Annotated in this window: 131 protein-coding genes; 35 read left to right on the top strand and 96 right to left on the bottom strand. The window is 33.0% G+C overall.

The annotated features are described in order from the left end of the window. Positions 1-109: 109 nt before the first annotated feature. The 6 genes from LQ688_RS06845 to LQ688_RS06820 are packed head-to-tail and all read right to left on the bottom strand — an operon-like array spanning position 110 to position 7313. Positions 110-1762, bottom strand: coding sequence for a glycoside hydrolase family 13 protein (locus LQ688_RS06845; protein ID WP_239724178.1), 1653 nt, complete (start codon positions 1760-1762; stop codon positions 110-112). Between the two features lie 2 nt (positions 1763-1764). Further along, positions 1765-2781 carry a LacI family DNA-binding transcriptional regulator gene (locus tag LQ688_RS06840; RefSeq protein WP_016998843.1) on the bottom strand — a complete coding sequence of 339 codons (1017 nt, stop codon included), beginning with the start codon at positions 2779-2781 and terminating at the stop codon, positions 1765-1767. Between the two features lie 14 nt (positions 2782-2795). Further along, complete coding sequence (locus tag LQ688_RS06835) at positions 2796-3638, bottom strand: sugar ABC transporter permease (protein ID WP_064204182.1); 843 nt, start codon at positions 3636-3638, stop codon at positions 2796-2798. Further along, on the bottom strand, positions 3638-4906 hold the full coding sequence (locus tag LQ688_RS06830) for a sugar ABC transporter permease (protein WP_016998841.1): 1269 nt from the start codon (positions 4904-4906) through the stop codon (positions 3638-3640). The genes LQ688_RS06835 and LQ688_RS06830 overlap by 1 nt, the downstream gene beginning before the upstream one ends. 15 nt (positions 4907-4921) lie before the next feature. Next, complete coding sequence (locus LQ688_RS06825; RefSeq protein WP_016998840.1) at positions 4922-6175, bottom strand: extracellular solute-binding protein; 1254 nt, start codon at positions 6173-6175, stop codon at positions 4922-4924. A 37-nt stretch (positions 6176-6212) separates the two neighbouring features. Then, complete coding sequence (locus LQ688_RS06820) at positions 6213-7313, bottom strand: ABC transporter ATP-binding protein (protein WP_016998839.1); 1101 nt, start codon at positions 7311-7313, stop codon at positions 6213-6215. A 245-nt stretch (positions 7314-7558) separates the two neighbouring features. On the opposite strand from LQ688_RS06820, the gene LQ688_RS06815 reads away from it, so the two are divergent. Then, positions 7559-8020 (top strand): MarR family winged helix-turn-helix transcriptional regulator, encoded by a 462-nt coding sequence (locus LQ688_RS06815; protein ID WP_016998838.1) that lies wholly within the window; start codon positions 7559-7561, stop codon positions 8018-8020. After that, positions 8013-9449, top strand: a complete 1437-nt coding sequence (locus LQ688_RS06810) for a YhgE/Pip domain-containing protein (protein ID WP_016998837.1) — start codon at positions 8013-8015, stop codon at positions 9447-9449. Before LQ688_RS06815 ends, LQ688_RS06810 begins: the two co-directional genes overlap by 8 nt. 271 nt (positions 9450-9720) lie before the next feature. On the opposite strand, the gene LQ688_RS06805 is transcribed toward LQ688_RS06810, so the two are convergent. From LQ688_RS06805 to rpsJ, 40 genes are all read right to left on the bottom strand, one after another. Then, complete coding sequence (locus LQ688_RS06805) at positions 9721-10734, bottom strand: zinc-binding alcohol dehydrogenase family protein (RefSeq protein WP_239724180.1); 1014 nt, start codon at positions 10732-10734, stop codon at positions 9721-9723. Between the two features lie 24 nt (positions 10735-10758). Beyond that, positions 10759-11199, bottom strand: a complete 441-nt coding sequence (locus LQ688_RS06800; RefSeq protein ID WP_016998835.1) for a GNAT family N-acetyltransferase — start codon at positions 11197-11199, stop codon at positions 10759-10761. A 30-nt stretch (positions 11200-11229) separates the two neighbouring features. Beyond that, positions 11230-11433 carry a DUF1272 domain-containing protein gene (locus LQ688_RS06795; RefSeq protein ID WP_016998834.1) on the bottom strand — a complete coding sequence of 68 codons (204 nt, stop codon included), beginning with the start codon at positions 11431-11433 and terminating at the stop codon, positions 11230-11232. Between the two features lie 247 nt (positions 11434-11680). Next, positions 11681-12142, bottom strand: a complete 462-nt coding sequence (locus LQ688_RS06790) for a DinB family protein (protein WP_016998832.1) — start codon at positions 12140-12142, stop codon at positions 11681-11683. Positions 12143-12367: 225 nt separating this feature from the next. Next, entirely contained in the window at positions 12368-12928 is a 561-nt protein-coding gene (locus LQ688_RS06785; RefSeq protein WP_182094062.1) for a class I SAM-dependent methyltransferase, read from the bottom strand. A 296-nt stretch (positions 12929-13224) separates the two neighbouring features. Then, positions 13225-13617 (bottom strand): 30S ribosomal protein S9, encoded by a 393-nt coding sequence (rpsI, locus tag LQ688_RS06780; protein ID WP_016998830.1) that lies wholly within the window; start codon positions 13615-13617, stop codon positions 13225-13227. Between the two features lie 19 nt (positions 13618-13636). Next, positions 13637-14074, bottom strand: a complete 438-nt coding sequence (gene rplM, locus LQ688_RS06775; RefSeq protein WP_016998829.1) for a 50S ribosomal protein L13 — start codon at positions 14072-14074, stop codon at positions 13637-13639. Between the two features lie 217 nt (positions 14075-14291). Further along, a complete protein-coding gene (truA, locus tag LQ688_RS06770) occupies positions 14292-15086 on the bottom strand; it encodes a tRNA pseudouridine(38-40) synthase TruA (protein WP_239724183.1) in 795 nt (264 codons plus the stop codon). A 10-nt stretch (positions 15087-15096) separates the two neighbouring features. Continuing rightward, the gene (locus LQ688_RS06765; protein WP_064204190.1) at positions 15097-15894 is read right to left on the bottom strand and encodes an energy-coupling factor transporter transmembrane component T family protein; all 798 of its coding nucleotides are present in this window, start codon (positions 15892-15894) and stop codon (positions 15097-15099) included. Beyond that, positions 15884-16750 carry an energy-coupling factor transporter ATPase gene (locus tag LQ688_RS06760; RefSeq protein WP_016998826.1) on the bottom strand — a complete coding sequence of 289 codons (867 nt, stop codon included), beginning with the start codon at positions 16748-16750 and terminating at the stop codon, positions 15884-15886. The genes LQ688_RS06765 and LQ688_RS06760 overlap by 11 nt, the downstream gene beginning before the upstream one ends. Continuing rightward, complete coding sequence (locus LQ688_RS06755) at positions 16747-17553, bottom strand: energy-coupling factor transporter ATPase (RefSeq protein WP_239724185.1); 807 nt, start codon at positions 17551-17553, stop codon at positions 16747-16749. Before LQ688_RS06755 ends, LQ688_RS06760 begins: the two co-directional genes overlap by 4 nt. A gap of 366 nt (positions 17554-17919) precedes the next feature. Further along, positions 17920-18285 carry a 50S ribosomal protein L17 gene (rplQ, locus tag LQ688_RS06750; protein ID WP_016998824.1) on the bottom strand — a complete coding sequence of 122 codons (366 nt, stop codon included), beginning with the start codon at positions 18283-18285 and terminating at the stop codon, positions 17920-17922. Positions 18286-18301: 16 nt separating this feature from the next. Continuing rightward, complete coding sequence (locus LQ688_RS06745; protein WP_064204192.1) at positions 18302-19246, bottom strand: DNA-directed RNA polymerase subunit alpha; 945 nt, start codon at positions 19244-19246, stop codon at positions 18302-18304. An 83-nt stretch (positions 19247-19329) separates the two neighbouring features. After that, positions 19330-19719, bottom strand: a complete 390-nt coding sequence (rpsK, locus tag LQ688_RS06740; RefSeq protein WP_016998822.1) for a 30S ribosomal protein S11 — start codon at positions 19717-19719, stop codon at positions 19330-19332. Between the two features lie 22 nt (positions 19720-19741). Then, positions 19742-20107: a 30S ribosomal protein S13 gene (rpsM, locus tag LQ688_RS06735; protein ID WP_016998821.1), complete on the bottom strand. Its 366-nt coding sequence runs from the start codon at positions 20105-20107 to the stop codon at positions 19742-19744. Positions 20108-20127: 20 nt separating this feature from the next. Then, on the bottom strand, positions 20128-20241 hold the full coding sequence (rpmJ, locus tag LQ688_RS06730) for a 50S ribosomal protein L36 (RefSeq protein WP_003156543.1): 114 nt from the start codon (positions 20239-20241) through the stop codon (positions 20128-20130). A 32-nt stretch (positions 20242-20273) separates the two neighbouring features. After that, entirely contained in the window at positions 20274-20492 is a 219-nt protein-coding gene (gene infA / locus LQ688_RS06725; RefSeq protein ID WP_001118443.1) for a translation initiation factor IF-1, read from the bottom strand. Between the two features lie 306 nt (positions 20493-20798). After that, entirely contained in the window at positions 20799-21449 is a 651-nt protein-coding gene (locus LQ688_RS06720) for an adenylate kinase (RefSeq protein WP_016998820.1), read from the bottom strand. An 18-nt stretch (positions 21450-21467) separates the two neighbouring features. Next, positions 21468-22769 (bottom strand): preprotein translocase subunit SecY, encoded by a 1302-nt coding sequence (secY, locus tag LQ688_RS06715; RefSeq protein ID WP_239752695.1) that lies wholly within the window; start codon positions 22767-22769, stop codon positions 21468-21470. Next, positions 22769-23209: a 50S ribosomal protein L15 gene (gene rplO / locus LQ688_RS06710; RefSeq protein WP_016998818.1), complete on the bottom strand. Its 441-nt coding sequence runs from the start codon at positions 23207-23209 to the stop codon at positions 22769-22771. Before rplO ends, secY begins: the two co-directional genes overlap by 1 nt. A gap of 30 nt (positions 23210-23239) precedes the next feature. Beyond that, complete coding sequence (rpmD, locus tag LQ688_RS06705; RefSeq protein WP_016998817.1) at positions 23240-23419, bottom strand: 50S ribosomal protein L30; 180 nt, start codon at positions 23417-23419, stop codon at positions 23240-23242. Positions 23420-23435: 16 nt separating this feature from the next. Beyond that, positions 23436-23936, bottom strand: coding sequence for a 30S ribosomal protein S5 (rpsE, locus tag LQ688_RS06700; protein WP_239752694.1), 501 nt, complete (start codon positions 23934-23936; stop codon positions 23436-23438). 18 nt (positions 23937-23954) lie between these two features. Continuing rightward, positions 23955-24317, bottom strand: coding sequence for a 50S ribosomal protein L18 (gene rplR, locus LQ688_RS06695; RefSeq protein WP_016998815.1), 363 nt, complete (start codon positions 24315-24317; stop codon positions 23955-23957). A gap of 27 nt (positions 24318-24344) precedes the next feature. Beyond that, positions 24345-24881, bottom strand: coding sequence for a 50S ribosomal protein L6 (gene rplF, locus LQ688_RS06690; protein WP_016998814.1), 537 nt, complete (start codon positions 24879-24881; stop codon positions 24345-24347). A gap of 29 nt (positions 24882-24910) precedes the next feature. Further along, on the bottom strand, positions 24911-25309 hold the full coding sequence (rpsH, locus tag LQ688_RS06685; protein WP_016998813.1) for a 30S ribosomal protein S8: 399 nt from the start codon (positions 25307-25309) through the stop codon (positions 24911-24913). Between the two features lie 30 nt (positions 25310-25339). Then, entirely contained in the window at positions 25340-25525 is a 186-nt protein-coding gene (locus LQ688_RS06680; RefSeq protein ID WP_016998812.1) for a type Z 30S ribosomal protein S14, read from the bottom strand. A 27-nt stretch (positions 25526-25552) separates the two neighbouring features. Continuing rightward, positions 25553-26092 (bottom strand): 50S ribosomal protein L5, encoded by a 540-nt coding sequence (rplE, locus tag LQ688_RS06675; RefSeq protein ID WP_016998811.1) that lies wholly within the window; start codon positions 26090-26092, stop codon positions 25553-25555. Between the two features lie 25 nt (positions 26093-26117). Next, on the bottom strand, positions 26118-26438 hold the full coding sequence (gene rplX / locus LQ688_RS06670; protein WP_064204193.1) for a 50S ribosomal protein L24: 321 nt from the start codon (positions 26436-26438) through the stop codon (positions 26118-26120). Positions 26439-26481: 43 nt separating this feature from the next. Next, positions 26482-26850 carry a 50S ribosomal protein L14 gene (gene rplN, locus LQ688_RS06665; RefSeq protein WP_016998810.1) on the bottom strand — a complete coding sequence of 123 codons (369 nt, stop codon included), beginning with the start codon at positions 26848-26850 and terminating at the stop codon, positions 26482-26484. A 33-nt stretch (positions 26851-26883) separates the two neighbouring features. Next, positions 26884-27147 (bottom strand): 30S ribosomal protein S17, encoded by a 264-nt coding sequence (gene rpsQ, locus LQ688_RS06660; protein ID WP_103268771.1) that lies wholly within the window; start codon positions 27145-27147, stop codon positions 26884-26886. A gap of 23 nt (positions 27148-27170) precedes the next feature. Next, positions 27171-27386 (bottom strand): 50S ribosomal protein L29, encoded by a 216-nt coding sequence (rpmC, locus tag LQ688_RS06655; protein WP_016998808.1) that lies wholly within the window; start codon positions 27384-27386, stop codon positions 27171-27173. Continuing rightward, on the bottom strand, positions 27376-27810 hold the full coding sequence (rplP, locus tag LQ688_RS06650; RefSeq protein ID WP_070044890.1) for a 50S ribosomal protein L16: 435 nt from the start codon (positions 27808-27810) through the stop codon (positions 27376-27378). The genes rpmC and rplP overlap by 11 nt, the downstream gene beginning before the upstream one ends. Positions 27811-27812: 2 nt before the next feature. Continuing rightward, positions 27813-28466, bottom strand: a complete 654-nt coding sequence (rpsC, locus tag LQ688_RS06645) for a 30S ribosomal protein S3 (RefSeq protein WP_016998806.1) — start codon at positions 28464-28466, stop codon at positions 27813-27815. A gap of 28 nt (positions 28467-28494) precedes the next feature. Further along, positions 28495-28860 carry a 50S ribosomal protein L22 gene (rplV, locus tag LQ688_RS06640; protein WP_016998805.1) on the bottom strand — a complete coding sequence of 122 codons (366 nt, stop codon included), beginning with the start codon at positions 28858-28860 and terminating at the stop codon, positions 28495-28497. A 25-nt stretch (positions 28861-28885) separates the two neighbouring features. Continuing rightward, complete coding sequence (rpsS, locus tag LQ688_RS06635) at positions 28886-29164, bottom strand: 30S ribosomal protein S19 (protein WP_016998804.1); 279 nt, start codon at positions 29162-29164, stop codon at positions 28886-28888. 63 nt (positions 29165-29227) lie between these two features. Next, positions 29228-30061 carry a 50S ribosomal protein L2 gene (gene rplB, locus LQ688_RS06630; RefSeq protein ID WP_016998803.1) on the bottom strand — a complete coding sequence of 278 codons (834 nt, stop codon included), beginning with the start codon at positions 30059-30061 and terminating at the stop codon, positions 29228-29230. Positions 30062-30093: 32 nt separating this feature from the next. After that, entirely contained in the window at positions 30094-30372 is a 279-nt protein-coding gene (gene rplW / locus LQ688_RS06625) for a 50S ribosomal protein L23 (protein ID WP_103268767.1), read from the bottom strand. Continuing rightward, the gene (gene rplD / locus LQ688_RS06620) at positions 30372-30995 is read right to left on the bottom strand and encodes a 50S ribosomal protein L4 (RefSeq protein ID WP_064204194.1); all 624 of its coding nucleotides are present in this window, start codon (positions 30993-30995) and stop codon (positions 30372-30374) included. The genes rplW and rplD overlap by 1 nt, the downstream gene beginning before the upstream one ends. Before the next feature lie 29 nt (positions 30996-31024). Beyond that, complete coding sequence (gene rplC, locus LQ688_RS06615) at positions 31025-31687, bottom strand: 50S ribosomal protein L3 (protein WP_016998800.1); 663 nt, start codon at positions 31685-31687, stop codon at positions 31025-31027. A 32-nt stretch (positions 31688-31719) separates the two neighbouring features. Then, a complete protein-coding gene (gene rpsJ, locus LQ688_RS06610) occupies positions 31720-32028 on the bottom strand; it encodes a 30S ribosomal protein S10 (RefSeq protein ID WP_016998799.1) in 309 nt (102 codons plus the stop codon). A 313-nt stretch (positions 32029-32341) separates the two neighbouring features. Between rpsJ and LQ688_RS06605 the strand changes: the two genes are divergently transcribed. Further along, positions 32342-32710 carry a hypothetical protein gene (locus tag LQ688_RS06605; RefSeq protein ID WP_016998798.1) on the top strand — a complete coding sequence of 123 codons (369 nt, stop codon included), beginning with the start codon at positions 32342-32344 and terminating at the stop codon, positions 32708-32710. Positions 32711-32742: 32 nt separating this feature from the next. Here LQ688_RS06605 and LQ688_RS06600 read toward each other — a convergent pair whose 3' ends face one another. Further along, positions 32743-34077, bottom strand: coding sequence for an NCS2 family permease (locus LQ688_RS06600; RefSeq protein ID WP_016998797.1), 1335 nt, complete (start codon positions 34075-34077; stop codon positions 32743-32745). 206 nt (positions 34078-34283) lie between these two features. Then, positions 34284-36419, bottom strand: a complete 2136-nt coding sequence (locus tag LQ688_RS06595) for a DNA topoisomerase III (protein WP_239724187.1) — start codon at positions 36417-36419, stop codon at positions 34284-34286. Between the two features lie 143 nt (positions 36420-36562). Here LQ688_RS06595 and LQ688_RS06590 point away from each other — a divergent pair, with 143 nt between their 5' ends. The 3 genes from LQ688_RS06590 to LQ688_RS06580 all read left to right on the top strand — a co-directional run bounded on the left by LQ688_RS06590 (position 36563) and on the right by LQ688_RS06580 (position 39320). After that, positions 36563-37429, top strand: a complete 867-nt coding sequence (locus tag LQ688_RS06590) for a GNAT family N-acetyltransferase (RefSeq protein ID WP_214269973.1) — start codon at positions 36563-36565, stop codon at positions 37427-37429. A 220-nt stretch (positions 37430-37649) separates the two neighbouring features. Then, on the top strand, positions 37650-38507 hold the full coding sequence (locus tag LQ688_RS06585) for a GRP family sugar transporter (RefSeq protein WP_016998794.1): 858 nt from the start codon (positions 37650-37652) through the stop codon (positions 38505-38507). 27 nt (positions 38508-38534) lie between these two features. After that, entirely contained in the window at positions 38535-39320 is a 786-nt protein-coding gene (locus LQ688_RS06580; RefSeq protein WP_239724189.1) for a glucose 1-dehydrogenase, read from the top strand. A gap of 87 nt (positions 39321-39407) precedes the next feature. Here the strand turns inward: LQ688_RS06580 and LQ688_RS06575 are convergent, their stop codons facing one another. Then, positions 39408-40319, bottom strand: coding sequence for an AEC family transporter (locus LQ688_RS06575; protein ID WP_016998792.1), 912 nt, complete (start codon positions 40317-40319; stop codon positions 39408-39410). A 103-nt stretch (positions 40320-40422) separates the two neighbouring features. Then, positions 40423-40905, bottom strand: coding sequence for a Cys-tRNA(Pro) deacylase (gene ybaK, locus LQ688_RS06570; protein ID WP_016998791.1), 483 nt, complete (start codon positions 40903-40905; stop codon positions 40423-40425). Between the two features lie 50 nt (positions 40906-40955). On the opposite strand from ybaK, the gene LQ688_RS06565 reads away from it, so the two are divergent. Next, on the top strand, positions 40956-41123 hold the full coding sequence (locus LQ688_RS06565) for an SE1832 family protein (protein ID WP_016998790.1): 168 nt from the start codon (positions 40956-40958) through the stop codon (positions 41121-41123). A gap of 15 nt (positions 41124-41138) precedes the next feature. Beyond that, positions 41139-41459: a membrane stabilizing protein MspA gene (gene mspA / locus LQ688_RS06560; RefSeq protein WP_016998789.1), complete on the top strand. Its 321-nt coding sequence runs from the start codon at positions 41139-41141 to the stop codon at positions 41457-41459. A gap of 51 nt (positions 41460-41510) precedes the next feature. On the opposite strand, the gene LQ688_RS06555 is transcribed toward mspA, so the two are convergent. The 3 genes from LQ688_RS06555 to LQ688_RS06545 all read right to left on the bottom strand — a co-directional run bounded on the left by LQ688_RS06555 (position 41511) and on the right by LQ688_RS06545 (position 47404). After that, the gene (locus LQ688_RS06555; RefSeq protein WP_135031140.1) at positions 41511-42668 is read right to left on the bottom strand and encodes an aminotransferase class I/II-fold pyridoxal phosphate-dependent enzyme; all 1158 of its coding nucleotides are present in this window, start codon (positions 42666-42668) and stop codon (positions 41511-41513) included. Between the two features lie 195 nt (positions 42669-42863). Further along, positions 42864-46037: an efflux RND transporter permease subunit gene (locus LQ688_RS06550; protein ID WP_239752693.1), complete on the bottom strand. Its 3174-nt coding sequence runs from the start codon at positions 46035-46037 to the stop codon at positions 42864-42866. A gap of 116 nt (positions 46038-46153) precedes the next feature. Continuing rightward, complete coding sequence (locus LQ688_RS06545; RefSeq protein WP_026023597.1) at positions 46154-47404, bottom strand: lipid II:glycine glycyltransferase FemX; 1251 nt, start codon at positions 47402-47404, stop codon at positions 46154-46156. Between the two features lie 129 nt (positions 47405-47533). On the opposite strand from LQ688_RS06545, the gene LQ688_RS06540 reads away from it, so the two are divergent. Further along, complete coding sequence (locus LQ688_RS06540; RefSeq protein WP_016998785.1) at positions 47534-47791, top strand: hypothetical protein; 258 nt, start codon at positions 47534-47536, stop codon at positions 47789-47791. 91 nt (positions 47792-47882) lie between these two features. On the opposite strand, the gene LQ688_RS06535 is transcribed toward LQ688_RS06540, so the two are convergent. After that, a complete protein-coding gene (locus LQ688_RS06535) occupies positions 47883-49082 on the bottom strand; it encodes a putative multidrug effflux MFS transporter TcaB (protein ID WP_016998784.1) in 1200 nt (399 codons plus the stop codon). Between the two features lie 150 nt (positions 49083-49232). Here LQ688_RS06535 and LQ688_RS06530 point away from each other — a divergent pair, with 150 nt between their 5' ends. Then, entirely contained in the window at positions 49233-50273 is a 1041-nt protein-coding gene (locus tag LQ688_RS06530) for an SDR family oxidoreductase (RefSeq protein ID WP_135031143.1), read from the top strand. A gap of 68 nt (positions 50274-50341) precedes the next feature. Here LQ688_RS06530 and moaA read toward each other — a convergent pair whose 3' ends face one another. The 6 genes from moaA to LQ688_RS06500 are packed head-to-tail and all read right to left on the bottom strand — an operon-like array spanning position 50342 to position 54400. Then, positions 50342-51364 carry a GTP 3',8-cyclase MoaA gene (gene moaA, locus LQ688_RS06525; RefSeq protein WP_103268757.1) on the bottom strand — a complete coding sequence of 341 codons (1023 nt, stop codon included), beginning with the start codon at positions 51362-51364 and terminating at the stop codon, positions 50342-50344. A 26-nt stretch (positions 51365-51390) separates the two neighbouring features. Then, positions 51391-51981, bottom strand: a complete 591-nt coding sequence (gene mobA, locus LQ688_RS06520) for a molybdenum cofactor guanylyltransferase MobA (protein ID WP_103268756.1) — start codon at positions 51979-51981, stop codon at positions 51391-51393. Positions 51982-51988: 7 nt separating this feature from the next. Continuing rightward, positions 51989-52222 (bottom strand): molybdopterin converting factor subunit 1, encoded by a 234-nt coding sequence (gene moaD / locus LQ688_RS06515; protein ID WP_016998780.1) that lies wholly within the window; start codon positions 52220-52222, stop codon positions 51989-51991. A gap of 2 nt (positions 52223-52224) precedes the next feature. Further along, complete coding sequence (locus LQ688_RS06510; protein WP_103268784.1) at positions 52225-52671, bottom strand: molybdenum cofactor biosynthesis protein MoaE; 447 nt, start codon at positions 52669-52671, stop codon at positions 52225-52227. A gap of 8 nt (positions 52672-52679) precedes the next feature. Further along, a complete protein-coding gene (gene mobB, locus LQ688_RS06505; RefSeq protein ID WP_064204588.1) occupies positions 52680-53144 on the bottom strand; it encodes a molybdopterin-guanine dinucleotide biosynthesis protein B in 465 nt (154 codons plus the stop codon). Beyond that, entirely contained in the window at positions 53141-54400 is a 1260-nt protein-coding gene (locus LQ688_RS06500; RefSeq protein ID WP_239724194.1) for a molybdopterin molybdotransferase MoeA, read from the bottom strand. The genes mobB and LQ688_RS06500 overlap by 4 nt, the downstream gene beginning before the upstream one ends. Positions 54401-54469: 69 nt before the next feature. On the opposite strand from LQ688_RS06500, the gene moaC reads away from it, so the two are divergent. Then, on the top strand, positions 54470-54949 hold the full coding sequence (gene moaC, locus LQ688_RS06495) for a cyclic pyranopterin monophosphate synthase MoaC (protein ID WP_239724195.1): 480 nt from the start codon (positions 54470-54472) through the stop codon (positions 54947-54949). 1 nt (position 54950) lies between these two features. Here the strand turns inward: moaC and LQ688_RS06490 are convergent, their stop codons facing one another. From LQ688_RS06490 to modA, 13 genes are all read right to left on the bottom strand, one after another. Then, a complete protein-coding gene (locus tag LQ688_RS06490) occupies positions 54951-55451 on the bottom strand; it encodes a MogA/MoaB family molybdenum cofactor biosynthesis protein (protein WP_016998775.1) in 501 nt (166 codons plus the stop codon). An 11-nt stretch (positions 55452-55462) separates the two neighbouring features. Continuing rightward, positions 55463-56464, bottom strand: coding sequence for a ThiF family adenylyltransferase (locus tag LQ688_RS06485; RefSeq protein WP_103268752.1), 1002 nt, complete (start codon positions 56462-56464; stop codon positions 55463-55465). 192 nt (positions 56465-56656) lie between these two features. Continuing rightward, the gene (locus LQ688_RS06480; RefSeq protein ID WP_016998773.1) at positions 56657-57817 is read right to left on the bottom strand and encodes a nitrate/nitrite transporter; all 1161 of its coding nucleotides are present in this window, start codon (positions 57815-57817) and stop codon (positions 56657-56659) included. 586 nt (positions 57818-58403) lie between these two features. Next, positions 58404-59057, bottom strand: a complete 654-nt coding sequence (nreC, locus tag LQ688_RS06475; protein ID WP_017000335.1) for a nitrate respiration regulation response regulator NreC — start codon at positions 59055-59057, stop codon at positions 58404-58406. A 16-nt stretch (positions 59058-59073) separates the two neighbouring features. Further along, positions 59074-60108 carry a sensor histidine kinase gene (locus tag LQ688_RS06470; protein WP_218688321.1) on the bottom strand — a complete coding sequence of 345 codons (1035 nt, stop codon included), beginning with the start codon at positions 60106-60108 and terminating at the stop codon, positions 59074-59076. Further along, positions 60105-60548 (bottom strand): nitrate respiration regulation accessory nitrate sensor NreA, encoded by a 444-nt coding sequence (gene nreA, locus LQ688_RS06465; protein ID WP_135031148.1) that lies wholly within the window; start codon positions 60546-60548, stop codon positions 60105-60107. Before nreA ends, LQ688_RS06470 begins: the two co-directional genes overlap by 4 nt. Before the next feature lie 34 nt (positions 60549-60582). Further along, a complete protein-coding gene (gene narI / locus LQ688_RS06460) occupies positions 60583-61263 on the bottom strand; it encodes a respiratory nitrate reductase subunit gamma (RefSeq protein WP_017000338.1) in 681 nt (226 codons plus the stop codon). Next, complete coding sequence (gene narJ / locus LQ688_RS06455; protein ID WP_239724198.1) at positions 61256-61831, bottom strand: nitrate reductase molybdenum cofactor assembly chaperone; 576 nt, start codon at positions 61829-61831, stop codon at positions 61256-61258. Before narJ ends, narI begins: the two co-directional genes overlap by 8 nt. Beyond that, positions 61824-63380 carry a nitrate reductase subunit beta gene (narH, locus tag LQ688_RS06450; RefSeq protein WP_017000340.1) on the bottom strand — a complete coding sequence of 519 codons (1557 nt, stop codon included), beginning with the start codon at positions 63378-63380 and terminating at the stop codon, positions 61824-61826. Before narH ends, narJ begins: the two co-directional genes overlap by 8 nt. After that, complete coding sequence (locus LQ688_RS06445) at positions 63370-67041, bottom strand: nitrate reductase subunit alpha (protein WP_239724199.1); 3672 nt, start codon at positions 67039-67041, stop codon at positions 63370-63372. Before LQ688_RS06445 ends, narH begins: the two co-directional genes overlap by 11 nt. A gap of 168 nt (positions 67042-67209) precedes the next feature. Beyond that, entirely contained in the window at positions 67210-67809 is a 600-nt protein-coding gene (locus tag LQ688_RS06440; RefSeq protein ID WP_481817066.1) for an ATP-binding cassette domain-containing protein, read from the bottom strand. Between the two features lie 6 nt (positions 67810-67815). After that, positions 67816-68484, bottom strand: a complete 669-nt coding sequence (modB, locus tag LQ688_RS06435; protein ID WP_017000343.1) for a molybdate ABC transporter permease subunit — start codon at positions 68482-68484, stop codon at positions 67816-67818. 10 nt (positions 68485-68494) lie between these two features. Then, positions 68495-69262 carry a molybdate ABC transporter substrate-binding protein gene (modA, locus tag LQ688_RS06430; RefSeq protein ID WP_026023691.1) on the bottom strand — a complete coding sequence of 256 codons (768 nt, stop codon included), beginning with the start codon at positions 69260-69262 and terminating at the stop codon, positions 68495-68497. A 284-nt stretch (positions 69263-69546) separates the two neighbouring features. Here modA and fdhD point away from each other — a divergent pair, with 284 nt between their 5' ends. After that, positions 69547-70338, top strand: a complete 792-nt coding sequence (gene fdhD, locus LQ688_RS06425; protein ID WP_218707121.1) for a formate dehydrogenase accessory sulfurtransferase FdhD — start codon at positions 69547-69549, stop codon at positions 70336-70338. A gap of 73 nt (positions 70339-70411) precedes the next feature. On the opposite strand, the gene LQ688_RS14080 is transcribed toward fdhD, so the two are convergent. The 5 genes from LQ688_RS14080 to LQ688_RS06400 form a co-directional block, all read right to left on the bottom strand. Next, entirely contained in the window at positions 70412-71164 is a 753-nt protein-coding gene (locus LQ688_RS14080) for a GNAT family N-acetyltransferase (RefSeq protein WP_135031154.1), read from the bottom strand. A 13-nt stretch (positions 71165-71177) separates the two neighbouring features. Then, positions 71178-71729, bottom strand: a complete 552-nt coding sequence (locus tag LQ688_RS06415) for a biotin transporter BioY (RefSeq protein WP_064204596.1) — start codon at positions 71727-71729, stop codon at positions 71178-71180. 73 nt (positions 71730-71802) lie between these two features. Next, a complete protein-coding gene (locus LQ688_RS06410) occupies positions 71803-72660 on the bottom strand; it encodes an ROK family protein (RefSeq protein WP_239724201.1) in 858 nt (285 codons plus the stop codon). A gap of 1 nt (position 72661) precedes the next feature. Beyond that, positions 72662-73309, bottom strand: a complete 648-nt coding sequence (locus LQ688_RS06405; RefSeq protein ID WP_017000349.1) for a FadR/GntR family transcriptional regulator — start codon at positions 73307-73309, stop codon at positions 72662-72664. Beyond that, a complete protein-coding gene (locus LQ688_RS06400; RefSeq protein ID WP_239724204.1) occupies positions 73306-73989 on the bottom strand; it encodes a FadR/GntR family transcriptional regulator in 684 nt (227 codons plus the stop codon). Before LQ688_RS06400 ends, LQ688_RS06405 begins: the two co-directional genes overlap by 4 nt. A 155-nt stretch (positions 73990-74144) precedes the next feature. Here LQ688_RS06400 and LQ688_RS06395 point away from each other — a divergent pair, with 155 nt between their 5' ends. Next, positions 74145-75014: an N-acetylneuraminate lyase gene (locus LQ688_RS06395; protein WP_103268743.1), complete on the top strand. Its 870-nt coding sequence runs from the start codon at positions 74145-74147 to the stop codon at positions 75012-75014. A 29-nt stretch (positions 75015-75043) separates the two neighbouring features. Then, positions 75044-76552 carry a sodium:solute symporter family protein gene (locus LQ688_RS06390; protein WP_103268742.1) on the top strand — a complete coding sequence of 503 codons (1509 nt, stop codon included), beginning with the start codon at positions 75044-75046 and terminating at the stop codon, positions 76550-76552. Between the two features lie 126 nt (positions 76553-76678). Here LQ688_RS06390 and LQ688_RS06385 read toward each other — a convergent pair whose 3' ends face one another. Beyond that, entirely contained in the window at positions 76679-77617 is a 939-nt protein-coding gene (locus LQ688_RS06385; RefSeq protein ID WP_064204600.1) for an ABC transporter substrate-binding protein, read from the bottom strand. Positions 77618-77743: 126 nt separating this feature from the next. Continuing rightward, positions 77744-78115, bottom strand: a complete 372-nt coding sequence (locus LQ688_RS06380; RefSeq protein WP_017000934.1) for a YbaN family protein — start codon at positions 78113-78115, stop codon at positions 77744-77746. Between the two features lie 145 nt (positions 78116-78260). On the opposite strand from LQ688_RS06380, the gene LQ688_RS06375 reads away from it, so the two are divergent. Further along, positions 78261-79199 (top strand): EamA family transporter, encoded by a 939-nt coding sequence (locus LQ688_RS06375; RefSeq protein ID WP_082892494.1) that lies wholly within the window; start codon positions 78261-78263, stop codon positions 79197-79199. 69 nt (positions 79200-79268) lie between these two features. Here LQ688_RS06375 and LQ688_RS06370 read toward each other — a convergent pair whose 3' ends face one another. From LQ688_RS06370 to LQ688_RS06305, 14 genes are all read right to left on the bottom strand, one after another. Then, positions 79269-80432, bottom strand: coding sequence for an acyl-CoA dehydrogenase family protein (locus LQ688_RS06370; RefSeq protein WP_239724205.1), 1164 nt, complete (start codon positions 80430-80432; stop codon positions 79269-79271). 259 nt (positions 80433-80691) lie between these two features. Further along, a complete protein-coding gene (locus LQ688_RS06365; RefSeq protein WP_064204602.1) occupies positions 80692-82083 on the bottom strand; it encodes an L-cystine transporter in 1392 nt (463 codons plus the stop codon). Positions 82084-82253: 170 nt separating this feature from the next. Then, entirely contained in the window at positions 82254-82934 is a 681-nt protein-coding gene (locus LQ688_RS06360; RefSeq protein WP_017000931.1) for an ABC transporter ATP-binding protein, read from the bottom strand. An 11-nt stretch (positions 82935-82945) separates the two neighbouring features. Further along, positions 82946-83866 (bottom strand): ABC transporter permease, encoded by a 921-nt coding sequence (locus LQ688_RS06355; protein WP_147641181.1) that lies wholly within the window; start codon positions 83864-83866, stop codon positions 82946-82948. Further along, a complete protein-coding gene (locus LQ688_RS06350) occupies positions 83863-85029 on the bottom strand; it encodes an ABC transporter permease (RefSeq protein WP_103268988.1) in 1167 nt (388 codons plus the stop codon). The genes LQ688_RS06355 and LQ688_RS06350 overlap by 4 nt, the downstream gene beginning before the upstream one ends. Positions 85030-85047: 18 nt before the next feature. Further along, the gene (locus LQ688_RS06345) at positions 85048-86547 is read right to left on the bottom strand and encodes a DUF6583 family protein (protein WP_239724207.1); all 1500 of its coding nucleotides are present in this window, start codon (positions 86545-86547) and stop codon (positions 85048-85050) included. Between the two features lie 76 nt (positions 86548-86623). After that, on the bottom strand, positions 86624-87229 hold the full coding sequence (locus LQ688_RS06340; protein WP_239724209.1) for a C39 family peptidase: 606 nt from the start codon (positions 87227-87229) through the stop codon (positions 86624-86626). Positions 87230-87299: 70 nt separating this feature from the next. Next, complete coding sequence (locus LQ688_RS06335) at positions 87300-87650, bottom strand: transcriptional regulator, SarA/Rot family (RefSeq protein ID WP_017000925.1); 351 nt, start codon at positions 87648-87650, stop codon at positions 87300-87302. Positions 87651-88103: 453 nt separating this feature from the next. Further along, positions 88104-88457: a hypothetical protein gene (locus LQ688_RS06330; protein WP_017000924.1), complete on the bottom strand. Its 354-nt coding sequence runs from the start codon at positions 88455-88457 to the stop codon at positions 88104-88106. A 2-nt stretch (positions 88458-88459) separates the two neighbouring features. Beyond that, positions 88460-89509, bottom strand: coding sequence for an LLM class flavin-dependent oxidoreductase (locus tag LQ688_RS06325; protein ID WP_218707167.1), 1050 nt, complete (start codon positions 89507-89509; stop codon positions 88460-88462). A 161-nt stretch (positions 89510-89670) separates the two neighbouring features. After that, positions 89671-90036, bottom strand: a complete 366-nt coding sequence (locus LQ688_RS06320) for a hypothetical protein (RefSeq protein ID WP_239752692.1) — start codon at positions 90034-90036, stop codon at positions 89671-89673. A gap of 27 nt (positions 90037-90063) precedes the next feature. Further along, on the bottom strand, positions 90064-90612 hold the full coding sequence (locus LQ688_RS06315) for a tubby C-terminal domain-like protein (RefSeq protein ID WP_103268992.1): 549 nt from the start codon (positions 90610-90612) through the stop codon (positions 90064-90066). A 32-nt stretch (positions 90613-90644) separates the two neighbouring features. After that, entirely contained in the window at positions 90645-91391 is a 747-nt protein-coding gene (locus LQ688_RS06310; protein ID WP_239724974.1) for a transcriptional regulator, SarA/Rot family, read from the bottom strand. Positions 91392-91419: 28 nt separating this feature from the next. After that, positions 91420-93450 carry a helix-turn-helix transcriptional regulator gene (locus LQ688_RS06305; RefSeq protein ID WP_103268994.1) on the bottom strand — a complete coding sequence of 677 codons (2031 nt, stop codon included), beginning with the start codon at positions 93448-93450 and terminating at the stop codon, positions 91420-91422. 477 nt (positions 93451-93927) lie between these two features. Between LQ688_RS06305 and LQ688_RS06300 the strand changes: the two genes are divergently transcribed. Next, positions 93928-94710 (top strand): CHAP domain-containing protein, encoded by a 783-nt coding sequence (locus tag LQ688_RS06300; protein ID WP_017000912.1) that lies wholly within the window; start codon positions 93928-93930, stop codon positions 94708-94710. A 40-nt stretch (positions 94711-94750) separates the two neighbouring features. On the opposite strand, the gene nhaC is transcribed toward LQ688_RS06300, so the two are convergent. Beyond that, the gene (nhaC, locus tag LQ688_RS06295; protein WP_135021054.1) at positions 94751-96151 is read right to left on the bottom strand and encodes a Na+/H+ antiporter NhaC; all 1401 of its coding nucleotides are present in this window, start codon (positions 96149-96151) and stop codon (positions 94751-94753) included. A gap of 386 nt (positions 96152-96537) precedes the next feature. On the opposite strand from nhaC, the gene LQ688_RS06290 reads away from it, so the two are divergent. From LQ688_RS06290 to LQ688_RS06220, 14 genes are all read left to right on the top strand, one after another. Continuing rightward, the gene (locus LQ688_RS06290; protein WP_000420682.1) at positions 96538-96852 is read left to right on the top strand and encodes a YdcP family protein; all 315 of its coding nucleotides are present in this window, start codon (positions 96538-96540) and stop codon (positions 96850-96852) included. A gap of 18 nt (positions 96853-96870) precedes the next feature. Continuing rightward, the gene (locus LQ688_RS06285; protein WP_001234286.1) at positions 96871-97254 is read left to right on the top strand and encodes a YdcP family protein; all 384 of its coding nucleotides are present in this window, start codon (positions 96871-96873) and stop codon (positions 97252-97254) included. A gap of 28 nt (positions 97255-97282) precedes the next feature. Then, the gene (locus LQ688_RS06280; protein ID WP_000813488.1) at positions 97283-98668 is read left to right on the top strand and encodes an FtsK/SpoIIIE domain-containing protein; all 1386 of its coding nucleotides are present in this window, start codon (positions 97283-97285) and stop codon (positions 98666-98668) included. A gap of 177 nt (positions 98669-98845) precedes the next feature. Next, positions 98846-100051, top strand: a complete 1206-nt coding sequence (mobT, locus tag LQ688_RS06270; protein WP_000398284.1) for a MobT family relaxase — start codon at positions 98846-98848, stop codon at positions 100049-100051. 42 nt (positions 100052-100093) lie between these two features. Then, positions 100094-100315 carry a hypothetical protein gene (locus LQ688_RS06265; RefSeq protein WP_001009056.1) on the top strand — a complete coding sequence of 74 codons (222 nt, stop codon included), beginning with the start codon at positions 100094-100096 and terminating at the stop codon, positions 100313-100315. Positions 100316-100431: 116 nt separating this feature from the next. Further along, entirely contained in the window at positions 100432-100929 is a 498-nt protein-coding gene (locus LQ688_RS06260; protein WP_000342539.1) for an antirestriction protein ArdA, read from the top strand. Positions 100930-101017: 88 nt separating this feature from the next. Further along, positions 101018-101410: a conjugal transfer protein gene (locus LQ688_RS06255; RefSeq protein WP_000723888.1), complete on the top strand. Its 393-nt coding sequence runs from the start codon at positions 101018-101020 to the stop codon at positions 101408-101410. Continuing rightward, on the top strand, positions 101394-103841 hold the full coding sequence (gene tcpF, locus LQ688_RS06250) for a conjugal transfer ATPase TcpF (protein ID WP_000331160.1): 2448 nt from the start codon (positions 101394-101396) through the stop codon (positions 103839-103841). Before LQ688_RS06255 ends, tcpF begins: the two co-directional genes overlap by 17 nt. 2 nt (positions 103842-103843) lie before the next feature. Continuing rightward, entirely contained in the window at positions 103844-106021 is a 2178-nt protein-coding gene (locus LQ688_RS06245) for a CD3337/EF1877 family mobilome membrane protein (protein ID WP_000804748.1), read from the top strand. Then, complete coding sequence (locus LQ688_RS06240; protein WP_000769868.1) at positions 106018-107019, top strand: bifunctional lytic transglycosylase/C40 family peptidase; 1002 nt, start codon at positions 106018-106020, stop codon at positions 107017-107019. Before LQ688_RS06245 ends, LQ688_RS06240 begins: the two co-directional genes overlap by 4 nt. After that, a complete protein-coding gene (locus LQ688_RS06235; protein WP_001224318.1) occupies positions 107016-107948 on the top strand; it encodes a conjugal transfer protein in 933 nt (310 codons plus the stop codon). Before LQ688_RS06240 ends, LQ688_RS06235 begins: the two co-directional genes overlap by 4 nt. 274 nt (positions 107949-108222) lie before the next feature. Continuing rightward, on the top strand, positions 108223-108309 hold the full coding sequence (locus LQ688_RS06230) for a tetracycline resistance determinant leader peptide (protein ID WP_012386611.1): 87 nt from the start codon (positions 108223-108225) through the stop codon (positions 108307-108309). Between the two features lie 15 nt (positions 108310-108324). Further along, the gene (tet(M), locus tag LQ688_RS06225) at positions 108325-110244 is read left to right on the top strand and encodes a tetracycline resistance ribosomal protection protein Tet(M) (protein ID WP_010729924.1); all 1920 of its coding nucleotides are present in this window, start codon (positions 108325-108327) and stop codon (positions 110242-110244) included. 118 nt (positions 110245-110362) lie between these two features. Then, on the top strand, positions 110363-110530 hold the full coding sequence (locus LQ688_RS06220; protein ID WP_000336323.1) for a cysteine-rich KTR domain-containing protein: 168 nt from the start codon (positions 110363-110365) through the stop codon (positions 110528-110530). Positions 110531-110589: 59 nt separating this feature from the next. Here LQ688_RS06220 and LQ688_RS06215 read toward each other — a convergent pair whose 3' ends face one another. Next, positions 110590-110943: a helix-turn-helix transcriptional regulator gene (locus LQ688_RS06215; protein WP_001227347.1), complete on the bottom strand. Its 354-nt coding sequence runs from the start codon at positions 110941-110943 to the stop codon at positions 110590-110592. 504 nt (positions 110944-111447) lie between these two features. On the opposite strand from LQ688_RS06215, the gene LQ688_RS06210 reads away from it, so the two are divergent. From LQ688_RS06210 to LQ688_RS06185, 5 genes are all read left to right on the top strand, one after another. Continuing rightward, entirely contained in the window at positions 111448-111870 is a 423-nt protein-coding gene (locus tag LQ688_RS06210) for a sigma-70 family RNA polymerase sigma factor (protein ID WP_000804885.1), read from the top strand. Then, positions 111867-112097: a helix-turn-helix domain-containing protein gene (locus tag LQ688_RS06205; protein WP_000857133.1), complete on the top strand. Its 231-nt coding sequence runs from the start codon at positions 111867-111869 to the stop codon at positions 112095-112097. The genes LQ688_RS06210 and LQ688_RS06205 overlap by 4 nt, the downstream gene beginning before the upstream one ends. A gap of 460 nt (positions 112098-112557) precedes the next feature. Continuing rightward, on the top strand, positions 112558-112761 hold the full coding sequence (locus tag LQ688_RS06195; RefSeq protein ID WP_000814511.1) for an excisionase: 204 nt from the start codon (positions 112558-112560) through the stop codon (positions 112759-112761). A gap of 81 nt (positions 112762-112842) precedes the next feature. Beyond that, positions 112843-114060 (top strand): tyrosine-type recombinase/integrase, encoded by a 1218-nt coding sequence (locus LQ688_RS06190; protein ID WP_001291561.1) that lies wholly within the window; start codon positions 112843-112845, stop codon positions 114058-114060. A 507-nt stretch (positions 114061-114567) separates the two neighbouring features. After that, a complete protein-coding gene (locus LQ688_RS06185; protein WP_017000909.1) occupies positions 114568-115128 on the top strand; it encodes a CHAP domain-containing protein in 561 nt (186 codons plus the stop codon). The last annotated feature ends 215 nt before the right edge of the window (positions 115129-115343 follow it).

Genomic DNA, 115343 nt, shown 5'->3' with positions numbered 1-115343 from the left:
TATATAAAATCCATACACAAGAGACATTATCAAGAATTCGTATTAGCTGCATTGAATAATACGTTAATCTATAAAAGTCATGTTATGCATGGATTTTATACTAAGTTATTTATTTTATTTGATACACTCTTGTTTCAAAAGGTTTTAACTTTTGTGTTTTTTCAACATCTCTATAATTATTCAGTAATAAATCATAATATTCAATTTTAAAAGCTTTAGATATATCTGCTTCTTCACTAGTTAAATTACACATTATAATAACTTGATTGTTATCAAGCTTTCTCTTATAAGTATAAATTTGTGGATGATATTCATCTACTAATTCATAAACACCATAATTAAATACATTATTAGATTTTTTAAGTTTAATTAGCTTTTTATAGTAACTTAAAATTGAATCTTCATCTTCTAATTGTTGTTCAACATTTATACTTTTATAATTAGGATTTACATGGAACCAAGGTCTTTCTTTTGAAAATCCTGCATAATCAGTTTGATTCCATTGCATCATTGTTCTCGAATTATCTCGATTTACTCTACTGAAATCATGTAATAATTGCTCTACGTTTTCTCCATTTTCTTTTTTTAATCTAACTTCATTTTTGACTGATACATCATTAAATTCTTCTAATGATTGGAATGGATAGTTAGTCATACCTATTTCTTGTCCTTGATATATAAATGGCGTCCCTTTTTGTAAGAAATAATTCGTCGCATGACTTGTCGCACTTTCATACCAATAATGTTGATCGTCTCCCCACGTTGAAACAAGTCTTGGTTGATCGTGGTTTTCAATAAATAAAGCATTCCAACCCTTACCTTCTAATTGGTTTTGCCATTTGGTCATAACTTCTTTATATCTTTGAATGTCGAACCCTGCATCTTCAGTATTCCATAATCCTAAGTGCTCAAATTGAAATATCATATTAAATATTCCATTTTCAAACCCGACCCAATTTTCAGCATCATATGGAGAAACACCGTTCGCTTCACCGACTGTCATGATATCATACTTATTAAAAGTTTCGTCTCTCAGCTCTCTTAAATGTTCTAAAATACCTGGCCTATTTGTATATCGCTCGAACGCAGGTTTAAAATTCGTTTCATTTTCAGCATATTCAATATCACCATCTTCAAATGATTTTTGAATATGTGTAATGGCATCTACTCTAAATCCATCAATTCCTTTATCAAACCACCAATTAATCATCTTATATAATTCTTTTCTAACATCTGCATTTTCCCAGTTAAGGTCTGGCTGTTTTTTACTAAATATATGCAAATAATATTCATCAGTTTCATTTGTTTTTGCCCATGCAGAACCATTAAAAATACTTCCCCAGTTATTGGGCTCTTTATTATTATTTCCTTCTTTCCAAATATACCAATCTCTCTTAGAATTTTTTTTACTGGATTTTGATTCTATAAACCATGGATGTTCATCTGAAGTATGATTTATAACTAAATCTAAAATTAATTTCATACCGAGATCATGCGTTTCTTCTAGTAATAAATCAAAGTCCTCCATCGTACCGAATTCTTCCATTATATCTTGATAGTCACTTATATCGTAGCCATTATCATCATTAGGTGACGTAAAAATTGGAGAAACCCAAATTACATCAATTCCTAAATCTTTTAAATAACTTAATTTCTCTCTTATGCCGTTAATATCACCTATCCCATCGTCATTAGAATCTTTAAAACTTCTTGGATAAATTTGATAACATACAGCTTCTTTCCACCAAATACGCTCTTCCATATTTAAACATTCTCCTGTCTTTTTGTAGATGCTCTTTCTATAATCTCAGTCGGTATAATAGTGTTTTTCTTAATTATATGTGGATCTTCTATTAATTTAATCATGGCTATACCTGCTTCTTCCCCTAAATATTCAGGATGAATATTTACAACTGTTTGGGGTGGCGAAGCAGATTCATTAATGAAAGAATCATTAAATGTTGCAGTCATTACATCATCAGGAATTCTTATGTTGTAGTGATACAAAACACTTAATAAATTTATATTTAACATGCTATCTGATGTAATAATTGCGCTTGGAAATACTTCTTGTTCCTTCATTTTCTTAACGACTTCCATAATTTCATTTCTTTCAGGTCGTGCATTAAAAATATGAAATTCATTAACATTATTTTTTAAGCAAACCCTTTTAAACCCTTCAATTCGATCTATTGCCACTGCATACGAATCTGGTTCAGCAATAAAAGCTAAATGGTTATGTCCCTTATCTATCATAAACTGCGTCATTAATTCGCTCGCTTCAATATTATCGTTATCAATATGAATAATATCTCGTTCTTGTAGTTGCTTGCCTATAACAACAAACGGGAATTTATTTTTTTTAAGTAATTTTATAATTGGATCATTTTCTTTTGAATACAGCATGATAAATCCATCAATAGATTTAGATTTCATTAAACTTTCTACTTCTGCGATTAATTCTTCTGACTCAATCGCAGTGGTCATAATCGTAGAATACGCTCTTTTTTTACATGCGATAGATATGCCCATCAATACATCGGTAAAGAACGGATTTTGAGTCATTTCTTTAGATGCTGTCTTTAAAATTAATCCTATTGTTTTTGTTTTTTGAGTTACAAGTGTTCTTGCAGCTACATTAGGTTCATAACCTAATTTTCGCATAACAGCTTTTACTTTTTTCGATGTATTTTCACTGATGCTTTTATGACCGCTTATTACTCTTGAAACTGTTGAAGGGGCTACATTAGCCTCTTTTGCGACATCTTTAATTGTAACCACAAAACCACTCCTTATTATCCTTTAGTTGCACCTGCAGTTAATCCAGTGACTAAATATCTTTGTAAAAGTAAAAATACGATTGAAATTGGGATTGCTATCATCATAGCACCTGCAGCAAAAACTGTGAAATTATTACCGAACTGGTCATTTATAAAATTAAATAATCCAACTGCCAATGTATATTTTTCAGGACTTCTTAATAAGATTCTAGGTAATATAAAGTCCATGAATGGTCCCATAAAATTAAACAGTGCTACTACTGCTAATATCGGTTTAGCTAAAGGTAACATAATTGTGAAGAATATTCTCATATGCCCAGCACCATCCATTTTGGCTGACTCATCTAATTCTTTTGGTATTGTATCAAAATACCCTTTCACTAAAAACGCATTCATCGGTATTGATCCACCGATATAGATCAAAGTTAGCCCAAATAATGAATCTAAAAGACCGATAGTATTTAACAAGATATAAATAGCTACCATCGCCATTAAAACAGGAAACATTTGAAGTATTAAAAATGCTATTAACCCATATTTTCTACCTACAAATCTATATCTTGAAAAAGCATAAGACGTTAAACCTACAAATATAACTGAAAATAATGCATTTGCAGTCGCAACGATTAATGTGTTTTTATACCAAGTTAAATAATCACTAGAAGGATCTGTTAATAAAAATATATAGTTTTTTAGCGAAGCATCTTTAGGTATCATACTTGATCCATATAAATTTGAACCCGAGTTTAAAGATAATCCTAATGTCCATAATAACGGATAAATAATGATAATAAACATAACAGCCAAAATACTATACATCAAAATAGCTCTTAATATATTTTTGTTTTTCTTATTCATTAAATATCCCCCTCATCTTTAAACGTACTTGTTTTTCTAAATTGTATAAATGCAATTATTGCGATAAATATCCCAATAATTAATGAAATAGTAGCTGCCATATTATAGTTTTGCATATCGAATGTTAAGCGATAAACCCATGATATTAATATATCTGTACTTCCTGCGTTTTGGCCTGATACTGGCGGTCCACCTTTATTAAATAAATATATAAGGTTAAAGTTATTAAAATTACCTGCATATTGCATAATCAATAACGGAGCAGTTGCAAACAAAATATGAGGAAATGTTATGTTTCTAAATTTCTGCCAACTTGAAGCGCCATCCATATCAGCTGCTTCATACCAATCTGATGAAATACTTTGTAATACACCAGTAAATAAAGCAAATACAAAAGGAAAACCTAACCATACTTGAATGAATATCAAAGCTATTTTCGCCCAAAATGGATCGTTTAACCACGCTGGTGCTATACCTAATAAGGGTTGCAATATATCATTATTTATTGAACCAAAATCATCGTTAAATATTGCTGCAAATATTAAAATAGTAACAAATGATGGTACTGCCCATGGAAGAATCAATACTGTTCTAATTAATTTTTTAAACTTTACCAACGGGTGATTTACAATTATAGCCAACAATAATGCCAACACAATTTGTAAAGTTGTAGCTACTAGTGTCCATACAATTGTCCAAGTTAATACATTAAAAAAAGTTGTCTTCCAAATAGGAACAGTTAATAACGATTTAAAATTATCAAAGCCAACCCATTCTAATAAATTTCTAGGAGGTGCATTATATAAATTATAATTCGTAAAAGCTAAAAAACACATAAATAGTAATGGAAATACTACAACAAAAATTAATAAAAAAATACCTGGTGAAATCAATAAATAAGGGAATGTTTTATCCCATGTTGCAACCATACGTCCTTTACTATCTTTAATTTCGTGACCTCGGTTATATTGTTCGGCGTTTCTATATGCATCGATTATATTTACAACGTAAAGTGTGATAGCAAATGCTATAAGTATGAGGGATATAATCCCTTGCGCTAACAATACTCTTGAATCATCTAGTTTTGGCACTGTACCAAGCGTAAATAACCCCCAAAATCCAATGTTCATAAACTGATAAAAAACACTTATAAAACTAATAAAAAATATAATAAAAATACTGCCTTTTATGTATCTTTTATTATAAAATTGTCCAACACCTGGAATAACGGACAATATCCCAGCTAATTTAGGATTTCTATTCTTCATATTTGACACCTTCTTTTATTTTTTAGATGCATTCATAATTTTCACCTGTTCGTCTATATTACTTTTTGCTTCATCTAATGCTTCTTTTGAATCTTTCCCATTTGACATAAATATCGCTGCATTTCCCATAGGATCCCAGACCTGACTCATTTCTGGAATATTAGGCATTGGAACAGCATTTTGTGCTTGTTGCTCATATGGTCTTAGAAGTTCATTTTTAGATGAAACATCTGTACGTCCTGTAATTTCTTGCATATCATCAGTATATTTCTGCATGTTCTTTTGATTTGTTAGAAATAATAATAAATCTTTAGCCCAATATTTCTCCTTACTGTACTCTGATATAAACCAACCACGAACACCTAAAAATGGTTTCATTTGTTTGCCATTATCTTTAGGTAAAATCGCTGTACCAAAATCGTCACCTAATTCTTCTTTAAACTCTGAAGTTTGCCATGGACCAGTCACAAACATGCCAACTTTTCCTTCTTTAAATAAACCAACAATGACATCTTGATCTGCTGACTTTGTGATATAACCTTTTTCATACCATGATTGCAGTCTTTTGCCACTTTCTACTACAGCTTTATCATTTACTGCTACATCTGTAGTATCAAACCCGTTATCTTTTTCTTTAAAAATGTATCCGCCTTGTGAAAATAAAAATGGGTAATTAAAGTAAAAGTTTTTAGCATCAAACATGAAACCATATTGTTTTTTATCTTTATCAGTTATGTTTTCAGCAATTTTTTCTACATCTTCCATAGTCTTTGGTGGTGTTTTTACAAGCTTTTTATTATAAACGACAGCCGTTGATTCAACTATTACTGGTAATGCTAATTGTTTACCTTCGTAGTTTAATGCATCTAATGCATCTTTTGAATATCCTTCAAGTTCTTCTTCTGTAAAATCAATTTCTGCTGCCAATCCTTGTAAGTATGCATCTCCTGCTCTATCCTGAGGTTGAAAGAATAAATCAGGTCCTTTTCCAGAGGGGCCATCTAAAGATAAATTGTCAACTTGGTCATCCTGTGCAGTGTTTTTTAGAATAATTTCTATTCCTGTTTTTTTAGTGTATTCTTTCGTTACTTCTTTATAGAAAGACATTTGCCTATCTCCATCAACCCACATTGTTAACGATTCAGGTTTTGAAGTCTTTTCATCATCATTTAAAGCTTTATCAATATCTTCTTGTGTACGTTTTGGACCACAACTTACTAATAACGTAACAACTAGTATCACTGAGCAAAATTTTATTATTCGCTTCATATGCTCTCCTTCTTTCAAGTGTTAATTTGACATTGATTTAATTTTTTATTTTTTCTCCGGTTTCTTTATCAAAGAAATGACATTTATTTAAATCGATGGCTAATTCAATTTCTTCATTAGGATTTACTACTGTTCTTGCATCTAATTTCGCTGAAAATTCAATGTCACTAAACAAACCATGTATCATTATTTCTGAACCTAATAATTCACTTACTAATACTTTTGTTTTGAATGTTGTATCCCGATGTGCTGATATAAATATTGGTTCATCGTGAATATCTTCTGGTCTTATACCAAATCTTATGTCTTTCCCATCATAACCAGCATTTGTTAATAATCTTGTCTGTCTCTCATTCAACTTAATCACTTGATCGCCTATTTCTAAGTTATCTTGATTTATTTTTGCATCGAAAATGTTCATTGCAGGTGAGCCAATAAATTGAGCAACAAACTCATTTTCTGGCGAATCATACACTTCTCTTGGTGTACCTATTTGCATGATATCTCCATCTTTCAATACAACGATGCGACTTGCCATTGTTAATGCTTCAGTTTGGTCATGTGTTACGTAAATTGTTGTCGTTTGTAGACGTTCATGTAATTTCAAAATTTCAGTCCTCATTTGAACACGTAATTTTGCATCTAAATTAGATAAAGGTTCATCCATTAAAAATACTTTAGCATCTCTAACAATCGCTCTACCCAAAGCTACTCTTTGTCTTTGTCCACCAGATAAAGCTTTAGGCTTTCTCGGTAAAAATTCTTTTAAACCTAAAATTTCTGCAGCATATTGTACCCTTTTGTCTATTTCTTTTTTATTCATTTTTCTAAGTTTTAAGCCAAAAGCCATATTATCGTATACTGTCATATGTGGATATAAAGCATAATTTTGAAATACCATCGCTATATCTCTATCTTTAGGTGCTACATCGTTCATTCTTGAACCATCAATAGAAAATTCACCATCCGTTATATCTTCTAGCCCTGCTATCATCCTTAATGTTGTTGATTTGCCACACCCTGACGGACCGACAAACACTATAAATTCTTTGTCTTTAATATGTAAATTAAAATCATTAACCACCGTATTTCCTTTATCATAGGTTTTCTTAATATTTTCTAATTTTAAATCGGTCATATGATTCCCTCCGTTAATTGAAATCGCTTTCATTTTTAAATATAAACTTATCATATGTGTAATTTAACAATTTGTCAATGAATTTTACGCAAACGTTTGCATTTATATTTATATACATATATTAGCTTTATAAATACATATCTATAATCTAGCGCAAACGTTTGTTTTAATAATGTATTTTATTGTTGCAATTTTAGTTCACAGGGTGTACTATATGAAAAGTAATAAGTACAGGAGGTGTACTAATGGAAAATAATGAATTAAAAAAAGCATTTAACCTATTTCAAGAATCTATTGTTAACATTCATAGCGAAGTAGCAAAAATTTTAAATAAGTCTGGGTTAGATGAAGTAATCTCTAAAGAACAATTTCAAACTCTAAAAATTATTAAAGAATCTCCTAAATGTACATTTAGCTTTATAGCTCAAAGACAAGGTGTTTTTAAAACAGCAATATCGAACAGAATTAATAAACTAAAGCATTTAGATCTTATTTCAATCCAACAAGGTGAAGATAAAAGAGAAAAATCTGTATTGCTAACTGAAAAAGGATTATCTCTTGTTAGTCGTACTGAAGATATAATCTATGAAACTTTTAGTCGTAAATTATCTTCTCATTTCTCTGATCAAGAAATCATCACATTCGTTAAACAGCTCCAAAAAGCAAACAATCTTATAACTGGAAAGGATAATGCTAAACATGTTTGATGATATAAAAAACTTATGGACACATAAATTTATGCTCATTTCTTTAATAGCAATCATGCTTTTACCGCTTATTTATAGTTCTGTATTCGTGGGGTCTTTGTGGGATCCTTATGGTAAAACTGACGAATTAAAAATATCAATAGTCAATTATGATAAAGGCGGCGAAATTAATGGTGAGAAGACGAATATAGGTAATGACGTCGTTGATAAATTAAAGGATAATGATAAATTCAAATGGGAGTTTGTAGAACAATCTACTGCAGATAAACATTTAGAACGCGGTGAATCTTATGCAGTTATAACAATACCTGAAAATACAACTAAAAACGCTGGGTCCATGTTAGATAAATCTCCAGAAAAAATTGATTTAAATATTAAAACAAACCCTGGATATAGTTATACTGGTTCTCAAATTGCAACTAAAGCAGTAACAGCAGTTGAAGATAACCTAAGTAGTTCTATTCGAGACAAATACATTACAGAAGTATTTAATGGCATGAATAAACTTACAGATGGTTATAAAGATACCTCTAAAGCTTTAGGACAAATGTCTGATGCAGAATCCCAACTTATAGATGGTAATCAACAAGTTGAATCTGGGTTAGAACAAATGGCACCTATGGCCGGAGCTCAAGGAGAGCAACTTCTACAAGGTAGTAAGCAAGTATCACAAGGTCTAAACGAACTACAAGCTAATAATAATAAATTGAAAGATAATATTGATAAAGCTATTAAACAGTCTGAAGGTCAATATTTTAATAAGAAAAATACAGATTCCATCAATAAACCAGTTAAATCAAGTGAAAACGACTTAACTGAAGTAGATAATTATGGTCAAAGTTTCGCACCATATATTCTTGCATTAAGCTTATATGTCGGAGCAGTAGCCTTTGCTGCAGTTTATCCAATAGATAAACGTATGGGAGATTCAACAGGAATCAAATGGTGGTTAAGTAAATTTGTTATTTATTTCTTACAATCTGTAGGTTCAGCACTCGCACTAGCAGTACTATGTCTATATATATTTGATATGGATATCGCCAACCATGGATATTTCACACTGACACTTCTATTATGGAGTTTAGCAGCTTATATGATTGTTACTTTCTTAACTGTAGTATTAGGTAATATCGGTAAATTCTTAGCAATCATATTATTAATTTTACAGTTAGGTTCTAGTGAAGGTACTTTCCCTATTCAATTATCAGGCAAGTTCTTCCAAGATCTACACCCATTTTCTCCAATGAGCTATGTTATTAAAGCATTAAGAGAAAATATATTTAACTTTACAAGCGACGTAACGTACTTACAATCTATGTTGATTATTGGAAGTATCGCAATTGTTTTTGCATTACTATCAATGCTTGTTTATACAATACGTTCTAAATATCCAAACTTTAGACGTAAAGCAAACGAAAACGATTATTAATATAGCTACGTATCCCTATTTAAAAAGAAGCTGGAACATTATAAATGTTCCAGCTTTTTTGATTTTAGGTTAGAAAAAGTAAATTCGTGAGTCTATTTAATCGTAAATCCAACAAGAGAGGATCTATTTGGATTTTCGACTTTATTAATCCAACAACATACCCTCTATTTGGATTTTCGGCTTAATTAATCCAATAACAATATATTCTATCCAAAAAAGAGCCAGAGATTTATATCTCAAGCTCTTTTTTTAATATATTTCTTAACTATATTTATTTTTCTTCATAGTCTATTACAATTTTACCTATACTATTTCCTTTTTCTATCATTTCATGAGCTTTTGTAATTGTTTCTACAGTTAAGCCTTTTAATGTTTGATAATGTGTTGTTTTAATAGAGCCTCTATCTATTAATTTCATCAATTCACTTAAATATTTATGATGTTGTTTCATATCTTCAGTTTCATATTTAGGTCTTGTAAACATAAATTCAAATGAAAATGAAACACTCTTATCTTTTAATAAATTTAAATCTACTTTATCCATAAAATTAACTAACGCTACAATTTTACCTCTAGGTTTTATCATTTCTGCCATTACTGCAAAGTATTCATCACTATTATGCGTATCAAAAATATAATCTACTTCATTGATACGGTGAGCTTTTAATTCATCTGGTAAATGGTGTTTATGATTTAATACAATATCAGCGCCCATTTTTTCAGACCATCTTCTTGTTTCTTTTCTAGAAGCTGTAGTGATTACAGTTAAACCTAGATGTTTTCCAATTTGAGTTGCTATTGAACCAACACCACCAGCTCCATTGATAATCAGTAATTTCTTCCCTTCATTATCTTCAGGGTTTGTTGATATATTTAACCCTTCGCAGAGCGCTTCAAACGCTGTAAGTGAAGTTAAAGGTAATGCAGCAGCTTCTACATTGGATAAATGTTCTGGTTTAATACTTACTAGCCTTTCATCAACGAGTTGATATTCTGCATTAGAACCTTGTCTTATGTTAGATCCTGAGTAGTATACTTCATCTCCAACATGGAATAATTCAACGTCATTTCCAACCGCTTCTACAACACCTACTGCATCATAGCCTAATACTTTGTAATCATCGTAGTTTGCCGTTCGTAACTTTGTATCTACTGGGTTAATACTTGCTGCTTTTACATTTACAAGTATATCTTTACCTTCAGCTTTAGGCGTAGGTAATTCTAATTCTTCAAAACCGTTTTCTTCATTTAAATCAAAGCCATTTTTAAATCCAATTGCTTTCATTTAATCCCCACCTCTTGTTTTATTTTATAAAGGCTTACTATAATAGTTATGATCTTCATCTAAAACCATACCTAATTTTTGATATAGTTTGTTTCCAGCTACATTTGTTTTCTCTGTTTCCAAATACATTATCTCATACCCATTTTCTTTACCATATTGAAATGCTTGGTTCATGAGTTTCTCACCAACGTGTTTACCACGTGCTTGCTCAGTAACAAACAAATCATTAATAATAAGTAGTTGTGACATTTTCATCGAAGAAAGCATCGTATATAATTGTATAAATCCAATAACATCATTTTCTTCTTCAGCTATAAATATAGTAGCATTTTTATTTTTTAAATTATTATACAGAAATGTATTAGCCTGTTCTTTATTAGATTTTTTCCCCGCATGAACACGATATGCATTAAAAATTGGTACAATTCGTGAAATGTCATCTTCGTTAATTTTTACGATATTCAATTGTATATCCCCCTGTTTATCTATAAAAATTTATCTATCACTCATAATTGTGTTTTCATCAGCTTTAAGTTTCGGTCTTACTACAAGTTCGCCACTACATTCTGGGCAAACATAATATAGATTTTCTGCACAATCACGGCAAAAAGTATGTTCTTTAACACAAATAAAAGCATTACTTTTTTCATGGAAAACATAATCGCAATTGTCGCATTTTGTTTTCATTTCCAATACCATCTCTATCACTCCATTATTGTATGTTAATATTGATTATAATTATCATATCATTTTTTAGTATTTAATATTAATATGAAGGTGATTATATTGGAAAAAGAACTTGTCGGTAAATGTAAGATTTGTCAAAAGAATATTTATTGTAACAGTGGTTTTATAGAAGGTATTGTTTTAGAAGATAAGACATTAATTTGTTTTAAATGTACAAAAAAACAGGCTGAGACATAATTAAATGTCTCAGCCTAATTAATTATACACCTTGATCGAGTTTATCCATCATAGTTTTCATCAATTTTATTTGTCCAGTATGGTAATTAGTATGCGTAACACCAAAAGGTATTGTTTCAGCAAAAGTTGTCATATTAGCTAATGGCTCATTTCGTTTACGATCTAATTGGTCATCTACAATATTTAATATTCTGTCTAATTGTGTATTTAAAATACCTTTTAGTTCTTTAAATGTTGGTTCAGCGCCAGTAAAGCTTTGAGGTGAAGTACCAGGTGCAAATGACTTTCCTAATTCAGCCCCTAAAGTATTCTCTTCCTCAGTCGTACCAAATACAAACGTTTCATTCGCAACTATGATATGACCTAGCTGCCACTTAATATTATTATTAGCCAACTCTAACTGAAAGTCTGCCTCTTTCTCATCAATATCTTTTATAATATTTGATAACATATTATAAGAAATTTCAAACTGTTCTTTTAGCATATAAATCTTCCCCCTATTATTATTTCATTAATATGAAATATCTCCTCATGATTTGGAAGTTAATCAAGTGACTTTCTACTTTATCTTAATATCCTATATACAACATAACTTGTTATAGCATATGTATCAAGAAACAGGCTTTATTCCATGGACTGTATAGTGAGTATAATTTTATCGTATATTATTTACCAATAGCCAATCTAATATATCTAGAAAACTTTTAGCTTATATATTCTTTTCTGCTACAACTATATAAACAGGCTGATTAGCAATTTTACCTTCTGGATAAAATACATCTACTTTATCAAATCCTGCATCTCGAACTTGTTCTACCATATCTTCTGACGAGACTCTTGGAGCTTTTGTTAAATCTAGCTTTTCTAATTCAATACATAGAAATACGCCTTTATTTTTTAAGACTCTATATATTTCATTTAAAGCCTGCGAAAGTGGACTTACTTCATGCAGTGATATTGATGCAATTGCTCTATCGAATGTTTCGCTACTTAATTGAATATCTTTAAAATCTGATACCAGTGTTTCAATATTCGTAATTTCTTTTTCCTTAGATTTTTTATCTAAATAATTTAAAATGTCTTCATCAAAATCAATTGCAGTTACTTCATCTACGTACTTAGATATTGGAAGACTTATATACCCTACTCCAGCTCCAAGATCTAATACTTTATCCACTTTATTTAGAGAAATAAATGATAGTATATCTTCTACTGGAATTCTTTGTATCGTCTCTAAGTTATTGATTTTCTTTGTTAATTTTTGATTCATTAAAATACCTCCTCAAATAGATAAAACAGAATTTATATATAAATTTAATTATGCTTCTTTGCTTATATCGTGCTTTAATAAAATTTAATTTTAATGCAGTAATTCACTTTTCAAAGATATTAAAGACTTTTTATATCTTTGATTGAATCATAGTAACACCAGATATAATACAAGTCAACTTGGAGGTTTAGAGATTTTAATATATTTTATATAATGATAAAAATATTTATTAGTTAAGTATAAAAAATCCCATAAGCATTTGCTTATGGGAATTAAAATAATATTGGTAAACAATATTAACGTTTTGAGAATTGTGGTGAACGACGAGCGCCTTTAAGACCAGGTTTCATACGTTCTTTCATACGTGGATCACGAGTAAGTAATCCTGCGCGTTTTAATGAAGCACGGTATTCTGGGTCAGCTTCTAACAATGCACGTGCAATTCCGTGACGGATAGCTTGTGCTTGTCCTGTTAAACCGCCACCTTGAACGTTTACTAAAACATCATAGTTTCCTTTAGTTTCAGTTACTTCAAATGGTTGGTTTAAATCTAAAATTAATGATTCAAATGGTAAGTAGTCACGTACGTCACGTTTGTTAATTGTTATGTTACCTTCACCAGGTACTAAACGTACACGTGCTACTGAATGTTTACGACGGCCTGTGCCTTGATATTCAACTTGTGCCAATGTAGTATCCTCCTCTTAATTAACCACGTAACTCGTAGTTTTCAGGTTGTTGTGCAGCATGTGGATGCTCTGCACCAGCATATACGAATAATTTTTTACCTTGTTTTTCACCAAGTTTATTATTTGGTAACATACCTTTGATAGATGTTTCTAATAAACGAACTGGGTTTTTCTCTTTTAATTCACCAGCTGAAATTGATTTGATTCCGCCTGGGTGATTTGAGTGACGGTAGTAAATTTTATCTTGTTCTTTGTTACCTGATAAGTAGATTTTGTCAGCATTGATAATTATAACATTATCTCCTGTATCAACGTGTGGTGTATAAGTTGCTTTATGTTTACCGCGTAAGATTGATGCGATTTCTGATGATAAACGACCTAACGTTTCTCCTTCAGCATCAACAACAAACCATTTGCGATCGATGTTTGCTTCATTAGCCATAAATGTTTGACGCATTATAGTGTCCTCCTAAATTTTAAAAAAGTTCTGGTCAAGATGTATGAATTCGCCTGTACCAAAGAAAAAACATACATCTTATATTCCGTTATCTGATTCCTGCTTCTATATCTTAAAACACAATAAGATTCCGGGGCTTATCGTGGTGGTGATATAAAACAATACCGTTAACTATAATATAATTTATTTCGCTTTTTGTCAATTGATTTCAAACAATTTATATAGAGTTTTTCTTATGAATGTGAATGTGTTCTCCAAACTCTTCTTTGAGTTCTTCTTCGCTAAGATAAATTCTTTCTAAGTATAATCCATGTGCAGGTGCTGTATGTGGCACTTTATTACGATCTCTTTCTTCAAGTAATTTATGAATTTCCTGACCGCTTCTTTTCCCTTCACCTACAAGAATTAAATAAGCTACCATAACGCGTACCATATTATATAGGAAACCAGAACCTGTCACGATAAATTCAAAGCCTTCTTCCGTTTCTACAACTTCACTTTGATAAATTGTTCTTTCTTTGTTTTTTACTTCTGTCTTTTGTGAACAAAAACTTGTAAAATCATGTGTTCCTAAAAATGATTTTGCTGCTTCGTTCATTGCGTTTATATCGACCGGTTTCTTTTGTTGTACTTTTGTATCGTGTTCAAATACTTTTCTAGCTTCGTCTATATAAACTTTGTAACGATATTTTTTACCTACACAATGATATCGACAATGAAATGTATCACTGATTTGTTCTACGCTTTGAACATATATATCTTTTGGTAAAGCAGAATTAAATGCATACTGCCATTTATGTGGAGCGATATTCAAATCTGTATCAAAATGAAAATATTGTTCTATAGCGTGAACGCCTTTATCCGTTCTACTAGAAGGATGAATTCTAACAAATGTACGGTGCATTCTTTTTAGAATTCTTTCAAATTCATATTGGACTGTTCTTTCATGGTGTTGTATTTGAAACCCCATGAATTGTCCTCCATGATATGAAATTTTCACTAACATCCTCAAAATAGGCACCTCAATTTCTTAATAAATATATAACAATTGCTATGATAATAATTGTTGATAATGCTAACGTATCTCTCATACGCCAATTTAACTTACGATATGTTGTTCTAACATTTGATGCATTATATCCTCTTGCTTCCATTGCTACTGCTAAGTCGTCTGCTCTCTTAAAAGCCGAAATGAACATAGGAATTAACAAAGGTATAATAGCTTTAAATCTATTCATAATACTTCCAGACGTAACATCTGAACCTCTTGATGTTTGAGCCTTTATTATTCTTTCCAATTCATCCATTAAAGTTGGGATAAACCTTAAAGATATAGACATCATCATAGCCATTTCGTGAACTGGAAACTTTATTTTTTTTAAGGGTCTTAGCATTGATTCTATTGCATCTGTTAAACTAATTGGGCTTGTAGTAAGGGTCATAATAGTTGAAATCATAACAAGTAACACAAGTCTTAATACAATAAATGTTCCTTGTACTACACCATTTTGTTCAACTGTAAATATTTTAAAATCAATGAGCACAGGACCGCCTTTTGTTACGATTAAGTGCATGACGAATGTAAAGATAAATAGAATCATCACTGGAGTAAGACCTTTAATTAAAAACCAAAGTTTTATTTTTGATAAATACATAATGAATAAAACGGATAAAATCATGAAACAATAACTCAACCACGAATTACAAAAGAATATTAACACCATAAAAAGTAGTACAAAAATCATTTTCATTCGAGAATCAAGTTGGTGAATAATTGTATTACCAGGAATATAACGACCAATTATCAGTTTATCTGTCATGTTTCATCACCCACTTATCATACATATCTTTAAACATTTCTTCAGAAGTTGCAAGTTGATCAAATTGCATATTGTATTTGCGCTCAACTGCTTGTTGTAATTGGATGATTTTTGGAATATCTAAATGTGCTTGTCTCACTAATTCTTCATTAGTAAAAATATTAATAGGTTTATCTTCAGCTATTAATTCTCCTGCTTTAATCACTTTCACTTCATCTGCGTATTTCAAAACGATGTCCATTTGATGAGAAATAAGTATTACTGTAATACCTAAGTCCATTTGTATTTTTCTGAACAAATCCATCATGTCTTGTTGTCCTTTAGGGTCTAAGCCCACTGTAGGCTCATCAAGGACTAATATTTCAGGTTCCATAGCTAATACACCCGCGATAGCTATACGTCGTTTTTGGCCACCTGAGAGCTCGAATGGCGACTTCTTTAATAAAGCATGTTCCATACCTAATAAATCCATTAATTCTTCTGCTCTTTTAACTGCTTTATCTTTATCCATACCATAATTAAGTGGACCGAATATAATATCTTTTTCGACTGTATCTTCGAATAATTGATGTTCTGCAAATTGAAAAACGATGCCAACCTTTTTACGAACAGGGGATAATTTCTTAGATTTTGTCTTTCTATTGATTTCTATTTCATCAATAGTTAACTGCCCTTCAGTTGGCTTTAATATTGCGTTTAAATGTTGGATTAGCGTAGATTTCCCCGACCCAGTTTGTCCTACAACTGCATAAAATTTCGATTCGTTAAAAGTGGTTGAAATATGATTTAACGCTCTATATTGAAATGGCGTTTTTAAACCATAGTCATAACTTACATTATTAAATATAATTTTCATAAGCGATTCACCAACTGTTCAAAAGATGAAAATGCGTAATTATTTAATAACAGGCTATTCATTCTCATTGCGAAAGGTAAATCTAATCCTATTTCAGTTAAATATGCCCCTTCTTTAAATATTTCTTCTGGGACATCTTGTTTATAAACTTTACCTTTATTCATAACGATAATTTCATCAGCTTCTACTGCTTCTTCTAAATCGTGTGTAATTGAAATGACTGTTAAGTGACGTTCATCTTGTATAGTTTTAATTAAATTCATGATGCTTTCTTTTCCTTCAGGGTCTAACATTGCTGTTGCTTCATCTAAAATAATGACATCTGGCGACATAGCTAAAATACCTGCAATTGCAACGCGCTGTTTTTGACCGCCTGACAAATGAGATGGCTCGAATGTCTTCATTTCTAACATACCTACTTCAGTTAATACTTGATCTACAATTGTATGCATAAGACTATATTCTATGCCTTGGTTCTCCATTCCAAACGCAACATCATACTCTACAGTAGAGCCTATAAACTGATTATCAGGATTTTGAAAAACGATACCGATATGTTTTCTAACTTCGTCGATATTTTTTTCAGATACTTTAATATCTTTTACAATAATATCTCCTTCATAATTATTGTTGATACCCATGAGCAATTTAGCAATTGTAGACTTACCTGAACCATTATGGCCAACGATTGATGTCCATTTACCGCGTTTTATATTAAATGTAACATTTTCCAATGCAGTAGGTTCATCTTCATCGTATTTAAATGTAACATTCGAGAACCTAATAATTTCGTTCTGCACCATCTATATTCATCCTTCGAAAATTAATTGTCTCTCTATTTTACAGCATCACGAAAGAAAAGTAATCATATATTGCTTTAAAATACTTTTAATTACTTAAGTTCAAATATAAAAATTAATGTTTGATTATCTTTTAATTTTTTCCATAAAAAAAATCCGTATAAACGGATTTAAAATAAAAAAGCGCGCACTCCACCATAGACGAGTTCACGCGATAAGTCATTCAAATGTGATGGAGTACTCTGAGCTAGACAATATCTATGTGTGGTAAACATTATCATTGCACTCATTTGCTTTGTGTGTGTGTGAAATAAACTGTATTTATAAAGAATGATTGAAGTGACTTGCGTCACTCCAATAAAGAATAAATTATACTAATTCAATAATTACTGACTCTGCTCCGTCACCGCGACGTGGTCCCACTTTCATAATACGAGTGTATCCACCTTGACGCTCTTCGTAACGAGGCGCAACATCATTGAATAATTTTTGTAAAACAGTAATTGTTTTGTCATCTTCTAGGATTTTAACATCACGTAATGTTTGAGCAGCTCTACGACGTGAAGCTAGATCACCTTTTTTACCTAAAGTAATTAAGTTATCGACAACTTTACGTAGTTCTTTAGCACGAGCTTCTGTAGTCTCGATGCGCTCAGAAACGATAAGTTGAGTAGCTAAGTCACGTAACATTGCTTTACGTTGATCCGAAGTACGACCTAATTTTCTGTAACCCATGAATTAACCTCCTTTATTAGTCTTCTTTTCTTAAACCAAGACCAAGATCTTCTAATTTATATTTAACTTCTTCTAGAGACTTACGACCTAAGTTTCTCACTTTCATCATATCTGCCTCAGATTTATCTGCTAATTCTTGTACAGAGTTAATTCCTGCACGTTTTAAACAGTTGTATGAACGCACTGATAGGTCTAATTCTTCTATAGACATTTCTAGTACTTTCTCTTTTTGATCTTCTTCTTTTTCAATCATAATTTCAGCATTTTGTGCTTCATCTGTTAAATTAACAAAAATGTTTAAGTGTTCAGTCATGATTTTAGCGCCTAAAGAAACTGCTTCTTGAGGAGATAAAGAACCATCTGTCCAAACATCTAAAGTTAATTTATCATAATCACTACTTTGCCCTACACGTGTATTTTCAACAGTGTAATTAACACGATTTACTGGAGAATAAAGTGAGTCGATTGGAATGACACCAATTGGCAAATCACTTGTGTTATTTTTTTCCGCTAAAGCGTATCCGCGACCAGTATTAGCAATTAGACGTATTTTAAGGTGACCACCTTTAGATACAGTTGCAATCTTTAACTCTGGGTTTAAGATTTCAACATCACTATCATGCATAATATCTTTCGCAGTAACTTCACCTTCATCTTTAATATCGATTTCAAGTGTTTTATCTTCTTCAGAATAAATTTTAAGTGCTAATTTCTTGATGTTCATAATGATAGTCGTAACGTCTTCAACTACATTTTCGACTGCTGAGAATTCGTGAAGAACACCTTCAATTTCGATATTTTTAACTGCCGCACCTGGTAATGAAGATAATAGGATACGACGTAAGGAGTTGCCTAGTGTTGTACCATAACCACGTTCTAGCGGTTCAACAACGAACTTACCGAATGTAGAATCATCACTAACTTCTATTGTTTCAATTCTAGGTTTTTCGATTTCAATCATTATAAATATATCCTCCTTATAAACGTCGATTAAATTTTATTAATTTCTATCCAGTGACTTTTGAACTTATGAACTAACAAAAATTATACACGACGACGTTTTGGTGGACGACATCCGTTATGAGGTACTGGTGTAACGTCTCTAATAGCTGTAATTTCTAATCCAGCTGATTGTAACGCACGGATCGCTGATTCACGACCTGGGCCAGGACCTTTAACTGTAACTTCTACAGTTTTTAAACCATGTTCCATAGCAGTTTTTGAAGCTGTTTCTGAAGCCATTTGTGCTGCGAATGGAGTTGATTTTTTTGAACCTTTGAATCCTAACGCACCAGCTGAAGACCATGATAATGCATTACCGAAATCATCAGTGATCGTTACGATTGTATTGTTGAATGTTGAGCGAATGTGAGCAACACCACTTTCGATATTCTTTTTCACTCTACGTTTACGAGATACTTGTTTACGTGCCATTTATATGTGCCTCCTTTACTTATTATTTTTTCTTGTTCGCTACTGTTTTAACTGGTCCTTTACGCGTACGCGCATTGTTCTTAGTTTTTTGACCACGAACTGGTAAACCACGACGATGGCGGATACCACGATATGAAGCTATTTCCATTAAACGTTTAATGTTTAAGTTTGTTTCACGACGAAGGTCACCTTCAACTTTGTAGTTATCTACAACTTCACGGATACGACCTAATTCGTCATCTGTTAAATCACGAACACGTGTGTCTTCAGATACGTTTGCTTCTTTAAGAATTTGTTGTGCTGTTGTTTTTCCGATACCATATACGTAAGTTAACGAAATTACTATGCGTTTCTCACGTGGTACGTCAATACCTGCAATACGAGCCATTTATTTACACCTCTCTTTTATTAGCCTTGTTTTTGTTTGTGTTTTGGATTTTCACAAATCACCATTACTTTACCTTTACGACGAATAACTTTACATTTTTCGCAAATTGGTTTTACTGATGGTCTTACTTTCATCTTTGTATACCTCCTTGTATTTGGAGTGACGATTATTTATAACGATAAGTGATTCTTCCGCGTGTTAGGTCATACGGAGACATTTCAACTGTTACTTTGTCGCCAGGTAGAATTCTAATATAATTCATTCGAATTTTACCACTCACGTGTGCCAAAATTTCATGTCCATTTTCTAATTCTACTTTAAACATAGCGTTTGGTAAAGTATCTAATACAGTACCTTCTAATTCGATTACATCTTGTTTAGCCATGATCATTTCCCCCTTTTTCTATTCATTATCGTGAAATACTAATTGTATTTCATGTTTTAAAACCTGGTCCAAAATACGAGACATACTTTAGGTGATTAAATCACATAGAATAAGCACAGGTTTATAAAATTGGGATGATTTTAATACTTAAGATTTGCATTCGACAACACTTCAAATACTTATCGCTTTTAGTAATCACTCCGATTGTATTTCAAAAACCTAAATACTGTCTTGATCCTTAAAATTGAACGCTAACACGCGTTCAAGAACCACCTAAAGCTAGGCGAATTCGGGGTGAAAGCGTCATTACTTTAATGTTTCAAGAATTTGAATAACATCTTCAGTAACATTTTCAATTTCACGAGAACCATCGATGTTTTTCAAAACACCTTGATTTTCATAGAAATCTAAAAGTGGTTTTGTTTGTTTAACATTAACACTTAAACGATTTGCTACTGTCTCAGGATTATCATCTTCACGTTGGTATAGTTTACCGCCATCAAGATCACAGATGCCTTCAACTTTTGGTGGATTAAATACTAAATGATAAGTTGTTCCACATACTTCACAAATACGTCTGCCAGTTAAACGATTCATAAGTTCTTCTTCAGGCACTTGGATGTTAATTACTGCATCAACTTCACGACCTAAGCTACTTAATATATCATTTAATGCATCAGCTTGTTCTACTGTACGAGGAAAACCATCTAGTAAGAATCCTTTTTTCGCATCTTCTTCAGCAAGTCTTTCTCTAACGATACCTATAGTCACTTCATCTGGAACAAGTTCCCCACGATCCATATAAGATTTCGCTTGTTTACCAAGGTCAGTCTCTTCTTTAATCGCTTTACGGAACATATCACCAGTTGAGATATGGGGAATAGGGTATTTCTTAACAATTTCACTCGCTTGAGTTCCTTTACCTGCACCAGGTAAACCCATTAAAATGATGTTCATAAATGCCCTCCTACTTGTTTATCGTCTTCTAAAGCCTCTATACTCTCGTTGATTAAGTTGAGCTTCTAAAGTTTTCATTGTTTCAATAGCAACACCGATAACGATTAGTAAGCTTGTACCACCAACTTGTATAGCTTGTGGTAAGTTCATTAACTTAATAGCTAAAATTGGAATTATAGAAATTACAGCTAAGAAAATTGAACCAACAAATGTTAAACGATAGAGCACTCTAGTGATATATTTTTTAGTTTGTTCACCAGGTCTAATACCCGGTACATAACTACCTTGTTTTTGTAAGTTTTCTGCCATTTTTTCAGGATTAACTTGAACAAATGCATAAAAGTAGGCGAAAGCTATAATTAAAATAACATAGACTATCATTCCAATATTATGAGATGGATCTGCATATCTAGTAACTGTTTGCGCCCAATCTTGTTCTGGGAAGAACAATGTTAAGGTTTTTGGCAACATGAAAAATGCCATTGCAAAAATTACAGGTATAACACCAGCTGCATTAACTTTTAAAGGTAAATATGTTGCTTTTGCAGATAATCCTGCACCTGAACCTTGTTGTTGACGTTTAGCATATTGAATTGGAATTTTACGAATAGCTTGTAGTACATATACTGCACCAACTGTAAGTAAAACCATACCAACAAATAAACCAATCGCTTTTAACCAAGCCATTGTAGTATCATCTGCACCAACAAAGCTTTGTTGGTAAAATTGTATTAATGAGTTTGGTAATGAAGATAATATACCGGCAAAGATAATAATTGAAATACCATTACCTACACCGAATTGTGTTATCTGCTCACCTAACCACATTAAGAAAGCTGTTCCAGCTGTTAATACGAGTGCAATTAAAACATAATTTAAAACTGAAGTATTTTGAATTAAATTACCGCCAAGCATATTATTAAATGAATATGACATACCTAAACCTTGTACGAAAGCTAAAACAATCGTGAAATAACGCGTAAATTGATTAATCTTTTTACGTCCTACCTCACCTTGTTTAACCCACTCAGTGAATTTAGGCACAACATCCATTTGTAATAACTGCATTACAATTGAAGCAGTAATATAAGGCATAATACCCATAGCTAAAATTGAGAAGTTCTGCAAGGCACCTCCACCGAATGTATTAAACAAATCGGTAATACCTTGCGAACCTTTATTTTGATTAAAAGCATCTGGATTAACGCCAGGAGCTGGAATATAAGTCCCAACTTTGAATATAACGAGCATTGCTAGTGTGAATAATATCTTGTTACGAATGTCTTTAGTCTTCAAAAAACTAACGATCGTTTCAAACATTAGATCACCTCATGCGTTCCGCCCTTACCTTCGATTGCTTCAATTGCTGAAGCTGAGAATTTATGAGCTTGTATTGTTAATTTCTTTTCTAATGAACCGTTTCCTAATACTTTGATACCTGATTTCTCAGATTTCACTACACCTGATTCAACTAATAATGCAGGTGTGATTTCAGTTCCATCTTCGAAACGATTTAATTGGTCTAAATTAACAATTGCATAATCTTTACGGTTGATGTTAGAGAATCCACGTTTTGGTAAACGACGGAATAATGGTAATTGACCACCCTCGAAACCTAAACGAGTACCGCCACCTGAACGTGCTTTTTGACCTTTATGTCCACGTCCACTTGTTTTACCGTTACCTGTTGCCATACCACGACCAACACGGTTACGCTCTTTACGAGCACCTTCAACTGGTTTCAATTCATGTAATTTCATTTTGGCACCTCCTTAATACTTTGATTATTATTATTGTTCAGTAACTTTGATTAAGTGATTAATTTTCTCGATTTGCCCACGAATCGCAGGATTGTCTTCAACTATAACAGTTGAGTTTGTCTTTTTTAGTCCTAACGCTTGAACTGTCTTACGTTGAGTTTCAGGGCGACCTATAATGCTACGAGTGAGGGTAATTTCTAATTTAGCCATAGTGTTTTTTCCCTCCTTAATTTAATAATTCTTCTACTGATTTACCGCGTAGACTAGCTACTTGTTCGGCATTTTTAAGTTCTTTAAGTCCTTCAATTGTAGCACGAACCATATTGATTGGTGTGTTTGAACCTAATGATTTACTTAAGATATCAGTGATACCAGCAAGTTCTAATACCGCACGAACTGGTCCACCTGCAATAACACCTGTACCAGGTGCTGCTGGTTTAATTAAAACATTACCTGCACCAAAACGTCCAATAACTTGGTGAGGAGTCGTTCCTTCAACACGTGGAACTGTTACTAAATCTTTTTTAGCAGCTTCTACTGCTTTTTTAATAGCTTCAGGTACTTCTTGTGCTTTACCTGTACCGAAACCTACGCGACCATTTTTGTCTCCAACAACTACTAAAGCTGTGAAACGGAAACGACGACCACCTTTAACTACTTTAGCTACACGGTTAATCGTAACTACGCGCTCTTCAAATTCTTTAACTTCTTCTTCTTTACGACGCATGAGTGTCCCTCCTTTAAATTAAAATTGAAGTCCGTTTTCGCGAGCTGCATCAGCTAATGCTTGAATACGTCCGTGATATAAATATCCTCCACGGTCAAATACTACAGCTTCAACGCCTTTTTCTGACGCACGTTTTGCAACGCTTTCGCCAACTTTAGCTGCAGCTTCTACATTACCTGATTGCTCTATATTTAAGTCTTTATCTAAACTTGATGATTGAGCGATTGTAACACCGTTTACGTCATCAATAACTTGAGCATAAATATGTTTGTTTGAACGATAAACATTTAAACGTGGTTTTTCGCTTGTTCCAGCTAATTTAGAACGCACGCGAGCATGTCTTTTCAAACGAACTTTATTTTTGTCGATTTTAGCGATCATGTTAGTGCTCCTTTCTTATCTTAGTGATTACTTACCAGTTTTACCTTCTTTTTGACGAACATATTCGCCTTCGTAACGAATACCTTTACCTTTATAAGGTTCTGGTGGACGGATTGAACGGATGTAAGATGCAACAGCACCAACACGTTCCTTAGAAATACCTTCTACTTTAATTTTAGTGTTTTTATCTACTGATAATGTGATACCATCTTCAGCAGTAATTTCAACTGGGTGAGAATATCCTACGTTAAGGATGATGTTATTACCTTGCATTTGAGCACGGTAACCTACACCGATAAGTTCTAAGTTTTTCTCAAAACCTTTAGATACACCTTCGATCATGTTAGCGATCAATGCACGAGTTGTGCCATGTACTGTTTTGTGTTCTATAGAGTCAGATGGACGAACAACTTCTAAAGTGTTCTCCTCTTGTTTATATGTCATTTCTTCATTAAAAGTACTAGTTAATTCACCTTTAGATCCTTTTACTGTAATCGTGTTACCTTCGATAGCAACAGTTACGTCTGAAGGAATCTCAATAATTTTCTTTCCAACACGGCTCATTATGTGGGCACCTCCTTATAATTTTATAATTACCAGATATAAGCTAATACTTCTCCACCGATTCCACGTTGTCTAGCAACTTTATCAGTTACAACACCTTCAGATGTAGAGACAAGTGCAATACCTAAACCATTAAGAACTCTTGGAATCTCGTCAGCTTTAGCATAAACACGTAAACCTGGTTTAGAAATACGTTTTAAACCTGTGATAACACGCTCGTTGTTTTGACCATATTTTAGGAACATACGGATAACACCTTGCTTATCATCTTCGATATATTCTACGCTTTTTACGAATCCTTCGTTTTTAAGGATTTCAGCGATTTCTTTTTTAATGTTTGATGCAGGTAACTCTAATTTTTCGTGACGTACCATGTTTGCGTTACGTACGCGAGTTAACATATCTGCAATTGGATCTGACATTGTCATTTGTGTATCCTCCTTTCATTCTTTTGAGTTTTACCAACTAGCTTTACGTACGCCAGGGATTTGGCCTTTGTACGCTAGTTCACGGAAACAAATACGACAAAGTTTGAATTTACGGTATACTGAATGTGGACGTCCACAACGTTCACAACGCGTATATTCACGAACTCCGAATTTTTGTTTACGTTGTTGTTTAGCGATCATTGATTTTTTAGCCACTTAATTAGCCTCCTTTATAATTAGAGATTACTTTTGAAATGGCATACCGAATTGTGTTAACAATTCACGAGCTTCCTCGTCAGTGTTAGCAGTTGTTACGATAACGATATCCATTCCGCGTACTTTACTTACTTTATCATAGTCGATTTCAGGGAAAATTAATTGTTCTTTAACACCTAATGTGTAGTTACCGCGACCGTCAAATGCTTTTTTAGAGATACCGCGGAAGTCACGTACACGTGGTAATGAAACTGAGATTAATTTATCAAAGAATTCATACATTCTTTCTCCACGTAATGTTACTTTTGCACCGATTGGCATACCTTCACGAAGACGGAAAGTCGCAATTGATTTTTTTGCTTTAGTTACTACTGGTTTTTGACCAGTGATTGATTGCAATTCTTCAACAGCTGAATCTAAAACTTTAGAGTTTTGAACCGCATCACCGATACCCATATTTACTACGATTTTTTCGATTTTTGGTACTTCCATTACTGAGCTGTAGTTAAATTTCTTAACTAATTCAGATGAAATTTCATTATTAAACTTTTCTTTTAAACGTGTCAAAGTGGATCCTCCTTTCACTTAATAATTATTCTTTTGATGATTTAATTTCTTCGCCTGATTTTTTAGCGATACGAACTTTTTTACCATCTACTACTTTGAATCCAACACGAGTTGGTTCGTTTGTCTTAGGATCTAGTAATTGAACGTTTGATACATGGATAGTACCTTCTGTTTCTAAGATACCACCTTCTGGATTGAACTGAGTTGGTTTCTGGTGTTTTTTAATAACGTTCACACCTTCTACAACTACGCGTTCTTTCTTAGGTAATGCTTCTAAAACTTTACCAGTTTTACCTTTATCTTTACCTGAGATAACGATTACGTTGTCACCTTTACGTACGTGCATGTGTAGGCACCTCCTTAGGAATTTTGTTTTTTATCATTATAGATTAAAGTACCTCTGGCGCTAGAGAAACTATCTTCATGAAGTTACCTTCACGTAATTCACGCGCTACAGGACCGAATATACGTGTACCACGTGGACCTTTGTCATCACGAATGATTACACATGCATTTTCGTCAAATTTGATGTATGAACCATCTTCACGGCGTACACCTGTTTTAGTACGAACAACAACAGCTTTAACGACTTCACCTTTTTTAACAACGCCGCCTGGTGTAGCATTTTTAACAGTAACAACGATAACGTCACCAATGTTTGCTGTTTTACGACCAGTTCCGCCTAAAACTTTGATTGTTAATACTTCACGAGCACCAGAGTTGTCTGCCACTTTTAAACGTGTTTCTTGTTGGATCATCTTTGTTTGACCTCCCTTATCTTTATACTTCTATTAAATAATTACTGATTCTTCAACGATTTCAACTAGACGGAAATGCTTAGTTGATGATAAAGGACGTGTTTCTGCAATCTTAACGATATCGCCCATTTTTGCTGAATTATTTTCATCATGAGTTTTATATTTTTTTGAATATTTGATTCGTTTACCATATAATTTATGAGTTTTGTAAGTTTCTACAACTACTGTAATAGTTTTATCCATTTTATCTGAAACTACTTTACCAACGTAAACTTTGCGGTCATTTCTTTCGCTCACAGTAATGAACCTCCTTTACTTGATTATTTATTATCTGCTGCTTTCTCTTCTTCGATTTCTCTTTCACGAACGATTGTTTTCAAACGTGCAATCGTTTTTTTAACTTTTCGAATGTTAGCAGTCTCTTCAAGTTGACCAGTTGCTAACTGAAAGCGTAAGTTGAATAATTGTTCTTTAGCTTCTTTAATTTCTTTTTCAATTTCAGTAGTGGTTAAATTTCTGATATCCTTAGCTTTCATTTGTGTCACCACCCAATTCTTCACGTTTTACAAACTTAGATTTAACTGGAAGTTTGTGTGCAGCAAGACGTAATGCTTCACGTGCTACTTCTTCTTGAACACCTGCAACTTCGAACAAGATACGTCCTGGTTTAACTACTGCTACCCAACCTTCAACTGCACCTTTACCAGAACCCATACGTACTTCTAAAGGTTTTTTAGTGTAAGGTGTATGTGGGAATATTTTGATCCATACTTTTCCGCCACGTTTCATATAACGTGTCATTGCGATACGAGCTGATTCAATTTGACGAGATGTAATCCAAGCTGCTGATTGAGCTTGTAAGCCATACTCACCAAATGTTACTTCATTTCCGCCTTTTGAACGACCAGTTGTTTTAGGACGATGTTGACGACGGAATTTAACACGTTTTGGTAATAACATTATTATTTTCCTCCTTCACTAGACTTCTTTGTAGGAAGAACTTCTCCACGGTAGATCCATACTTTAACACCTAGTTTACCGTACGTAGTGTCGGCTTCTTCATGTGCGAAATCAATGTCTGCACGTAGTGTATGAAGTGGAACAGTTCCTTCTGAATATTGTTCTACACGAGCGATATCCGCGCCACCTAGACGACCAGATACTTGTGTTTTGATACCTTTAGCACCCAATTTCATTGCACGTTGGATTGCTTGTTTTTGAGCACGACGGAAAGATACACGATTTTCTAATTGACGAGCAATGTTACCCGCAACTAATGTAGCATCTAAATCAACTTTTTTGATTTCGATAACGTTGATGTGTACTTTTTTGTTAGTCAATGCGTTTAATTTATTACGTAATTTTTCTATTTCTGAACCGCCTTTACCAATAACCATTCCTGGCTTACCAGTGTGGATTGCAATATTGATGCGGTTTGCTGCACGTTCAATTTCAACACTTGAAACTGAAGCTTCTTTTAATGCTTCTGCGATATATTTACGAACTTTTAAGTCTTCATGTAAAAGTGTTGCGAAGTCTTTATCTGCATACCACTTTGCTTCCCAGTCACGAATTACACCGACACGAAGTCCGATTGGATTAATTTTTTGACCCACTATATTCCCTCCTTAATGATTTGGTTAATTATGCTTCTTTAACTTCTTTAGCTTCTTTAACTTCTTTTTCGCCAACTACGATTGTAATGTGGCTAGTACGTTTGTTAATCGCACTTGCACGACCTTGTGCACGTGGACGGAAACGTTTTAATGTAGGTCCTTCATTAGCGTAAGCTTCTCTTACTACTAAAGTATCAGGATTTAAATCATAGTTATGTTCTGCATTTGCTAATGCTGACATTAATAATTTTTCAACAACAGGTGATGTTGCTTTATTCGTTAATTTTAAGATGGCAATTGCTTCTGCCACTTCTTTACCTCTAATAAGATCTAAAACTAATCTCACTTTACGAGGTGCGATTCTTATTGTTCTAGCAACCGCTTTTGCTTCCATTGTGACTTCCTCCTCTTTTTAGAAATTAGCGTTTAGTCTTTCTGTCGTCTGCAGCGTGCCCTTTATAAGTACGTGTAGGAGCAAACTCTCCTAATTTATGACCAACCATGTCTTCAGTAATGAAAACTGGTACGTGTTTACGACCATCATATACTGCAATTGTATGTCCTATAAAATTAGGGAATACTGTTGAACGACGAGACCATGTTTTAATAACTGATTTTTTTTCACCTTCGTTTTGAGCTTCAACTTTTTTCATTAAATGATCATCAACGAAAGGTCCTTTTTTAAGACTACGAGCCATTATGGCGCCTCCCTTCTTATTATTGCGCGCGGCATTTAAGCCGCACACGTAAATAAGGTATTATTATTTTTTCTTACGACCACGAACGATAAATTTAGATGAACGTTGGCTTTTCTTACGAGTTTTCTTACCAAGTGTTGGTTTGCCCCATGGAGACATTGGTGAATCAAGACCGATTGGTGTACGACCTTCACCACCACCGTGTGGGTGATCGTTAGGGTTCATTACAGAACCACGAACTGTAGGACGTTTACCCATCCATCTAGTACGGCCGGCTTTACCAACTGTGATTAATTCGTGAGCAATGTTACCAACTTGTCCGATTGTAGCACGGCAAGTAGATAAAATCATACGAACCTCACCTGATTTAAGACGAACTAGTACGTATTTACCTTCTTTACCAAGTACTTGAGCACTTGTACCAGCAGAACGAACTAATTGTCCACCTTTACCTGGTTTTAATTCGATATTGTGAATTGTAGTACCAACTGGGATATCTTGTAATGCTAATGCGTTACCTAATTTGATATCTGCTTCTGGACCATTGAAAATTTCTTGTCCTACTTTTAAACCTTTAGGAGCAAGGATATATCTTTTCTCACCATCTGCGTATACTACTAATGCAATATTAGCAGAACGGTTTGGATCATATTCAACTGTTGTTACTTTAGCTGGAATTCCATCTTTGTTACGTTTGAAATCAATTACACGGTATTGACGTTTATGACCGCCACCTCTGTGACGAACTGTCAATTTACCTTGGTTGTTACGTCCCGCTTTTCTCGGAAGCGGTTGTAATAATGATTTTTCAGGAGTCGTTGATGTGATTTCAGCGAAATCTGAAGAAGTCATATTACGACGACCATTTGTAATTGGCTTATACTTTTTAAGAGCCATTGTCGTTTTACCTCCTTAATGGTAATTGTTTATTAGTTGAAAAAGTCGATTGATGAACCGTCTTTTAGAGTTACGATTGCTTTACGACGTTTGTTAGTGAAACCATTGTAACGACCAACACGTTTAGCTTTCGCTTTAATGTTCATGATGTTAACTGAGTCTACTTTAACGTCGAAAATTTCTTCGATTGCGATTTTAACTTGTGTCTTATTTGCACGAGTATCTACATCAAATGTGTATTTGTCTAATCCCATATCTGATGAAGATTTCTCTGTGATTACGGGGCGCTTAATAACATCTCTTGCTTCCATTATCCGAGCACCTCCTCTACTTTATCCACAGCTGCTTTTGTTATTACGACTTTGTTAGCGTCTAAAATATCTAAGACGTTTAAACTTTGAGCGTCAATAACTTTTACACTTGGAATGTTACGAGCTGATAATTCAACATTGTTATCTAAAGCATCAACGATGAATAATACTTTTTTAGAAAGTTCTAAATTGCTCATTACATTTTTTAATTCTTTAGTTTTAGGAGCATCAAAATTGAATGCTTCTAATACTGCTAATTCGTTATCATTTGCTTTTGCAGATAATGCAGAACGTAATGCTAAACGACGCATTTTCTTAGGCATTTTGTAAGAATAGCTTCTTGGTGTTGGTCCGAATACGATACCACCACCACGCCATTGTGGCGCACGAATTGTACCTTGACGAGCACGTCCTGTACCTTTTTGTTTCCAAGGTTTACGTCCACCACCACGAACTGCTGAACGATTTTTAACTGCATGAGTACCTTGGCGTAATGAAGCGCGTTGTAAGTTAACTGCTTCAAATAATACGTGTTGGTTTGGTTCGATACCAAATACACTATCATTTAATTCGATAGATCCTGATTTAGAACCATCTACTTTTAATACATCAAAATTAGCCATAATGTTGTTTCCTCCTTTCACCTAAATAATTATTTATTACCTTTTTTGATTGAAGTTGTAAGTTTTACTAAGCCTTTTTTAGGACCTGGAACATTTCCTTTTACAAGAACTACATTGTTCTCTGCATCTACTTTAACGATTTCTAAGTTTTGCATAGTTACTGTGTTTGCTCCCATACGGCCAGGTAATCCTTTACCTTTGAATACTTTAGAAGCATCTGAAGCCATACCCATTGAACCAGGGCTTCTGTGGAAATGAGAACCGTGACTCATTGGTCCACGTGCGAAGTTATGGCGTTTAATTGAGCCTTGGAAACCTTTACCTTTAGAAACGCCTGTTGCATCAATAATGTCTCCTGCTTGGAATGTATCTACAGTGACTTCTTGACCTACCTCGTATGCTGAAACATCTATGTTTCTGAATTCACGAGTGAAGCGCTTAGGTGCTGAACCAGCTTTTTTAGCATGTCCTTCAGCAGCTTTAGTAGCATATTTATTAGATTTACGATCTTTTTTATATGCTTGTTTGTCTTCAAAACCGATTTGTAGAGCGTTATAGCCATCTACTTCTTCAGTTTTCTTTTGTAATACAACGTTTTGACTAGCTTCTACTACAGTTACTGGTATTAATTCACCATTTTCTGCGAATACTTGAGTCATTCCAATTTTTCTTCCTAAGATTCCTTTGGTCATCGAAAGTCGCACCTCCTGTTATTTTGAATGAATTATAATTTGATTTCGATGTCTACACCAGATGGTAAGTTTAAGCCCATAAGAGCATCAACTGTTTTAGGTGTAGGGTTAAGAATGTCGATTAAACGTTTATGCGTACGTTGTTCGAATTGCTCACGTGAATCTTTGTATTTGTGAACGGCACGGATTACTGTATAAACTGATTTTTCAGTTGGTAACGGAATCGGACCAGACACTTGAGCTCCTGAACGTTTAGCAGTTTCAACAATTTTCTCTGCTGATTGATCGATCATGCGGTGATCATACGCTTTTAAACGGATACGAATTTTTTGTTTTGCCATAATTTTCCCTCCTTGTTCGTCTACTTTATAGTGATAGACTTCTCCACGAAAACTCTCTTACACACCGCCATGGCAAAGCGGCCGGGTGTGTCAGTAACCTCTCGCTTCATCGCTTCTTAAAGTCCAACATTAGATATGATACATGATTTGCATCCATTAATCAATAGATAATCATATATTTCTCTAAGTTTTATCTAGCACATACCCATGTATTATAACGGAATTCTTTTACCTTTTCAATAGATAATTTAAAATAGATAATTTGTAATCTAAATGTTATAATGTAAAAAGTATTTTAACAGGTGGTGAAAACATGAAAAGAGGAATCAAGTCAGTATTACTTGTTCTTTCTATTATATTAGTAATTTCTGAACTTTTATTAGCTATTCCTTTTATAGGTGGGAGCATTGTTCTTTCAACTGGTTATAATGCCCTTGTATTTAATGGTTCTTTATATTTCATATCTACATTGATATTGTTAATAGATAATCAAAATTCTGTCAAAGCTATTTTTGTCATACCTTTAATAGGATTAATTGCGAGTTTTATTTCTATCATTCCCGTTGTTGGATGGTTATTACACATATTAATGGTCGTATTAATGGTTATTTTCTTATTTACAATTATAATAGCCCCTGTGTACATTCCATCTAAATCGTTCAAAACTACTTATAAAGATTAAAAAAGTCACGCGCTTATGCACGTGACTTTTTTTTATGAATGAACAAACATGAAATATGCTACGAATACAAAGAATAAACCATACATTATAGGATGTATTTCTTTGTGTCTCTTTGCAACGATCATAGTAATAGGATAGAAAATAAATCCGCATGCTATACCTGTCGCAATTGAATAAGTTAATGGCATCATAATCATAGTTAAAAATGCCGGTACTGCTATTTCGAATTTCTGCCAATCAATTTTACCTAGGTTGCTTACCATTAACACACCAACAATAACTAATGCCGGTGCTGTTACAGCACTTGTAACAACTGACATTAATGGAGAGAATAATAACGCGGCTAAGAAACAAAGACCGGTTACTACGCTTGCAAAACCTGTTCTTGCACCTACAGCAACACCTGCGCTTGATTCGATATAGCTTGTAGTTGTAGATGTACCGAAAATAGCCCCTACTATAGTAGCTAATGAATCTGAGAATAGTGCTTTTCCAGCTCTAGGTAACTTATTATCTTTCATTAAACCTGCTTGGTTTGCTACTGCAACTAATGTACCTGCTGTATCAAAGAAATCAATAAATAAGAAAGTTAATACAACGATTAAGAATTGCACATTAAATATAGTGGATAAATCTCCAAAAGCTTCAAATGCTGCACCGAATGTTGGTGCAACACTTGGTACTTTACCTACCACGCTACTTGGCATGTCGATTAAGCCTGTTACTAATCCACCAACTGCCGTTAATACCATACCAATAAAAATAGATCCTGGAATTTTTTTCGCCATCAATATAATAGTGATGATAATCCCGAATACTGCTAATAATACTTCTGGATTGTGCATTGTACCTAAAGTTACTAAAGTAGAATCTTCTTTTTGAACAATACCTGCTCCTTGTAAACCTACAAATGTTATAAATAAACCTATACCTGCTGAAACTGCCATCTTAAGTTCAAACGGTATAGCATTAATGATAACTTCCCTTAACCCACTCATTGTTAGAAAAGCAAATATCACACCTGAAAATAGTACGCCCGTTAATCCTGTTTGCCATGGAATACCCATAGTTAATACTACTGTAAACGCAAAAAATGCATTTAATCCCATACCTGGTGCTAAACCAATTGGGTATTTAGCTATAATTCCCATGAATAAACAACCAACTAACGCTGCTAATGCTGTCGCTACGAATACTGCACCTTGATCCATTCTCATAGAATCAGGTATATTTTCAACACTAGCTAAACTTAACATTGAAGGGTTAACTGCTAATATGTATGCCATTGATAGAAATGTTGTTAGCCCACCTAGTATTTCTCGCTTATAACTTGTGCCTAGCTCATCAAATTTAAAGTATCGTTTCATTTCAAGACTCCTTTATTAATTTCAACACTGTACATTGTATTACTGTAATGTTTAAAAATCAATACTTTTACGAACATTGATTAAAAACATTCACATTATGTTCGTATTTGTAACTACAAAGCAATTTGAATCGTAATTCCTTCATTATATATAAATAAAAAACATCAACAATGACATTTCGTACGTAACATTGTTGATGTTTAATTTTATAATTTTAAATCTTTTAAGGCATCTTTAAATGGATTATTTTCAACTTCTTCATTTTTCATATATTTGTTCATTTCTTTTTTACTGATTTTACCTGTCTTTTTATTTTTAAGTCTTTTATCCATGTGTTCTTGCGATTCAGTATGTCCACATACACAACGATACACTGCCGTTTTCCCTGTACCATATAACGTAAGTTTCTTCTTACAGTTTGGACATCTAGCATTTGTAACTCTTTGTTGATTTTTCTTCGTTTTACAAGTAGGGTCCTGGCAAATTAACATTTGGCCATTTTTCGTTTTAACTTTTAACATGAATTTCCCGCACGTAGGACATTCTGTAGCCGTTAAATTATCATGCTTAAATTTGTCATCGCTATTTTTTATATCAGAAATAATCTCTTTCGTAAAACTTCTCATCTCTTTCATAAAAGCTTCTTTCTGATACTGACCTTTTTCAATTTGTGTAAGTTTCATTTCCCATTCAGCAGTTAATGCCGGAGATGTTAGTTGCTCAGGTGCTAAGTTTAATAATTGTTTGCCTTTAGGTGTTATTTTAATTTTACCTTGCACAGCTTCTATAACATTAGAACTATATAACTTTTCGATAATATCTGCTCGTGTAGCTACAGTACCTATTCCACCAGTTTCATTTAATGTTTTAGACATTTTCTTATCATTCAAGTTAAAGAATAATTGTGGTGATTCCATAGCTTTTAATAATGTTCCTTCATTAAAGTAAGCCGGTGGCTCTGTGTCTTTTCCAATGACATTTACTTTTTGGATGACCACTTGTTCGTGTTCCTTAAATGGTAATGCTTTAACAACCGCTTCTTCTTGATGAATTGCTTTAAAACCTAAATCAATTGCTACTTCTTGAACCAATTTAAAAGTCTCACCTTCTACAGTTAAATCAACAGTTGTTTCTTCATATTGATATGGCGGAAGTAATACTTCTAAAAATCGCTCAGCTACTAGCATATATATTTTTTGTTCTCTCGGTGATAATTGATCCATATTTGCTCTAACTTCTGTTGGAACAATTGCGTGATGATCCGATACTTTTGTATTATCAACAAAATGTTTCCCTGCGCGTATTTCTTTTTTAATTAACGGTACAGCATATGATTTTAATGGTGTAGCAGTTAAAGTAGACACCCTATCTTTTAATGATGAAACCATATCACTTGTTAAATAGTTTGAGTCTGTTCTTGGATAAGTTAAAACTTTATGCTGTTCGTATAAAGTTTGCATAGTATTTAACGTTTCCTTAGCGCTCATCTTATAGCGTTGGTAAGCTGTTTGTTGAAGGCTAGTTAAATCGTATAATTTTTGAGGGTATTTAGTTTTCTTCTTTTTATTAACTTTTTTAATTTCGCCTTTTTTATTTTGTAATTTATTTTTCAAGCTTTCGATTTTTTCTTTATCAAAAATTCGGTCACTATTTTGTGTAAACCATTTGAATTTATAACCGTCCACTTCAACGTTCATCTGATAATATCTTTCAGGTTTAAATGACTGTATTTCGTCTTGTCTCATCTTAACAAGATTCAATGTTGGTGTTTGCACTCTACCACAAGATAATTGTGCATCGTATTTAGTAGTTAGTGCTCGTGTTGCGTTTATTCCAACAATCCAGTCCGCTTCACTTCTACATAATGCTGCTTTATATAAATTGTCATATGCTTTACCAGGTTTTAAATTCTTGAATCCTTCTCTAATTGCCTTTTCAGTAACTGAGCTAATCCATAATCTTTTTATTGGTTTCTTTATTTTAGCTTTTTCGATAATCAATCTTGCTACTAACTCACCTTCTCGCCCCGCGTCAGTTGCAATGATTATTGATTGAACGTCATCACGTTTCATTAAATGTTGTACAGTATTAAACTGACTGCGCGTCTTTTTAATAACAACATGTTTCATATAATCAGGGATAATAGGAAGTTCACTTAATTTCCATTCTTTAAATTTCTTATCATATTCCTCTGGTGTTGCATTCGTAACTAAATGACCTAACGCCCATGTCACAATATATTGTTTGTTCTCGAAATAACCTTTCTTTTGATCATTCACGCCCATTGCTTTAGCAATGTCACGACCAACAGATGGTTTTTCAGCAAGAATTAATGCTTTCATAATTATTTCACCCATTCTTTTTTCATTCTTATTAGTATAACACGGATGATTATCCATCTAAAGTTATCAAAAACTTTTATAACAAGACAATTAATCGTATAATAGATTATAAATAATCGATGTCCATTAAAGGAGTGACTTTCATGCAAATACTTCCACTTAAGCAAATCGATCCTGTCGCCCAGTATATACAAGAGAAAAACATTCAAGATGAAAATCATGTACAATATATTCCAGAATGTATTGATAGTATTAAGTCATCTTTAAATAACAAATTTGATGAACAATCTTTTTTCTATCTTTACAATAATGAAGAAATAACCGGGATTCTAGGTTTCGAAAAAGTAGATAAAGAAACTGTAAATGTATGGGGCCCTATTGTAAATGACACTTCTGAAAAAACTTTACAATCATTAAAAGAAGCTTGGGATATGCTTTTAAATAATCATCCAGAAGTTAAATATTGTCACATATCTTTACATAAAAACCACATACTCAACAATAGTAAGTTGAAAGCATTGCGAGCAGGCTATGTTGAAACACAATATACACTTGAAATACACCAGCCCCCTCACGAAATAGAGGAACAACATCAAATGATTCATTACAGTAAACCATATTTTTATTCGTTCGATAAACTTCATTCTAAAAGTTTCATAGATAGTGAAGTTACTTCTGAAGATATAATAGATTCTTTAGATGATGACCACGCTTTGTATTTATTTATGGCGGAAGGTCTCGTAAAAGGATACATTTATCTTTCAATAGATATACCAAAACACTTGGCAACTATTCCTTATCTTGCTTCACATAGAGATTACAGAAAACAAGGCATCGCTTTTCAAATGATTCATTATGCTACAACTCAAGCTTTCAATCATAATGAAGTTGAAACAGTACGCATTCATGTTGACAGTAAAAACCACGAACAAATACAGCTTCTATATGAGAAAGTTGGATTTAAAATTACAAACGAAGTGCATCATTTCAAGTACGTTCGCCTCTCTTAGGAAGCGGGATGACTAGGATTGAAAAAAGCTTGATATAAGCGTATTTTCAATCCTAGTCAGGTACTGCCAATATAAAAAAAGTCTGGAACATAATCTATGTTCCAGACTTTTTATTGTAATTTAACATTGTAAGCGATTTATTAAGTTTATTAATTGTTTTGCATATTTAATAATGGGTAAAATGGAAGATGAATTCAATTATAGAAAGCGAGTTGTCCATATGGATTATCTTATAGCTCTGTTACCAGCATTGTTCTGGGGGAGCGTTGTATTAATTAATGTGAAAGTCGGTGGTGGACCTTATAATCAAATTTTAGGTACGACTATCGGTGCATTTATTATAGGTATATTACTCTTCATTTTTGGAGATGTAGAATTTACATTCCGTACTATTATTATAGGGATGATTTCCGGTGCCTTCTGGGCTTTAGGACAAGGATTCCAATTACGGAGTGTTGATTTAATTGGTGTTTCTTTAACAATGCCAATATCTACAGGTTTACAACTATTGGGTACAACATTATTTAGTGCCGCATTCTTAGGTGAATGGGATACTGGCACACAAGTTGCACTCGGATTAACAGGATTAGTTCTTTTAATCATCGGTGTTATTTTTACTTCTGTGCAGAAGAAAGGTTCAACTAGCAGTGGTAATTCTAAAAAATTCGGCCAAGCAATACCGATTTTACTTATTTCAACTGTTGGTTATGTAGTTTACGTTGTAATCGGCCAAGTATTTGGCGTAGAAGGATGGGACGCTTTATTCCCTCAATCTATAGGTATGGTTATCGGTGGTGTGATTTTATCATTTAAACATAAGCCATCCGTTAAATATACAACTTTTAATTTATTACCAGGTATAGTATGGGCATTAGGTAACATGTTCCTATTTATCTCTCAACCAAAAGTTGGGGTTGGAACAAGTTTCTCATTCTCACAAATGTTAGTTATCGTCTCCACTTTAGGGGGTATATTCTTATTAGGCGAACAAAAAACAAAACGCCAAATGACTTTCATTTGGATTGGTATAGTTCTCATAATTATCGCAGCATTTATTATAGGTTTTGCTAAAGGATAATTAAATTAAAGAGAAGGAGTGTTTAATATGTATAATGATTTAAAAGATAAAGTCGTTATCATTACAGGAGGTAATAGCGGTATAGGTAAAGCAACTTCAGAACGTTTTGGAAAAGAAGGCGCTAATGTCATTATTAACTATCTTAACAGTTCAGAAGAAGCGGAAGAAGTTGTAAAAACTATTCAAGATTCAGGCAGCAAAGCAATTGCTGTTCAAGGTGATGTATCTAAAGAAGAAGATATTAAAAACTTAATACAAAAAGCTCACGAAGAATTTGGCCGAATAGATGTTATGATTAATAATGCTGGTTTTGAAAAGCCTATACCAACACACGAAATGAGTACAGAAGAATGGTCTAAAGTAATAGATATCAACTTAACTGGTGCTTTCTTAGGTAGTAGAGAAGCGGTCAAATATTATTTAGAACATGATATTAAAGGACAAATTATTAACACAGCAAGTGTTCATGATAAAATTCCATGGCCAAACTACGTTAACTACGCTGCAAGTAAAGGCGGTTTAAAATTAATGATGGAAACAATGTCAATGGAATACGGTAAATACGGTATTAGAATTAATAACGTTTCACCAGGTGCTATTGTTACAGAACATACACGTGAAAAATTCTCGGATCCTACTACAAGAGATGAAACATTAGAAATGATACCATTAAATGAAATTGGTGAAGCATATCAAGTAGCCAACATTAATGCATTCTTAGCATCTGAACAAGCAAGCTATGTACACGGTACAACTATTTATGTAGATGGCGGAATGACTAACTACCCAGCATTTATGGGTGGTAAAGGTTAATATATAAATGCTCCTAACTCGTTAGATTTTTAATTAACGAATTAGGAGCATTTTTTCCTTGAATTATTTATGTCTCATACGGTTTTTCTATACAAATAATAACTGATACATATATAAAATCACAATTGAAATAATAATACTTAGATTAGTGGCCATACCGACAATAGGCAACGTTTTATATTTGAAAGTAATAGCGTATGAAAGCACTGATACACCTATCGGCAACAACCAGCCAATTAATAATGTTGTTTTAATCATTGGATCAGAAACTGGTAAGAAGAAATGGACAAGTAGTCCCATTAATAGACCGAATCCATAATGGAATAATAAATATTTAACAACGATTGGTAAATATGCCTTTTCAATTTTGAAGTTAAGGAATAAGCCTAATAATATCATAGACAATGGCATATTAGCGTTGGATATAATTTCAAAGAAGTTTATCGCTTTTCCTGGTATTTGTATGTTTAATATGTTTAAAATGAACATAATAATATAAGTCATTAGAGGCACAGTTTTTAATAATTTTACGCCCATTTGTTTGAAATCAAATTGGTCTCCACCATCATTAAAGTAACTGCCTACAAAATAAGTTACTCCAAACATAATAATCGCCGTACCGATATCTAGCATACCAAAATATAATAACCCTGTTTTAGGCCATATTTGTGCCACCAACGGATAAGCAAATAAGCCGATATTTACAGAAGCGGCCATCATCCCTACTGTACCTCTTATTTGATTATTATATTTTTTCTTGAATAACCATATAATAAGTAATTTAGCTAAAACACCGTATAAAATCATTAATATAGGTAGCCAACCTAAAGATAAGTCCAAGTCTGAACCGTTCAAATTGACGATAACTAATGATGGTAAAGTTACGTTTAGTACTAGTGTAGCTAATACATTACCATCTGAAGCTTTAAAGAATTTCAACTTTTTAAGTATGTACCCTAATGTAATCAATAAGATTATCATTATGAAATTTTCAGTCATTTTATCACTTCTCTCGTAAAACTCACATTTTTATATGTTAACATTGTTTAATTTTTATGCACACTTTTTGTTTGAAATTCTTTTTAATTATACTAAAATTAATTTAGTTATGTTTTAATATATCATGAAACTCAATATCAATTATACTTGCTAAGTCATTTGGGTCTATTTCAACTTGATACCCTCTCTTACCAGCACTTATAATAAAACTTGATAAAGACTGAGCACTGTCATCAATAATTGTTTTGAAAGATTTTTTCATACCAATTGGAGAACAACCACCTCTTACATACCCTGTTACTTTTGTAAGTTGATCAAGTGGTAGTAATTCAAGCTTTTTCTGTCCAACAGACTTACTTGCTTTCTTAATATCTAAATGTTCAACTACTGGTATTACAAAAATATAATGCTCATTTTTATCATTCATTAGAACTAATGTTTTATACACTTGCTCTACTGGTTTTTGTATAAGTTTTGCAACTTGATCCCCTTCAATATGTTCTTTCCCTATTTTAAATTCGTGGATATGATAAAATATATTGTGTTGATCAAGTATACGCATAGCATTCGTTTTTAATTTTTTCATCTTTGTCACCAACTTTAATTCATTCAATAATATAAAGGAGTGTTTCAATTATGGATTTAAACCAACAATTGTCTGAACTTAAATATGATTATATTCGTATTCAAAATGATTTAGAAAAGCGAGAATCTACAGGTCAAGCAACTCAAATGTTAGAAAAGCAACTCGAACAAATTGAGGATGAAATTAGTAAAGTACGTGCTCAATTAAATCAAGATTAACGAAAGGAAGCAACCATGTTAATTTTAATTCTTTTATTATTCACACTTATTTATCTTATCATAAGCTATTTAAGTATTTATCAACTTCATACGATGTTAACTCAAGCTTTACGTTTTATCATGGGACTTATGTTATTAGTCTTTTTAGGAAGTATGATATTTACTTTTCCACTTCAATACTGGTGGTTACTAGCTGTATTGCTATGCTTAGTTTTAAATATAGAAATTACAGCATTTAAATATCGTGTGAAAGATAAAAAAGGTATTCAATTACTTAATTTAATGACAATTTTCATTCTCATTATTTATGTTATTTTAATATTTATTATTTTTTAATTAATGTCGAAAGAGTCCGGGCCATAAATAATTGTTCTGGACTCTTTTTTATTAATATAAATCCGCTAAGCTTTGTAATCTTTTCGCACCTTCATATAATTGTTCATCATCCAAGGCTAATGATATTCTTACATGATATTTACCATTTTCTCCAAATGGAATGCCAGGTGCTACTAAAATCGATTGTTCTTTAAGTAAATATTCTACAAAAGATTCACCATCAAACTTCGGTGGAACTTTTAACCATAAAAATATACCACCTTTCATCGGCTCAAATGGTATATTCACTTCATTTAAAGCAGCTTCAAACTTTGTTCTTCTTTCTTTAAATATTTCGTTTTGTTCATTTAAAAAGTCATCACATTCATTTAATGCCAATGTGCTTACATCTTGTAATGCACCAAACATACCAGCATGTGTGTGAGTTTGATATTTTTTTAGCGCTGCTATCATCTCTTTATTACCCACTGCAAAACCTACTCTATAACCAGACATATTATAACCTTTAGATAGTGAATATATTTCAATTGCAGTTTCTTTAGCATCTTTAGATTGCAAAATGCTCGGATTCTTTTCATCAAATCCAAAAGCACTGTAAGCAAAATCATGCACAATTTGAGTGGACGTATCTTTAAATCTTTGAATTGTTTCATCAAAGAATGAAGTCGTTGCTACTGAACCAGTGGGATTGTTTGGATAAGTTAAATAAATTAATGTTGTATTTTTTAAAATGTCTTGATTTACTTCATCCCATTTAGGTAAGTAATGATGTTCAGGCTTTAACTCAAGCGGATAAGGATTGGCTCTCGCTAATAAAACACCAGCTAAATAGTCTGTATATCCTGGATCGGGTAATAGGACATTTTCATCAGGTTCTACTACGCAAGTTGGTAATGAGACTAAACCATTTTTAGTACCGTATAATATACACACTTCATCTTCTGGATCTAATTCAACATCGTAATGCCTCTTATAAAAATCTACTATTGCTTGTTTAAATGTCGATTTCCCGTGAAAAGCTCCATATTTTTGATTTTCCGGTTTTTGAATCGCATTAATAAATTCGTCAACGATCACTTTAGGCGTTTCCCCATCTGGAATACCTACTGCCATGTTAACAAGTGGTAACGGTCCGTGTTCAACTTTGCGCCCCATCGTCTTACCAAAATAACTATCAGGTATTTGAGACAATAATCGAGATGTTCCCATTATAACGACTCCTTATCAAATAAATTCGAATAAATACTATATGAATATATTCTATCAGAGTATATATATCACACAAGCTTTAGCTGATTAATTTACTAAGAATTATATCATTTTATTTAAAAATTAAAAAATCAGAGGAAAACTCTTAATAATAAGAATTACCTCTGATTAATTTCTAATGACTATATAAAATATTTATTCTACCCTTTCACTTGGGTTTTTAAATATTTTCTTTTTAAATTTCATAATGATTTCATATGAAATTGGTACAACTAATAATGTTAATATCGTAGATGAAACAAGTCCACCTATAACAGTTATAGCTAATGCTTTAGATATCAGTACTGAACTTCCACCACCGAATAACAACGGTACTAAAGCACCAATTGTAGCAATGGCTGTCATTAATATCGGACGTAAACGTGTTCCTGCTGCTTCAATTAAAGCTTCTCGTGTTGACATACCGCTTTGTTCCATATTAATAACTCTATCTATTAATACAATCGCATTGGTTACAACGATACCAATAAGCATTAACATACCAATCATACTTGGAACTGAAATTGTTTCTTGCGTAATTAACAATCCAGCTACTACACCAATAATAGATACTGGTAATGAGAATAGTATCGCAAATGGTGCTAATCCACCTTTAAATGTTAAGACAATAACTAAGTAAACGATTAATATCGCAGCTGCCATTGCCAACACTAATTGTTCTATTGCTTCATTAATATCATCATTGGTACCACCTACGTTTACATCTACATCATTAGGTTTATCCAATTTAGATACTTTTTGATTAACATCAGATGTTACTTTGGCAACATCGTCTGCAGTAATTTTTGCATCTACTGAAACGGATATTTTATCATTTTCTCTCGTAATTGTATCAGGTGAAGTTGTTTTCTTAAGTGATGCTATCTCACTCAATTTAACGTCTTTACCTAATGGTGTCGTTAATTTTGTATTTTTTAATTTGTCTTCTGACCAGTCTGTTTTTTCATCCTTAGTCAATTTCACATCTATAGATTTACCATCGTCATTTAATTTTGTAACGACTTTATCTTGTGTTGTTTGATTAAGTGTCATTGCAATTTGACCAGCTGATAAGCCGAGTTTCGTTGCTTTATTTTGGTCTACTTCAATATCATACTGTTCATATGATTCAGAAAGGTTTGAACTTACGTTTTCAACTCCACTTACTTTGGCAATTTCTTTTTCTACACTTTTAACTGTATCTTCTATTGCTTCAGTTGATGGTCCAGAAACTTTAACAGATACTTCGTTTGCTGTACCGCCTGTAGAAAAGTCTTGTTGTTTCCATTCTCCTTTATGATCAAATGTTCCAATGTGATCCATTACTTTTTTACCAACATTGTCCCAATTTGGAGTATCTTTATCATATTTCACCATTAAAGCCATATCATTTTGAGCTGACGGATTGAATGGATTTTCTCCACCGACGCTATATTGAACAAAGTCTACATTTTTATCTTTTGATAAATACTTTTCTGCCTGCTCACCATTTTTAACAACTTGTTCTTCTTTTTCACCAGGTGAAGGTTTATAAGTTAGTGCTAACATCTTGTCTTCACCAGTATCTATAAATGATTTCCCAATATACGGAGTAAATACTAAAACGATACTCGCTACGACAAATATAAGACTTAGTAATATAACAAGCCACTTATGATTTAAGTTCCATTTTAATACATTTTTATATTTACCAGCTAACCAATTGCCTTTTTCTTTTTTGCGTTTTTTAATACCATTTTTAAAGAATATGTGTGATAACACTGGTACTATCGTTAACGCGATTAGTAATGAAGCAAGTAAACTAAATGCTACTGCTAAAGCAAATGGTCTAAACATCTCACCGATTTGACCAGTTACAAATGCTAATGGTAAGAATACGACAATTGTAACGATAGTAGATGACATAATCGGAATAAACATTTCTTTAGTTGCACTCGTGATTAATTTTCCACCAGTTAACTTTTCAGCGCTATCCGTCATCCGTCGATAAATATTCTCTATAACGACAATCGAATCGTCAATTACACGACCTATCGCTACTGTTAAGGCACCTAATGTTAAAATATTAAGTGAAACATCTAACGCCTTTAACCCTATTAAAGCCATTAGTAATGACATTGGTATTGATACCATTGCTATAATTGTTGATTTCAAATCTCTTAAGAAGAAGAGTATGATGATTACGGCTACAATTGAACCTATCAACGCTTTTTCAACCATTGTAGATACAGAGTCTTTAATAGTTGAAGCTGTTTCCATTAATTGTACTGATTCAATATTTTTATGATCTTTCTTATAATCTTCAACTTCTTTATCTACATTATCTACTACATCCACTAAATTGGCATCCGTAGCTTTTGTAACTTGTAACGCAAGGGCATTTTTGCCGTTAGTTTTTGAAATTGAATCTCGTTTCTTTTCTTTTTTAACATCAGCAATGTCTGACAGTTTTACTGTTGGAATACTTTGCGATGCTTCAGAACTTTCTTCATCGCCTTGCCCTGCTTGCTGTGCTTGACTTGCCTGTTCTGCTTGACTAGCGCCTCCTTGACTAGCTTGCTGGTCTCCACCACTCGAAGCGCCACCAGTCATTGGAATTTCTAAATCTTTTAATGCTTTAATTGATGTGAAACGACCATCGACTACTATAGATTTCAAGTCATCTCCGAAAGTATATAACCCTAATGGCGATTCTTTTGTAGCACCATCGATATATTGAAGAACTTCATCTTCTGACAAACCTCGTTTAGTAAGTTCATTTTGATTAAATTCTAAGTTAACTTCTTCCAATGTTTGTCCTGATAAAGACACACTTTCAACTCCATCAACTTTTTCAAGCTTAGGAATTAAATCTGATTCCATTTGTTTTGTAACTTTTTCTAAATTATCATTTTTATCAGAAATTGAATAACTGACTACAGGGAATGAGTACATAGACATTCTACTCATGTCTGGGTCTTGAACGCCTTCAGGTAAATCAAGTTCCTCTAATTTCTTTCTTAATTCTGTTTCTGCTTCATCCATGTCTGTTTGGTATGTATATTCTAATGTGATGGCAGATGCATTTTCTAACGATTGACTCGTTACATTTTCTACACCTTCTAAGTTTTGTACTTGTTTTTCTACAGGTTCTGTTACATTATCAAGTACACTTTCGGGTGTAGCACCAGGATATGGCGTTGTGACTGTAATAACGGGTGTTGTTACATCCGGTAATAACTCAAGTTTCATTTTAAAAGCTGAATATATGCCACCCAATAATATAATAATTGTCATTAACAAAATGGCAAATTTATTATTGAGTGAGAACTTTATCATTTTTTGAACCACTCGTTTTCCCCCTATTTATCTTTTCTTAACTCATTCTATAATATAACGGTCACTATTCATACAACTAACAGAGAATAAAGCACTAAAAATTTTTAATTTTTAGTGCTTTATTAATCTTAATTTCTCTTTATTTTTTTCTCTATTTTTCTCTTATAAGTTGTAACAGCCGGTTTAACCTTTTCTATTGCTGTATAAATTGGTTTATTTAATACATAATCAAATTCACCAATTTTTTCGCTTAAGTATGTTCCCCAAACACGTTTAAATGCCCATAAACCATAATGTTCATGATCTTGGTCTGGGTTATTGTCAGTGCCACCAAAGTCAAACTTAGTTGCACCTTTTTCTTTAGCAAAACGCATCATTTCGATAATCATACGATGGTTCGGTAAAAATTCACGATACTCGTTTGAAGAAGCACCATATAAATAATATGATTTTTTACCACTAAATATAAGAATACCACCTGATAAATAAACGCCATCTGGTTTTTTCTCTTTAAGTTCTTCCATTTCTTGAATGCGTTTTTCATAATTTCCTAGCTTTTCTTCTGCATCTTTTAGTTGGTTTACAACTTTCTTATTTTGACGTTTATTTTCTAGTTTTTCTTTTTCTTCTAATAAAGCGTCACGTTCTTTAAATAAATCTTTAAGAACTTTATCTGGAACAACTTTGACTAAGAATAACTCACAATCTCCATCTGGATGTAAATGGTCATAGATGTTTTCAAAGTATGACAAATCTCTAGTTAAGAAATTATCACGTTCGCCAGTTTCTTCCATGATTTGCGCAAAGATTTTTAAATCGTCTCTATTTCCTATAATTAAATCAGTTCCTCGTTTTAACGAGTTTCTCACACGTGAACGATTACGCTTATCAAAGCTTTGCATTAAATCTTCTTCAGATTGATCTACTTTAGTAATCATCGTCATTCGTGGTTGAATATATGATTTACTTAAACCATCTTCAAAACCTTTATGTTTGAATCCTAAAGAAGTTAAAAATTCTAATACACCTTCTGACTCTTCTACTTCAATATCAGGGTCAATTTTAATCGCATAACTTTTTTCATTTCTAGCTAATTCTTTCGAGAGTTCCAAAAGCATTTTTACAGATTTTTCATCTTTGTAATCTACTACAAAACCTCTTGATATGTAACACAATGTGTAAGGTAATTTTGGTACTTTTTTAAATAACATTTGCGCTACACCAGTAAGTGTTTCACCGTCACCTACAGCAATACGACGAGAATACCAACCTGTAAGCTTTTTGGATTCTGCCCACTTTGTAAGTTGCAACATATCACCATTTGGATGTTGCTTTACAAATTCATCATGTTGCTCATGAGTGATATTCATTTTTTTAATCGCCATTTATAAATCTCCTTTTTATCAATTCGTTTCTTAATTATACAATGAAACGTTCATTAATTTCACGTATTAGCCTAACATTTGTTATACTTAATAAACAAAACCATAAAGTTAGGATTGAAATAAATGAGACAATTATTACTTGTGTTGTTCATTATACTCAATACTATCATGATTGTTACAAGTTTAAACGTTGATATTGAAATCAATTTTTTAAGTTACCGTGTTATACTTGTTGCATTCAGCTTTTTATTGAGCATAGTATTCATCCTTGAAAATGCTAATAAATCCACACTAACTTTAGCAATTTTAAGTGCACTTGTTGCTTTAGGTCATTTATCAATAATTATTCAGAATGTATACCTTAATGTATATTCTAATTAAATTCAAACATCTTGAGCTTTGGTGCTAACCTCTGCTCAGCATAATTCTCCCAATCCACTGGACTGGGAGAATTTAATTATATCTATTAAGTTTAATTAACTTTAAACACTTTTCTATTAATCATGAATAAAATGATTAAAATGAGTGAAACTATGACAATTGTTAATACATATGGTATAACATCGTGTTCTCCTTTTATCCCGACAAGTGGTGTTACAAGTCCTCCAAATGCAAATTGTGATAATCCTAATAAACTAGAAGCACTTCCAGCACCACGTTTATTGTTTGCCATAGCTATTGAAAATCCTGTAGTACCAATTGCAGAAACAGGACTTACTAAAATAAAGAAACCAATCATAAGTATCCAAATTGACCAACTATTTAACAACGTTAGAGATACTATAATAACGCCTATAATTTGTACAAAAGCGAATACTTTCATCAATGTATGTTCATCAAAACGATCAACCAATTTATTAACCAACTGTCCTGAAAATATTAAACCAAGTCCATTAAAAGCAAACATCCAACTAAAAGCAAAAGAGGAAACGCCATATACTGATTGTACGATAAATGGTGATGCTGAAATATAACTAAACAGTAATGCAAAAGTACTACCTTGTATAAATAATGGTAATAAGAATTTTGGATTTTTTAATAATTCTTTAAAGTCTCCTAAAATTTCGCTTATTCTACCCGAAGAACGATTATTTTCAGGTAATGATTCTGTTAATTTATAAAATGATAAGCAGAACATTATCGCTCCAAAAGCTGTCAGTACTAAAAAGACAGTTTTCCAAGTAGAGAATTCAAGTATTATCCCCCCTAGCACAGGTGCTAATATAGGCGCGACACCGTTAACGAGCATTAATACAGCTAAAAATTTAGTTAAAGCCTTTCCGGAATATAAATCACTCGACATTGCCCGGGAAATAACTGCACCTGCTCCGCCGGTAAAACCTTGAACAAATCTTAAAGCCATCACGACATATATATTTGGAGCAAACACACATAATATCGAAGCGATAGTGTAGACAACCAACGCAACCATTAAAGGTTTCTTACGACCAATAAAATCTGACAGTGGTCCTACAAATACTTGTCCTATTGCTAAACCTATCATAAATAATGTTAAAGTAAGCTGTGTATTCGATGTGCTTGTATTAAAATCATTACTTATCTCAGGTAATGCAGGTAAATACATATCAATAGAGAATGGACCAAAAGCAGTTAATAAGCCTAATATAATAATTAAAAATAACGAAGGTTTAGCCTTCTTTTGTTCGATCATAAGACATGCTCCTTTATGTATAATACTTTCTATTATATGCTTTTTAAATTTCAAATATCAATATTATATTTTATTACGATATATAAACGCTTTACTTTCACGAAACCATCATTCAAAATATAGTCAGAAACAAAGTAACGGAGTGAAATAATGAATATATTTTTAACCGGTGCAACAGGCTTTGTAGGTGCTGAATTAATAAAATCACTTGCTAAAGATGCGCACAAGAATTTTTACATTTTATACAGATCTGAACAAAAGAAATTAATGCTATTAAATAAAGTGGAAGAATCATATCATGAAAGAATGCATTTTATTTATGGTGATATTACGAATGAAAATTGTAACGTTAGTGAAAATCAAATTAAAGATATACCACAAATAGATAAATTTTATCATTTAGCTGCTTTAGTGAAGTTTAATTTTGAATTAGCTGATGAATTGTTCCAAATTAATTATACGGGTACTCAGCATGCAATAGAATTAGCGAAAAAGCTGAATAGTAAACATTTCCTTTACGTATCCACTGCTTACACAATAGGTGAAAAAGAATTAGCCTATGAAGAACTTCACCCGATAGATGCGCCAACAAACAACCCATATGAAGCTTCTAAAGTACAAGCTGAACATTTAGTCGCTCAGGAAAAAGATATGGCAACATCTATCATAAGACCAGCTATCATTATAGGAGATTCAGTAACTGGAGAAGCAGATTCTAAATTTACATTATATGGATTTATGAAAGCTTTAAAAGTTTTTAAACGAAGAATCACTAATAAAAACATTGAAACTGTATACAGATTATTTGGAGATAGCACACATACTTCTAATTTTGTACCCGTTGATTATGTTGTAGATGTTTTGACGGTGGCTTGTGATTATGCAGAAAATCAAAAAATTTATCATGCAACAAATAATTATCCGCCTTCAAATGATTTTATTTTTGAAACAATAAAAAAACATTTAGATTTTCATCAATTAGAAGTCGCACCTATATCTGAAATTAATACCATTACAGATGAAGAAAGAGTGCTTAATAGTTTTATAGATGTATTTGCACCTTATTTTTCAAAATCCATTAACTTTAACGATGAAAATACAGCATATATGATGAATCAAGCAGGTAAAGACACTTTACAATTGAGTCATGATGCACTAGATATGATTATTCGTGTATATTTTGAAAAATAAAGGTTTCTTTATACAAATGAAACAGCAACCCGTTATTTTAAAATTAACAGGTTGCTGTTTTTTTACGTTTAACCACCAATATAATTCATGTTGATTTTGTTTTTCTTACGTCTCGCCACTGTTGCTTCCGTTCTTTCATCTGAATATTTATCATCTCGAATATTCCATAAATATTTGAGTGTTGATAATATTTCATTATCTGTCTTTCCATCTCGCAATTCAGTTTTTATATCATAACCATTTTTCTCAGCAAAAAGACAACCATAAAATTTTCCATCTGAGGAGATTCTTGCTCTTGTACATGAAGAACAAAATGATGCAGATACACTTGTAATTAATCCAAATTGAGCACCATTATCTTTATGTCGGTAATAAGTCGCGACCTCGCCAAAATAACTTGATTCTACTGGTTCGATTTCAAAATGTTGACCGATTTGTTCTAGCATTTCTTTTTTCGTGACTACTTTATCAAAATTCCAACCATTATCATTTCCTACATCCATAAATTCTATAAATCTTACGACAATATTGTTATTTTTAAAGTATTCTACTAAAGGTATAATTTCTTGATCGTTAATACCTTTTTGTATAACTACGTTTACTTTTACTTTAAAACCTATTTTCTTAGCGTAATCAATTTGTTCAAGTATTTGTGAAGCAGAGATATTACGGTTGTTAATCGATTTAAATAGTTCATTATCTAATGCATCTATGCTGACATTAATCCTTCTTAATCCTGCATCGTATAGATTTTGGCCGTGTTTTTTTAGCAACAAACCATTCGTTGTTAAACCAATATCATTAATACCTTCAATTTCATTAATACCTTGGATTAATTTATACAAATCACGTCTTAAAAGAGGTTCTCCTCCCGTAATTCTTACTTTTTCAACACCAAGGCTACTGTATAATCGAGCTAAACGGATGATTTCGTCAAAACTGAGCAGTTCTTGTTTAGGTAAAAATACAAAGTCATCGCCAAATATTTCTTTTGGCATACAATAATCACATCGAAAATTACAACGATCCGTAACAGATATTCTTAAATCTCTAATTGGTCGTCCTAATTTATCCTTGATTGCTTGATTCATCGTAACGCCCCCTCTACCTACAACAGTTAATGCTCTATTTCTTTCAAATCCTCTTGATAGTTAATATTTTTATACCAATTATGTTGATTATTTATTTCATCCACATCTAACCATTGTGCAGGTCTATTTTCATATATTTCTTTCATTCTATATTGACCTTGATCTAAAGATTGTTTAATTTCACTTTTAACACGATGACTATAAAATGCTAATGTTGGCATTTTAAAACCATTCGCTTCATATCCAGCAATATCTAGCTGTTCCTCCATTACTCGAGATATAAAAAATTGATATAAATAACTGATAGATTTTTCAGTTACCATCGGTGTATCACATGCAATCACAAAATAACATTCGGTATCGTATGATTCCATTACACTGTATATACCGCTTAATGGACCGTTATTTGCATATACTGGTTCATCTACTACAACATCACTATAATCAAATGAATCTTTTAAAGTTTCATTTGTACTTATTACAATTCTCTCGAATAAGTTGGTTTGATTCAAAGTTTTAATAATTTTTTTATAGAATATTTCTCCTTCAATTGTTGCAAAAGCTTTTGGTGAACCAAAACGACTGGATTGTCCTCCAGCTAGAATTATTGCTATCATTTTTCTTTTACCCTCCACTAACTGGTGGAATAAGTGCAACTGTAGCATCACTAGTTATTGTGTCATCATCTTGCACAAACTCCTCATTAACAGCTATTTGAAAAATTTCTCCTTTTAATTCCGGATAATTTTCAAATAAATATTGCTTAAATTCTAACACAGAGTATGTTTTATTGAGCGTAATTTGCTCTTCTTTTTTGTTTAATAATTCTTTTAAATGAGCAAAATACAATACTTTCATAATCAGTCCTCCATTTTAATTGAAGAATGGTATTGTTTTTGGGAACCTTGCCATTCTTCACCATCTTCCCATATCTCTTTTTTCCATATTGGTACAATTTCTTTTATACGCTCTATAGCATATTCATTTGCCGCATATGCATCGTGCCTATGAGGTGAAGAAACACTAATAACAACTGCAATATCAGAAATTTGTAACTCACCAATTCTATGGGCAATTGCAATAATTGTACCTGGCCACTTTTCTTCAATTTCTTCGCCTATTTGAGCCATTTTTTTCTCAGCCATAGGCTTATAAGCTTCATATGCTAAATATTCTGTCTTGATGCCTTTTGTCCATTCTCTCACATGTCCTGTAAATACTACAATAGCTCCTTGTCGTGAGTTTAATGTCCATTCTCTATATTTTTCTGGATTTATTGGTTCAGAGACAATTTCAAATTGTTTCATAATTGCACCTACTCTTTTTGGAATAACCATTTTTTAAACCAATCAAGAAATAGTTTTCTTTCATCTTGATTGTATGCATTAAAGTTATAGACTACATTGCTTAATTTATCGTTTAGATTATCTGTATTTTCACCCAATACTACTTTAGGGTAATCTTCAGATTTGAATCCTTCAATCAATAAAATATCTGGTTGTATGGATAAATCTTTGTTAATAATTTCTGTTAATGAACGATGAACTTTTGTGACACGTTCAATTAATTCATGTCCCAAAACGATACTTTCTTCTGCACCATTATTAATAAATGAAAGACTATCTACTTCTTTATGATTTAAAGATATATCTTGTGTTCCATGCCCATGGTGTTTAATCGTCGAAACAGATAACTGGTATTCTTGGCATATTTTAATTAATTCATTAATCAAAGTTGTTTTACCACTATTTTTATAACCTACAATTTGCATGATTTTCATATATTTAAATTACTTTCGTATGATTGATGATCAGTAAGTAATACTTTTACTTCATCACCTTTACTGTAACCTCTAGTACCACTCGGCAATATGATCATTCCGTTGCTTTTTGCTATTGCAACCACAGCGTTTGATTTATTAAAACCTGATGGAACAGCAATTATCCCGTCGTTTGTAAATGAGAGTTTACCTCGAATGAATCTAGTAAAAGGATTTGGTTTTTTAAAGTCTTCACCTAATTTAGCATTTATAATAACTGGATATATATCTTTGCTTGCCATCATTCTTAGAATAGTTGGCTTTGTGAATAAATGAAAACCCGAATAACATGCAGAAGGGTTACCTGATAACCCAAATAATAGTTTGTCATTTTTATAAGCTACTGTTGTAACACTACCAGGTCTCATTTGTACTTTATTGAATAATACTTCTGCACCAATTTCTTTATATACTTGTGGTAAATAATCAAAGTCCCCTACTGATACGCCACCTGTTGTAATGACAATATCATTTTCTGCCAGTGCTTTATTTACACTTTCAGTACATCCTTGTAAGTTATCCTCTTGTATTTTATAAGTTTTGGATTGAATATTCATTTGGTCACATAACGCTTTAATCATTGGGCCATTTGAATTTCTGATTTTACCTGGTTCTAATGGTTCATTAGGTCCTACTAACTCACTACCTGTTGCAATAATAGCTACTGTCGGTCTTTTAAATACTTTTACTTTTTCATAACCAAAAGTAGCTAACACAGCTATAACACCACTGTTAACCAATTGACCTTTTTCTAATACAACATCATCTTCCGTACATTCTTCACCTTTAAATGCAATATTTTCTCCAGTTTTAAAAGGTTTTCTAATTGTAAATCCATTTTCATTTTCTGTCGTTTGTTCCAACATAACGACTGCATCTGCACCTTCAGGTATAGGAGCTCCAGTCATAATACGAACCGCTTCGTAACCTTTAATACGCACTTTAGATGGTGTTCCTGCTCCTATGTGATCAACTACGTCGAATTGTATTCGGTTATTACCTTCTGCCCCTTCTGAATCTTTACTATTGATAGCAAAGCCATCGAATGGTGATTTATTAAAACTAGGAATATCATATGTAGCGATAACATCTTCCGCCAATATATAATCCAGAGCATCATCAATATGTACTGTTATAGGATCTTTATTCTCAACAACTTCAATAACACGTTTTATCGCATCATCAACTGGTATTGGTTTTCTAATTTCAACTGTCATAATATGCACTCCATTCATAATTTAACTATGTTCACATGTTATAATAAACTTAAGAAAGGATGATTATACATGTCAGATTTCACACATTTTAATGAACAAGGTCGAGCGAAAATGGTAAACGTTTCAAATAAAGAAACAAGTACAAGAATTGCTGTCGCTCATTCAAGTATTCAAGTTAATGAAAAAATTTATAACCAAATTCAAAATGGTAAAAACAAAAAAGGTGACGTACTAGGAACTGCTCAAATTGCAGGTATTATGGCTGCGAAAAACACGAGTCAGCTTATTCCTATGTGTCATCCTTTACAACTTACAGGTATTGATATCGAATTTAACTGGGATGTTGAAGATTTGAATAACTTAAATATAACTGCAACAGTTAAGACTAAAGGCCAAACTGGCGTTGAAATGGAAGCATTAACGGCTGCCAGTGTATCAGCTTTAACAATTTATGATATGTGTAAAGCTGTAGACAAAGGCATGATTATTGGTGAGACTTATTTATCTCATAAATCCGGAGGCGTTAATGGAGACTTCAATCGTCAATAATTTACTTATTAAGCTCATACACTAAATGATTTAATTCTTTAGTTATGAGCTTTTCCATTGCCAATTTCACAGCGCCAGTTGACCCTGGTATAGACATTATAATTTGCTTACCTACTGTTCCAGCGACTGCTCTAGATAAAATTGCACGAGAACCTACATCTTCTGTATAGCTCAAATATCTAAATATTTCTCCAAAGCCCTCTATTTCTTTGTCAAATAACGGTGTAATTGCTTCGATTGTAACATCTCGTGGACTTATACCTGTCCCACCTGTTGTTATAATGGCGTCAATATCTTGGGATAACCATGTTTGAATAGCTTCTCGTATAAAAGATGCATCATCTCTAACTATTTTATAATGCTCTTCTTTTACCGACACATTCATACCATTTAAATAAGATAGAACAAGTTGCCCACCTTTATCAGTTTCTTTATTTCTAGTATCACTAACTGTTAAAACTGCAATGTTTATATTTCTATCAATTTTATCAATCACACTCATTATTTAACCTCCTAGCCAAACATATTTTCTACAAATTGTTTACCCTCTTCTACAGATCCGATATCGTGAATTAATAATCTTCCGTTATTAAAAGCAACAACTCGGTGATCATCATATAAATATTGAATCATATAAGCATTTGATTTATGCAACAAACCATTTTGAGCTATAAACTTTTCAATAGCTGGGCGATTTAACTTTTCATTAATATATTGAATTGTATCGCGACCACACAGCTCAGTAATCATTTGACTTGATGATGATAAATGAGGATAAGTTGGATTTTCTCCGCATGTTTCACATTCATCTCGTTTCATTTGTGTAAAACCAAATGATTGATGGTCACCTTCCCATACATCACCGAATGTTAACTTCGGCGTAAACTCTTCTCCAGATAAAATTTTAAGCGCATCTGTTACTTGTAAGCTTGTCGCCATAGTAACTGCTGGATTAATGACACCAACAGTATCACAAGTGCGATTTATAGCCGGGATTTCTGGTAATAAACAATTAAAGCACGGTGTTTTTTCTGGGATAAATGTAGCTTGAACATATGTAGATTCTAAGCAAGCACCATAAATCCATGGAATATTCATTTTATATGCAAAATCATTTATTAATAATCTCGTATTAAAATTATCTGTAGCATCAATGATGACATCAGAATATCTTGCAACTTCTTGTAATAATTTAGCGTCACATTGTGCGATATAAGTTTTTATTGTTATATCTTCTCTAATTTTTCTTAAATGTTTTTCTGCAGCGACTACTTTTGGAAGCATTTCTTTTATATCACTTTCAGTAAATAACGTTTGTCTTTGCAAGTTTGATACTTCTACATAATCACGATCTATAATATTTAATCGCGCTATCCCTGAGCGTGTTAACTGTTCCGCAACATGCGTTCCAAGTGCACCCATCCCTACTATTGTCACATTACTTTTTGCTATATTTTCTTGTCCTTTTTCACCAATTTTATCAAATAAAATTTGACGAGAATATCGTTCGTTCATTTATACCAACCTTTCACGACTCTTTATCTCTATTATAGATTGAAATTGCAATATCCTCAATCAATAGAGGGAATTGAACAGAAATATAATAATTTAGGGAGCGGTACAGAAATCCTAATTTTAAAAAGATTTTATATTGCCACTATAACAAACGAGTTTGAGACATTGATTATGTTCCACTCCCTAAGAACATTAAATTGTTTTCTTTTCTACTTTTGTCATATGCATCATCGAGATTAAAGCTACTAAACCAAATATCGCTAACAAGAAAAATGCTAAATGGTTTGAACCTGTTAAGGCTGTGACCATAGTAATAATAAGTGGTGGGAAAAATCCTCCTAAACCGCCCATCATTGATACGATTCCGTTTACTACACCAGCTTCTTTGCTGAAATAAGTAGGAACAAGTTTGAAAATTAGTCCATTTCCAATACCTGCAGACACACTGATTGTTAAGCAACCAATTGTAAATAACATGATATGATTTGATAATGCTAGTATTAAAGCACCAGCTATCATAATGCCAAAGAATATTTTCAACATATTTAATGCATTAAATTTATCGCCTAACATACCACCAATTGGTCTTAATATTGTAGCTATTGCGATAAACACACCAGTTCGTATCCCTGCATCTACTTTGTCGATTTCAAAGTGTCCTACTAAAAAGTTTGGTAAAAATAATCCGAAAGCTACGAATGCACCAAATGTGATGAAATACCAAAAACTGAAATAGTAAAGTTTATAGTTGTTTGCTACTTGTTTAGTTTGTTTTAACATAGGTACTTTAACTTTAGGCTCTTGTTTATCTCCAAAAACAAACATCAAAATAGCAAATAACGCCATTACTAATACATATAATTGAACAGTATGTTGCCAACCTATAGCCCCTGCTATTGGTGGAGCTAAAAATGATGAAACAGCTGTACCTAAATTACCCATACCGTATATACCATTAGCAAAACCATGTTTTTCTTTCGGATAATATTTAGGAATCGATGTAACACCAACTGAAAACACTGCACCACCTAAACCAATAAAGAATCCAGCTATCATTAGTCCTGTAGTTGAAGTTGCTTGACTTAAATAAAATACTGGAAAAATTAAAATAATAAAACTAATTAAAAAGACAAGTCTAGATCCAATTAAGTTTGTGTAATAACCAATAGGAATTCTTAGAATTGAACCTAGAATAACAGGTATCGCTAAAATAATAGCTTTCTGACTTTCTGGTACGTTAAAATCTTGTGATATGTATGGCATTAAAGGAGCTAAAATACTCCACACCATAAATCCTGCCATTAAGCTTAAGGTTTGTAACGGTAATTGGACTTTACCTGTGTTGTTTTTCATGACTTTCACCCTTTTTATTTGTAGATAATTTAAAACTCTTTTCAACTACATTTTAGGTTATTTGTGAAAAACTGCACATAAGGAATTCCCCTTACCTCCTTCAGTAATTTCCCTATAAAATAATGGTGTGAGGTAGAAGTATTTAACTCAAAATAATTCTCCTAATCTGCTGATTTGAAAGTGCATGGTTGTCTAGAGTATGGCTCGAGCCTATAGTCTCTCGCGCATACTATTCCCTTGGGCGTCAGCACTTTACAAATTCGTGCAAGTGAAATTCAAAGCTAAATTGATAGTTAATCTAATAAATTGAGCTCTTATTGGATTTTCGGCTTAATTAATCCAACAAAACAGGCTCTTATTGGATTTTCAACTTAATTAATCCAACAAAAGGTGTTCTACTTGGATTATTGCCTTAGTTAATCCAACAAAAGGTGTTCTACTTGGATTATTGTCATACTTAATCCAACAGGCAAGTCATCTCTCGCCACTCTAAATCGTATCATCAAAAAATAACGTACAAGGCTCGATGTCCTTGCACGTTACAACTTTATATCCTATTGATTTGTACGATATGGTGATTAACCATTTAAAAATCTAATAATTTTTTCTTCATAGCATATTCAACTAATTCTGGACGAGATTTTAAATTAAGTTTATCCATAATTCGTGCTTTATGTGCTTCGATTGTTTTTACTGAAACAAATAACTTTTCAGCTATGTCTTTATTTCCGTACCCTTTTGCGATTAAAGGAAGTATCTCTAATTCTCTTTGAGATAAAATTTTAAATGGATCATTCGAGTTAGTATCTGATTGGTTACTTGGGTTAACAAGCTCATTAACAAGTGCACTCGTAACTTTCGAATCAATATACATTTCATCTTTATAAACTGTTCTTACTGCATGAATTAATTCTTCATCAGGCGCATTTTTCAAGATATAACCTTTAGCTCCATTTCTTAAAACATGAAACAGATATTCTTCATCGTCAAACATCGTTAATATAAGTATTTTAGTTTCCTTAAAATCTTCTGAAATTTTACCCGTCGCAATTAATCCAGATTCACCTGGCGGCATACTTAAATCCATAATCAATACATCAGGCTTATGTTTAGCAACCATTTGATATGCTTCTATTCCATCTGCGGCAGTTGCCACTACTTCCATATCTTCTTGATAGTTTAATATCATAGAAAAACCTGTTCTAACAACTGCATGATCATCTGCAATTACGAGTTTCATTTGTCTTCCTCCACGTTTATGCTATTGGCACTTTTAATTTAATGTTAGTACCTTTACCTATTTTGCTTTCAATATTAACGCTACCACCTACTATTTCTGCACGCTCTTGCATGCCATACAGACCTAGCCCTGACCCTTTAGGTTGACTTCCAATAACAAAACCGGCACCTTGATCAGCCACTTCTACTTGAATCATATTGTCTTCAAATAACATGTGTACATCAACACTATCTACATTAGCATATTTTAAAGAATTAAATACCGCTTCTTGGACAATTCGGTAAACAACTGTTTCAATTTCTGGGTTAAATCTAAGCTCAACAGAATCAAAGTGATAATGAACTATAAATCCAAAGTTCTTCTCCAACTGTTTGAAATATGATTTAAATGCAGCATTTAAACCTAAGTCATCTAATGAAGATGGTCTTAACTCTAAAGATAAATTGCGAATATCATCTATTAATCTAGACATTATACTTTCTATATCTTGTGACTGAGTTTTCAATTGATCTATATCATCTTGGTATTTAAGTAATCTCAACTCTACACTGACATTTAATAATTCTTGAACAACACCGTCATGTAGTTCTCTTGAAATTCTTTTTCTTTCATTTTCTTGTGCTGAAATAATCTTTTGCATCATTGTTTGTTGATGTAATTTTTGTTGTCTTTCAATTTGTGGGGACACATTTTGTAGCGTGTACACCATGATATCTTCTTCTTGGCTAATCGTTTGATAAGTCGCAGTGAAAGGTTCTACTGATCCACTGTTTGTTTGCATAAATACTTGGAAGCTTGTATTACCAATGTTCGTTGATTCTAAGAAACAATCTCTACACGATTGTAGTGCGTATTCATTTGAATAACCTTCACACCTACTACATATAGCATGTGTCAAAGGTTCTTGATTATCTTCTGAAATGATTTTTCTAGCCGCTTTATTCATATCAATAATTTGTCCTTTACTATTTAAAAAGACGATCATTTCACTTGTTTTTTCATAATACTGCTTTAAAATATTGTTTAATTTTGAAGCGTTATCTGCACTCATGAATTAATCATATCCTCTCTTTGAAAAGGGCCAAAACTAGAAAAATGCAATTGTTCTAAATTTGGTAATCGTTTATCGTTTCTTTGTCCTAACAATAGAACACCCTTCACTCTATTTTTAATCCATAATGGAAATGCAATAAGAGCAGTTAATTCCTCGCTTTGAATAATCGGATAATTAAAGACTTGGTCATTGTAAATGCTGTCTTTAATATTATGAAGAATTATTTCTTTACCACTCTTAATTACAATTCCTGCTATACCCCTGCCGTTTCTTAAAATGATGTTTTTATATCTATGATTCAAATTTCCAGATACATACTGCCATTTTATGTGACTAGACAAATTTGTGTCCAAAGCCATAGCGATACCAGCAAAATCAAAATCATACTTATTTCTAATTTGATCAAGTTTTTCTTGAAAATTAAAATCATCAGACATTTTTCAGCACCTCAACTCATTTTTCACCTTTAGTTTAATTCGTTTTATGCTTTCTGTAAATAATATAACTTCTACTAAAGTAAGTTAATGGCACGCTCCACACATGTACTAATCGAGTGAATGGCCACATACTTGTTATCAATAACCCTAAAATAATATGCGTCTTAAATGTCCACGGAACAGTAGTCATTAATTCCGCATTAGGTCTAAAAATCAACAAACCTCTAAACCACACAGAAATTGTTTGTCTATAATCAAAATCTGGTACCGTTGCATTCGTCCATAAAGTAGCTACACATCCCATAAATACAATCGCTAATAATAATATATTAACTAAAATATCGGAAAATGAACTCATTCTTCTTACATTGTGTTTAGTAATTCTACGAGCTGTTAATAAAAACATACCGATTAATGTAACTATACCAAATATACTTCCGATATAAACCGCTCCTATATGGTATAAATGATTGCTTACACCTATAGCACTTAGCCATTCAGCAGGTATACCTAAACCAACAATATGCCCAAAAATAACTGGAATAATACCTAAATGGAATAAAATACTCCCCCACATTAATTGCTTTTTCTCAATGAATTCACTTGATTTTGCGGTCCATGAAAACTGATCATATTTAAATCTAAATATATGCCCAACTATAAATATGGCTACACATAAATAAGGAAAAATGACCCAAACAAATTGATTAATCATGACTCGCCACCTTCTCTTGTTCAATTACACATGATTTTAATGTTTCACGTAATGCTTTAATAATATGGAAGTACGGACTATTTTTCTGAGCTAAAACTTTCATTAATTCATATGTTCCGTCTTCGATAACCATCACAACGAGCGTTAAACTTTCTTGTGCTCGACTATCTCCTATCCATTCAGCTGCATATAAAAATTCTAGCATTAATGGTAAAAAATCCGATAATTCACTTTTAGGCATTTCTAAACCAAACATTTCATATAAAACTTTTAACCTTGCTAACATTTGTCCTCTTTCTTTTTGTTCAGTTAACTTATTATAAGTCATATACAAAGTTGTTTTCTTTTCAAAATCAAATGTCTCTGTATAAACTTCTTGAATGTCATCTAGTGATATTTCGTACATATTATCCCAGTATTGTTGTATAGAATCATAAGCTGGATGTTTTTCATCAAACGCTGATTCAAAAGCTTTTGGATGAAAATCTAATTTTTCAGGATACGTAAGTTGATTACTAAAAAAACCAAAACTCTTTTTATATTGATTCAAAGCTTCTAAATTAATCACGGAAAATCCCTCCATAGAAGTTCTCATTATAAATCTCTTGCCCTGATTTACCATTTGATATACTTTGTACGCCACATCCGTCACAATTCGAGCCAAACATTTCTCCACCAAATCCTTGGCTACCTTGTGCCCTATAAGTATCCATGTATCCTTCTTTATGAGATGTTGGTACTACGAATCGATCTTCATGTTTCGCTATAGCTAATAATCTATACATATCTTTAGTTTGTCTTTCTGATAGGCCTACTCTGTCTAATCTAGATAAATCAAATTCTTTGTTACTAGATTTTGCTCTCATATAGCTACGCATCATAGCCATTCTTTGCAATGCTAATTTAACAGTTCTAGTATCACCAGCTGTAAGCATGTTAGCTAAATACTGTACTGGTAGTCTCATTTCTTCTATAGCTGGGAAAATCATATCCGGATTTCTAATCGAATCTTTACCTTCAAAGTAATTCATAATTGGACTAAGTGGCGGACAATACCAAACCATAGGTAAAGTACGGTATTCAGGATGTAGTGGAAACGCAAGCTTATACTCTATAGCTAATTTATAAACAGGTGAATTTTGAGCCGCTTCAATCCAATCTTGAGTGATTCCGTCTTTTTCAGCTTGTTGAATAACATCTTCATCGTAAGGATCTAAAAATAAATCTAATTGTTTTTCGTATAAATCTTGCTCATTTTCTGTTGAAGCTGCTTCTTGTACTTTATCAGCATCATATAGTAGTACACCTAAATAGCGCATACGTCCTGTGCAAGTTTCAGAACAAACAGTTGGTAATCCAGCTTCAATTCTAGGGAAACAAAACGTACATTTTTCTGCTTTATTTGTTTTCCAGTTGAAGTAAACTTTTTTATATGGACACCCCGTCATGCAGTAACGCCATCCACGACAAGCGTCTTGGTCTACAAGTACAATACCGTCTTCATCTCTTTTATACATAGCGCCTGATGGACAAGAAGCTACACAACTAGGATTTAAGCAATGTTCACATAACCTAGGTAAATACATCATAAATGTTTGATCAAAATTAAATTTAATTTCTTCTTCAATCTTTTGTATGTTTGGATCTGTTGGACCTGTAACGTGTGCACCTGCAAGATCGTCCTCCCAGTTCGGTCCCCATTTTATATCTAGCTTTTTTCCTGAAATAACGGATTCTGCTTTTGCAACAGGTGAATGTTTACTTTCTTTAGCTGTCGTTAAATGCTTGTAATTATACGTCCATGGTTCATAGTAATCTTTCATTTCTGGCATATCAGGGTTGAAGAATATTTTACCTAGTGCAATTTTTGATAGTTTACTACCTGATTTTAATTCTAATTTACCTTTTTTATTTAGCACCCATCCACCTTTATAAGTTTCTTGGTCTTCCCATCTTTTTGGATATCCTATCCCTGGTTTAGTTTCAACGTTATTGAACCATATATATTCAGCACCTTCTCTATTTGTCCAAGTACTCTTACACGTAACACTACAAGTATGACATCCTATACATTTATCTAAGTTCATAACCATAGCTACTTGCGCTTTAATCTTCAAGCCAATCTACCTCCTTCATTTTTCTAATGGCTACATATACATCTCTTTGGTTACCGATTGGACCGTAATAATTAAATCCATAGCTAATTTGTGCGTATCCACCGACTAATTGCGTTGGTTTTAAATGAATACGTGTTGGAGCATTATGTGAACCTCCACGAGTATCTGTAATTTCTGACCCTGGTGTTTCAATGTGTTTATCTTGAGCATGATACATAAACATTGTGCCTCTAGGCATTCTATGAGACACTACTGCTCTTGCTGTTACTAGCCCATTTCTGTTGTAAACTTCTAACCAATCATTATCATTAATATCATTAGATTGTGCATCTTCTTTAGAAATCCAAACTGTCGGCCCTCCTCTGAAGAGAGTTAGCATGTGTAGATTATCTTGATAAGTTGAGTGGATATTCCATTTACCATGTGGTGTTAAATAACGTAATACAAGTGTATCAACGCCACCTTTAATCTGTTTATCCTTCGTACCAAATACCATAGGTGGTAATGTCGGTTTATAAATTGGTAAGTTCTCCCCAAATTGTAGAAACACCTCATGGTCAATATAGTAACTTTGTCTACCTGTTAATGTTCTAAATGGTACAAGACGTTCAATGTTAGTTGTAAATGGTGAATATCTTCTTCCTAACTTGTTAGAGCCTGGGAACACTGCTGTCGGTATAACTTCTCGAGGTTGAGCAGTAATATTAGGGAATGTAATTTTTTCAGATGCTCTTTCTGCAGAAATATCTTTAAGTTCCATTCCTGTTTGTTGTTCTAAATCTTCGTATGATTTTTGTGATACTTTACCGTTTGATGCAGATGATACATTTAATATGACATCTGCAACTTTTCTAGCAGTTTCCATCCTAGGCAAGCCATTTTTAACCGTGCCATCTTCCCACGTATCAAGCATTAACTTCAATTCGTCATATTGTTCTTTCACAGAAAAGCTAACACCATGAGCACCTATTTTACCTTTTTCTAATAAAGGTCCGACTGATATATATTTGTCATAAATTTGAGTATAATCTCTTTCTACAACTGCAAATCCAGGCATTGTTTTACCAGGTATTGCTTCAATTTCACCTTTAGACCAATCTTTTACTAAGCCCAATGGTGTGGCTATTTCTTGTTGTGAATCATGTGCTAACGGTGTTGTTACAACATCTTTAAACACGCCTTTCATATGTGTTTTAGCTAATTCTGATACTGATTTTGCTATGGTTTTATAAATATCCCAGTCTGATTTTGATTCCCATAATGGATCGACTGCTGGGTTAAATGGATGTATAAATGGATGCATGTCTGTTGATGATATATCGTGTTTTTCATACCATGTTGCTGCTGGTAAAACGACATCAGCATATAAAGGTGTGGTCGTCATTCTAAAATCTAAAGCTACTAACAAATCTAATTTACCGTTAGTTTCTTCACGCCATACAATTTCTTCTGGTTTTTCCGTTTCATTTGGATTTGCTAATAATCCATCTTTAGTACCTAATAAGTGTTTCATAAAGTATTCTTGACCTTTAGCAGAACTCGAAATTAAATTAGAGCGCCATACAAATAATGTTTTAGGATGATTCTTTTTAGCATCAGGATCTTCAATTGCAAATTTTGTTTTTTTAGATTTAACTGCATCAACTGCTCTTTTAACAATTGCTTCATTGGAATCATCTCCTGATTCTTTAGCTTCTTCTCCAAACAATAAACTATTGCAATCAAATTGCGGATATGAAGGTAGCCAACCTAATCGTGCAGCTAAAACGTTATAATCTGCCGGGTGTTGGTGTTTAAGCTCATTAGATAATGGTGACTGTAATTTATCTACACCTGATTCTTCGTATTTCCATTGATCTGTAGCAAAATAGAACCAACTTGTAGCATTTTGTAATCTTGGTGGTCCTTGCCAGTCTTTTGCAAAAGCGATTGTTGACCATCCTTCTATCGGTCTACATTTTTCTTGACCAACATAGTGAGCCCAACCACCACCGTTTACGCCTTGACATCCACATAAAATAACTAAGTTTAAAATAGCTCGATAAATCGTATCTGAGTTAAACCAATGATTGATACCTGCCCCCATAATAATCATCGAGCGTCCTTCTGTATCGATTGCATTTTGAGCAAACTCCCTTGCGATTTGAACAACAACTGATGATTTTACACCTGTTATTTTTTCTTGCCATTTTGGTGAATATAGAGAGTTTTCATCATCATACCCTGTAGCTTCTAATGGATGATTAAAGCGTCTTATTCCGTATTGACTAGCCATTAAATCATAAATAGTTGATACGTAAATTTTTTCTCCATTTTGATTTTCAATTTCTTTTACTAATATAGGTCTTTCAAAAATACCATTTCCTTCGTTATCAAAATAAGGAAATTGAATGGCCATAATTGATGCATCGGCGTCTTTAAAAGTTAAAGCTGGATCAATGACAGTGCCATCTTCATTTTCTAATTTTAAATTCCATTTCACATCTTTTTCATAACGTTGACCCATTGTGCCATTCGGAACTACGAGTTGTTTAGAATTTTGATCATATACAACAGGTTTCCATTCAGCATGTTCAGTCTTTATACCTAAATCACTTGAACGTAAAAATCTTCCTGCTTTATAGCCTTCTCCATGGGGTTCTAATTGAATAACAAATGGCATATCAGTATATTGTTTAGCATAATTAATAAACATTTCTTCTTTTTTATCTTCATAATATTCTTGCAAAATAACATGTGTCATAGCTTGAGCTAAAGCCGCATCTGTACCTGGATTAGGTGCAAGCCAATTGTCCGCAAATTTCACATTTTCTGCATAGTCTGGAGCTACCGAAACGACTTTAGTTCCTTTATATCGTACTTCTGTCATAAAATGAGCGTCCGGCGTTCTCGTTAAAGGTACATTCGACCCCCACATAATAATGTATCCTGCGTTATACCAATCACTCGATTCTGGAACATCGGTTTGTTCTCCCCAAATTTGTGGTGATGCTGGTGGTAAGTCTGCATACCAATCATAAAAACTTAACATTTCTCCACCTAATAGAGATATAAAACGTGCACCAGAAGCATAACTAATCATCGACATTGCTGGTATTGGTGTAAAGCCAGCTATTCTATCTGGTCCATATTTCTTAACAGTATAAATAATTTGAGCTGCTATTAATTGAGTAACATCTCGCCAATTAACACGTACGTGCCCTCCTTTACCACGAGCACTTTTATATGATTCAGCTTTCACATCATCTTCTACAATTGATGCCCAAGCTACTACTGGATCTCCAAATTCATTCAATGATGCTTTCCATAATTTCCATAGCTTCCCTCTTACATATGGAAATTTAATACGTAACGGACTATATTCATACCAAGAGAAAGAAGCTCCTCTTGGACAGCCTCTTGGTTCAAATTCAGGCATATCGGGACCACATGAAGGATAATCAATTTGTTGATTTTCCCATGTAATAACACCGTTTTTTACAAAAACTTTCCATGAACAAGAACCTGTACAGTTTACACCGTGTGTTGTTCTAACAACTTTGTCATGGCTCCATCTTTCTCTGTACATTTTTTCCCATTCTCTACTCTTCTCTTCTAAAATTGACCAATTTCCATTAAATTTTTCTGTAGGTTTAAAGAATTTCAAACCGAGTTTAGCCATATATAGAACCTCCTAATATTTGCCCTTTATTAATAAAATTGTACATTTTTTCACAAAGTATATGTATTAGGGGATTACCTATACCGCTTCTCGAAATCCCTAACTAAAGATAAAAAAGCTGAGACATCGATAAATGCCTCAGCTTACAAATATTATTAAGTTAAATATTCATTTAATCTCTATTATTTCATGTGCTAATCGTTGAACTTCTTTTTTAGAATGTGTTACGAGAATGATAGGAATATGCCATGTATTAAATATATATTTAATAAGGTTCATCCCTTCTTCTTTAGTTTCATCATCAAGACTAGAAAATGGTTCATCTAGCAATAATAAATTAGGTTTCACACTTAAAACTCTACAAAGTGCAACGCGTTGTGATTCTCCACCCGATAATGTTGAAGGATATTGCTTTAAGCAATGTTCAATTCGCAAATGTTTAATTAATTGTTTTGTATTTTCATTTTGACTTGTCATAAAATGAATGTTTTCATTTACCGTCATATGGGGAAAAAGTTGATAATCTTGGAATAAATAACCTATATTTCTATCTTGTACTTTTACTAAATGGTGATGATCACTTAATAAATTGTGGTTAACTTTAATCTTACAGTCATCCACTTCATTCAAACCTGCTATTATATTTAACATCGTCGTTTTACCTATTCCCGACTTACCTACTATTGCGTATATTTTAGGTTCATTAGATTGAACGTTCATTTCAATCGTTCGCGTTTTGAAATGCTTTTTAATTTGAATATCAATCACTAATATCTACTCCCATTTATGATTCTTCTGGTTCAATATGTTAATAGTGCTAATAACGCAAATAGCAAATGCAATCAATACAAGCACCCATATCCAGGCTTTATGTTCTTCTCCTGCTTGAACTAAGAAATATATTTCTAAAGGTAATGTATTCGTTAATCCAGGTATATAGCCAGCGATCATTAAAGTTGCACCAAATTCACCTAATGCTCTTGCAAAGCTCATTACAATACCTGAAAATATTGCTCGCTTTGATAATGGTAAAATAATCTGTCTAAAAATCTTACTTTCGCTAGCTCCCATTGTTCTCGCAGAGTTTAACATTTTAGGATTGATAGATTGAAATCCATTTATTACGTGTTGATACATTAAAGGCAAACTTACGATAACAGCTGCTATGACAGCTCCAACCCATGTAAATATAATTTGAACATGAAAGACTTCATCTAAAATGCCACCAAACAATTTGTTTTTAGAAAATATAATCAATAATATAAACCCCATCACAGTAGGTGGTAAAACGATTGGTAACATAATAATACTTTCAATAATAGGACGCATTTTACCTTTATATCTATGCATTAATTTCGCCAGAAAAATCCCTAATATGCATACAATAATAGTACTGATTAACGATACTTTAATTGATATCCAAAGTGGTGTTAAATCTGGCATAATTTATCTCCTATTCTTCAAAGTGATAATCTTTAAATATTTGTTTGGCTTCTTTTGTTTTTAAGAATTCAAACCATTCTTTTGCTTCTTTATTATCCGTTACAAGACCTGCTCTATAAACAATAGGTCTGTCTAAAGGTGCATCAGACAATTTTTCAATATTTTTCACTTTTTCATTTTTACCTTTATAAATATCTGTAGCATAAACAAAGCCTGCTTCTGCATTTTCATTTTGTACATAATTTAGTACTTGTTTAACATCTTTTGCAAATACAAAAGTACTCGTCATGCCATTATATATATCTTCTTTTTTCATATATTCAATTGCATACTGACCTGCTGGTACACTTTTTTCTTCACCAAGAGATATTTTTTTGGGTGAACTGATATCTTTTAAATTTTTAATTGGAGAGTTTTTATATTTTATAATGATTAATTTATTTTCAGCATAATCATAAACTTCAGAAACTTTATCTTCATCTTTTAATTTATCGATATCAGAAGTATTAGCTGACATCATGACATCGACATCTGCGCCAGCTTCAACTTGTTTACGAAGACTACCTGACCCACCATAGTTAAATTTAATTTTTGTTTTAGGATGTTCTTTCTTAAATTCTTTTTCTAATGCTTTTGTAACATCTGTTAAACTCGCTGCTGCTGCAACAGTAAATGTTTTGTCAGCATTTTCTTTTCTAGCTTTGTCCTGATTTGATTCTGAACTACATCCAGCTAAGACAAGTAGTAATGTCAGAATCAATAGTAAGGCCTTCTTCATTTTCTCATTCATCTCCGTTTCAAAATATGTATAAACTTAATTTACACCTTTCAATCGATTAATGAAAGTTCCTTATATATTTTTTCACAAATATGTATTAAATAGAATAATCAAATTAATTTTCAGGGTAATATGATTGACAATTTAGGGCTTTACCTAACCTAAATTAATTTAATTTTTAGAATATAACGTAAGTTATGTAAAAGCTTTCTTCTTTTAAAAGTTCATTCTTCACAGTAAAATAGTAATCATAAATAAATCGATAATTAAAGTGAGGAATATATATGGAGCAGAATATGACTTTTAACCAACCCATTTTAAGATATGAACATCAAGAATTAAGAGAAACTACAGATGATTATGTCACTGAATTTCCGATTACCATTATGGTTAATGGTGAAGAATTTGCTACAATAATTTGCTCACCGAAAAACCTCAAGGAACTTGTTCTAGGATTTTTAGCTTCAGAAGGCATTATATTCAAAAAAAGTGATTTAATGCAAATCTCAATAGATGATTCGAAAGGTTTTGCTCATGTAGAACTAAATAAAAAAATAAATCTTAAAGATAATAAATTCACACAACGTATGATTTCATCTTGTTGTGGTAAAAGTCGCTCTTTTTATTTTAACAATGATGCTTTAACTGCTAAAATATCGAATTCAAAAATAAAAATAAAGCCGAATCAAATTCTTAGTATGATGGACCAACTTCAAACAGAAAGTAAAATTTTCCAACAAACAGGTGGATTGCATAACGCTGCTATTAGTGATGGCGACATGTTTTATGAACATCGAGCTGACATTGGTCGACACAATGCGCTAGATAAATTATATGGATACTGCATCCAAGAAGATATACCTGTAAGAAATAAAGTGCTTATTTTTAGCGGTCGTATTTCCTCGGAAATATTAATAAAAGCAGCAAAGATTGGCGTTGGTGTTATACTTTCCAAATCAGCACCAACTAATTTAGCTATTGAAATAGCTAATGATCTTAACATAACAGCTATAGGTTTTATAAGAGATGGTAGCTTTAACGTATATTCTCACCCAGAACGATTAGAAATAGATTAACTACTAGTTTACATGAATAATGCTCTTTCAAAAATGCATAACTGCATTTTAAAGAAAGAGCATTTTGTACTTTTTATTCTACTGTAAATTCTTTTAAAGCTTCATATTGGAATCCACCATATTGATAACCTTGTGCTTTATACATATCTTTTGCAGTATCTTCACCATCTGCAACGAGTATTACGGATTTCCCTTTCGCATAATTCGCTACAAACGATTGCATTTGTGATCCTATACCTAGTCTTCTCATTGGTTCTCTAACAGTAAAGCTATCTAGTTCGACATATGCTTCATTATCCCATATTAGTAAAATCCCAGCCGGTTTCCCTTTATAATAAGAAATGACTTGTATAGGATTGTCCGAATTAAATTGCTTTTTATTATCTTCTACTTTCAATTCTGCATAGTCTGTTCCAAACTTTTTATCAAATTCATAAGAAATATTTAAAAAATCTACAATATTATCTTCATCTGTAGGCATTACTTCTATATCATCATGTGGTTCTTTTAATAATTTTTGAGGTGTAACTACATATAATTCTATCCAACTATACTCATAACCTCTATAAGTTAAATATGAACTTAATGGTTCCTCAAGTCGCTCATTTTCTGGGAATACAAATTTTAAAAATGGTTGCTTATGTTGATCATGTAATGCTTTTAACATTTGTTCATCTTTTTTAAAGGTATGTAAATCTGGCATAATTTTATAAACTATTTTATTTGAATCATATTGTATTCTTTTATGCAAAGTTTGATAGTGAATATATCGATTTGTAGTTTCTAAAATATCGCCGTCAGTAATTATATCTTTAAACGATATCACATTACTTCACCTCTTAACTATTTCTTATCCTTTTAATTTCAGGTATATGTTTTAAACTAAATAATAACATAGTTGTTAAAATAGCTTTAACGATATCTCCTGGCAAGAATGTAGCTGCGAAAATATATCTCTTAGAAATAGAGATATTCATGAATTCCCCCATGACAAATCCACCGATTAAATTCAATAATAGTACACCTATTACTATATTAATGATAAGTACGTAAACAAATGTTAACTTCTTCCATTTTATATCGATAAAGTAACCAATAAGAAATGTAATAAGCGGGTATCCTAATATGTAGCCTGCTGATGGACCGAAAAATACACCTAATCCGCCTCTTCCTCCAGTTAAAATAGGTAGTCCGACTGCCACTAATAATAAAAATATAACTACACTAAGCGTACCTCTTTTATACCCTAATAGACACCCAGCCAGCATGATGCCTGTATTTTGAAAAGCTATTGGAACCGGCATAAAGGGTAACGGAATTGGTGGGATAAATGCTAGCATAGCTATAAATGCGGTAAACATTGCGATAATAACGATATCTTTTGTCTTCAAAATTTTCACTCCTATTAATAAGATAAGATATATTATATCACATTGTTAACCAAAATAAATATTAAGTTAACAATCAATCAAAAAGTGCTACAGCCCCATATAAAGCAGAGTCATTACCTTTTGAAGTTGTTTCAATACGTGCATGCCCATAATCTTCTGGTAAATATTGATTTATATATGGTTCAATTAAATCAATCAGCTTCTCCTCTTGTTTAGAGATACCTCCACCAATAAGTATAATCTCAGGATCAAATACTATTTGAACTTGTGCAATTCCTTCTGCGACTTTTTTAGCCCAATTCTTTAATATAGTCATTGCTTTTTCATCATCGCTATATGCCAACTCAAATAACTGTTCTACAGAAACAGGTTCTCTATATTGCTTATTAATTATTGATTTTAAAGCATTTGTTGAAGCACGGTCTTCATACGTTGTATTTGTCTCTTCATCATATAATAAATAACCAATTTCACATGCTTTATAATTCGCACCTTCTAATAATTTATCTTCGTAATAAGCGCCTCCTATTCCAGTACCAATTGTCATTAAAAATAATGATTGAGTATTACCATCATGCTCAGATAATTCCCCTAACAACGCACAAGACACATCATTGTGAATCTCAACATTATGAGTGATATATGCCAATGACTCTTTAAAGTTTGTTCCATTATATCCAGGTATTGTCGGGCCTGCATAAGTAATCACACCTTTTTCAGAGTCAACCACTCCTGCTGTTGAAATACCTACTTTGGGATTATTCAACTCGAAGTCCTTCACATACATTTCTATGATATTTTTAACTTCATTAAGTATTTCGTTTTGAATATTTTCCGGTGTTTTGACTTTTTGATAACCATGAAGTTTTTGTGCTTCATCTATTACTCCAGATTTTATATAAGTTCCACCTATATCTATAGCTATTTTCATGTTAGCCCTCCTTAAGTGATAAATGCTTAGTCATTAATTCTTTTGCAGTTGTGATGTCTTTATTATGGATTGCTTCTACTATACGTTTATGTGTTTGAGATGTTTCTTTATAGTCAATTTCTTGCTGTTGATTTTCAATATGATAAAAGTATGATTGTACGACTGTACTCAACTGTTCAAATAGTGCGTTACCAGTCGAATGTAAAATTGCTTGATGGAATTTACGATCATTCTCATAATGATTCTTTACATCCTCATTTACTATTTGAGACAATAATTCAATATCTTTATTATTTTTAATAATTTCTTCTATAGCTGCACATTCAAAAATAATTCTTAAAGATAATAAATCTTGTTTCGAGCCATTTGCAACTTGAAAACTAAATAAAAAACCTTCTACTAAGCTCGTTACATCAGGTGCTTTAATGACTGTACCTCTACCTTGAACCGTTTCTATAACACCTGTATGTTCTAAATAACTAAGTGCTTCTCGTACAACAGAACGGCTTACACCATACATTTCAGTAAGCGCTCTTTCTGTAGGTAATTTGTCGCCCATAGTTAAGCCATTTGATAAAATATATTGTTTAATTTCTTGTAAAACTTGTTCCTTTAAACTTTGTACTTCTATTTTATTTAAATTACTCATGATTTACGCTCCAAATCTTCTATCCATTCAAACACTCTTGAAAGATGGTTATTCATTATTTCATGCGCTAAAATTAAATTTAACGATTCTATAGCTTCTATAATCTTACTATGTTCGTAAAAAGATTTTTCTATATCTTCTTGAACTACGACTTTATTGAATTGATTCTTTGAAAAATATTCTTTAATAACTTTACTCATAGAAATAAGCGTTTGATTTTTAGTAAATAAAATGATGGTTTCGTGAAAAATCGAATCATATAGCGCCAATTGATCAGCTTGTTTTATAGAGTCATAATATTTCTTATTAATATCTTTCAACTTTTGAGAGTCTACGTTTAATTTTCCTTCGATAATTAAACGTATAGCACCTAATTCTATAATTTTACGTACTTCTAATAATTCTTTAATTTTAAATCCATGAACTTTCATGTGAGACTCAAAAAGCATAGATAGATGCTTATCTTTTTTAGTTATATACATACCACTTCCAGATTTAACTTCTATTAAACCACTTTGTTGTAACCTACTAACTGCTTCTCTTACTACTGTTCTACTAACACCTAATTTTTCAATGAGTAATTTTTCAGAAGGGAGTTTATCACCATTTTCAAATTGATGAATTGTTATATATTCTTTTAATTTTTCAACTGCTACGTCCACTAAGGATGTTCTTTTCATCATTGTATCTCCCCCCTTTTTAAAGTTTATTTTATCATACAAAAATCTAGTTTTATAAAAACAATTGACACTTAATGATGCAATCGCTTACAATATAATTATAAATTGGTCTGACAATATTATCAATTATAAAAATAAAAAAGGAGTTTTTAATGATGAAAGGCTTATATTCAGCGTTACTAGTACCATTTGATAAAGAAGGAAATATTTTAGAATCAGGTTTGAGACAAATTGTACGTCAAAATATCGACGTTCAAGGTATTGATGGTTTGTATATCAATGGTAGTTCTGGGGAAAATTTCTTAATAAACACAGAGCAAAAAAAGCGAGTATTCGAAATTGTTAAAGATGAAGCTGGAGATGAAATTAAATTAATCGCTCAAGTTGGTGCATTAGATTTAAATGAATCAATCGAATTAGGTAAATTTGCTACTTCTCTTGGCTATGATGCATTATCAGCAGTTACACCATTTTATTACCCATTTAGTTTTGAAGAAATTAAATATTACTATAATGCAATTATCGAAGCGACTGGAAATGACATGATTATTTATTCAATTCCTGCGCTTACTGGTGTGAATTTATCCATTCAACAGTTTGAAGAGCTTTTTGAAAATGAAAAAGTAATCGGTATTAAATATACTGCTGCTGACTTCTTCTTACTAGAAAGAATTAGAAAAGCATTCCCTGATAAATTAATTTTATCTGGTTTTGATGAAATGCTTATTCAAGCAGCTATATCTGGAGTAGATGGCGCAATTGGTTCTACTTACAACATTAATGGTCAGAGAGCAAGAAAAATTTTCGAATTAGCTAAACAAGGTAACATTCAAGAAGCTTATGATATTCAACATGAAACAAACGATATCATCGAACAAGTACTTGCTTTAGGAATATACCCTACATTAAAAGCAGTATTATCAGCTAAAGGAATTGAAGCTGGAGAAGTAAAAAGACCTTTAGCACCTTTAGATAATGAGGGATTAGAAAAAGTTAAATCACTCGTTTCAAAATACAACTTATAATTTATTGATGAACAAAGGGGATGTCATACATGAATGAAGTAGGTTTTGGTACAGCAAACTGGGTCGCATTGATACTTTATCTATTGGGAACACTATTAGTCGGGGTATACTTTACTAAGAGAGCCGGACAAGATACAGAGGCGTTCTTTAAAGCAAAAGGTAAAGTACCGTCTTGGGCTGTAGGTTTTTCAATATATGCAACTACATTAAGTGCCATCACATATATGGGTACACCAGAGCGTGCGTTTAATACAGATTGGTCGTATGCTGCCGGGAATATCGCAATTATTGCAATCATACCGTTACTTATCTATTTCTATATACCTTTCTTTAGAAAATTAGATGTAACAACTGCTTATGAATATTTAGAAGAACGTTTTGGCGTTATTATAAGAGTTATTGGCTCATTGGCTTTCACATTATTCCATGTTGGACGTGTCGCAATCGTTATTTACTTACCAACATTAGCAATTACAGCTGTTTCTGATATTAATCCTTATTTAATAGCTGCACTGGTAGGTCTATTATGTATGATTTATACATTTATGGGCGGTATCGAAGGTGTTATTTGGAGCGATGTTATACAAGGTATTATTCTGATCGGTGGCGCAGTAGCAATTATCTTCTTAGGTGCGTTTCAAATTGATGGCAACTTTGCAACAGTAGCTCAAGAAGCAGTACAAGACAAGAAATTTATATCTATGGATAATTGGAAACTTGGGGGCGCAGCAGCTGCTATACCTATCATCTTTATTGGTTCCATATTTAATAACTTACACCAATATACGGCCAGTCAAGATATCGTTCAACGTTATCAAACAACAGGTTCTGTAGCTTCAACAAATCAGTCACTTTGGACTAACGGTTTACTAGCATTTATCACAATTCCGATTTTCTATGGAATGGGAACTGTATTATATTCTTTCTATAATAATACAGCAGCTTTACCAGAAGGATTTAACACATCCGCATTAGTACCTTATTTCATTTTGACACAAATTCCGCCGTTTGTTGGTGGTCTATTAATTGCAGCGATATTTGCAGCTGCTCAATCAACAATTTCATCTAGTTTAAACTCTATTTCAGCATGTGTCGTTGTCGATTTAAAACAAAGATTTTCTAAAAATAATGATTCTAAAAATGATGTACTTTTAGCTAGAATCATCATTATAATAGCAGGTGTTTTCGGTACATTAGCTTCATTATATTTAATCAATCAAGAAACTAATGAAACATGGGATCTATTCCTATTAGTAACAGGACTATTTGGTGTGCCAATTGCAGGGGTATTCGCTGTAGGTATCTTTACTAAAAAAGCAAACTCAATCGGTGTTATTATCGGTTTAATCGTTGCAGCAATTGCTTCGTACTTTATTGGTAAAACGGATATCACACCATTTACAGTATCAGTAATAGGATTCTTTATTGCATTTATCGTAGGTTACCTTGCGAGCTTACCATTCTACAAACAAACTAAGAATATTAAAGGCTTAACAATATATACGATAAATGATCAATACGTAAAAGAAACTAAATAGTTCGATTATAATGAATTAAACTAGCGTATTAAAAAATATAAAACAGTGGAGTCCGGGACATTAATTTGTCTCGGGCTCCACTGTTTTAATATTATTTATAAGTTTAATTTTACGACTTAAAGTTGATTAATCAGCTTTTTTTAATAATTCTTTCTTTAAGAATTCACGTTGTACTTCTAATGAATACGGATCATTATACCAGAAAGTTTGAGCATCAATTTCTATTACTTTATCATTCTTAACAGCAGGTATAGATTTGTATGATTCAGTATTAATAAATTCTGGTTTTTCTTGTCCTTTTGTTAATGGTAAGAATAAATAATCTCCAGAATATTTTTCAATTTCTTCTTGTGAAATTTTCTTCCATCCATCTTTTTTAACGTCTTTCTCAACACTTTCAGGCATTTTTAGACCAAATGCTTGGTAAAGTACTTCTGTACCTCTACCCCAGTTTTCACCGTAGCTGTATATATCTTTTTGGAAAGCTTCGATTACAGATACAGTTGTATCTTCACCGATTTTCTCTTTAATTTCTTTACCATCTTTAGCAGTTTGTTTCTTCCATTTTTCTACCCATTTTTTTGCTTCATCTTCTTTGTTTACAAGTTTACCTAGTTCAACTTGCATATCTAAATAATTGTGTTTGTTGTAGTCATATGGAATAGTTGCTGCAATCTTTTTATATTTGTTTAAATTTTTATCTTGGTTATATGTAATGATTAAATCTGGTTTTAATTTTGCTACTTGTTCAACATTATCTTCACTTACTTTTTCAATGCCTTTAATTTTATCTTTTAACACACTTGTTTGATCTGTTGATGCTGGAACTCCTACTGGTTTAACGCCTAAATGTAAAAATCCACCAACATAAGACGGAGCTAATACGACAATTCTTTTAGGATCTTTTGGTATATCAATTTTTTTACCATCATCCAATGTGTAACTCACTGTATCATTACTAGATTTTGTATCATTTTTACTTTTGTCTTCTTTATCTTCTGATTTGTTCCCGCATGCTGCTACAATCAAAGCTAAAGCCAAAACTAATGTTAATAACTTTTTCATAATACCCTCCTGTTGATAACGATTATCATTTGCAATAAAGCAATTATATATTGTTTTCCAAAATATATCAATAAGAATTTTTAAATAAATAAAAAAAACTACCTTACAAAAAGGTAGTTTAAAAATTTATTTATTTTTGGCAGGTAATGTTTTCACCAAAGTGAATAAGACTACTGTTTGGAAGAATAACATTATACATAACCCTATTCTGATATAAAAGTTATCAACCATCCATATAGAAAAACCAACCACAATATATACACTAATAAGTAATTCGAATTTCTTTTTCAATGTATATCCTCTATATTTTTGAAAATCTTCAACATATTCTTTATATACTTTAGTATTTATAAGCCATTTATGAAAACGTTCAGAGCTTTTTGCGAAACAAAAAACTGCTAATAAAATAAAAGGAGTAGTTGGTAGTAAAGGCAATACAGCGCCTAAAAACCCGAGCGCAGTTGCAAGTATCCCGATCGACATGTAAACATATTTCATTTAACTACCTCTCTTTAGAATGATTATGTACATTATAAGAACGCCTAAGTTAAAAAAGCAAGTAAAAGTTATTTGAATATTGTTGGTTTAAATTTCAAATGATACAATAAAATAATTATAAAAGATTAGAATTGAGGGATTTATATTGAAAAATGAACAGCTAAAAGGCACTTTACTTGTCTTATTTGGTGCTTCTTTCTGGGGTATAGGTGGAACAGTTACAGAAAAATTATTTACAGATTATCATTTACCTGTTTCATTGTTTGTAGCTGTTCGTTTAACACTGAGTGGTTTCTTCTTGTTATTAATAGCTAAACTTATTCAACGACAACCTTTAATGCATATATTTAAAGTAAAACATTCATTATTTCAGCTTATTATCTATGCTTTATTTGGTATGTTAGGCGTCCAATATACATTTATGGCAACGATAGACAAAGGTAACGTAGCTGTGGCAACATTATTACAATTTCTAGCTCCTGTAGTCATTCTTATTTATTTACTGCTAACTAGAAAAAGTAAATTTAGAATTGCAGATATTACGATTATTTTATGTTCATTATTTGGAACAAGTTTATTATTGACTAATGGTAATTTTTCTACCCTTTCTGTTCCAAGTAATGCAGTTGTTTGGGGATTATTAACTGCATGTGCAGCAGCTTTTTATACAGTTTATGCTACTAAATTATTCATTAATTGGCCTTCGCTAGTAGTTATCGGTTGGTCCATGTTTATTGGCGGTATAGCTTTATCTATCATTAATTTAGACTTTTCATTTCCTTGGCATTTACTCGATTTAAAAGGCGTTTTATATTTTATTTTTGTCATCACTTTTGGAACAATGTTTGCTTTTTGGATGTATCTAGAAAGTGTTAAATACATAAGTCCTCAAACTACAGCATTATTTGGTGTGATGGAACCTGTTACTGCAGTTATCTCTTCAGTTATTTGGTTAAAAGTTTCATTTGGATTATGGCAATTAATCGGTATGATTATCATTTTAACAGTAGTACTTTATATGTCGATTGGTATGAAACCTAGACGCAAAAAACGTAAAAAGTATAAAGTTAATAAAGCTTTATAAACATAAAATACCAATAACGCTCATCTCCTTAAATAGATTAAATGGAGTTGAGCGTTAAATTTTCTTCTCTTATTTTGTTCTTTCTTCTCGTGCTTGTTTAGCTAACTTTTTAATAGTAATATCATCCATTGGCGGATTATGAAGGCCAGCTCTAATATCTCTATAATATCTTTGCAATGGGCGTTCCATCTCTAAACTTTTGGCGCCAACAATTCTCATGGCGCTATCAATAATTTTAATTGCGTGATTAACGACAACATGCTTTGCTGCACCTATTTCTTCATTAATTCGTGCGTTTGTTATAGGTGGATTTTGATATTTATCGATTACACTATAAATATAATGGCGTGCTGTTGTAAGCTCTAATTCCATGTTTCCTATATTTTGCTCAACTGCTGGTATATCAGCAATAACACCTTCTATGCTACCTGGACTATACTCGTTTGCAAAATCAACAGCATAATCACGTGCAGCCTGTGCAATTCCTAAATAAACAGCTGGTATATGAAGGTTCCAAGGATTTGGTACGGCGCCACGTGGACCTTTAGATACTTCTACTAAATACTTTTTATCTATTTTCACATCGTCTAATACTAGATCATGGCTTTCTGTAGCACGCATACCTACCATGTTCCAATTTTCTGCAATTGTTAATCCTTCAGTTTCCCTAGGTATTAAGAAAAATCCTAGAGCTTCTTTTTCAGGGATAAAAGCTCCGACTAAAAAGTGAGTCAATCTTTGGCTCATTGTCGTAAAAGTTTTCACACCATTTATAATATACTCATCACCTACTAATTTAGCATTTGTACTTGGTCTAGCACCACGAGTTGGACTTCCCGTATCTGCTTCACTAACCGCCCTGTTAAAGATTGCACCATTTAGAACTTCTTCAGCAAATTCATCCATGATTTCTTTATCCCATAAATTTTCTGAATATATTTGGCCAACGACACCCATATGCCATCCTATCGATAAAGCTGTTGCACCATCAATTTTGCCTAAAGTTTCTTGTAATATAATAACATCTTCAGGTGTCGCACCCTCTCCACCATACGATTTTGGCAATACTGTTTTTGTGTAACCTTCTTTAATCAACCAATTAATATTTTCATAAGGAAATTTTGAGTGTAAATCATTTTCTTCAGCATGTTTTTGTAAAGCCTCTTTATGATTTTCAATTTTATTAATCCATTTCTGTTGAAACTCTGTTTTAATAAATAAATCTCTGCTCATCGTTTTCACGCTCCTTAGTATCACTTTATCACTGTCATAATATGCTTTCAATACATATCCGACTGTATAGATAAGTTTTTAAGCACAAAAGAGAGTGGGATAGAAATCTCATTTTATTAAAAAGATTTCGTAGTCCCACCTTGTCAACTACTGTCATTATAATGAATAAGGCTGAGACATGTATTTATGCCCCAGCCCAAAAATTAAATTAGCACTAAATGAATAAATTGAGAACACTATTATTTCTCATTTTAATGATTTAATATGATTCACCTAGTTCATCAAAGTCTTGATCATTATATTTATCTTCATCTAATTGACCAGTTAGTTTAGCTGTCGCTGTTCCTGCTAGCATAGAATCATTAACGTTTAAAGCTGTTCTACCCATGTCAATTAATGGCTCTACTGAAATTAAAACCCCTGCTAATGCAATAGGTAAATTTAATGTAGATAATACGAGAATTGCCGCAAATGTTGCGCCTCCACCTACACCGGCTACACCAAATGAACTGATTACAACGACGCCAATTACTGACAATATGAACGGTAAGTCTATATCTACACCTGCACTTGGCGCAATCATAATTGCGAGCATCGCTGGATAAATACCTGCACAACCATTCTGTCCTATTGATAACCCGAATGAACCAGCAAAGTTTGCTACGCCTTCAGGTACACCTAAACGTTGAGTTTGCGTTTGCACGTTTAATGGTAATGTACCTGCACTTGATCTAGATGTAAATGCAAATAATAATGTTTCGCCTGTTTTTTTAACATAAGTAGAAGGATTTAAACCAACTACTGTTACTAGAATTAAGTGAATAATAAACATCGTTATTAAAGCAGCGTAAGAAGCTAATACAAATTTTCCTAACGTCCAAACCGCTTCAAAATTACTTGTCATAACTGTTTTTGTCATAATAGCTAAAATACCATATGGAGTTAATCTTAATACAAATGTCACGATACCCATTACTAAAGCGTAAATAGCATCGACACCTCTTTTAAGTAAGTTACCTTTTTCCGGTTCTTTTCTCATCACACGTAAAAAGCTAAATCCAACGAAACCAGCAAATATTACAACAGCTATTGTAGAAGTGCCTCTAGCACCTGTGAAGTCTAAAAATGGATTAGCTGGCAATAGCTCTATAATTTGGCTTGGTAAATTGTTTGCTTCCATATCGTCCGATGTTTGTTGAATTTCTTGTCCTCGACTATTTTCAACATCACCCATGTCTATTTGTGATGCATCTAAATTAAATATCATTGCATATATAACGCCAACTAAAGCTGCAACTGCAACGGTACCTATTAAGAACGTAAATATCCATGCACCAACTTTAGCAAAATTTTGTCCTATAGCTATTTTCGTAAAAGCAGAAACGATTGAAATGAATATTAATGGCATTACAATCATTTGTAGTAGTTTAATGTAACCAGTACCGATTACATCTAGCCACGAAGCTGTATTTTCTGTCACTTTAGAATCTACGCCATAAATCAAATGTAATACTAAACCTAATAATATCCCGATGCCTAAACCTATTAATACACGCTTAGAAAACTTCACGTGTTTTTTACTTAAGTAGGCTAATACCCCTATAAATATTAAGAAAACAACAATATTTATGATTACCCATAATGTTTCCATTTAGTTTTCCTCCTAATTCTTTTAATTCCGATATACTAAATAAGAATACACGTAAAAAAAAGTAAATGCAACAAGATAATTAGTATTTTAAAAATTCTGATTTTATATAAAAACTAAAATCAAAAAGTTCTAACTAATTTATATCCGTTGCATTTACAAAGCTTGATTTATTATGCGTTATTTAGCTCTTCTAAGCTATCTTCAAATTGCCAACCTTTTTCCTCAAGTACATTTCTATAGAAAGGATCTTTGCCAATTAATTTAATTTCATCTGCTAATGATTCTACTTCGTCTAAATGGTGTGTTGTTAAAATAATTAAGCATGATGACTTTAGACTATTTAATAAGTGATGTATGTCATATCTTGATTTTAAATCTATACCGACAGTCGGCTCATCTAAAATTAATATATTTGGATTACCTAACAACCCAATTAACAAATTGACTTTTCTTTTAGTTCCACCTGATAAAGAAGAAACTTTCGACTGTCTTTCAGTCAAATTTAATTTTTCACAGTAAGTTGTTATTTGTTCATCAGTAATTGACTTTTTATACAAAGCTTTAAAGAATTTAATGTTTTCATTAACAGTCATATGTTCAAACAAAGCAATGTCTTGAGGTATATAACCTATTTTATTTTTTATTTGTCGATTATTTAATTTTTTTCCAAAATAAAATATATCACCACTAGTAGGTTGTTCAAGGGAAGCAATCATTCTCAGCAAAGTAGATTTACCAGCACCATTTTCACCTAGTAAAACAGTTAATGTCTTATCGTTGAATTCTGTACTAAAATCGCTAAATATATGTTTATTTTTATAATTTTTATTGAGGTTTTTAATCTTAATCATCAATACACCACCTATATTTGTATAAATACATATACAATATTTATAGCTATTGCCCATAATAAAGCCATAAATATTTTATGACTTAATGTATTTATTTTGAATAATAATACCGAAAGTCCAAATTCATAGATTAGCAATATTAAAAACGTTATCAAGTAAAATTTGAAACTTAATGACCATGATAAACATAATCCTATTATGAAAATGATAAAAAATAATAATAAAGTATGTGTTAAAATATATGTCAAATATAGTTTCATTTTAGTGTTATTAAACATTAGTAATCTTTCTAGAGCTGCATTTTGCTTCAACCTTTGATGTAACACAATCTGGCTTGTACTGATAACTAATAATAATGCAATAATTAATCCTGCGCTTATAGAAACGTCGGAATTTTTATTTACAGCATGTTGTTCCATTTTAGAGTTTGGCGTATCTTTTTTATATTCTTTTTTGATTGTTTCTAGACTTACATTCTGTCCTGATTTGTCTAAATGTTTTTGAATAATAATTGGAATTTGTTGTTCATATAGTGCTTTACTAGTTACTTCTAATGCAATCTCACCAATAAAATCATCTTTATAATATAAAGGTATTGCATCTCTTAAATTATTATTAGATAGCTTTTTGTTAAAACCTTCAGGTATTTGCATACTCACTATAGCTTGCTTTTTTTGAATAACATCTTCAATATAAGCTTCATCTTTTTGTAATTTAATTACTTCCAAATATTTAGTATGTTCCAAAGTATGAATTAAATTTTTAGATTCATTAGATTGATCCATATCTTGAATCGCTATAGGGACTTTAAATACTTTATTTGAAGAAGCTTCAACCATAAAAACTACACTTACAGTTAAAATAATAAAAAGTATTAAAATGATATATTGTACCCATTGTTTTAATACGACTAAATTGAATATAGGTTTCATTGGCGATACCTCCAAACTAAAGAAATAACCAATAAACACATAACTATTAATATATTCCAATAAAACATAGGGTGTACATTTAATATATAATTGTTAAGTATTAATTCTAATAATTGATTCATGACAATAGTAAAAGGCGACATATCTATAATATTATTAAACAGCCCTTTTAAATAAACAACAGGAATCGTTGCCCCAGAAAATATTAGTATAACGACAGTCAAAACAATTTTCCAAACATAATTAAATGCTTGTCTTGCTGTTATATCAATAAAAATAAATATAGCCGTCAATGCAAAAAGATAATATACAATATATATTAATAAAGTTGGCCAGTTATACATTTCAAAATCAGGATTCAAAAATTTTAGAATCAACCATAAACCAAAGCAACTCCATATAGCTGTATAAATTAAGCTGAATAACCCTCTCACAATAGTTAATTTTTCATAAGAGAAATGAAACATACTAAGTCTTTCCTTTAAGGCATTTTTTTGGTTCATTTTTAATATGCTGAATATAGAAAAGAAAAAGAAAAAAATGGATACAAAGTAAAATGCTACAATATAATAACTTGCTGTATCGTATACTTTTACTGGTTCTTCTTCGAAAGAACCATTTCTATTTAATCCTGTAAATAACATATCAGTCATCATAGTAAGCAATTCTTCATCAGAAGCATCTTCATATACATGTGTATATGATAGTGCTCCTCCCATCGATAACATTAATCTACTATATACAGAATCTGTTAATTGCATAATAACTATGCTTTCGATGGACTGCGTGTCATATGTATTAACAACAATTGGAAGTTCTCCATTTTTATAAAAAGCTTTTGTCATGCCTTCTTTAAATAAGAAATAACCATCTATTTTTTTACTTTTTAATAATTTTGCTGCTTGTTGTTCATTATAATGCTCAATATTAAGATTATCTCCAAGTGATTGTCCATCACCAACAGCATTTAATATTAACTTTGTTTCTTTAGATTGATCTTTATCTACGATACCAATTGTAAAGCTGTCGTCTTTTTGGTTAAAATGTTGAATCCCTATCATTAAACCAAGCAATGCGATAAATAATAATAAAATATATACAAGCAAATACCACTTTTTAATTAAAAAAGAGTGGTATATGTTGAACAATTTTAAAGTCGACATATAACCACTCCTTCCATATTAATTAATATCGTTTGTTACATCTTTTACGATATCTTCAAATTTGTCTTGAACTTCGTCGCCAATATCATCTACTTCTGAAGATGATAAAGTATTAAAGTCTACTGCGCCGTCTTTTTTGAATTTAATATCTTTCTTCAATTCAGTTTTGCCATCAATCATTAATTTAATTGGCTCACCATTTTGTTCAAAACTTATATTAAATTTTTGTTTTTGCTCATTATTTTTAACATCAGTTGTTAAATTATTTTCATAATTTAAATCAAATTTGCTACCAGTTGAAGGTGTTAAAGTTACTGTACCTTTATCAGTACGTTTATCTCCATCAACTTTAGATTTATTATCTAATTGAACCATAGTATTGCTATATTCATTTTCTTTTACATTAAGTTTGTATTTATCACTAATGTTATCACCATCAGTAGATTTACCTTTTAATGTTATTACATCTTCGTTGTCAGGAACTGATAGTTTGTAATCAACTTGAACGCCATCATCAATAACGTTTGCTCCTGTTAATTTAACTTGTTCGTCATCTTTATTAGTGATTGTTAAGTCACGCTTTAAGATTTCTTTTCCATCTACAAATATAATTGACTTCACTTTTGGATAATTAGACTCATCTTCGTCTTTTGCTTCTTTTAATAAATCATCAATCTCTTTATTATATTCTTTAACATTACCTTGTTTTTCAACAATTTCTTTGATGTCTTTATCCTTTTTCGCTTGTTCTAATACTGAAACAGTGATTTTTTTAGTATCTTTAGAGCTTAAATTCATCGTAACTTTCTTTAGTTTCTTTTCGTCACCAAAGATTTTAACTTTTTCTTTATCTTTTTTAAAGTTATCGTCATCTAATTGATCTACGATAAGATCACTATATCGTTTAGATATTTTATCTATTTGGTCTTGTGAAACTTGAGAACTTGATAAAATTGTATTTAAGTTTAATGAATCATTTGTAACATTATTACTTTCACCTTGATCAAGTGATTCTCCAGTTGCTTTTTCAATACCTTTTTTAATTTCATCATTTTTCACTTTATAAATACTATCAAATAACGGTGTTTCTAAATACTGATTGTTTTTATCAGCACTCCACTGGAAATTACCAATTTTATTATCTGCAATTGTTGGTTCAATACCTAATTTAGAGTTTTTCTTTTTTGGATCATGTCCTACATTAAATATAAGATTAGTTGAATCTATAACTGATTTTGGTAGCCCAATTTGTGATAATAGACTATCCGGAACTTCAACTCCCAGTTTATAAGACATTTCATAAGACTCATCTTTCATTTTGTCTTGAAACTTAGATTCATTTTCAAATCTGTCATTAAAATAATCTTTCCATAAACTTGCTGACTTTTGCTCACTTAATAAATATGTATTCTTTGGGGTGTTAGTTAAAAAATAATAAGTCGCTGCCCCACCAATCCCTACAACAGCAACAAATGCAACTACTATTGCTATAATAAGCACTTTAATTTTAGTAGACATATTCTACACCTCTTTTGATTTGATAACATTATCATATCAAATGTTACAACTTTATAACATATTATTTTGAAATTAATTATATTTTTTTAAAAATACACATTTTTCCTGGTTTATTATAACTTTCAGCCATCTTATTTTTTTCTATTTTAATGATTTGAGCTTTAGAAGGCCAAAAAGCTGGTAATATTAGCTTATTATATTGCTTCCATAGAGGATCAATATAATAATAAAAATGTTCATCAAATCCTATTAATAGTGTTACATGTATATTTGAAACTAACTTTTTATTATTTCTTCCTATTTTAAATGTTTTCCAAACAGGTGATTGACCTAATTTTGTATGATAAATTAAAACCGGATGTTTTTTTGCTAATATGTTCTCTAATTCATACAGTGTTGTACCTGTACCGTCTACCAAATCTGCATCAAACTTATTAAGGTAAGGTGCTAAAACATTAGGAAATATACTTTGGTGTCTTAAAAAGCTAATTAAAAATTGATTGCCTACATAACCTTTTTTAGGGTTATCAATATGGGTTGGCCAATCTTTCATTATAGTTATAGCATCAATTTTTTTATAATAATAATTCAGTAACATTGAACTTGCTACACCTTCACACCCCATAACCATCGGTATAGGAAACAACTGGCTTTTTGGCTTTACAGATAACAACACTTTCATAATTTCATAACTCCTTAAAATTTATTTAATAAAGATAAAAAGTGTCCCTAATAAGGCACACTTTCGATTTTTATAAAACTTCTCCTTCAATTTCCATTAGCAAATTTTTAATTTTTCGATGTTGTATTTTTGAGACTTCAATTGCTACAGTTCTTTCATCCTTATCGTTTCTCTTTTTAGAAATCAAACCTTTTTCTTTTAAATTTTGAACTGCTTTAGATATATAATAAGGCTTAAACTTTGAATTTTTTATAATATCTTTAACATTATAGCAATCCTTTTCACCTTTATATATATAAACTAATATATATAGTTCTTCAAATGTTAATACAAATTGGCTTTTTATTTTTGTTAAATGTTCTTTGGCTTTCTTGCTAACTGTAACTAATTCTACTACATTTCTAATTTGTACGGCTTCCATTGCTTACCACTCCCCAAGTTAAAATAGCTATTTGTTGAATTGGTCGATTAAGCATTTTATCTTTCTTATAGCATATTTTTCCTTTTCAACACAATGAATTTTTATTTATTTATTATTTTATAATAAGTTTTAAAAACATTCAACAAAATTTGTAAAAACAGGAAATTAACTTCCATTAAATCCTATAAATCTCTTTAATATCAATACTTTTATGGAATAGAAACTAAAATATTTACTATCGTCTTTATTTTAAAGTTCTTAATATTTTAATAATAATTACTTTTAAAATATAAAAATAGAAATAGTAGTTAAACCTGTTTTCAAACAAAAAAAGTAGTAAAAACTCTTAACGAATCAAGAATTTTTACTACTTTTAAATAGGGTGTGGGACAGAAATCTCGTTTTATTAAAAAGATTTAGTAGTCCCAACCTGTTCATTATTATGATTAATAATTATTTTTTCTTACCTAGTGTATCGATAAAGCTTAATGCAGATAAACCTAATAATTGTAATGCATGCTTAGATCCTTTAAAACCGTGGCCCGCTTCATAGTGTTTATAAGCTGCTACTGATAATACTGATCCAATAATTAACGATCCTAATCTTGAGAATGTTTTGCTGAATGCACTTAAGAATAGAAATGCTGAACCTAATACTTCAAGTCCACCAGTTAATTTCATTGCGTTTCTAGAAAGACCAAATCCTTCTTCAAATTGTTGAGCCATACCGTCATCGTTTTTTACTTTCGGTTGACTAGCTTTAAATAACTCTTTACCTACATATACGTTTAATAAATATCTTAACATTACTAAATTTCCTCCTTATTTTTCATATAATCATCAACAATTGGCTTAACTTTTTCGCCTAATAGTTTAATAGATTTCATCACTTTTTCATGAGGCATAGAGCCTACTGGTAAATGAAGCATAAACCTTGTTATACCAAGATCTTCATGAAGCTTAATGATTTTGGCTGCAACTGTTTCTGGACTACCAACAAATAATGCGCCATGAACAATTTCTTGTTCAAATTTTTCGATTGAGTACATCGGCCATCCTCTTTCTATGCCTAATTGATTAATAACATAAGCACTAGAAGGATAGTATTCTTGTTTAGCTATTTCATCAGATTCTGCTACATAACCCCAAGAATGCGTAGCAATAGGTAACTTACTTACATCATGTCCTTTAGATTCAGCTATCGCTTTATACATCGCTACATTGCGTTTAAAACGACTTGGCGCACCACCTATAATAGCATAAGTAATAGGCAAGCCCAATTCCCCCGCTCTCATAGATGATTCTGGATTTCCTCCTGTTGCCAACCAAATAGGTAATTTCTCTTGTACAGCTCTTGGATAAACATCTAATCCATTAATTGATGGTCTTGTTGATCCTTGCCAATTAACAGTTTTATTCTCATTAATATTTAACAATAAATCTAGTTTCTCTTTATACAAAATATCATAATCTTTCAAATCATATCCAAACAAAGGAAATGACTCTATAAATGAACCTCTCCCAGCCATAATTTCAGCTCTACCATTGCTCAATGCATCTAGAGTTGCAAATCTTTGGTAAACTCTCACTGGATCATCTGAAGAAAGGACTGTCACGGCAGAAGATAATCTTATTCGATTTGTTTGAGGAGCTGCTGCTGCTAACACAGATACTGGATCAGATACTGCATAATCTTCTCGATGATGCTCACCTAAACCATATATATCCAATCCTACCTTATCAGCTAAAATAATTTCTTCTACAATTTGATTGATTCTTTCTGATGCTGTAAAAGGTTTATCAGTACCATCGACAGGAGATAACTCTGCAAAAGAGGAAAGACCTAATTCAAACTTCATATTCCCACCTCGATATACTATTTATACTAGATATAATTATAATACTATTTTAATAAATGTCAAGGTTCTTGTTAAATAAAGATTTAAATTTCTATACTTAAATACGCCCTTAAAAGTAAACATTAAAAATGAAAACTTTTAAGGGCGTATATAGAGATTATTTATTCATTCAATTTACAATATTCTAGTAATGCTTCTTTTAAAGGTTTTGTTAATTCCAAATTTCTTATATCATCAATTGTCATAGGATCTAAATAAATACATTTAATAGGGATATCATTTTCAAAAGCTACTACTGCCTCCCCATCAACACTTCCTTCAAACATCACTTCTACGGTAGGAAAATAGAGACCTAATACATAAATGAGCGCATCTCGATATCTTTCTCGATTTTTAATATATTCTGCTACTTGATCGTCTTGTATATAATAAGCATCTACAAGTGTCATGCCTTCTAAATGTTTAGGTATGGATGTAACATGCGTTTCTGTCGAGACATTCTTTCTTTTTTTAAGAAATTTAAACATATTGTTATCTTCCTTTAACTTTATATTCTAATTTGATTTACTACGTTGATATTCTTGATATTCAAAAAATACTTGGAATAACATAATAAGCATAGCAGGATGATAATCATTCGTTTGAATATCAATTTGATGATTCGAAGCAATTTTAAACCTTTCAGACTTTGTTTCCATCAAAACTTGGTTTCGCTGATTTGTTACTCTTACTGATCTAGAGATAAATCCAGATTCAAATACTAATTCATCATTGTTTATACCTTTAAATATCATTTTAGGTTTCCAACCTATTTTAGTTTCAACAACACCTATTTTTTTATCGTTCTTAAAAACTTCCCATACTGTTTTAAAAGGCGTTTTAAGTTTACCTTCTAAACTTTTCTCTTGGAGTACAGAATAATTTCCACCTTGAAATTCAATGATAAAATTATGTTTTTTTCTTCCTAAAATCGCAAAAGTTTCTTGATGCGTTGATGTATAATATAAACTCAATTTATAAACTGGTTCTTCATACTGATTGAAAACGTCGATGGGCTTTGTAGAAGATCCGAAGAAGTTTTCTTTAAAATGAAATCGATTCATACATTATCTCCTTCAATAAGTATTTATTGATTTCATTTTATCATAGCCTTATCCCTTCCTCTATAATCGAATGTATTTAATATAAATAACTTATTAATTATTTTATTTACTTCCTCTTCAGCACTCTTCTTTATTGAAACAAGTACCATTCTTTCATCTTGTTCATTTCTATATTTCATAACATAGTTTAGTTTGACTAATGCTTTAACAGCTTTATTAATCTTCACCATATCCCAATTAAATTTAAGTTTTATTGCTTTCAATGTGCATACTTCATTTTGATATTGTTGAATAAGTATCAATAACATTAATTGATCCATACTTAAACGATATCCCTCTACAATATCTTTTTTTATTGAAACTAATTGGTCATTTATATAAAGCGTAACTTCTATTATCTGATTTATATTGATAGTGTCATATCTTTCAATTAATAATGTTTTTAAATCTTTTGTTACTTGATGAATTAAAGTTTCAATTTTTATTCTGTGACGAGTTTCTACTATTATAAGTATTTTTCTCTCATCGTCTTTTGCACGTTGCTTTTCATAATAATCTAAATCTTCTAAGTATGAAATGACATGCGTTAACATTGTCTGATTTATATTTAGCAATGCTTTAAGTTCTCCTGTAGTAAAAGATGATTGTTCTTTACGATTATACATATATTTTAATATTTTCAAGTGATACATATTAATTTCAAATTCTTTTTTTAAGTACTTCTTTACTTGGCTATTTACATAATTCATTCTTAATAAATCATTAATTTGCTTATTCATTTATAAAAACCACCTTAATTAATTAAATTTATTTTATTTTTATATAGATATGTTTAATAAAACTTGGTGATGAATAATATTGAACAATTAGATTATTTGGTTCTTTCACAATACTTACTTCTCTCAATTCTAAATCCATGTTCGTTAACAATTCATTATTACCTAGCTTAGTGTTTTCGCTTATGATGATATTATTTGGCCTACATACAAAACTATTTATTTCTATATTTTTCATTTTTATTCTTTGATGCATCATTTTAAAACTATGTGTATTTGGAAACACGAGTAATTGATATTCATAAAAATAATTCGTTAATAATATATGCTCATTAAAATAAACAATTTCTCCTCTTAATCTTTTCAGTGTTAACATCAATTCAAACAGTTGTCTTTGGCTTTCAATGTTTGATTGTTTTTCTTTAATCATAAAATGGCTGCTTTGAGAAGGAATCATACTATCTATCCATATGTCATTTATAAGCATCGTTACTTTTTCATTATGAAATACACTCCATTTAAATATTGAAACAAGTGATGTAATTCTATTAGGAAATTTAGGTTGGTATAAAATGTTGAACGAAGGGATATCTTTAAATTTTTCGCTTATTTCCTTGTTAATATCAGTTTCATTTTTTATTTTATATGATATAAGAAAATGCGAGTCCAATTTGTGAGACATTCGATGAGCTAAATAATCATTGCGAGTGTTTAAAATGAGAATCATGGTTGCATCTACTAAATATTTAGAAATTGTCTCAGTTATAATATTGAATTGCTGATAAGAAGTATCAATATAAAACTTAAACGATTGCATTCCGTAATAATATGTACATTCAGTCAAATAAATTAATAACCTTTCAAAATAAATTAAAAAGTTATTTAAACTAGAATGCTTATTCAATTGAATTTCAAATGAAATATCAAATTGGTTTTCTAAGCAAAATGAAAATATTTGATCAATGATTTTGTTATCTTCAAAACCTAGTTCGTAAAATTCACAAAGTAATGCATGTGAGAACAATAAACAATATTTACCGTATTCTCTACGCATGCATAATAACTTAGATTGGTGATACTGGTTTGTTAAAGTTTCCTTATGAGTAACATAAACAAGTAAATCAGGTGATAATACATTTGATGATTGAACATCTCTCATATCAATTTCTATATTATCCTCTACAATTAAACTCATTTCTGATTCTCTAATGAATTCCCGTAACATTGAAAAATCATCCATTAAAGATGTCTTATCATTACGAAACGAAAAATATTCATCTTGATACATTTGTTTTCTAAATTTCCCCGGTGTAATATCGTATCGCTCTCTAAAATTTTTTATAAAGCTACTTTCATTACTATATCCATTATCTATAGCAATTTGAGATAAAGTGTGAGCAGTGTACATTAATTCATAACTACTATAAATCAATCTTACGTCTTTTAATAAATCGGTAAATTTCCTACCTGTATGTTGCCTTAATTTATTTGAAAGTTTCCTTTTTGAATATAGGCTGGTCCTGGCTACCTCTGCTATTGTTATTTTATTTTTATTATTCTTATAAACATAATCTATAGTATTCGCTATATCAGAATATACTTTATCTCGGCCATAATTTAAGTAATTATCGTCAATAACTCTTGAATCGAAGAGTAATTTTGCTACATCATTAATACTTCCAAATATACTTTCTAAAACATTCCTATTCTCCCTACCTTCCCTATTTAAATAATTAGAAATGAGTTTAATCATGCGCGCCTTTAATAAAGCATTATCTATTTTATTTGGATTTAGAAAATAACGCTTATTAAAATGATATATTTCATCTAATTCTATCCTCGAGAGTGTAAGACAGGCGATGATTGTATCTTTATTGGTGATGACACCAAAAAGTTCAAGATCATTTATGATAATGACATCGCCACTTTTATATTCATTTTTAGAATGATTAATAGAAATACTTGCTTTTCCTTCTATTATATATAGGACAATAATTCCTAAATTAAATTCATATTGTATATTCAACGGATGATAAATTTTCAAATTACAATCATGTAGCATAACTAACACCTCTATTTAACTTGCAAAACCTTATTAATAAGTAAAGTAATTATAATTCAAAAATTATTGATAAAAATACTTTATTTCTGACTTTTTATTATGAAATTTTGTACTTATTTAATTTCGTTAAAATCAATATTTTTTAGTAAGGTAGTATGAATCAGTTGATATAAATTTATAAAGTCAAATATTTATTTATGTCTTAAATATTACAATCGTGTAACAATAAAAAATATTTTAAAAGAAAATTGCTTATAAATACTGTTATTAAAGCATTTTAAACTCATATAAAAGTGTTCAGAATTATTACATGAAATCTTAAGATATTTAAATTAAATTACAAAGCTTTAACATTCAACACAAAGCATTCAATTTCTGCTAAAGTAGATTTTGTTGATAAACAGCAGAGAAAAAAACTTATAAATTACAAAACATATACGAAAACATTTTTAAATTATCTAGGAGGATTTTTACATTATGAAAAAAATAGCAACAGCAGCAATTGCAACAGCAGGAATTGCAACATTTATGGCACATGACGCAGATGCGGCAGAAAATAACCAAGGTTATAACCCAAATGATCCACATTCTTATGAATACAGCTACACAATTGATCAACAAGGTAACTATCACTACACTTGGAAAGGGAACTGGAACCCTTCAACTCAATCATACGGTAACGAAGCTCAACAACAAGTAGCTAACAATACTAGCTCAAATAATACTGAAGCTTCTTCTAATACAAATTATTCACAACCAGCATTCAATGCTGCACCAAACGGTGGAGGTTTAGGAGCTACAAATACTGCTTCTTCAAACCAAGATAACGTTCGCGTTTCAACTACACAAGCACCAACATCAGATAACCAAACTACAACTTCAAGCTCAAGTTCAAAAGTTAGCACTACAACTACTTCAACTTCTCGTCCATCAAATGGCGGAGGCGCTAACTTATACACAGCTGGTCAATGTACATACTATGCATTCGACAAGCGTCCTGACTTAGGTAACACTTGGGGTAACGCAAATAACTGGGCTAGCGCAGCTGCTCAATCAGGTTACACTGTAAATAACAAACCTTCATCAGGTGCTGTATTACAATCAACATCAGGTGCATACGGTCACGTAGCATATGTTGATAATGTTAATTCAGACGGTTCAATTGAAGTTTCTGAAATGAACTATGCAGGTGGAGTTGGAGTAGTATCTACTCGTACTATCTCAGCTACTGAAGCAGGTTCTTACAACTACATTCACTAAGATATTTTAAAAAAAGAGCAATCATAATGATTGCTCTTTTTTATGCTTTAGTATCTACTTTTTTTATGCTAATACCTGTCATACCATAAAATGCCGCGAAGATAACACATAGATAACATGGTACTGCCCACCAGAAGAAATCTCCTAACGATACATGTAATAAATCTCTATAATAAATGCCAGATGTACCCCATGGAATAAATGGTAATACCATAGTTCCACAATCTTCTAGCGTTCGTGACAGATTAACTCTGTCTAAACTTCTTTCATCATACACATCCATTAATAATACACCAATCATAATAATAACAACTGATGCAACACCAGCAGCAAATACTAAAATTAAGCTACCAGCAATAGTTACAAATATAAGATGTGAATCTTTACTTATTTTACTAGATATTGTTGACAGTATTACTTTTAAACTGCCAGAAGCTTCTACAATTCCCGCGAAAGCATAACCACAAAAAATTGTAACAATTATTTCTGTCATACTCATTATGCCACCACGTTTTACAAGTTCTACCATAGAATTTGATGCATCATTATTTGATAAAGATGTCATACTTATATCAAAACCATTCATTGTAACGTTAAAAGCATCAACTAAATCAAAACCATTGTTAAATATACCAACAACCATAGCTACTGCACTTGATAATAGCATCATTGGCACTGTTGGCTTACCCATACTTATGCCTATAACAATGACAATTACAGGTACCCAAACCCAAAAATTTAAATTAAAAGCTGTATCAATATTGCCTAATAAAGTATTAATACGTTTACTTTCAACATTTTCAGCATTAAATTGTAAACCTGCAAAGAACCATATTACAAGGCCGATTACTGATGCTGGAACTGTAGTCCACATCATATGTCTTATATGGTGAAATATATTTACTTTAGTTACAAGGGCGGCTAAATTAGTAGTATCAGATAACGGCGACATTTTATCACCAAACACGCCACCTGCTATAACAACACCAGCAATCATGCCTGCTGGTATATTCATTTCACTTCCTATAGCCATCAATGCAATCCCTGCTGTACCTACTGATCCCCATGCAGTTCCAGTCGCTACAGAAGTTACTGCTGTAATAATAAAAGCTGTTACTAAGAAATATGTAGGATTTATCATTTCTAAACCATAATAAATAAGTGCAGGTACAGTGCCAGAAAACATCCAAGTACCAATTAATATACCTACAGCAATAATAATAAAAATTGCAGGCATAGCAGTAGCTAATCTTTTAGTAATACCATCTTGTATTTCTTCCCAACTCAAGCCTACTCTTATTGCTATAAAGCCAGCATATATAGCTGCTAAAATAAGCAATGGTTGTATTGGGAATTGTAAAATTCCAAAACCTATTAAAACTATTATCCCCATGACCACGATAGTTGATACTGCTTCAAAAAGTGTTGGTAGCCTCTTCATATATCAAACCCCTTTCTAATAAATGAAGATTTCTTACAATTTTTTAATATAAAAATAGCATAAAAATCTAGTTATCCGCATAAAAACTGGACTTATCACACTTTATCAAGGTCAAAACCACTCAATTTACTACTAATTTACTACTTATGAATGAGCTTTGATACGACGATTTATCCTTGAAAAGTGAAGATATAAAGATACTTCCAATAAAATTTGAATATTTAATAGGTAGACACTTCAAAAAATGAGGTGTCTATTTTTTTACCCGATTTTGAAAGGAAGTGAACTTATGAAAACAAAAAATCAAGAATCAAAAGGTCGTTCCCCACTCTTTAAGACCATCAAACATTCATTCAGCCAATAAAAAAGAAAGGATAGGTAAAAATATGGAACTTAAATTTGTGATTCCCAACATGGAAAAAACATTCGGCAATTTAGAATTTGCTGGCGAGGATAAAGTCGTTCAGCGAAGAATCAACGGACGGCTAACTGTCTTATCAAGAAGCTATAATCTCTATTCTGATGTTCAAAGAGCAGATGATATTGTGGTGGTGCTTCCTGCTGAAGCTGGCGAAAAACATTTCGGCTTTGAGGAACGTGTGAAGTTAGTCAATCCACGTATTACCGCAGAGGGCTACAAAATCGGCACTCGTGGTTTTACAAATTACCTTTTACATGCTGACGACATGATAAAAGAATAAAGAAAGAGAGGAAAAATGATGAGATTAGCAAATGGCATTGTATTAGATAAAGACACGACTTTTGGAGAATTGAAATTCTCTGCTCTACGTCGTGAAGTGAGAATCCAAAATGAAGACGGGTCGGTTTCAGATGAAATCAAGGAACGTACCTATGACTTAAAATCCAAAGGACAAGGACGCATGATTCAAGTAAGTATTCCTGCCAGCGTGCCTTTGAAAGAGTTTGATTATAACGCACGGGTGGAACTTATCAATCCCATTGCGGACACCGTTGCTACTGCCACCTATCAAGGAGCAGATGTTGACTGGTATATCAAGGCAGACGATATTGTGCTGACAAAGGATTCTAGTTCATTCAAAGCTCAACCACAAGCAAAGAAAGAACCGACACAAGACAAATAGTCGCTAGGTAGAAAGGAGACTTTTTCGCATGAAACAGCGTGGTAAAAGGATTCGCCCATCTGGTAAAGATTTAGTCTTTCATTTTACGATAGCGTCACTCCTGCCTGTTTTCCTGCTGGTTGTCGGACTGTTTCATGTGAAGACAATCCAGCAGATCAACTGGCAGGATTTTAACCTATCACAAGCAGATAAGATTGACATTCCCTATTTAATTATCAGTTTCAGTGTCGCAATTCTTATCTGCTTGCTGGTAGCGTTTGTATTCAAACGGGTTCGCTATGATACGGTTAAACAACTTTACCACCGTCAAAAACTGGCAAAGATGATACTTGAAAACAAGTGGTATGAATCTGAACAGGTCAAAACAGAGGGTTTCTTTAAAGATAGTGCTGGTCGTACAAAGGAAAAGATAACCTACTTCCCTAAAATGTATTATCGACTTAAAAATGGCTTGATACAGATACGGGTGGAAATCACGCTGGGAAAATATCAAGACCAACTCTTACACTTGGAAAAGAAATTAGAGAGTGGCTTGTACTGTGAGCTGACGGATAAAGAGTTAAAGGATTCCTATGTGGAATATACTTTGCTCTATGACACCATAGCCAGTCGTATTTCTATTGATGAAGTAGAAGCTAAAGATGGTAAACTTCGCTTAATGAAAAACGTATGGTGGGAATATGATAAGCTCCCTCATATGTTGATTGCTGGTGGTACAGGTGGCGGTAAAACTTACTTTATACTGACACTGATTGAAGCCTTGCTTCATACAGATTCAAAACTGTATATTCTTGACCCGAAAAATGCTGATCTTGCGGACTTAGGTTCTGTGATGGCAAATGTCTACTATAGAAAAGAAGACTTGCTTTCTTGCATTGAAACATTCTATGAAGAAATGATGAAACGTAGTGAGGAAATGAAGCAGATGAAGAACTATAAGACTGGCAAAAATTATGCTTACTTAGGTCTCCCGGCACACTTCTTAATCTTTGATGAATACGTCGCTTTCATGGAAATGCTGGGAACAAAAGAAAACACCGCAGTTATGAATAAGCTGAAACAGATTGTCATGTTAGGTCGTCAAGCTGGCTTCTTTCTAATACTGGCTTGTCAACGTCCAGACGCAAAATATTTAGGCGACGGAATCCGTGATCAGTTTAATTTCAGAGTGGCTTTAGGTCGTATGTCTGAAATGGGCTATGGCATGATGTTTGGCAGTGACGTACAAAAGGATTTCTTCTTAAAGCGAATCAAAGGTCGTGGCTATGTTGATGTAGGAACAAGTGTCATATCAGAGTTTTATACTCCCCTTGTACCAAAAGGATATGATTTCTTGGAGGAAATTAAAAAGTTATCCAACAGCAGACAGTCCACGCAGGCGACGTGCGAAGCGGAAGTCGCAGGTGTGGACTGATCTTGCTGGCTGGTGTGGCAATAGCCACGCCAGCACTTAACCCCCCGTATCTAACAGGGGGGTACAAATCGACAGGAAACAGTCAAAAAAACATTAGAAAATCCTTTGGTTACAAGGGATTTACAAAATTTCAGCGTATGTCAAATGGGCTTTAAAAGTTGACATACGCCTTTTTGATTGGAGGGATTTTTACTGAATGAACAAACTTGGTTACAGCATTTAAAAGAAAAACGCTTGGCTTATGGACTATCTCAAAACCGTTTAGCTGTTGCGACTGGTATTACAAGGCAGTATCTAAGCGATATTGAAACAGGAAAAGTCAAGCCATCAGAGGATTTACAGCAGTCCCTTTGGGAAGCTCTGGAACGCTTCAATCCCGACGCTCCCCTTGAAATGCTGTTTGATTATGTAAGAATTCGCTTTCCGACAACAGACGTACAGCAGGTGGTCGAAAACATCTTACAACTGAAACTGTCCTATTTTCTTCATGAGGACTATGGTTTCTATTCTTATTCAGAGCATTATGCTTTAGGCGACATATTCGTCCTTTGCTCCCATGAACTGGACAAAGGAGTTCTGGTGGAATTGAAAGGTCGTGGGTGCAGACAATTTGAAAGCTATCTTCTGGCACAACAAAGAAGCTGGTATGAGTTCTTTATGGACGTTTTGGTGGCTGGCGGTGTGATGAAACGCCTTGACCTTGCCATTAACGATAAGACAGGGATTTTAAATATCCCTGTACTCACTGAAAAGTGCCAACAGGAAGAATGTATCTCCGTCTTCCGCAGTTTTAAAAGCTATCGCAGTGGCGAACTGGTACGCAAAGAGGAAAAGGAATGTATGGGAAACACCCTCTATATCGGTTCATTACAAAGTGAAGTTTATTTCTGTATCTATGAAAAGGACTACGAGCAGTACAAGAAAAATGATATTCCCATTGAAGACGCAGAAGTAAAAAACCGTTTTGAGATTCGATTGAAAAATGAGCGTGCCTATTATGCAGTCCGTGATTTACTCGTCTATGACAATCCAGAGCATACCGCCTTTAAAATTATCAATCGGTATATCCGTTTTGTAGATAAAGACGATTCCAAACCTCGTTCTGATTGGAAACTGAATGAAGAATGGGCTTGGTTTATTGGGAACAATCGTGAACGATTAAAACTAACCACAAAACCAGAGCCTTACTCCTTCCAAAGGACGCTGAACTGGCTATCTCATCAAGTTGCCCCGACCTTAAAGGTTGCGATTAAACTTGATGAAATCAACCAGACGCAGGTTGTAAAAGACATTCTCGACCATGCGAAACTGACAGACCGACACAAGCAGATTTTGAAGCAACAGTCAGTAAAAGAACAGGACGTGATAACAACAAAAAAATAACTCAAATACAAATTCATTGAATATAGAGAGGAGAACATTTTTATGAATTTTGGACAAAACCTTTATAACTGGTTTCTATCAAACGCTCAATCACTGGTGCTTTTAGCAATCGTTGTGATTGGCTTGTATCTTGGCTTCAAGCGTGAGTTTAGCAAACTGATTGGCTTTTTAATTATTGCGATTATTGCGGTTGGCTTAGTCTTCAACGCTGCTGGAGTAAAAGACATTTTACTAGAGCTATTCAATCGCATTATTGGTGCTTAAATAAAACCGTTCTTTTGTGGAATATAAGTGGTTTTCTTATGTTCCGCAAAGGAATGGTACACCAAACGAAGTGCGGTAGGGATTTTTGAATCTCTACAAAGAAAGGACGTGAATATATGGACGATATGCAAGTCTATATTGCGAATTTAGGCAAATACAATGAGGGCGAATTGGTCGGTGCGTGGTTTACCTTTCCCATTGACTTTGAGGAAGTCAAAGAGAAAATCGGCTTGAATGATGAATATGAGGAATACGCCATTCATGACTACGAGTTACCCTTTACGGTTGACGAATACACTTCCATTGGCGAACTCAATCGACTATGGGAAATGGTATCGGAATTACCCGAAGAATTACAATCGGAGCTATCTGCTCTGCTCACTCATTTTTCAAGCATTGAAGAACTAAGCGAACATCAAGAGGATATTATCATTCATTCCGATTGTGATGATATGTATGACGTGGCACGCTACTACATTGAAGAAACGGGTGCTTTAGGCGAAGTACCAGCTAGTCTTCAAAACTATATTGATTATCAAGCCTATGGTCGGGATTTAGACCTTTCAGGAACGTTTATCTCAACCAATCATGGGATTTTTGAAATCGTCTATTAAATCTGTCGGTACATTACTACTGGCAGATTTTCTATTTTACGGGGTGGCTCAATCAGCTACCCCTATTTTTTATGAAAGGATTGATTACATGAAGAAAATACGAAGCTATACCAGTATCTGGTCTGTGGAAAAGGTACTGTATTCTATCAATGATTTTAGACTTCCGTTTCCCATAACCTTTACGCAAATGACATGGTTTGTCGTGTCACTCTTTGCAGTGATGATACTTGGCAACTTGCCCCCTCTTTCCATGATAGAGGGAGCATTTCTCAAATACTTTGGGATTCCTGTGGCTTTCACATGGTTTATGTCTACAAAAACTTTTGATGGTAAAAAGCCTTATGGATTTTTGAAGTCTGTCATTGCTTATGCACTGCGACCAAAGCTGACCTATGCAGGAAAAAAAGTAACGCTTGGCAGAAACCAGCCACAAGAAGCCATTACAGCAGTTAGGAGTGAATTTTATGGCATATCCAATTAAATACATTGAAAACAATCTCGTCTGGAATAAAGACGGGGAATGTTATGCTTACTATGAGCTTGTTCCTTACAATTACTCATTTCTAAGTCCAGAACAGAAAATACAAGTGCATGATTCTTTCAGACAGCTTATCGCACAAAATCGTGATGGCAAAATTCATGCTTTACAAATCAGTACAGAATCCAGCATACGTTCTGCACAAGAGCGTTCCAAAAATGAAGTCACTGGCAAGCTCAAAGCGGTTGCCTATGACAAAATCGACCAACAGACAGACGCTTTAATATCCATGATTGGCGAAAATCAAGTGAACTACCGTTTCTTTATCGGCTTTAAGTTGCTTCTCAACGATCAGGAGTTTTCTATGAAAAGTCTTACCGTTGAAGCAAAAAATGCTTTGTCTGATTTTGTCTATGATGTGAACCATAAGCTGATGGGCGATTTTGTTAGTATGAGTAATGATGAAATCCTGCGTTTTCAGAAGATGGAAAAGCTCTTAGAAAATAAAATCTCTCGTCGTTTCAAAATCCGCAGGTTAGATAAGGACGACTTCGGCTATCTGATTGAACACCTTTACGGACAGACAGGCACTGCCTATGAAGAGTATGAGTACCATCTATCAAAGAAAAAGCTGGATAATGAAACGCTGATTAAATACTATGACTTGATTAAGCCTACTCGCTGTTTGGTGGAAGAAAAACAGCGATATTTGAAAATCCAGCAGGAAGATGAAACCGTCTATGTAGCTTACTTTACCATTAACAGCATTGTCGGAGAACTGGACTTCCCGTCCTCTGAAATCTTCTACTACCAGCAACAGCAATTTACATTCCCGATTGATACGTCAATGAATGTGGAAATTGTAGCGAATCGTAAAGCCCTATCTACTGTCCGCAATAAAAAGAAAGAACTGAAAGACTTGGATAACCACGCTTGGCAAAGTGATAATGAAACCAGCTCCAATGTGGCGGAAGCTCTGGAAAGTGTGAATGAGCTGGAAACCAATTTAGACCAAAGCAAGGAATCTATGTACAAGCTGTCTTATGTGGTAAGGGTATCAGCAAATGATCTTGACGAACTCAAACGTCGTTGTAATGAAGTGAAAGATTTTTATGACGATTTAAGCGTAAAACTGGTACGACCATTTGGGGATATGCTCGGCTTACATGAAGAATTTTTACCTGCCAGCAAGCGTTATATGAATGATTATATTCAATACGTGACCTCTGATTTCCTCGCTGGTTTAGGTTTTGGTGCTACTCAAATGCTGGGGGAAAATGAGGGGATTTATGTTGGCTACAGCTTAGATACTGGACGCAATGTCTATCTGAAACCTGCTCTTGCCAGTCAAGGGGTTAAGGGTTCAGTAACCAATGCGTTAGCGTCGGCTTTTGTTGGTTCGCTGGGTGGTGGTAAATCCTTTGCGAATAACCTTATCGTCTATTATGCGGTGCTTTATGGGGCACAAGCAGTGATTGTAGACCCAAAAGCAGAACGTGGCAGATGGAAAGAAACCTTGCCAGAGATTTCCCATGAAATCAATATCGTCACTCTGACTTCTGATGAGAAAAACAAAGGCTTACTTGACCCTTATGTGATTATGAAAAATCCCAAAGATTCTGAATCACTGGCTATTGATATTCTGACATTCCTTACGGGGATTTCCTCTCGTGATGGGGAACGCTTCCCAATCCTTAGAAAAGCCATTCGTGCAGTAACCAATAGTGAAGTACGAGGGTTGATGAAAGTGATTGAGGAATTACGGGTTGAGAATACGCCACTAAGTACCAGTATAGCCGACCATATCGAAAGTTTTACAGACTATGACTTTGCACATTTATTATTCAGTAATGGTTATGTGGAGCAGTCTATCAGCTTAGAAAAACAACTGAACATTATACAGGTTGCGGACTTGGTACTTCCCGACAAGGAAACTTCCTTTGAGGAATATACCACTATGGAGCTTTTATCCGTTGCTATGCTGATTGTCATTAGTACCTTTGCTTTAGACTTTATCCATACAGACCGAAGCATTTTCAAGATTGTAGATTTAGACGAAGCATGGAGCTTTTTACAGGTAGCACAAGGAAAAACACTATCTATGAAGCTGGTTCGGGCTGGTCGTGCTATGAACGCTGGGGTATATTTCGTGACCCAAAATACAGACGACCTCTTAGATGAAAAACTGAAAAATAACCTCGGCTTAAAATTTGCATTTCGTTCCACTGACCTTAACGAGATTAAAAAGACCTTAGCCTTTTTTGGTGTAGACCCAGAGGACGAAAACAATCAGAAGCGATTGCGTGATTTGGAAAACGGGCAATGCCTTATCAGTGATTTATATGGTCGTGTCGGTGTGATACAGTTCCACCCTGTATTTGAAGAACTGCTCCATGCCTTTGATACCAGACCACCTGTGCGAAAAGAGGTGTAAATGTGAAACCATCAATAGTAAACAGAATAAAATCAAACTGGACGCTGAAACGTCTAGGTAAAGTGGCAATGACAGTGGCTTTCACACTTGTGATTGCCATTTTTCTTTTAGCCATGCTGGGAACGGTGGTTCAAGCTGCGGGCTTGGTAGATGATACGGTCAATGTGGCAAATGAATACAGCCGATACCCACTTGAAAACTATCAACTGGATTTTTATGTGGATAATAGCTGGGGCTGGCTTCCGTGGAACTGGTCGGACGGGATTGGAAAACAGGTCATGTATGGACTATATGCCATTACCAATTTTATTTGGACAATCAGTTTGTATGTTTCCAATGCGACAGGTTACTTAGTACAGGAAGCCTATTCCTTAGACTTCATTTCCGCTACAGCAGATTCCATTGGTAAGAATATGCAGACCTTAGCTGGTGTGAGTGCAAACGGATTTTCAACAGAGGGTTTCTATGTTGGATTCCTCTTACTCTTGATTTTGGTTCTTGGGGTTTATGTTGCCTATACGGGACTGATAAAGAGAGAAACCACAAAGGCAATTCATGCCATTATGAATTTTGTGCTGGTGTTTATCCTATCGGCTTCCTTTATTGCCTACGCTCCCGACTACATTAAAAAAATCAATGACTTTTCATCAGACATCAGTAATGCCAGTTTATCACTTGGCACGAAGATTGTCATGCCCCATTCCGATAGTCAAGGCAAGGACAGCGTGGACTTAATCAGAGATAGCCTGTTTTCCATACAGGTTCAGCAACCGTGGCTACTGCTTCAATACAACAGTTCAGACATTGAAAGTATCGGTATTGACCGTGTGGAAAGCCTGCTCTCCACCAGCCCAGATTCCAACAATGGCGAAGACAGAGAAAAAATTGTTGCGGAAGAAATTGAAGACAGAAGCAATACCAATCTAACCATTACAAAGACCATTAACCGTTTAGGTACAGTCTTCTTCCTATTTGTCTTCAATATTGGGATTTCCATATTTGTATTCCTATTAACAGGAATCATGATTTTCTCGCAGGTACTTTTTATCATCTATGCTATGTTTCTGCCTGTGAGCTTTATTTTAAGCATGATTCCATCATTTGATGGTATGTCAAAACGAGCCATAACAAAGCTCTTTAATACCATTTTGACACGAGCTGGAATCACATTGATTATTACGACAGCATTTAGTATTTCAACCATGCTCTATACCTTATCGGCTGGTTATCCGTTCTTTTTGATTGCTTTTCTACAGATTGTGACCTTTGCAGGAATCTACTTCAAGCTGGGCGATTTAATGAGTATGTTTTCTCTACAGAGTAACGATTCTCAAAGTGTGGGAAGTCGTGTGATGAGAAAACCTCGTATGCTTATGCACGCTCACATGCACCGTCTACAGCGGAAACTTGGACGTTCCATGACTACTCTAGGGGCTGGGTCTGCCATTGTTACAGGTAAAAAAGGACAGTCGGGTTCGGGGAGTTCTGCAAGGACACAAGCAGATCACTCCCGACCAGACGGAAAGGAAAAATCAACACTTGGAAAACGTATCGGTCAAACCATCGGTACAGTAGCTGATACCAAAGACAGAATGGTAGACACTGCTAGTGGTTTGAAAGAACAGGTTAAAGATTTGCCGACCAATGCAAGATATGCAGTATATCAAGGAAAATCCAAAGTAAAAGAGAATGTCCGTGATTTAACCAGTAGTATTTCTCAAACCAAAGCGGACAGAGCCAGTGGACGCAAGGAACAGCAGGAACAAAGGCGAAAAACCATTGCGAAGCGTCGCTCTGAAATGGAACAGGTCAAACAGAAAAAACAGCCTGCTTCTTCTGTTCATGAAAGACCGACTACAAGACAAGAACAATATCATGATGAACAGACCTCAAAACAGTCTAATATTCAGACTTCATATAAGGAATCTCAACAAGCCAAACAAGAGCGTCCAGCAGTTAAGTCCGATTTTTCAAGTCCAAAAGTGGAACGCCAAGGCAATACCGTTCAAGAAAAAACCGTTCAAAAGCCAGCAACTTCAACCACTACAGCAGATAGAACTTCACAACGTCCAATCACAAAAGAACGTCCGTCTACTGTTCAAAGAGTACCACTACAAAATACAAGAAGTAGACCACCAATCAAAACCGCCACCATTAAGAAAGTCGGTAAGAAACCATGAAGTTGAAAACTTTAGTGATTGGTGGTTCTGGATTATTCTTGATGGTCTTCTCACTGCTTCTGTTTGTTGCCATTTTATTTTCAGATGAACAGGACAGCGGAATTTCCAATATTCATTATGGAGGTGTGAATGTTTCCGCAGAAGTGCTGGCTCATAAGCCTATGGTAGAAAAATATGCCAAAGAATATGGCGTTGAAGAATATGTCAACATACTTCTTGCGATTATACAGGTGGAATCGGGCGGTACTGCGGAAGATGTTATGCAGTCCTCGGAATCCCTCGGTCTTCCACCTAATTCATTGAGTACAGAAGAATCCATTAAGCAAGGTGTGAAGTATTTCAGTGAATTATTAGCCAGTAGCGAAAGGCTCAGTGTAGATTTAGAATCGGTTATCCAGTCCTACAATTATGGTGGTGGTTTCTTAGGGTATGTGGCTAATCGTGGAAATAAATATACCTTTGAACTGGCTCAAAGTTTCTCAAAAGAGTATTCAGGTGGCGAAAAAGTGTCTTACCCCAATCCCATAGCCATACCTATCAATGGGGGCTGGCGATACAACTATGGCAATATGTTTTATGTGCAACTGGTAACGCAGTATCTTGTCACAACAGAGTTTGATGATGATACGGTACAAGCCATCATGGACGAAGCACTGAAATATGAGGGCTGGCGATACGTTTACGGTGGAGCTTCCCCGACTACTTCTTTTGATTGTAGCGGACTGACACAATGGACGTATGGAAAAGCTGGAATTAACTTACCACGAACCGCACAACAGCAATATGATGTGACCCAGCATATCCCACTATCGGAAGCACAAGCTGGCGATTTGGTTTTCTTTCATTCTACCTATAACGCTGGCTCTTATATTACTCATGTTGGGATATACCTTGGCAATAACCGTATGTTTCATGCAGGCGACCCAATCGGTTATGCCGACTTAACAAGCCCCTACTGGCAACAGCATTTAGTGGGAGCAGGACGAATCAAACAATGAGAAAGGAAGATTTAATGATGAAATTTAGAAAAAATCAGAATAAAGAAAAACAGATACCAAAGGAAAAGAAACCTCGTGTCTATAAGGTCAATCCTCATAAAAAGGTTGTGATTGCCTTGTGGGTACTTTTAGGGCTTAGTTTCAGCTTTGCGATATTCAAGCACTTTACAGCTATAGATACTCATACTATTCACGAAACAACTATCATAGAAAAGGAATACGTTGATACTCATCATGTAGAAAATTTTGTAGAGAACTTTGCGAAAGTCTACTATTCATGGGAGCAATCCGATAAGTCCATTGATAATCGAATGGAAAGTCTAAAAGGCTATCTGACAGATGAACTTCAAGCTCTCAATGTTGATACAGTACGCAAAGATATTCCTGTATCGTCTTCTGTAAGAGGATTTCAGATATGGACGGTAGAGCCAACTGGCGACAATGAGTTTAATGTAACCTACAGTGTAGACCAGCTCATTACAGAGGGAGAAAATACAAAGACCGTCCACTCTGCTTATATAGTGAGTGTCTATGTAGATGGTTCTGGAAATATGGTACTGGTTAAGAATCCGACCATTACCAACATACCTAAGAAATCAAGTTATAAACCAAAAGCCATTGAAAGTGAGGGGACGGTTGATTCCATTACAACCAATGAAATCAATGAGTTTTTAACGACGTTCTTCAAGCTCTATCCTACAGCGACAGCCAGTGAACTTTCCTACTATGTGAATGACGGGATATTAAAACCAATCGGAAAAGAGTACATCTTTCAAGAACTGGTAAATCCTATTCACAATCGTAAGGATAATCAAGTCACGGTATCGCTGACAGTGGAGTATATCGACCAGCAGACCAAAGCAACGCAGGTATCTCAATTTGATTTGGTACTTGAAAAGAACGGGAGTAATTGGAAGATTATAGAATAACAAATATTGGTACATTATTACAGCTATTTTGTAATCACGTACTCTCTTTGATAAAAAATTGGAGATTCCTTTACAAATATGCTCTTACGTGCTATTATTTAAGTATCTATTTAAAAGGAGTTAATAAATATGCGGCAAGGTATTCTTAAATAAACTGTCAATTTGATAGTGGGAACAAATAATTGGATGTCCTTTTTTAGGAGGGCTTAGTTTTTTGTACCCAGTTTAAGAATACCTTTATCATGTGATTCTAAAGTATCCGGAGAATATCTGTATGCTTTGTATGCCTATGGTTATGCATAAAAATCCCAGTGATAAGAGTATTTATCACTGGGATTTTTATGCCCTTTTGGGCTTTTGAATGGAGGAAAATCACATGAAAATTATTAATATTGGAGTTTTAGCTCATGTTGATGCGGGAAAAACTACCTTAACAGAAAGCTTATTATATAACAGTGGAGCGATTACAGAATTAGGAAGCGTGGACAAAGGTACAACGAGGACGGATAATACGCTTTTAGAACGTCAGAGAGGAATTACAATTCAGACAGGAATAACCTCTTTTCAGTGGGAAAATACGAAGGTGAACATCATAGACACGCCAGGACATATGGATTTCTTAGCAGAAGTATATCGTTCATTATCAGTTTTAGATGGGGCAATTCTACTGATTTCTGCAAAAGATGGCGTACAAGCACAAACTCGTATATTATTTCATGCACTTAGGAAAATGGGGATTCCCACAATCTTTTTTATCAATAAGATTGACCAAAATGGAATTGATTTATCAACGGTTTATCAGGATATTAAAGAGAAACTTTCTGCCGAAATTGTAATCAAACAGAAGGTAGAACTGTATCCTAATATGTGTGTGACGAACTTTACCGAATCTGAACAATGGGATACGGTAATAGAGGGAAACGATGACCTTTTAGAGAAATATATGTCCGGTAAATCATTAGAAGCATTGGAACTCGAACAAGAGGAAAGCATAAGATTTCAGAATTGTTCTCTGTTCCCTCTTTATCATGGAAGTGCAAAAAACAATATAGGGATTGATAACCTTATAGAAGTGATTACGAATAAATTTTATTCATCAACACATCGAGGTCAGTCTGAACTTTGCGGAAATGTTTTCAAAATTGAATATACAAAAAAAAGACAACGTCTTGCATATATACGTCTTTATAGTGGCGTACTGCATTTGCGAGATTCGGTTAGAATATCGGAAAAGGAAAAAATAAAAATTACAGAAATGTATACTTCAATAAATGGTGAATTATGTAAAATCGATAAGGCTTATTCCGGGGAAATTGTTATTTTGCAAAATGAGTTTTTGAAGTTAAATAGTGTTCTTGGAGATACAAAACTATTGCCACAGAGAAAAAAGATTGAAAATCCGCACCCTCTACTACAAACAACTGTTGAACCGAGTAAACCTGAACAGAGAGAAATGTTGCTTGATGCCCTTTTGGAAATCTCAGATAGTGATCCGCTTCTACGATATTACGTGGATTCTACGACACATGAAATTATACTTTCTTTCTTAGGGAAAGTACAAATGGAAGTGATTAGTGCACTGTTGCAAGAAAAGTATCATGTGGAGATAGAACTAAAAGAGCCTACAGTCATTTATATGGAGAGACCGTTAAAAAATGCAGAATATACCATTCACATCGAAGTGCCGCCAAATCCTTTCTGGGCTTCCATTGGTTTATCTGTATCACCGCTTCCGTTGGGAAGTGGAATGCAGTATGAGAGCTCGGTTTCTCTTGGATACTTAAATCAATCATTTCAAAATGCAGTTATGGAAGGGATACGCTATGGCTGTGAACAAGGATTGTATGGTTGGAATGTGACGGACTGTAAAATCTGTTTTAAGTATGGCTTATACTATAGCCCTGTTAGTACCCCAGCAGATTTTCGGATGCTTGCTCCTATTGTATTGGAACAAGTCTTAAAAAAAGCTGGAACAGAATTGTTAGAGCCATATCTTAGTTTTAAAATTTATGCGCCACAGGAATATCTTTCACGAGCATACAACGATGCTCCTAAATATTGTGCGAACATCGTAGACACTCAATTGAAAAATAATGAGGTCATTCTTAGTGGAGAAATCCCTGCTCGGTGTATTCAAGAATATCGTAGTGATTTAACTTTCTTTACAAATGGACGTAGTGTTTGTTTAACAGAGTTAAAAGGGTACCATGTTACTACCGGTGAACCTGTTTGCCAGCCCCGTCGTCCAAATAGTCGGATAGATAAAGTACGATATATGTTCAATAAAATAACTTAGTGTATTTTATGTTGTTATATAAATATGGTTTCTTGTTAAATAAGATGAAATATTTTTTAATAAAGATTTGAATTAAAGTGTAAAGGAGGAGATAGTTATTATAAACTACAAGTGGATATTGTGTCCTGTATGTGGAAATAAAACACGATTAAAGATAAGGGAAGATACTGAATTAAAAAAATTCCCCCTCTATTGTCCGAAATGCAGACAAGAAAATTTAATTGAAATAAAGCAGTTCAAAGTAACTGTGATTACAGAGCCAGACGCAAAGACGCAGAGCCGATAAAATGAGATTAATACAATCTCATTTTATCGGCTCTTTCCGTTATGTATGGATTCTTTTAATTAGTCTTCGATGTTTCTTGCTTCGTTGATACCGCTGGCTAAAGATTCCATTAAGGATAGTTCTTTGTCTGTAAAGCTATCCATGTATTTCTCTATCTGTAATCGTCGGGTGCTTTTTACCAAGTTATTAGCAGGTAAGAAAAATTCATCAACGGAAACATGAAGTAACGATACAAGGTCATAAAGAACTTGTATGCTGGGGTGTTGCCCTTTATTTTCAATATTAGTTAAGTACCGTGGGTCAATTTCAATCAATGCTCCCACTTGTTCACGAGTTAAACCTCGTTTCAATCGAGCTTCTTTAATGGCTAAACCAAAGGCTCTAAAATCATATTTATCTTCTTTTTTACGCATAGTAGACCACCTCTATACATTTTATTGTTCCTACTGAATTAAAAACAGGTATAGAAAAACGTGTTATATGGTTTATAGGTTTATATTTAATAAAAAGCACTACTAAACGCCAATAAAAAAAACCGTTATATGGTAGTGCTATTTACGCTGTTAAAATATTGTATATTACTTCCAAATGGCGGTTTGTTGGAGGTCAACGTCGCCATGAAGTACATCATATACAATAAATTTCCTTACATTGGGTTCTTGTCAAAAAAAGTCGTCTATCTGCAATAGATAAGTACGTCCACCAATGTGGTTTTATAAATCATATAGATAGAATAACAGAAGCATGTAAACAGAGAAATAAATCTGTTTATATGCTTTTTTGGCTATTCAGAACTTTTTTACAAAGTTTATTTATCAGTAATGCAACAAATCCCCCTTTCACATTGGGACTAAGAGTGAAAGGAGATAAACGAGCAAGGCTCACTTCCTTTCCTAGACAGAAAGGGGGTGAGAAACATGAAACCATCTTCTTTTCAGACCACAATAGAAAATCAGTTTGACTATATCTGTAAACGTGCTATGGAAGACGAGCGAAAGAATTATATGCTTTATCTTTCAAGGATTGCAAAGCGTGAGGTGTCCTTTTCGGATGTTGGCGATTATCTTGTTAGCCAGTTTGCGACAACAGATAACTATTCAACTGACTTTCAGATTTTTACACTCAATGGGTTATCAGTAGGCGTTGAAAATGATTTGTTGAGTGAAGCATTACGTGAGTTGCCAGACAAGAAACGTGAAATTCTACTGCTGTTTTACTTTATGGACATGAGCGATTCAGAAATTGCAGACCTGTTGAAATTGAACCGTTCTACTGTCTATCGGCATAGAACCAGTGGACTAGCCTTAATTAAAAAGTTTATGGAGGAATTTGAAGAATGAAAACACAATATCCTATGATTCCCTTTCCTCTCATTGTAAAGGCAACAGATGGCGATACCGAAGCGATTAACCAGATTCTACATCATTACAGAGGGTACATAACGAAGCGTTCCCTACGACTTATGAAAGATGAATATGGCAATCAAAGTATGGTCGTTGATGAAGTCTTACGTGGAAGAATGGAAACCAGACTGATTACAAAGATTTTGTCATTTGAAATTAAGTAATATCCTCTCTCCTTTCGTGGAAGCGTGCTAAACCATTCCACGCTTCCCGAACAGGGAGGTTTGTTATTCCACCAAAGCATATTGAGCTTTCAATGTGTTTTGATAGGCTAACGAGCCATTGTTCTTTGAAAACTGAATAAAAGTAATCGAATACGTTTCGATAAGAAAAGAGCCAACGGAACTAACCGCCATGACCTATCTTATAAAGATAGCGAGCGATTCATGTTAGTGATCCGAGAAGCAATCTTTAGCAGGATTGCCTGCAACGACATTCTTATCGTGATAATGATACTCCCATACAGTCAATAGTCCGAGCGTGATAAAACCGTCGCAGGCAATGAGTATGGCTACATGAGAACCATGCAGGGGTGGAACTCCCGTGAGCTTTGCTAAAGCTGTTCGATTGCTGGTAAAACAACTTTTATGAAATCCAAATAAGTGATTTGGAAAGGAGGATTTTATGAAGCAGACTGACATTCCTATTTGGGAACGTTATACCCTAACCATTGAAGAAGCGTCAAAATATTTTCGTATTGGCGAAAACAAGCTACGACGCTTGGCAGAGGAAAATAAAAATGCAAATTGGCTGATTATGAATGGCAATCGTATTCAGATTAAACGAAAACAATTTGAAAAAATTATAGATACATTGGACGCAATCTAGCGTCGCCAAAGGGTCTTGTATATGATAAAATAGTATTAAGTCGTATCAAGGCTCTTTCCATAAAGGAAAGGAGCAAATGCCATGTCAGAAAAAAGACGTGACAATAAAGGTCGAATCTTAAAGACTGGAGAGAGCCAACGAAAAGACGGAAGATACTTATACAAATATATAGATTCATTTGGAGAACCGCAATTTGTTTACTCGTGGAAACTTGTGGCTACAGACCGAGTACCAGCAGGAAAGCGTGATTGTATCTCACTTAGAGAGAAAATCGCAGAGTTACAGAAAGACATTCATGATGGTATTGATGTTGTAGGAAAGAAAATGACACTCTGCCAGCTTTACGCAAAACAGAACGCTCAAAGACCAAAGGTTAGAAAAAACACTGAAACTGGACGCAAATATCTTATGGATATTTTGAAGAAAGACAAGTTAGGTGTAAGAAGTATTGACAGTATTAAGCCATCAGACGCTAAAGAATGGGCTATTAGAATGAGTGAAAATGGTTATGCTTATCAAACCATCAATAACTACAAACGTTCTTTAAAGGCTTCATTCTATATTGCTATACAAGATGATTGTGTTCGGAAGAATCCATTTGACTTTCAACTGAAAGCAGTTCTTGATGATGATACTGTCCCTAAGACCGTACTAACAGAAGAACAGGAAGAAAAACTGTTAGCCTTTGCAAAAGCTGATAAAACCTACAGCAAAAATTATGATGAAATTCTGATACTCTTAAAAACAGGTCTTCGTATTTCAGAGTTTGGTGGTTTGACACTTCCAGATTTAGATTTTGAGAATCGTCTTGTCAATATAGACCATCAGCTATTGAGAGATACTGAAATTGGGTACTACATTGAAACACCAAAGACCAAAAGTGGCGAACGTCAAGTTCCTATGGTTGAAGAAGCCTATCAAGCATTTAAGCGAGTGTTAGCGAATCGAAAGAATGATAAGCGTGTTGAGATTGATGGATATAGTGATTTCCTCTTTCTTAATAGAAAGAACTATCCAAAAGTGGCAAGTGATTACAACGGCATGATGAAAGGTCTTGTTAAGAAATACAATAAGTATAACGAGGATAAATTGCCACACATCACTCCACATAGTTTGCGACATACATTCTGTACCAACTATGCAAATGCAGGAATGAATCCAAAGGCATTACAGTACATTATGGGACATGCTAATATAGCCATGACGCTGAACTATTACGCACATGCAACATTCGATTCTGCAATGGCAGAAATGAAACGCTTGAATAAAGAGAAGCAACAGGAGCGTCTTGTTGCTTAGTAGTACAAATGAATTTACTACTTATTTACCACTTCTGACAGCTAAGACATGAGGAAATATGCAAAGAAACGTGAAGTATCTTCCTACAGTAAAAATACTCGAAAGCACATAGAATAAGGCTTTACGAGCATTTAAGAAAATATAAAAAGATAATTAGAAATTTATACTTTGTTTATAATAAAAGAAGTAGTTGTATATTTTACCAACTACTTCTTTTGTTTTACATGTGATATAAATGAATTATTACAAGAAAATGACATAAGTATTCTCACAATTCATTAAAAAACCCTATATTGATGGGCTATATCCTATATTACTGCATGTCATATTTCTATTTAAATATTACTAAAAGATTTTATAAGGTTATGATTAAGTAACAACTCGATGAAAATACACACAAACTCAATTTCATCTGTTAGAGTATATTTTGTCGTCGGAAAACGACACACACTTAAAATATAAATTATAAAATTAAACATATACGAAATTTACGGAGGAATATTTAAAATGAAAAAATTAACAACGATTGCAGTATTAACTACGGGATTAGCTACAACAATTATAGGGAATGGAGAAGCTTCTGCTGATACATTTGACCAAAACCAAAATGTACAACAAACTCAAACTCAAAACTATAATTACAACTACACTAGTAACTATAGCCAAAATTTCAATACTTCAAACATGAATGGATCAATTAATTCTTCATTCACTCAAACAGCAACACAAACTACAGGTTCATCAGCTAACTTATACACAGCTGGACAATGTACTTATTATATCTTCGATAAAAAAATGGAAGATGGAGATCCTATCAGCTCAACTTGGGGTAATGCTAACCAATGGGCTTCAAACGCAGCAGCTGATGGACACACAGTAAACAATACACCTAAAGAAGGTTCAATCTTACAATCATCTGCAGGTGCATTTGGTCACGTAGCATACGTTGAAAATGTAAACTCAGACGGTTCAATCGAAGTTTCTGAAATGAACTACCAAGGCGAAGGTGTTGTATCTTCTCGTACTATCTCAGCTTCAGAAGCTGGTTCTTACAACTACATTCACTAAAATTTGAATACTTTTTAAAGAGTCCAGACATAAATAATGTCTGGACTCTTTTTTTTGCGATGAAAAAGGGATGTTTAAAGTCAAGTCCATATTTATGTGTAATATCTTTAGAAGTAATCAACCTTTGGTTTTTTAGAATGTATTAACAAAATAAATCTGTTTGATTTTTAGCAGATTCATTTTGTTAATCTCTACTTATTTTTCAAAAATAAGTA

The sequence above is a fragment of the Mammaliicoccus sp. J-M40 genome (assembly GCF_022386395.1).
Classification (GTDB): Bacteria; Bacillota; Bacilli; order Staphylococcales; family Staphylococcaceae; genus Mammaliicoccus; species Mammaliicoccus lentus.
The sequence above is the reverse complement of the archived record's forward strand: the minus strand, read 5'-3'. Positions and strand labels throughout refer to the sequence as shown.

Coding starts and splice junctions, on each gene's coding strand:
- LQ688_RS06590 (WP_214269973.1), top strand. CDS start 36,563: ATGCAAATACTTCCACTTAAGCAAATCGATCCTGTCGCCCAGTATATA.
- LQ688_RS06380 (WP_017000934.1), bottom strand. CDS start 78,115: ATGAAATATGTTTACATGTCGATCGGGATACTTGCAACTGCGCTCGGG.
- LQ688_RS06305 (WP_103268994.1), bottom strand. CDS start 93,450: ATGCTACATGATTGTAATTTGAAAATTTATCATCCGTTGAATATACAA.
- rplQ (WP_016998824.1), bottom strand. CDS start 18,285: ATGGGTTACAGAAAATTAGGTCGTACTTCGGATCAACGTAAAGCAATG.
- LQ688_RS06795 (WP_016998834.1), bottom strand. CDS start 11,433: ATGGTATTGGAAATGAAAACAAAATGCGACAATTGCGATTATGTTTTC.
- LQ688_RS06240 (WP_000769868.1), top strand. CDS start 106,018: ATGAAGTTGAAAACTTTAGTGATTGGTGGTTCTGGATTATTCTTGATG.
- modB (WP_017000343.1), bottom strand. CDS start 68,484: ATGCCAGATTTAACACCACTTTGGATATCAATTAAAGTATCGTTAATC.
- LQ688_RS06535 (WP_016998784.1), bottom strand. CDS start 49,082: ATGATCGAACAAAAGAAGGCTAAACCTTCGTTATTTTTAATTATTATA.
- LQ688_RS06230 (WP_012386611.1), top strand. CDS start 108,223: ATGCTTTGTATGCCTATGGTTATGCATAAAAATCCCAGTGATAAGAGT.
- LQ688_RS06600 (WP_016998797.1), bottom strand. CDS start 34,077: ATGAAACGATACTTTAAATTTGATGAGCTAGGCACAAGTTATAAGCGA.
- rpmD (WP_016998817.1), bottom strand. CDS start 23,419: ATGGCTAAATTAGAAATTACCCTCACTCGTAGCATTATAGGTCGCCCT.
- LQ688_RS06385 (WP_064204600.1), bottom strand. CDS start 77,617: ATGAAAAAGTTATTAACATTAGTTTTGGCTTTAGCTTTGATTGTAGCA.
- rpmJ (WP_003156543.1), bottom strand. CDS start 20,241: ATGAAAGTAAGACCATCAGTAAAACCAATTTGCGAAAAATGTAAAGTT.
- infA (WP_001118443.1), bottom strand. CDS start 20,492: ATGGCTAAACAAGATGTAATCGAATTAGAAGGTACTGTATTAGATACT.
- LQ688_RS06595 (WP_239724187.1), bottom strand. CDS start 36,419: ATGAAAGCATTAATTCTTGCTGAAAAACCATCTGTTGGTCGTGACATT.
- rplW (WP_103268767.1), bottom strand. CDS start 30,372: ATGGAAGCAAGAGATGTTATTAAGCGCCCCGTAATCACAGAGAAATCT.
- LQ688_RS06760 (WP_016998826.1), bottom strand. CDS start 16,750: ATGAAAATTATATTTAATAATGTAAGTTATGACTATGGTTTAAAAACG.
- LQ688_RS06355 (WP_147641181.1), bottom strand. CDS start 83,866: ATGAAACCTATATTCAATTTAGTCGTATTAAAACAATGGGTACAATAT.
- LQ688_RS06490 (WP_016998775.1), bottom strand. CDS start 55,451: ATGAGTGTGATTGATAAAATTGATAGAAATATAAACATTGCAGTTTTA.
- LQ688_RS06315 (WP_103268992.1), bottom strand. CDS start 90,612: ATGAATCGATTTCATTTTAAAGAAAACTTCTTCGGATCTTCTACAAAG.
- LQ688_RS06260 (WP_000342539.1), top strand. CDS start 100,432: ATGGACGATATGCAAGTCTATATTGCGAATTTAGGCAAATACAATGAG.
- LQ688_RS06390 (WP_103268742.1), top strand. CDS start 75,044: ATGAATGAAGTAGGTTTTGGTACAGCAAACTGGGTCGCATTGATACTT.
- LQ688_RS06345 (WP_239724207.1), bottom strand. CDS start 86,547: ATGTCTACTAAAATTAAAGTGCTTATTATAGCAATAGTAGTTGCATTT.
- LQ688_RS06805 (WP_239724180.1), bottom strand. CDS start 10,734: ATGAAAGCAATTGGATTTAAAAATGGCTTTGATTTAAATGAAGAAAAC.
- LQ688_RS06350 (WP_103268988.1), bottom strand. CDS start 85,029: ATGTCGACTTTAAAATTGTTCAACATATACCACTCTTTTTTAATTAAA.
- LQ688_RS06190 (WP_001291561.1), top strand. CDS start 112,843: ATGTCAGAAAAAAGACGTGACAATAAAGGTCGAATCTTAAAGACTGGA.
- LQ688_RS06445 (WP_239724199.1), bottom strand. CDS start 67,041: ATGGCTAAACTCGGTTTGAAATTCTTTAAACCTACAGAAAAATTTAAT.
- moaA (WP_103268757.1), bottom strand. CDS start 51,364: ATGAATCAAGCAATCAAGGATAAATTAGGACGACCAATTAGAGATTTA.
- mobB (WP_064204588.1), bottom strand. CDS start 53,144: ATGAAAATCATGCAAATTGTAGGTTATAAAAATAGTGGTAAAACAACT.
- LQ688_RS06325 (WP_218707167.1), bottom strand. CDS start 89,509: ATGAAGTTTGAATTAGGTCTTTCCTCTTTTGCAGAGTTATCTCCTGTC.
- LQ688_RS06830 (WP_016998841.1), bottom strand. CDS start 4,906: ATGAAGAATAGAAATCCTAAATTAGCTGGGATATTGTCCGTTATTCCA.
- LQ688_RS06285 (WP_001234286.1), top strand. CDS start 96,871: ATGAGATTAGCAAATGGCATTGTATTAGATAAAGACACGACTTTTGGA.
- LQ688_RS06815 (WP_016998838.1), top strand. CDS start 7,559: ATGGAAAATAATGAATTAAAAAAAGCATTTAACCTATTTCAAGAATCT.
- LQ688_RS06500 (WP_239724194.1), bottom strand. CDS start 54,400: ATGACAGTTGAAATTAGAAAACCAATACCAGTTGATGATGCGATAAAA.
- rplC (WP_016998800.1), bottom strand. CDS start 31,687: ATGACCAAAGGAATCTTAGGAAGAAAAATTGGAATGACTCAAGTATTC.
- LQ688_RS06320 (WP_239752692.1), bottom strand. CDS start 90,036: ATGTTTAAATTTCTTAAAAAAAGAAAGAATGTCTCGACAGAAACGCAT.
- LQ688_RS06470 (WP_218688321.1), bottom strand. CDS start 60,108: ATGAGTGCAGATAACGCTTCAAAATTAAACAATATTTTAAAGCAGTAT.
- ybaK (WP_016998791.1), bottom strand. CDS start 40,905: ATGAAAAAATTAAAAACGAATGCTATGCGTATACTTGATCAACACAAT.
- LQ688_RS06605 (WP_016998798.1), top strand. CDS start 32,342: ATGAAAAGAGGAATCAAGTCAGTATTACTTGTTCTTTCTATTATATTA.
- moaC (WP_239724195.1), top strand. CDS start 54,470: ATGTCAGATTTCACACATTTTAATGAACAAGGTCGAGCGAAAATGGTA.
- LQ688_RS06565 (WP_016998790.1), top strand. CDS start 40,956: ATGGATTTAAACCAACAATTGTCTGAACTTAAATATGATTATATTCGT.
- rpsK (WP_016998822.1), bottom strand. CDS start 19,719: ATGGCACGTAAACAAGTATCTCGTAAACGTAGAGTGAAAAAGAATATC.
- secY (WP_239752695.1), bottom strand. CDS start 22,769: ATGTTTGAAACGATCGTTAGTTTTTTGAAGACTAAAGACATTCGTAAC.
- rplR (WP_016998815.1), bottom strand. CDS start 24,317: ATGATCGCTAAAATCGACAAAAATAAAGTTCGTTTGAAAAGACATGCT.
- rplV (WP_016998805.1), bottom strand. CDS start 28,860: ATGGAAGCAAAAGCGGTTGCTAGAACAATAAGAATCGCACCTCGTAAA.
- LQ688_RS06340 (WP_239724209.1), bottom strand. CDS start 87,229: ATGAAAGTGTTGTTATCTGTAAAGCCAAAAAGCCAGTTGTTTCCTATA.
- LQ688_RS06210 (WP_000804885.1), top strand. CDS start 111,448: ATGAAACCATCTTCTTTTCAGACCACAATAGAAAATCAGTTTGACTAT.
- LQ688_RS06825 (WP_016998840.1), bottom strand. CDS start 6,175: ATGAAGCGAATAATAAAATTTTGCTCAGTGATACTAGTTGTTACGTTA.
- rplN (WP_016998810.1), bottom strand. CDS start 26,850: ATGATCCAACAAGAAACACGTTTAAAAGTGGCAGACAACTCTGGTGCT.
- LQ688_RS06330 (WP_017000924.1), bottom strand. CDS start 88,457: ATGTTAAGATATTTATTAAACGTATATGTAGGTAAAGAGTTATTTAAA.
- rplD (WP_064204194.1), bottom strand. CDS start 30,995: ATGGCTAATTTTGATGTATTAAAAGTAGATGGTTCTAAATCAGGATCT.
- rplF (WP_016998814.1), bottom strand. CDS start 24,881: ATGAGCCGTGTTGGAAAGAAAATTATTGAGATTCCTTCAGACGTAACT.
- LQ688_RS06410 (WP_239724201.1), bottom strand. CDS start 72,660: ATGAAAATAGCTATAGATATAGGTGGAACTTATATAAAATCTGGAGTA.
- LQ688_RS06720 (WP_016998820.1), bottom strand. CDS start 21,449: ATGAACATCATTTTAATGGGTTTACCTGGTGCAGGTAAAGGAACTCAA.
- LQ688_RS06400 (WP_239724204.1), bottom strand. CDS start 73,989: ATGAAAAGAACATCCTTAGTGGACGTAGCAGTTGAAAAATTAAAAGAA.
- rplO (WP_016998818.1), bottom strand. CDS start 23,209: ATGAAATTACATGAATTGAAACCAGTTGAAGGTGCTCGTAAAGAGCGT.
- modA (WP_026023691.1), bottom strand. CDS start 69,262: ATGAAGAAGGCCTTACTATTGATTCTGACATTACTACTTGTCTTAGCT.
- LQ688_RS06300 (WP_017000912.1), top strand. CDS start 93,928: ATGAAAAAAATAGCAACAGCAGCAATTGCAACAGCAGGAATTGCAACA.
- LQ688_RS06810 (WP_016998837.1), top strand. CDS start 8,013: ATGTTTGATGATATAAAAAACTTATGGACACATAAATTTATGCTCATT.
- LQ688_RS06555 (WP_135031140.1), bottom strand. CDS start 42,668: ATGGGAACATCTCGATTATTGTCTCAAATACCTGATAGTTATTTTGGT.
- LQ688_RS06235 (WP_001224318.1), top strand. CDS start 107,016: ATGAGAAAGGAAGATTTAATGATGAAATTTAGAAAAAATCAGAATAAA.
- LQ688_RS06485 (WP_103268752.1), bottom strand. CDS start 56,464: ATGAACGAACGATATTCTCGTCAAATTTTATTTGATAAAATTGGTGAA.
- LQ688_RS06215 (WP_001227347.1), bottom strand. CDS start 110,943: ATGCGTAAAAAAGAAGATAAATATGATTTTAGAGCCTTTGGTTTAGCC.
- LQ688_RS06405 (WP_017000349.1), bottom strand. CDS start 73,309: ATGAGTAATTTAAATAAAATAGAAGTACAAAGTTTAAAGGAACAAGTT.
- rpmC (WP_016998808.1), bottom strand. CDS start 27,386: ATGAAAGCTAAGGATATCAGAAATTTAACCACTACTGAAATTGAAAAA.
- rplP (WP_070044890.1), bottom strand. CDS start 27,810: ATGTTATTACCAAAACGTGTTAAATTCCGTCGTCAACATCGTCCTAAA.
- LQ688_RS06310 (WP_239724974.1), bottom strand. CDS start 91,391: ATGAATAAGCAAATTAATGATTTATTAAGAATGAATTATGTAAATAGC.
- rpsH (WP_016998813.1), bottom strand. CDS start 25,309: ATGACAATGTCAGATCCAATTGCAGATATGTTAACTCGCGTACGTAAC.
- LQ688_RS06395 (WP_103268743.1), top strand. CDS start 74,145: ATGAAAGGCTTATATTCAGCGTTACTAGTACCATTTGATAAAGAAGGA.
- LQ688_RS06765 (WP_064204190.1), bottom strand. CDS start 15,894: ATGACAGATAAACTGATAATTGGTCGTTATATTCCTGGTAATACAATT.
- LQ688_RS06835 (WP_064204182.1), bottom strand. CDS start 3,638: ATGAATAAGAAAAACAAAAATATATTAAGAGCTATTTTGATGTATAGT.
- rpsM (WP_016998821.1), bottom strand. CDS start 20,107: ATGGCTCGTATTGCAGGTATTGACGTACCACGTGAGAAACGCATAGTA.
- mobA (WP_103268756.1), bottom strand. CDS start 51,981: ATGATAGCAATAATTCTAGCTGGAGGACAATCCAGTCGTTTTGGTTCA.
- LQ688_RS06745 (WP_064204192.1), bottom strand. CDS start 19,246: ATGATTGAAATCGAAAAACCTAGAATTGAAACAATAGAAGTTAGTGAT.
- rpsS (WP_016998804.1), bottom strand. CDS start 29,164: ATGGCTCGTAGTCTTAAAAAAGGACCTTTCGTTGATGATCATTTAATG.
- tcpF (WP_000331160.1), top strand. CDS start 101,394: ATGGCATATCCAATTAAATACATTGAAAACAATCTCGTCTGGAATAAA.
- LQ688_RS06335 (WP_017000925.1), bottom strand. CDS start 87,650: ATGGAAGCCGTACAAATTAGAAATGTAGTAGAATTAGTTACAGTTAGC.
- fdhD (WP_218707121.1), top strand. CDS start 69,547: ATGGAGCAGAATATGACTTTTAACCAACCCATTTTAAGATATGAACAT.
- LQ688_RS06785 (WP_182094062.1), bottom strand. CDS start 12,928: ATGAATCAAAAATTAACAAAGAAAATCAATAACTTAGAGACGATACAA.
- LQ688_RS06195 (WP_000814511.1), top strand. CDS start 112,558: ATGAAGCAGACTGACATTCCTATTTGGGAACGTTATACCCTAACCATT.
- rplB (WP_016998803.1), bottom strand. CDS start 30,061: ATGGCTCTTAAAAAGTATAAGCCAATTACAAATGGTCGTCGTAATATG.
- LQ688_RS06360 (WP_017000931.1), bottom strand. CDS start 82,934: ATGATTAAGATTAAAAACCTCAATAAAAATTATAAAAATAAACATATA.
- nreC (WP_017000335.1), bottom strand. CDS start 59,057: ATGAAACTCGTAATTGCAGATGATCATGCAGTTGTTAGAACAGGTTTT.
- rpsJ (WP_016998799.1), bottom strand. CDS start 32,028: ATGGCAAAACAAAAAATTCGTATCCGTTTAAAAGCGTATGATCACCGC.
- mspA (WP_016998789.1), top strand. CDS start 41,139: ATGTTAATTTTAATTCTTTTATTATTCACACTTATTTATCTTATCATA.
- moaD (WP_016998780.1), bottom strand. CDS start 52,222: ATGAAAGTATTGTATTTTGCTCATTTAAAAGAATTATTAAACAAAAAA.
- LQ688_RS06370 (WP_239724205.1), bottom strand. CDS start 80,432: ATGAGCAGAGATTTATTTATTAAAACAGAGTTTCAACAGAAATGGATT.
- LQ688_RS06265 (WP_001009056.1), top strand. CDS start 100,094: ATGAATTTTGGACAAAACCTTTATAACTGGTTTCTATCAAACGCTCAA.
- LQ688_RS06575 (WP_016998792.1), bottom strand. CDS start 40,319: ATGACTGAAAATTTCATAATGATAATCTTATTGATTACATTAGGGTAC.
- LQ688_RS06185 (WP_017000909.1), top strand. CDS start 114,568: ATGAAAAAATTAACAACGATTGCAGTATTAACTACGGGATTAGCTACA.
- rplM (WP_016998829.1), bottom strand. CDS start 14,074: ATGCGTCAAACATTTATGGCTAATGAAGCAAACATCGATCGCAAATGG.
- LQ688_RS06755 (WP_239724185.1), bottom strand. CDS start 17,553: ATGGTGCAGAACGAAATTATTAGGTTCTCGAATGTTACATTTAAATAC.
- LQ688_RS06820 (WP_016998839.1), bottom strand. CDS start 7,313: ATGACCGATTTAAAATTAGAAAATATTAAGAAAACCTATGATAAAGGA.
- rplX (WP_064204193.1), bottom strand. CDS start 26,438: ATGCACGTACGTAAAGGTGACAACGTAATCGTTATCTCAGGTAAAGAT.
- LQ688_RS06280 (WP_000813488.1), top strand. CDS start 97,283: ATGAAACAGCGTGGTAAAAGGATTCGCCCATCTGGTAAAGATTTAGTC.
- LQ688_RS06585 (WP_016998794.1), top strand. CDS start 37,650: ATGGATTATCTTATAGCTCTGTTACCAGCATTGTTCTGGGGGAGCGTT.
- LQ688_RS06580 (WP_239724189.1), top strand. CDS start 38,535: ATGTATAATGATTTAAAAGATAAAGTCGTTATCATTACAGGAGGTAAT.
- LQ688_RS06530 (WP_135031143.1), top strand. CDS start 49,233: ATGAATATATTTTTAACCGGTGCAACAGGCTTTGTAGGTGCTGAATTA.
- narI (WP_017000338.1), bottom strand. CDS start 61,263: ATGATTAATCAATTTGTTTGGGTCATTTTTCCTTATTTATGTGTAGCC.
- LQ688_RS06540 (WP_016998785.1), top strand. CDS start 47,534: ATGAGACAATTATTACTTGTGTTGTTCATTATACTCAATACTATCATG.
- LQ688_RS06205 (WP_000857133.1), top strand. CDS start 111,867: ATGAAAACACAATATCCTATGATTCCCTTTCCTCTCATTGTAAAGGCA.
- LQ688_RS06290 (WP_000420682.1), top strand. CDS start 96,538: ATGGAACTTAAATTTGTGATTCCCAACATGGAAAAAACATTCGGCAAT.
- LQ688_RS06365 (WP_064204602.1), bottom strand. CDS start 82,083: ATGGAAACATTATGGGTAATCATAAATATTGTTGTTTTCTTAATATTT.
- LQ688_RS06845 (WP_239724178.1), bottom strand. CDS start 1,762: ATGGAAGAGCGTATTTGGTGGAAAGAAGCTGTATGTTATCAAATTTAT.
- LQ688_RS06480 (WP_016998773.1), bottom strand. CDS start 57,817: ATGAAAAACAACACAGGTAAAGTCCAATTACCGTTACAAACCTTAAGC.
- nreA (WP_135031148.1), bottom strand. CDS start 60,548: ATGTCTGATGATTTTAATTTTCAAGAAAAACTTGATCAAATTAGAAAT.
- LQ688_RS06510 (WP_103268784.1), bottom strand. CDS start 52,671: ATGAAACAATTTGAAATTGTCTCTGAACCAATAAATCCAGAAAAATAT.
- rpsE (WP_239752694.1), bottom strand. CDS start 23,936: ATGCGTCGTAAAGAAGAAGAAGTTAAAGAATTTGAAGAGCGCGTAGTT.
- LQ688_RS06255 (WP_000723888.1), top strand. CDS start 101,018: ATGAAGAAAATACGAAGCTATACCAGTATCTGGTCTGTGGAAAAGGTA.
- LQ688_RS06790 (WP_016998832.1), bottom strand. CDS start 12,142: ATGCTAAAAGAACAGTTTGAAATTTCTTATAATATGTTATCAAATATT.
- nhaC (WP_135021054.1), bottom strand. CDS start 96,151: ATGAAGAGGCTACCAACACTTTTTGAAGCAGTATCAACTATCGTGGTC.